This window comes from Pseudomonas sp. OA65 (genome assembly GCF_017498305.1).
GTDB lineage: Bacteria > Pseudomonadota > Gammaproteobacteria > Pseudomonadales > Pseudomonadaceae > Aquipseudomonas > Aquipseudomonas zanjanensis.
The window spans coordinates 1-84,926 of sequence record NZ_JAGDEZ010000009.1 but is presented as its reverse complement, the minus strand read 5'-3'; the positions used below and the strand labels follow the sequence as shown (position 1 = coordinate 84,926).

Sequence of the window (84,926 nt, the reverse complement as noted above, 5' to 3'; positions counted from 1 at the left end):
TGTGGGAGCGGGCTTGCTCGCGAAGAGGCCATCACATCCAACATTTTTGCCGACTGAAGCACCGCCATCGCGAGCAGGCTCGCTCCCACATTCAATCTTCAGTGGGCACAAAGTTTATGCCCAACACGCAGCTCCTGTGGGAGCGAGCCTGCTCGCGATGAGGCCGGCACCTCAAACATCACCGCAAACTGACACACCGCTTTCGCGAGCAAGCTCGCTCCCACAGGAGGAACACGGTCCCCTCAAGAACCAGCCCCCCCCAAAAACGGCTTTACATCGCACAAACCACACGATTGCGCCCACTGGCCTTCGCCTGGTACAGCGCCTTATCTGCAGCGAACAAAAGTTGCGAAAGCTCACCATATGGCCCGTTCAGCCAAGTGGCGATGCCGATACTCACCGTCATGGGCGCTCCATCCTCGACAACCGGTGGCAACTGCTCAACCGCATCGCGAATGTTCTGGGCCATGGTAAAGGCGCCCGCAGTGGTGGTCTCCGGCAGTACCACCGAGAACTCTTCACCGCCATAACGCGCCGCCAGGTCGGCGGGGCGTCGCACATGCTGGCCGATCAACTGCGCCAAGGCCCGCAGGGCCTCGTCACCCTGTTGATGACCATGGCGATCGTTGAACGCCTTGAAGTGATCCGCATCGATCATCAACACAGACAACGGTTGCCCCGAACGTTGGGCACGCAGCCATTCCTGTTGCAACGTCTCGTCCAGTGTTCGTCGGTTGGCCAGGCCGGTGAGGGCGTCGGTAGAGGCCAGCTGTGCCAGTTCCCGTTCGGCATTGTGGCGTCGGCGCAGTTCGCGGCGCAGCAGCCAGGTGAGCCAGAGTAAACCGATGCACAGCGCGCCGGTGGCGCCACTGACCAGTAATGCCGTGCGTTGCCAGGACGCAAAAACATCCTGGGTCGAGAGGGCCACCACGACGATCAGCGGCAAGTCGCCTACCTGGGAAAAAGTGTACAGACGCGTATTTTGATCCTGGCCGGATACAGCGGTGAAACTGCCGTTGCCTTCGCGCAGGATCCGCATGAAATTCGGTCGATGACTGAAGTCCTTGCCTGTCAGGTCTTCGGCCAAGGGCGGCTCTTGTGCCAGGAGAATCCCGTCTCGGCTGACCAGGTTGACCGTACCGCCATGACCGATGTTCAGACTCTTGAACAATTGGTTGAAGTAGTTGAGACGCATCGCAGCCTCAGCCACGCCCATGAACTCCCCCCGGTCGTCGTTCAGTCGATAGCTGAAACTGATACGCCAATCATGGGGGGCACTCCTGGAACGGAACGGGCGACTGATCATCATGCCCTGAGTCGGGTTCTGGACATGGGACTGGAAATATTCCCGGTCGGCATAGTTGCCTTTGCGCGGTTCGATCGACGCAGAGTCGGCAATCACATCGCCACGCTTGTCGAGCAGCAGGATGTCGCCTTTATAGGGCGCAGCGGTGGCACGATCGAACAGCGCCAGGTGGCGGATCATGGGCGCAACGTCCTTGAGGTCGTCGCGCTTTGCCGTGGTGATCAATCCCAGCAGCGACACGTCGTAGAGTTCGACGTTACGCAGCACGTCAGCATCGATCAGTTGCACGATATTGGTCGCGGCACGTGTCGCGGCCTGTTGCGCGGCGGCATGTTCGCGGATTAACAGGAACGTCACGATGCTCAGGATGGCAACGACAACCAGCGAGCTGGCCAGTACGAGTACCCGTTCCGAACGTATCGAAGACGGGGTGTTGCCGGGTGTCGCACTGCGCGCGCTCATGGTTCCGATGTCTGCATTGTCATAGGGTTGGGATCCGTCCCAAAGGGTTGCAAACCGGCAAATGAACCAGATGCTGGCCTTTTGCTGATTGTGCTTGGATCGATGAGAGCGGGCAATCAGTGTTTGCGCAATATCCCGGTAGGAGCTGGCGAAGCCTGCGATCTTTTGATCTTTCGCTCAGGATGCGAATGCGAGGAGAAAGATCGCAGCCTCGCTTCGCTCGACAGCTCCAGGGGCGACGCCACTGTAATTCAGCGAACATTCAGGCGGGCAAGCGGATCCCGAACGTGTTGGCGCCCTGGTCGCTGTGCACAAACACATCGCCACCATGCATCAGTGCGATGGCCTTGACGATGGCCAGCCCGAGTCCATGGTTGGCGCCGCTGTTGCTGCGCGAGGCATCGACGCGATAGAACCGTTCGAACAGGCGCGGCAGGTGTTCGCCGGCAATCGGGGCGCCGGGGTTGGTGACGGCGAGGGTGACCTGCTCGCCAAGGGCTTCGATGCGCACGTCGATTATTCGCCCGGGGGCGGTGTGCTGCACAGCGTTGCTCAGCAGGTTGATCAGCGCCCGGCGCAGGTGGGCGATCTCGATGTTGGCCTGGGCATCGCCGCTGACTCGGACTTGGACCTGGGCATCTTCCAGAATGAAGTCCAGGTAGTCGAGGGTGGTCGCCACTTCGCCGGCCAGGGAGGTGCTGGTCAACTTGGTGGCCTTGCTGCCCTGGTCGGCGCTGGCCAGGAACAGCATGTCATTGATGATCGAGCGCAGCCGCTCCAACTCTTCGAGATTCGATTGCAGCACTTCGAAATAATGTTCGGCGGAGCGCCCACGGGTCAGTGCCACCTGGGTCTGGCCGATCAGGTTGGTCAGGGGCGAGCGCAGTTCATGGGCGACGTCGGCGTTGAACGACTCCAACCGCGAGTAAGCCTGTTCGACCCGGTCGAGGGTGGCGTTGAAGGAACTGACGAACTGGTTCAGTTCCGGCGGCAAGGGCGACAGTTGCAAACGCCCGGACAGGCGAGGTGGGGCCAGGCGTCGGGCTTCATCGGACAACTTGATCAGCGGCTTGAGGCCGATGCGCGCGACCCAGTAGCCCAGCAACGAAGCCAGGAGCACGCCGACAATCGCCAGGCTCACCAGCGCCACCAACAGGCGATGCTGGGTCTGGTAGAACGTCTCGGTGTCGATGCCAATCATGAAGCGCAGCGGCGGGCGTTGGTCCTTGGCCGGGAACTGGCTCACCAGGACTTTCATCGGATAGTGTCGATGGGGCAACGTCAGGTCGCGTTTACCCAAGGGACCTTGGGCAAAGGTGCGGATCTGACCATCGGGATCGCCGTACTCAAAGCGCGGATCGTCACTGACGATCCAGAAGTGGATGCGCTTGTCTTCTTCGCCGAGCAACCGCAGCTTGTTATTGATCTTCACCCAGTGTTCAGGCGTGCCATAGCGGCCAACGGTGGACTCCAGGACACTATAGCGCGCATCGAGCTCGGCTTCGGGCAACAGGCCCAGGCCCTTGGCGACCTGCTGGTACAAAGCGCCACCGATCAACAGGAACACCAACGCTGCCACCAGCGTGAACAGCCCGCTCAGGCGCAGGGCGATGCTGTCAGGCAACTTCATTGCTGCGACTCTCCAGCACATAACCCATGCCGCGGATGGTGTGCAGCAGCTTTTGTTCGAACGGCCCGTCGAGCTTGGCCCGCAAGCGTTTGATCGCCACTTCCACCACGTTGGCATCACTGTCGAAATTGATGTCCCAGACCATTTCGGCAATGGCGGTCTTCGAAAGGATTTCGCCCTGGCGACGGGCCAGGACGCTGAGCAAGGAGAATTCCTTGGCAGTCAGGTCCAGGCGCTGGCCGGCGCGTGTCGCTTTGCGGCTGATCAGGTCGATCCACAGGTCGGCGATGCTCACCTGCACCGGTTCATGGCCGCCACTGCGGCGGGTCAGGGCTTGCAGGCGGGCCACCAGCTCGAGGAAGGAGAAGGGCTTGCCCAAGTAGTCATCGGCGCCGTCGCGCAGCCCCTTGATGCGGTCCTCGACCCGTTCCCGGGCGGTGAGCATGATCACCGGGGTCTGCTTGCGAGCGCGCAGGGCCCGCAATACGCCGAAGCCGTCCAGGCCCGGCAGCATCACGTCGAGCACGATCACCGCATAATCGGTTTCCAGGGCCAGGTGCAGCCCCTCGATGCCGTCCGGCGCCACGTCCACGGTGTAGCCCTGTTCGGTCAGGCCGCGGTGTAGGTAGTCCGCGGTTTTTTCTTCGTCTTCGATAATCAGAACGCGCATGGCCCCGCCTCAGTGATCTGTGCTTGCCAGCGCCGCCGTCGACGTCGACCCTGGTTGTTGGGCGGGCCGATGGAACAGGCGCTCGAGCCACAAGTATATGACCGGTGTGGTGAACAGCGTCAGCGCCTGGCTGACCAGCAGGCCGCCCACCACCGCGATGCCCAGGGGCTGGCGCAGTTCCGCGCCGGCGCCATAGCCGAGCATCAGCGGCAGCGCACCGAGCAGGGCGGCCAGGGTGGTCATCATGATCGGCCGGAAGCGTGTCAGGCACGCTTGGAAAATCGCCTCCTGGGGCGCCATGCCTTGGTTGCGCTGGGCGTCGAGGGCGAAATCGATCATCAGGATGCCGTTCTTCTTGACGATCCCGATCAGCAGCACCAGGCCGATCAACGCCATGATCGAAAAGTCCTGGCCCAGCAGCCAGAGCATGATCAGCGCACCGAGGCCCGCCGAGGGTAGGGTGGAGATGATCGTCAACGGGTGCACGAAACTCTCGTAGAGCACGCCGAGGATGATGTACACGGCCACCAGTGCGGCGAGGATCAGCCACGGCTGGCTCGCCAGCGAACTTTGGAAGGCCTGGGCCGCGCCCTGGAAATTACCGGTGATGGCAGCGGGCATGCCGATTTCGTTTTTTGCCTGGTCGAGCAGGCGCACCGCGTCCCCCAGGGCCACGCCGGGCGCCAGGTTGAACGACAGGTTGGCGGCCGGGAACATGCCGTCGTGAGCAATGGATAATGGGCCGTTGCTCGGCGCGTCGAAGCGGGCCAGGGCCGAGAGCGGCACCATTTCCCCACTCAGGGGCGAGCGCAGGTAGAAATACGCCAGGCTTTCGGCCTTGCCCCGTTGCGCGGTGTCGAGCTCCAGGATCACGTTGTACTGGTTGGTCTCGGTCTGGAATTCATTGATCTGCCGCTGGCCGAAGGCGTCGTACAGGGCTTGGTCGACATCGGTGGCGGTGAGGCCGAAGCGTGCCGCCGCGCTGCGGTCGATGTTGATGTGGGTGATGCTGCCGCCCAGTTGCAGGTCGTTGGAAATGTCGCGGAACGCCGGGTTGCCGCGCAGCTTGTCGGTGAGTTTTTGCGTCCAGGCGTTGAGGCTCGGCCCGTCGTTGCTCTTGAGCACGTATTGATACTGGGCGCGGCTGGGGCCGGAGCTGAGGTTGATGTCCTGCCCGGCCCTGAGGTACAGCACTACGCCAGGGATTTTCAGCAATTGCGGGCGGATCCGGTCGATGAAGCCGCTGGCCGACACGTCACGCTCGCCCCGGGGCTTGAGGGCGATCCAGAAGCGGCCGTTGGCGATGGTCTGGTTGTTGCCCGAGACACCGACGGAGTGGGAGAAGGTCTGCACCGCCGGGTCGGCGGCGACGATCTCGGCCAGGGCCTTGTGCTTGGCCACCATGTCCGGGAACGACACATCGGCGGCGGCTTCGCTGGTGCCCAGCACCAGGCCGGTGTCCTGTACCGGGAAGAAGCCCTTGGGAATGAACACATAGCCCACCACCGCCAAGGCCAGGGTCAGGCCGAACACGCCAATCATCAGTTTTTGATGGGCCAGGGCCCGCCGCAAGCCGCGTTCATACCAGCCCAGCAGGCGTTCGCCGAATCCCATTTTGCTGTTGGCATGATGTACCGGGGCGCGCATGAACAGCGCGGCCAGGGTCGGCGCCAATGTGAGGGACACCACCACCGAAATCAGGATGGTCGAGGTGGCGGTCAGGGCAAACTCCTTGAACAGGCGCCCGACCACACCGCCCATGAACAGCAGAGGAATGAACGCGGCGATCAACGAGAAGCTGATGGAAACCACGGTGAAGCCAATTTCGCCGGCCCCCTTGATCGCCGCCTCGCGCATGCTTTCGCCGGCCTCCAGGTGCCGGTGAATGTTCTCCACCACCACGATCGCATCGTCCACCACGAATCCCACGGAGATGACGATCGCCACCAGGGTCAGGTTGTTCAAACTGAAGCCCATCACGTACATCAGGGCGAAACTGGCAATCAGCGACACCCCCAGCACCGCCGAGACGATGAGGGTCGCCGAGAGCTGGCGCAGGAACAACGCCATCACCGCCACCACCAGTAGCACGGCGATCAGCAGGGTGATTTCCACTTCATGCAACGAGGCGCGGATGGTCTGGGTGCGGTCGATCAGCACTTTGACCTGCACCGCGGCGGGCAACATCGCTTGCAAGGTGGGCAGGGCCGCCTGGATGCGGTCGACGGTCTCGACGATGTTCGCTCCCGGCTGCCGGAAGATCACCAGGTTGACCCCCGGCTCGTTGTCGGACCAGGCCTGGACGTAGGCGTTTTCCGAGCCATTGACGACCTTGGCGATGTCCTTGAGGTGTACCGGTGCCCCGTCCCGGTAGGACACGATCAGATCGCCGTACTCGGCAGGCTGGAACAATTGGTCGTTGGTGGACAGGGTGGAAATGCTCGACTCGCCGTACAGCGCGCCCTTGGCCAGGTTGAGGCTGGCCTGTTGCAGCGCCAGGCGAATGTCCGCCAGGGTCAGGCCGATGGCCGCGAGCCGGTCGGCCGAGGCCTGGACGCGGATCGCCGGGCGTTGCTGGCCGGTGATGTAGATTTGTCCGACGCCGTCGATCTGGCTGATCTGGCGGGCGAGCAGGGTTTCGACGTAGTCGCTCAGTTCGGTGCCGGGCATCAGGCTGGAGCTGATGCTGAGGATCAGCACCGGGCTGTCGGCGGGGTTGACCTTGCGCCAGGTCGGCAGGTTCGGCATGTCGTTGGGCAGTTTGCCGGCGGCGGTGTTGATGGCGGCCTGCACTTCCTGGGCGGCGGTGTCGATGCTTTTATCAAGGCTGAATTGGAGGATCAGGTTGGTCGAGCCCAGGGCGCTGCTGGAGGTCATTTGGGTAATGCCGGGAATAGCGCTGAATTGCACTTCCAGCGGCGTCGCCACCGACGACGCCATGGTTTCCGGGCTGGCCCCGGGCAACTGGGCGTTGACCTGGATGGTCGGGAACTCCGCCTCCGGCAGCGGCGCGACGGGCAGGCGAGGAAACGCGATCACCCCGAGCAGTACCAGGGCAAATGTCAGTAATACCGTGGCGATGGGGTGGTCGATGCACCAGGCCGAAATCGAGCCGCGACCCTTCATGGTTGCGGCTCCGCAGCCTTGGCCAGGGCGGGCGGATCACTGAGCACCTGGATGTGGCTGCCCGGCTTGAGCCGTGACTGACCGTCGCTCACCAGTTGGTCGCCAGCGTTGACTCCCTTGATGATGTGCAGGTCGCTGTCCTGGTAAACCATCGTCACCGGCACACTCTCGACCTTGTCGCCCTTGATCCTGTACACGAAGTGTTGCTCCAGGCCGCGCTGGACCACGGTAGGCGGCACCACCAGGGCGTGCTTGTCGATGGCCGTCTGGATTTTCAGCGTCACCAGTTGCCCCGGCCACAGTCGTTGCGCGGCGTTGTTGAATTCGGCCTTGGCCCGCAGGGTTCCGGTGTTGGCGTTGATCTGGTTGTCGATGAGGCTCAGGCGGCCCTCGCCGAGCAGTTCCCCGGTGGCGCCATCGGCACCGATGTAAGCCTTGACCAAGGCTTGCTCAGGGGCGGCGATCAACCGTTGCAAGGTCGGCAGCATTTGTTGGGGCAGGGAGAACTCCACCGCGATCGGGTCGATCTGGGTCACCGTGAACAGGCCTTCGGTGTCGCTGGTGCGCAGGAAATTGCCTTCGTCCACGTTGCGAATGCCGACGCGACCGCTCACCGGGGAGCGGATCTGGGTGTAGGACAGTTGCACCTGCGCCGAATCGATGGCTGCCTGGTTGCCTTGGGCGGTCGCCTTGAGCTGGTTGACCAGGGCCTGTTGCTGATCGTAGGTCTGCTTCGAGACACCGTCATCGACGCTCAGCAATTTGTAGCGCTTGAGGTTGACCTGGGCCACGGCCAGTTGCGCCTGGCTCTCGCCGAGCTGGGCCCGGGCCTGGTCGAGGCTGGCGCGGATCGAGCGGTCGTCGATGGTCGCCAGCAGGTCACCCTTCTTGACCAGTTGCCCTTCCTTGACCAGCAGCCGAGTGAGGATGCCGTCGATTTGCGGGCGGATCACCACGCTGTGCAGTGACAGGACCGTGCCGATGCCGCTGGCAAAGCGCGGCACATCTTTTTGCACCACATTGACGACCCGTACCGGAACGGCGGCGGGGGCGCCGGGCTTGGCGGTCACGGGCTTGAGCACATACCAGAGGACGAGGGCCGCCAGGACGACCAACAGCACGACAAGCAGGACAGTTTTCTTCTGGATGCGCATGGATATGAAGGGCCGTTTCGGGACGCAGGAGTTTGAGCTTTCTTATATAGCGTTGCGAGCCGGTCAGGAAGGTGACGGCTAACTGACAGGCGTGTCAGTTTTGTCCTGGCTTGCTGTCGGATGAATGGATGTTGGGCTTGCTGGCCCCATCGCGAGCAAGCTCGGCTCCCACAGTGGTTCTGTGTTGGGTATCAGTTTTGTGCCCACTGAAGATTGAATGTGAGCGAGCCTGCTCGCGATGGTGGTGGTTCGTGTTGGATGAAACTGGCCTGCGCGCCGGGATACCGGGCAGGTATACTGCCGCCTTTCGCGGCTCGCCTACCGAGCCCGGCATACTGAATTGTGGCGAGGGAGCTTGCTCCCGCTTGAGTGCGAAGCGCTCACAAGAATGGGGCCGCTTCGCAGCCCAGCGGGAGCAAGCTCCCTCGCCACGGGTTTGTTGTCCTACTCAAGTGAATAATTCAAATGACTTCCTCAATACCATCGCCCGCGGACGAACGCTCGCAAGGCGAACCGTCTGGCCAGATGGACAGCGATGTTTCCAGCAGCGAGGACGTCAAGGCGGCGATCCCCGCCTTCAAGTTCCCGTTCAAACCCGGTGAGCTGGCGGCGGCCAAGGGCGCCGGGCAACAGCCGTGGTACAAGAACGGCGCGAAGAATGGCCATACCAAGACCCCGGGCGCCGCGCCTCCCGGTACGCGCCGCTCGATGGGCAAGCGCTGAATTCATCCTTCACGCACGGGTACGACTTCAGTTCGTGACCCGGGTGCCTGCCAGGCTGCCACTCAATTCGTATACCGTCAGTTCAGCCTGGTGCGCCGCGAGGATTTCCGGCAACGAGCCGCGCAGGTACTCGACCCAGGTCTTGATCTTCGCGTCCAGGTACTGGCGCGACGGATAGATGGCGTAGAGGTTCAGTTCCTGGGAGCGGTAGTTGGGCATGACCCGCACCAGCGTGCCGTTGCGCAAGCCTTCGATGGCGGCGTATACCGGCAACACCCCCACGCCCATGCCGCTGGTGATCGCGGTTTTCATCGCGTCGGCGGAATTCACCAGGAACGGTGAACTGTTGATGGTGACCATCTCCTGGCCTTCCGGGCCGTCGAACACCCATTTTTCCAGCGGAATGACCGGGCTGACCAGGCGCAGGCAGGCGTGGTTAAGCAGGTCGCTGGGTTTCTGCGGGCAGCCGCTGGCTTTCACGTAGGCGGGCGACGCGCAGACGATGCTGTAGGTGATCCCCAGGCGCTGGGAGACAAAGCCCGAATCCGGCAGTTCGCTGGCGAGCACGATGGAGACGTCGTAGCCCTCGTCGAGGATGTCCGGCACCCGGTTGGCCAGGGTCAGGTCGAAGGTCACGTCCGGATGGGTCTTGCGGTAGCGGGCGATGGCGTCGATCACGAAATGCTGGCCGATGCCGGTCATGGTGTGGACCTTCAACTGCCCGGCCGGTCGCGCATGGGCGTCGCTGGCCTCGGCTTCAGCTTCTTCGACATACGCCAGGATCTGCTCGCAACGCAGCAGGTAGCGCTTACCCGCCTCGGTCAGCGCAATGCGCCGAGTAGTGCGGTTGAGCAGGCGGGTTTGCAGGTGGGCTTCCAGGTTGGAAACCGCACGCGAAACGTTGGCTGTGGTGGTATCCAGTTGCACGGCGGCGGCGGTGAAACTGCCGGCTTCGGCCACACAGCTGAACGCGCGCATGTTTTGCAAGGTGTCCATGGAGGGCTCTCTTGGGAGGTGCCAAATTGTGACATGAAGTTACAGGGCTGCGGGACCCGACTAATGGATTATCGCGATAACGGTAACAAAGATTCGCAGAAAGGTCGGCTTATCGCCGGGGAGGGCGGTGCCTAGAATTGCCGCCAATCCTGGACCTATTGATCCCCTGTGGGAGCGAGCCTGCTCGCGATGGGGGCACCACATCCACCCTCGATGTGTCTGTCCGGACGCCATCGCGAGCAGGCTCGCTCCCACAGGTGTGTTACCAGGCATGCACTTCATGATCGCTTCATGCCCCCTCTTTCAGGAATTTTGCGCCAGTGCCGCGTTGCATCAGCAGAGAGCTGAAGACTCTCAGTGTTTGGGTTCTGACATTAACCATCAGCGGTTGCATCGGCACAGGCGGCATTGCGCCACAAGGCCAGGTATTGCCGGCCAACCAACTGGCAACCGATGCCGCCATCCGCGAGGCCGCCCGCGATGCCCACTGGCCCGCCGGCCAATGGTGGCAAGCCTACGGTGATCGGCAATTGGATCGCTGGATTGACCTGGCGGTGCAGGGCAGCCCGAGCCTGGCCATGGCCGCCGCCCGGGTGCGTCAGGCCAAGGCCATGGCCGGTGTTGCCGAGGCCGCGGAGTCGTTGCAGATCAATGGCGAGGCGACCCTCAAGCGCCATGGCTGGCCCACCGATCAGTTCTATGGCCCGGGCGAGTTGGCCGACACCACGACCTGGGACAACAATGCCTCCCTGGGCTTGAGCTACGCCCTGGACCTGTGGGGCCGCGAGCGCAATGCCAGCGAACGGGCGGTTGATCTGGCCCACGTCAGCGTCGCTGAAGCGCGACAGGCGCAACTGGAGTTGCAGAACAACATCGTGCGCGCCTACATCCAGTTTTCACTGCACTACGCCCAGCGCGATATCGTCGCCGCGACGCTCCATCAACAACAACAGATTCTCGATCTTGCGCAGAAGCGCCTGGACGGCGGCATCGGCACCCATTTTGAAGTCAGCCAGGCCCAGGCCCCACTGCCCGAGACCCATCGCCAACTCGACGCCCTGGACGAAGCCATCGCCTTGAGCCGCAATCAATTGGCAGCGCTGGCGGGCAAGGGGCCGGGTGCGGGCGCGCAACTGCAGCGTCCGGTCCTGGCCCTCGGTGCGCCCTTGATGCTGCCGTCGGCCTTGCCCGCCGAACTGCTTGGCCAGCGTCCGGATGTGGTGGCCGGGCGTTGGCGAGTGGCGGCCCAGGCCCGGGGCATCGATGTGGCCCGGGCCGGTTTTTATCCCAACGTCGATCTGGTGGGGAGCCTCGGCTACATGGCCACCGGGGGTGGGGCGCTGGAGTTCTTGACCGGTAAGAAACTCACCTACAACGTCGGGCCGGCGATCACCTTGCCGATTTTCGACGGCGGGCGTCTGCGTTCGCAGTTGGGCGAGGCAGCCGCCGGTTATGACATCGCCGTGGCGCACTACAACCAGACACTGGTCAATGCCCTCAAGGACATTTCCGATCAGTTGATCCGCCGCCAGTCCCTGGATACGCAACAGGTTTTCGCGGCTGAATCGGTGGCTGCGGCCCAGCGCACCTACGACATCGCAATGGTGGCGTTCCAGCGCGGGCTCACCGACTACCTCAACGTGCTCAACGCCCAAAGCCTGTTGTTCAAACAGCAACAGGTGCAACAGCAGGTGCAGGCGGCCCGGTTGAGCGCCCATGCCGATTTGGTGACGGCGTTGGGTGGTGGGCTGGAGGCCGGCCGTGATGTGCCTGTTGCGGGCGATGCTCCGTGGTGAGGAAGCTTGCTGTGGGAGCAAGGCTCGCCCGCGACGAAGGCAATGTGGTCCTCCATGAATCGAGTCGCCTGGGTCGCGAGCAAGCTTTGCTCCCACAGCAAACTCCCTCGCCACGATGCGAGGTAGCTCCGCTGTGAACGCGTTGTTTGCCCCCGTGCGCCGACTTCATCGCCTCGAATGGCGCCGTGGTTTCTTCGACTGGGCCCGCAGCGACGGGGTGACCTGGGTCTATATCTTCAAGGTCCTGTTGGCCGCGTTCCTGACCTTGTGGCTGGCGATGCGCCTGGAATTGCCACAACCACGCACGGCCATGATCACCGTGTTCATCGTCATGCAACCCCAGAGCGGGCAGGTGTTCGCCAAGAGTTTCTATCGTTTCCTCGGCACCCTGGCCGGCTCGGCGGTGATGGTGGCGTTGATCGCCTTGTTTGCCCAGAACACTGAGCCATTCCTCGTTTGCCTGGCGATCTGGGTCGGCCTTTGTTCGGCGGGGGCGGCGCGTTATCGCAATTTCCGCGCCTACGGTTTCGTGCTGGCCGGTTATACCGCGGCGATGATCGGCCTGCCGGCCTTGGCCCATCCAGAAGGCGCATTCATGGCGGCGGTCTGGCGGGTGCTGGAGATTTCCCTGGGGATTCTTTGCGCCACCCTGGTCAGTGCCGCGATCCTGCCGCAAACCGCCAGTGCCGCCATGCGCAATGCCTTGTACCAGCGCTTCGGGGTGTTTGCCCTGTTTGTCACCGACGGCCTGCGTGGACGCAGCCAGCGAGAGGCGTTCGAGGCGCGCAACGTGAGCTTCATTGCCGAGGCCGTGGGCCTGGAAAGCCTGCGCAGTGTGACCGTGTTCGAAGACCCGCACATGCGCCGGCGCAACGGTCGGCTCAGTCGCTTGAACAGCGAGTTCATGGGCATCACCACTCGCTTCAACGCCTTGCACCAGTTGCTTGAGCGCTTGCGCAGCAGCGCGGCGGGTCATGTCGTCAATGCCATCAAACCTGGTTTGCAAACCCTGGCCGAACGGTTGGACGGCTTCAGTGGCCGGGCCCTGACCGACGTCGATGCGGCCCGTCTGTCGGCGGCGCTGGCCGAGTACAAGGCCGATTTGCCGGCCCAGGTGCGGCGGCTGCGGGCGGTTTTCCAGGACACCGCGCCGAGCGACGGGCAACGGCTGGATTTCCATACCGCCTATGAACTGCTGTATCGCTTCGTCGACGACCTGCATGGCTACGCTCAGACCCACGCGTCCCTGGCCGAGCATCGCCACGACCGTGAGCGCTGGGACGAGCCGTTCGTGCCGCAGACCAACTGGCTGGCCGCCACGGCGTCGGGGGTTCGCGCTGCCTTCATCCTGTTGTTGCTGGGCAGCTACTGGGTCGCCACCGCCTGGCCGAGCGGCGCAACCATGACGATGATCGCCGCCGCCACCGTGGGCTTGTCGGCCGCGACGCCGAACCCCAAGCGCATGGCCTTCCAGATGGCCTGCGGCACGTTGGCCGGGGCGTTGATCGGCTTCGTCGAGATGTTCTTCGTCTTCCCGTTGATCGATGGCTTCCCGTTGCTCTGCATGCTGCTGGCACCGGTGATCATGCTGGGCTCGTTCCTCAGTTCGCGCCCCCAATACGCCGGGGTCGGGCTGGGGCTACTGATCTTTTTCTGCACCGGCTCGGTGCCGGACAACCTGACGGTCTACAACCCCTACGCCTTCATCAACGATTACATCGCGATGATCCTCGGCATGCTGGTGTGCGCCGCGGCCGGTGCGATTATTCTGCCGCCCAACAGCCGCTGGCTGTGGCGTCGGCTGGAACAGGACCTGCGCGAGCAAGTGGTGTTTGCCATCAGTGGCAAGCTCAAGGGCCTGGCCTCGGGTTTCGAGAGTCGTACCCGCGACTTGCTGCATCAGGCCTACGGGCTGGCGGCGGGGCAGCCTCGGGTGCAACGGGACTTGCTGCGCTGGATGTTCGTGGTGCTGGAAGTCGGCCACGCGATCATCGAGCTGCGCAAGGAACAGGCGATCCTGCCAGTGCACCCGGCCTATGCACAAAGCCAGCCGTGGCGCCAGGCAATCCGGGGGATGGGGCGGGCGCTGGTGCGGCTGTTCCGCCAACCGAACCCGAGCAATCTGGAGCGTGCCCTGGTGGCGGTGGACCACGCCATTGGCCGTGTGCAGGCCACCGACGAACCCTTCGCCCCGCATTTCGACACCTCGGCCCTGCGGCGGGTGAAAAGCTACCTGCATTTCATCCGCACCTCCCTGCTGGATCCGCAATCGCCATTGGCCGGCTATGTCATACCGCATGCCACACCGCTTCTCCAGGAACCTCAACATGCCCCGTGAAATCGCCTTCCATGGCGTGTACATGCCCACCATGACCTTGATGTTTTTCATCGCCGCCGGCCTGGCCTGGGCCTTGGACCGTTTCCTGTCGGGGCTGGACCTGTACCGCTTCTTCTGGCACCCGGCGCTGTTGCGCCTGAGTCTGTTCACCTGTCTGTTCGGCGCCCTGGCGCTGACGGTCTACCGTTGAGATCGATGCGATGAAAAAGTTTTTCAGCCTGCTGGCGACGCTGTTGGTGCTGGCCCTGGCGTTGTGGATCGGCCGTATGCTGTGGGTCCATTACATGAACACGCCCTGGACCCGCGATGGCCGGGTGCGGGCCGACATCATCAACGTGGCCGCCGATGTCAGCGGCGAGGTGGTTGAGGTGCCGGTGCGCGACAACCAATCGGTTAAAAAGGGCGACCTGTTGATGCGCATCGATCCTGAACATTACCGCATCGCCGTGAAGCAGGCTCGCTCCCTGGTTGCGTCGCGCAAAGCCACTTGGGAAATGCGCAAGGTCAACGCCCATCGGCGCGCCGACCTGGACAGCCTGGTGATTTCCCGGGAAAACCGCGACGACGCCAGCAACATCGCCGACTCGGCCCTGGCCGATTACCAGCAGGCCCAAGCGCAATTGGAAGCGGCGGAGCTGAACCTGTCGCGCACCGAAGTTCGCGCAGCGGTCGACGGCTACGTCACCAACCTCAACGTGCACCGCGGCGACTATGCCCGCATCGGCGAGGCAAAAATGGCCGTGGTGGACATGAATTCGTTCTGGGTCTATGGCTTCTTCGAAGAAACCAAATTGCCCAAGGTGCGGGTCGGCGATGCGGCGCAATTGCAGTTGATGAGCGGTGAAACGCTCAAGGGCCACGTGGAAAGCATCTCCCGTGGCATCTACGACCGCGACAACCCCGAAAGCCGCGAACTGATTGCCGACGTGAACCCGACTTTCAACTGGGTCCGCCTGGCCCAGCGAGTGCCGGTGCGCATCCATCTCGACGAAGTGCCCGACGGTGTGCTGCTGGCGGCGGGGATGACCTGCACCGTGGTGGTCGAGCCGCGCGTCGAACGCTGAGGCCCCTCGAATGTAGTACATATCTACCACCAAGCCTGTTCCAAGCCTGTTCATGCTGGAGTCTTCGACTGAAGGAACTTCTCATGACCCAGCTGACTCACCACCACTTCATTCGCCGCCAGTTGCCCAACTGGCTGTTGGACGCGAACCAGGCCGAACAGGCGAAACTGCAACAGGCCGCCCTGGACCTGGCCGAGGCAGGCTATCGCTTCAATCAAGCGATGACTGTCATCCCGTCGTTGCGCGACTTTGCGCTGTCGCGCATACAACTCTCCATGGATCGTTTTTTCGGCACGCACATCGACTTGGAGCGTTCCGAACTGATCAGGCATTTTCGGGACGACTGCGCCACTTACCCGATTCCTGGAGGCGGCGCCTCGACGCCGGTCTGCACACCGCACCCTCCCGAAAAACGCTCGCTGCTGGAATGTGCATTGATCAATTTCGTCGACGCCGATACGCAGGCGCAGGCCTTCGTCCGGGGCAGTCGATTTGATTTTTATCCTGAGCGTGCCCGCGCTTCTTCTGCACCGATTCATGATTTCGCCAAGCTGTGTCGCGACCTGGATACAGGAACCGCCTACGGCCATGAGTTGCGACGCCAAATCCCTCAGCTTTCCCAGGATGCGACTTCGTTGCCAACCTTCGCGGCAACTTACATCGACTACAAGAAAAAACAGCTGCGACACGACGCCCAGCAAGCCCGCTTGCAGGGATTGCTGGATGTCACAGGCGAACGCATTCTGGCCGCCTTTAGCGTGTCTCTCGATGCGTCCATCCCTTTACAGCCGTTGTCGACGGCGTTCGCCAGTGGTCTTGAGCTAAGCGACCGTTGGCGGGCGGAGCATCGCATCATCCTGCCTGGGGTGCGTGTATTTTGGGGGGACCGCCAGACCGCCGGGCGAGTGGTGCCAATCGTGGTCCATATCCCTGGCGACCCTGTTTCACCCATCAAGCAATACGCCAGCTCGGCGGCTTTCCAGGCGGATCTGGCCGAGCGTTTGAAAGACCTTCGCTATGCGGCATTCTTTTCCCGACTCTTGCCGTTGCCTCATAGAAGCTGGAGCGACCCGACCCTGGTAAAACTATTGCGCCAGGGTGAAACAAACCTGGTCAAGGCCCACGAGCTGCGCGGGGATTTCTGGCAAGGCCTGTACCGTGAGTGGCGTAGCGTTGTGCTCAGTAGTGCATTGAGCCAGGCCCGCTCGGTGGCCGATATTGACCGGGACGTTCTGATTGGCGAAATCTCGATGTGGCTGGGCGCCGGGCTGCAATTTTTCAGCGGCGTCAGCATGTTCCTGCCAGGTGTCGAGCCGCTGGCCTGGGCAGGGGTTGCCTTGGGAATGGGGCAATTCATCCTGGATGTCTATGAAGGCGCCCATGCGCTCAACCTGGGAGAGCGCCTGGAAGCGATCCAGCATTTATTCAGCGCCGCAATGAGCGCCGCGACCTTCGCGGTAGGGGCCTTCGGGGCCAACCATCTGCTCGATGAAATGAACCCTGTGGTCGCGACCGATGGCAACGAGCGGCTTTGGCACGGTCGCACCGAGGCGTTCGCCAGCCTGCGTTCGCCGCCGGACTACGCGACGGTAGACGCCTATGGCGTCTGGCGCGCTGCGGATGATGCCTGGGTTAAGATTGATGGTCGTTTCTACGAGGTCACCGGCCAAGGACGTGACTTGCATCTCAGGCTTCCCCCTGATCACCGTGGCGTAGCACCGGCCCTGGAGTGGAGCCGACCGACAGGGTGGCGCTGGATGCATCGCGATCCCTTGGGTATGCAAGGCCCACGCTTGCTGCAGGAAATCGACCCCCAACTGCAAGCGTTGTCAAAGGTCAGCCTGGACGATGCTCAGCAATTGGTGGGCATCAGCGACGATCGACTGCGCTATCTGGCCGTGAATGGCGAACCATTGCCGGAGCTTTTACCCTACACGGCTCGACGTCTTTCAGCCCGGGCGCAAATATCGGACGCGATGACCCGGCTGCGTGCCAATCAACCCTTACAGAAAGTGCCCCTGGGCGTTGCCCAGTTGCTGACGGAGTTGCCCGGTTGGCCGACCCGGCGTGCGTTTCGCTACATGGATGAACGTTCCTCTTTTTTCATTGCCGGAGAAGGCCCCGAGCTGCATCTTGACGGTGCCGCGTTCAGTGCCGGCCAATGGCAGGAACGGTTGTTGTTGCAATTCGACGCCCGCGAGAAGAGCGCTTTGCTGGGCTCTGAAACCCCCTGGGAAGCCCCAGCCATCACTCATCGTCGCCTCGCCAATTTGTTAGCCGACGGACTGGAGCGCTCCGGTTACCGTTTGATCGATAAATTCGCCAATCTTGCCGCCCGACATCCGAACGCACTGCTCTTGCGTCGCGACTTTCCAGGCCTGCCGGAGTCGGTGGCGGATGCCCTGCTGTCGGGTATGACCGTCGAAGAACAACTGGGCTTGAGCACCGGTCGTGTACCGCAGAGCCTTGCCCTGCGAACGGTCGAAGTGCTGCGTGAGTTACGTGTCGTTCGCGCGTTGGAAGCTTTGAAGGAAGGTGTATCCGGCAATGATCGGGACCGTTTGGCCATGCGGCTGTTGACAGCCGAACTGGCGGTACTGGTAGAGCCGGTGCGTGTACAACTGCAGCTCGACGGCGGTTTTGCCGAGCCTTTGGAAGCGGGTGAAGCCGGGCCGCTGAAGATTATTCGCCGCCGCGACGGTCGCTACGAGCCTTTCGACGAGACGGGTAACGAGCTCGGCGCACCCACGAGCCTGGAAGATGCCCTGCTGCGCGCCCTGCCTGACTCGGCACGCCGCAGGTTGGGCCTGGATATTTGGCAGCAGGACAGGCTGCGCAGGCGTCTGCTGGTGCGCGCCCTTGGCAGTCGCGAATCATTGCGCCCCGCACTGGGCATTCGGCCATTGCAACTTGCCGATGTACGTCCCCTAGAACGAGTGGGGGAGCACCTGGGCTACCCGATGAGTGGACGGGGACTGGGAGGCTGGCAGCGCAGGCCCACCGTGCAATCTCGTCTACAGACGCTCTACCCGGACGCAACGATCAGCGCTCGGATGATGACCGAGCTCCAAGTGCGCAGTGAGCGCACCGGTAGGTCCCTGGACCTGCTGATCAGTGAGAAAGAAGCCGAATGGAAAACGCTCGATGAGAGCCTGGAAGTCTGGGAGCAAGCCCAGGGCAAGCACCACGTGGTGGAACACGATGACCTGCGCGTGAGGACGGCTGTCCGCCAGAAGGTAGGCAGGGCGTTGCGCCGCAGCTGGCGTCGTGAAATCCGTTTTCCCATGGGGCAACGCGAAGTGCTGGGTTTGGTGGTGGAGTCTTGCTTGATAGGGGAAATGCCGAGGCTTACGGCTGATTTCAGCCACGTCGAGGCGATCTCACTCAAGGGGTTGGCTTTAAATGAAGATCCTTCGGATTTCTTGAATCGCTTTCCCGCACTCGTCGAGCTCACGCTGACTAATAATCGCCTCGTACGATGCCCCAGCGCCGTTGCTGGCATGACGCAGTTGCGGTTTCTGTTATTGAACGAGAACCCGCTTGTTTTCAACGATCAGGTTTTTGCGCCGCTGCTCAATCCAACGCCCAGCGCCACACTGGAGTGGCTCGAGCTCTCCGGCGTATCCAGCGGGCCGGAGCCCGCGCCAGGTCAAAACGCCGCCTCGGCGATCGAGGCGCTCGCGAGGTTGCCGCGGCTTAAACACTTGGTGTGGAAAAACAACTTCTCGTTCGGACCCGAGCTGCTGCAAGCCATCGGACGCCTGAGGCAATTGGAGGCCCTCAGCCTGAGTGATAGCAGGCTGGTCTTGGATGAGCAGAACACTTCGTTCCTGGGTCATCTGGATCGCCTTGTCGCACTGGATCTGAGCGGCAATCGCGTGATTGATTTACCGAATATGGAGGGGCACCCCCAGTTGCAATTGGTGAACTTGGCCCAGTCGAAACTCAGAGAGATTCCGACGGCACTCATTGAATTGTTACGGCGCATCCCCTCCCGCGAACTCTTGTTGATCTTGCGCGATAACGCCATTACCCAGCTGGACTCTCTGCTATCGGTGCTGCCCAATAACGCGCAAGGCAGCCAGTGGTTGGGGGTGAACCTGGATAACAATCCACTGCCGGTGAGCCAGATCGCCAGGCTGCGAGCAGCGGGTTACCCTTTTGCGTATACCCGTGACTTGTGGGTCTCGGATCCCAGGCTGCGCGGCAGTTTCGAACAGCTTCGCGAAAACCCCTCCAGTGCGAAATTTCTCGACTGGCTCAGCGATGAGATGACCCGCCTCGGCGGGGCTCAGGATATTGGAATCAACGCCTCCGAGCCGAACAGCCGTGGCGTTAGAGCCGCCGAACGTCTGTTCAACCTGGACGGCTCCATGGAGTTCACACGTCAGCGCATCACCGACCTTGACGAGCGCTTCAAGGCATTGCAATCGCGTATTTATTCGCGCCTGGAGCCCAGCATGCGCCACAGGACCTTTACGCTGGATGAGCTGGAGACGCACCTGCAATTATTCCGTTACTTCTGCCTGGACCTGGCGCACCCCATGCTGAATAAATTCTCCCGGTTCACTTTCCAGCACTATCGAATTTGGGCTGATCTACAGGCCATCAATGAGGGGTGGAGCCCCCAAGTTTTCAACGCTCGTGCAACCGAGGCGCTTTTCGTACGCCACCTGTTGAAAGATTTCACCGAAGGAGAGCCGCAATTCGAGACGCTTTCCTGGGCACCCTATCTCAAGGAAATGTCGCCTATCTGGCAAGCATTCGAGAGCAGGTGGGAGCCCATCATTGAAAGCCTGAGCGATGCCTACGGAGCGAGGCTGGATACGTCCGAATGGCCTCGGGAACTGATAGACAGCATGACCCAACCTCCCCAAGCGCAACCTCCTCTGGAGCCGGTAGGAGAGGTGCCTTGGGGAAATCGGGACATTGAACTCAATTCCGATCAATTACGCCGGTCATGGCTGATCATCAAATCTGTCCAGGCCACTGAAGCGGTGCAGGCCTCAACGCAGGCTACCGAGGCGTTGGTGAAAAGCTGGTGGCCGTACAGGTCCCCCATCTGAATGTTCTCGTCAGCAGGCTCCACCCCAAGGCGGAGCCTGCATGAGTAGTCGAGACTGCCGCGGGATTTAAAGAGAACCCTTCAACCCGAACCGCTTCATCAATCCCTTCTGTAGCAAGCCGGTGGGTAACCATGTGGCGATCAACGGCAAGGCCCGGCTGCCGTTGCCCAGGCGCAGCAGGCGGGGCGGCTTGGGTTGTCGGATGGCCTTGAGCAGGTCGGCGGCGAATTCGTGGGCGGGGGTCGGGTTGTCCTGGGAGGCTTTGGCCCGGGCGCGGATGCCATCGCGCAAGGGCCACCAGGGCGATTGTTCGGTGATCAACTGCTCGGCTTCATGGCCGGCATTCTTGGCGAAGCTGGAGGCAATCGCACCGGGCTGGACCTCCATCACGCGGATGCCGAACGGCGCCAGTTCCATGCGCAGGGCATCGCTCAGGGCATGCACCGCCGCCTTCGAGGCACAGTAGGCGCCGGCAAATGGGGTGACCAGCACGCCGGAAACGCTGCCGATGTTCACCACCAGCCCCTTGGCCCGGCGCAACACCGGGAACAGTGCCTGGGTGACCCCGACGACAGCGAACACGTTGGTTTCGAACTGACGTTGCATGGCCGGTACGCCGCCATCCAGCAGCGGGCCCATGGCGCCGTAGCCGGCATTGTTGACCAACACATCGAGGCCACCGTGCTGCTGGTTGATCCGCTCGTTCAGTTGTTCCAGGGCCTGCCCGTCGTTGACGTCCAGTTGCACGGCGGTGAATCCGGCAGCGCTGAGTATCGCTACGTCTTCAACCTTGCGCGCCGTGGCCCAGACCTGATAACCCGCGGCCTTGAAGGCGTCGGCGAGGGCGCGGCCAATGCCGCTGGAACATCCGGTAATCAACGCAACAGGCATGGCGCATTCCTTGGGCAAAAGATGGGGGAGGGCAATCAGTTGGAAAAGCTACCGTGCAATCGCTCGGCGCGAAACTCCAGGCTCTGCGGGCGATAACCCGGGCGCAAGGGCGGCAGCGGCAGGCAATCTTGCCAGTTGGCGCCGGCCTGCAATTCGCCGGGGCCACGGTAGCGCGGTGCGTCGTAGGGGCTGTCGGCCAGGTTGATGGTGTCGCCAGGCGCATAGGCCGCGACTCGCCAGCGCAGTTCGAGCAGCGGCACGTCATTGTTATTCTTCAGGTTGAGCGACAGCGGTCGATCGGCGGGGCACTCTTGGGGGGCATAGCTGATGCGCAGTTCCAGGCGCTCCAATTGCCGAGTCTCGCGGCTTTCCTGCCAGAGCACCCACGCGGCGACCAGCCCCAGCCCGACGAATGCCGCCAGGGAGACCGGCAAGGCCTTGGCCGGGTAGCGCAACAGCAAAATGAGCCAGGTGATGACCAGCAAGACGCCGATAAGCATGGTGGAAGCCTCCGTGACCGTAGGCACATCCTACCGAAGGGCGCGGGCAATGTTGAAGCAATGATGCCTGCCATGACTCATTTGCAAAAAAAAGCCCCCACCCAACCCACTGCGGATAGGGGACGCAGTGGGCTGGATGGGGGCTTCTTGTACAGCTGATCGTTGCGGGTGTTATTGGGCGATGGTTTTTACCGACACACCACGTTCGATCGGGGTGGAGCGACCGTAGATGTCTTCGAAACGCTCGATGTCGTCTTCGCCCAGGTAGCTGCCGGACTGCACTTCGATGATTTCCAGCGGGATCTTGCCCGGGTTGCGCAGGCGGTGGACCGACGCGATCGGAATGTAAGTCGACTGGTTTTCGCAGAGCAGGAACACGTTCTCGTCGCAGGTCACCTCAGCGGTGCCGCTGACCACGATCCAGTGTTCGGCGCGGTGGTGGTGCATCTGCAGCGACAGGCACGCGCCCGGCTTGACCGAGATGTGCTTGACCTGGAAACGCCCGCCCATGTCCACCGAGTCATAGGAACCCCACGGACGATAGACTTCGCAGTGGTTCTGGGTCTCGGTACGGCCCTGGGCGTTGAGGGTATTGACCATCTGTTTGACGCCTTGGACCTTGTCCTTGTGGGCGATCATCATGGCGTCCTTGGTTTCGACCACCACGATGTTTTCCAGGCCGATCACCGACACCAGCTTGCCGTTGCCGTGGATCATGCAGTTGCGGCTATCCTGGACGACGACATCGCCCTTGGTGACGTTGCCATTGGCATCTTTCTCGTTGACTTCCCACAGCGACGCCCAGCAGCCGACATCGCTCCAGCCGGCCGACAGCGGTACGACGCAGGCACGCTGGGTCTTTTCCATCACGGCGTAGTCGATGGAATTGTCCGGGCAGCAGGCGAAAGTGGCTTCGTCGAAGGTGATGGTGTCGGCCGTCTGCTCACTGCGCTCCAGGGTCAGCAGGCAGGTGTCGTAGATGTCCGGATCGTGCTTTTTCAGCTCTTCGAGGAAGCGGCTGGCGCGGAACAGGAACATGCCGCTGTTCCAGAAATAACCGCCGGCTTCGACGAACTCGGTGGCACGCTTGACGTCGGGTTTTTCGACGAAGTGCGAAACGCGGCTCACGCCCTCGGGCAGCAGCGCATCGTTGGTCGACTTGATGTAGCCGTAGCCGGTTTCCGGTTTGGTGGCCGGTACGCCGAACAGCACCATTTCGCCACGCTCGGCGGCCACGGTGGCCAGGGCCAGGGCGCGTTGCAGGGCTTTCTGGTCATCGATCACATGGTCGGCCGGCAGCACCAGCATCAGCTCATCGCGGCCTTCGTTGACCAGCATCATGGCGGTCAGCGCCACGGCCGGTGCGGTGTTGCGCCCGAACGGCTCCATCAGGATGCGCTGGGCTTCGAGCTTACGGTTGGTCAATTGTTCGTTGACGATGAAACGGTGGTCTTTGTTGCAGACCACGATCGGCGTGTCCATGCCTTCGAACACCAGGCGCTCGAGGGTCTGCTGGAACAGGGTGTGTTCACCGGTCAGGGCCAGGAACTGTTTAGGGAATTGCTTGCGCGAAAGCGGCCAAAGACGTGAGCCACTACCACCTGACAAGATCACCGGAATCATGTTTGTTACTCCTTGAAGCGAAATGGTTGTTAGAGCTACTGCGTTCTGTCGTTTCACTCTCTTGTTGTTGTTCCAGGGGCAGCTGCAAGCTTCTAGCTTCAAGCGGCAAGCTTTTACTTGCAGCTTGAAGCTTGAGACTTGCCGCTGCTCTTATCGGGTCGACACAGGGCGTTTCACCCACACTGGCGACAGGCTGCTGCCCGAACCGGTGACGTACAGCACGGCCGCTTCGCCGCGCTCCAGGGCCACGGGCTTGAGGTCGCCGACTTTCTTGTCGCCTTCGAACAGCGCCAGGGATACTTTCACCGGGTTGATTTCACGTTCGCCACGGCCCTTGGCGGCCACGTTCGGCACCACTTCGGTCTTGCCGTCGGCGGTCTTGAGGGTCAGTGCCTTGTCGCTGAGGTTCTGCACGCGGACCAGGGACTTCTGCTTGTTCTTGAATGGCGGCTCTTCGATCAGTTGCGGCTGGCCGGTGGCGTTGTTGACCAAGGTGTAATAGTGATCGGAGGCCAGTTTCACCGGCACGGTCTGGCTGCCGACCTTGGCGCTGTAGTCGCCACCGGGCATGAAGCTGAAGTCGCTGCTGGCCAGGGGGGCGACGTCGCTGATGTTGGTGCTGCCGACGGTGGCGCTGACTTCGGCGTTGCTGGCGTTGTACACCCGCACGAAGCTTGAGCCTTTTGGCGCGACCGGACCGTAGAGGGCCGAGTCACCGGCGAAGGCCGAGAAGGAAAGGGCGCTCATGCTGGCGACCAGGGCAACGGCCTTGAAGGAGCGAGCAGCGAGACGGCGAGGAGTAGTGTTGAAAGTCATGGTGGACCTCTCTTTCAGTTTTGCGCCCGGTCGGGCGTCTCGGATTGTGTGTTAGCAGCTACGTTCTGTTGGCGGGCGCCGGCTTGCTTGAGTTCGGCGACCCACTGCGGATCGGCGTCGCCGATCTCGTTGTTCACGGGCAGATAACGTTCAGGGAACTCCCAGATCAGCACCTGTGGCGGGCTGTTCTTGAAGGCGTCGCTCTTGAGGTAGCTGAGCATCGGCAGAATCGGGCCATGGCCGTCTTCGGCGTAGTTGACGACGTCGCTGTGCAAGGCTTGCTTGAGTGCCCCGACGAAGTTCCAGTTAGGGTTGGCGCTGTAGCTGGTGCCGATCAGGGCCACGGGCACCTGGGCATCGGCGAACAGCGCGTCATCGCTGGCCGGCTGGTCGTCAGCTTCGCGGGTGTTGCGCTTGACCAGCGGCTCCTGGGCCGGCATCAGGTTTTCGAACAGCGGATCCAGCGGCAGGAACTGACGCAGGTCGCCCTTGTGAATGATTTTCTCCGCAGGCTCGGTGACGAAACGCTGGGGCTCACCGTTCAGTGGTGTGCGTTCGGCAATGGCCTTGGCCAGATGTTCCGCAGCAATTTGTGCGCCTTCCGGTGTCCAGTGGGTGTCGGTGCGCAGGAACACTTGCTGGCCGCTTTGCTTGGCCTGTTGCAGCGGGCCGAGCAGATCAGGGGCGAGGATCTTGTCCGTCGCCACGCGGGCATGGAAGTCCTGGTACAGGTTGGCGTGAATGCTCGACGGCTTCACTTCACCCAGGTGCTCGGGATACAGGCGCGCCTTGGCCGGCACGATCGCCATGACCAGGGTGATGCCTTGTTCCTTGAGCTTCTGGCGCACGCCTTCGATCAGCGCGTAGTTGCCTTGCAGGTTCTGATCTTCGTTGACGATCGGGTTGAACTCTTCGTCGCTGTACAGCCACTGGTCGCGGCCCAGGACCACGCCTTTGCGGCCTTCGTTGAACAGCTTGTAGTCCAGCGCCGCCCAGATGTTGGTGCCCAGGCGCTTGATCGGAAACTCTTCGTCATAGTGCGTTTCCACGGCCTTGGCCCAGCGTCCGTTGAGCACGGTCGCGTCGGGGTTGGTGGCGAAGCCGAAAAAGCTGCGCATCGACCACAGGCCCAGTGCTGTCAAAATCAGCATGAACAGTGCGACGTAAAAGATGCGTAATGAGCGGGTCATGTTCAGATCCCTCAGAACTGGAAGTAAAGGAACGGCGAGAAGCTTTGCGCCGAGAGTTTGAGAATCGAGGCAATGAACAGCAGCAGCACCAGGGCGCGCATCACGTAGCGTGACCAGTCCACGGTCCAGTAGGCCGGTTGCACTTGGGCCTCGACGCCGACGGTGTAGCCCGGCTCGTGGATCGCCGCTGGGTTGTCACCCGGCACGGCCTTGATCATTCCCGGTTGCGCGGTGGCCGGGCCGTTGGCTTCGGTATTGACCTCAGGCTTGGCCTTGACCGGCGGACGGTTGGTGTAGAAGTCCCGCAGGCCGAAGAAGGCGAGAGTGGCGTAGGCCACCACCAGCGTGGCGATCTGCAGGCCGGTGAGGTTGGCGCGGGTCAGTTCCGACAGCGACCAGTCACCGAAGCTGAACATCGCGCTGTACATGCGACCGGCCACGTGCAGGTTCTCGGCACGGAAGATCACCCAGCCCATCACCACCAGCAGGAAAGTCAGTGCCCAACGGATCGGGTTGATGCTGCGTGGCGTGGTGTTGATGCCCACCGCTTTTTCGATGGCCAGCCACATGCCGTGCCATGCACCCCAGATCACGTAGGTGATGTTCGCGCCGTGCCACAGACCACCAAGCAACATGGTCAGGAACAGGTTGCGATAGGTCATCAACGTGCCTTTGCGGTTACCGCCCAGGGTGATGTAGAGGTAGTCGCGCAGCCAAGTCGACAGGCTGATGTGCCAGCGGCGCCAGAACTCGGTGATCGATTGGCTGATGTAGGGCTGCTTGAAGTTTTCCATGAAACGGAAACCCATCATCAGGCCCAGGCCGATGGCCATGTCGCTGTAGCCGGAGAAGTCGAAGTACAGCTGCGCGGTGTAGGCCAGGGCGCCGAGCCAGGCATCGCCCGTGGTCGGGTTCTGCAAGGCGAAGCAATGGTCGGCCACCACCGCCAGGGTGTCGGCAATGAACACTTTCTTGATGAAGCCCTGCATGAAGCGGGTGCAGCCTTCGGAGAACTTGTCCAGCGTGTGGGTGCGGTTGTTGAACTGGTCGGCCAAGTCGCGGAAACGCAACACGGGGCCGGCGATCAGGTGCGGGAAGATCGCCACGAATGCCGCGAAGTCGATCAGGTTGCGAGTCGCCGGGGTGTCACCGCGATAGACGTCGATGATGTAGCTGATGGACTCGAAGATGTAGAACGAGATCCCGATCGGCAACAGCACGTGGGTCAGGATGAACGGGTTCAGACCAAAGCCGGTGATGATCGCATTCAGGCTGTCCACGCCGAAGTTGGCGTATTTGAAATAGCCCAGGATGGCCAAGTCCACGCCCACGCCGAGCAACAGCCAGCGCTGGGCCGGTTTGGTGCGCACGCCGGCGGCGCCGACTTTCAGGCCGATCCAGTAGTTCCACAGGGTCACGCCGGCGAACAGCGCGAGGAAGTCCACCCGCCACCAGGCATAGAACACGTAGCTGGCGATCAGCAGCAGCAGGTTGCGATAGCGTTGCCCGCTCAAGTAGTACAAGCCGAGAAAGATCGGCAGGAACAGGAACAGGAACACGTTGGATGAAAATACCATCCCGATCTCTCCATGTTGAATCAACAGTCAAGGGCCAGAGCCCCCCCAAACCCCCCCATCAAAACCGGGGGGTTTATTACATTTCAGTCGCCACGATTACTGTGGGAGCAAGGCTTGCCCGCGATGAACGATGACTCGATCCATTCAGTGCCCCCGCGTCATGGCTATCGCGGGCAAGCCTTGCTCCCACAGGTCCCCTGCCAGGCAAGGGATCTGACGTCAGCTACCTTTTTCGCCTTTGTCCCGCGAAGGGTCATACACCCGGGTCAAGTCCCCGCCGAGGCGGAAGGTCTTGAACGGTTGCATTTCGTGCTTGCGTTCCAGCACGTCCTCCGAGCAGGTGTAGAGGCTGCAGAACGGTTCGAGCCAGGCGAATTTCGAATCGACCTTCAGGTCTTTCATGTCCTGCTCTTCGCCGTTCTTTTCTTCGAAGATGTCCGGGTCTTTCACCCCGGCCAGCACCCGGTCACCCAGGCGCTTGAGTGCACCGTTGTTTTCCTGGCGCAGGTCGACACCGTTGACCTGGGCGAAACTGGCGATCATCGCCAATGGCGGCAGGGCATAGTTGTGGTAGGACAGGGCCCGTTGCTTGCGCTTGAGTTCGTTGGGCAGGAAACCGTCGGCATCGACCTGGTTGACGCCGACCTTGTATTCCTTCACGGCCCAGTCGAACAGGTCGCGGCGGTTGGTGGCCACGGAGGTGGCCATCACCGACCAGGCAGCCCAGTAGGAATGGTTGTTGGTCTTGTCCAGCGGTAGATTGTCCCAATCGCTGACCACCTGGTCGGCCATCCGGCTGAACCAGCCTTCGATCAGTTGCGCCTGCTCCGGGTGATTGGCCAACGGGCGCGACTCGGAGAACTTCAGGCGCACATAGGCCGAAGCCATGCTGCCCAACGCCCATTTGCGCATGGACTTGCCGGTGTGGTTGAAGTCCTTGGACATCAACGCATCAGCCTGGGCCCAGGCGGTCAGCCAGTTCAGCGTGCATTCCAGTTGCTCGGGGCGGCCGTCACGCATGAACTGCATCACTTGCTTACTGACGCCACGCTCGATCTTGGTGATGTCGGCGGTGCTGTCGCGGAAGGCTTTTTCCGATTGCACGTTCAGCGTCGCGCGGGCCTTGTCGGAGCCCTCGTACTTGCTGCGAAATTGCAGGGACCCGGTGTAGGGCGTCGGCGTGGCATCGCAGCCTTTGGCCGCTTCGCCGGCCTTGACCTTCTCGATCGGTGCGAAGTACCCCTGTGGCGGGCGCAGCGGGGCCGCCGCCTGCGTGGCCCCGGCGAACATCGCCAGGGTCAGCAGGGAAGGCGCCAGCAGCGTTTTCAACGTTCGGGTACGCGTGGTACTGGTCATGAGACGAGACCTCATTGTCCGATTTGGGCCGTTTGTTGCTCGGCTTGCGGAGATGCGTTGCGTTTGCAGACTTTCGCTTCCACTTGCAGTGGTTCCTTGCCGGCTTCAGGCCCTTGGACTTCTAAAGCCAAGAGGTTCTGGGAGGCCCAGTCCTCGTCGGTGCGCAATTGGAAGGCGAAACGTCCGTCGGTTTCGGAGGTGTTCGGTTTTTCGATCTTGATGTCCTCGTGGCGCCCATTCATGTACCAGAGGGTGGCTTGCAAGGTTTTCACCGAGGTGTCGGCGAAGCGGATGTCGACCTGGTGGCTGCCGTTACGCAGATCCATGTTCTGGCTGTTGACCATCAATTCGTTCTTGCCCGGCTTGAGCGTGGCCTTGCTGCTCATCAGTGCCGGCTTGCCTTCGCAACCGTTGTTGTCCAGCAGCGCCATCATCTGGCGGTAGATGGTTTCCTGGTCCAGGCGATACAGCGGCGAGAATTCCCAGATGAGGATCTTCGGCGGGTTCTTCTGGAACTCTTCGCTGCCCAGGTACTGGATCATCGCGCCTTCTAAACCGCCGCCCGGGAACGCCACGTTAAGGATGTCGGCGCCGATGGCTTCCTGCAGGAAGCCGGCGAAGTTGTAGTTCTTGCCGCTGTGACTGGTGCCCACGAGGGTGATTTGCGGGTTGCCCGAATCGCCGAACAGGTCGCCATCGCCAGCCTCGCCCTTGGGCTCGGTGGTGAACTGGTCCATGTACTGGATCGCGTAGCTGGTGCCGCACAGCTGCCCGGCCATGTTGTGCAGGGTGCCGGTCTTGCCCATGCGGCCGGACTTCTTGGTCTCGAACTCACGCTTGGGGATGTCAGCGAAGGCCGGGATCTGCTTGACCTTCTCGGCCACGACCTTGGCGGTGCGCTGGGCGCCGTATGGGGTCCAGTGCTGGTCGCCACGGAAATAGAAATCGTGGGCCGGCAGGGTTTCGGGCAGGTTCTCGTTGGTCAGCGGCGAGAGGTCCGGCACGACGTAACCCATCTGGGCGAAACGGCCGAGCATGGATTTGTAGTTGGCCAGGGCTTTCTCATAGTCGAAAGCGGCTTTTTCCTGCGGATTGAGTTTGTTGCGGTTCACCAGGCCACGGGTCGGCTGGTAGACGAGCACCAGCTCGACGCCTTTTTTCTTGAACGCATCGTGCAACTGCTGCAGGCGCTTGTAGCCGGCCGGGGTGGTGTTGAATTCGGTGCGCAGGTCTTCCTGGGTCCGGAACAGCCAATCGCCCTGGGCTTGTACCAGCGTGGTGAAGTTCTGCTGGTAGCGCGTGGTGTAGTTCTTCGCGTCATGGGCAGCCGGGCACAGGTTGCAGCACGGTTCGGCGGTGAAGCTCGGTGCCTTGATTTCATCGGCGCGCGCGCCGCTTGCAGCGGCGAGAATGCCGGCAGTCAGGGCGGACAGGCCCAAAAGTTTGATCATCTGTGGGTTCATAAAGGTCATCCTCAGTCCCGCATTTCGGTCTGGCGTTCGACAGGGTCGATCAGCACGGCTTTCTGCTGGCGCACCAACAGGTCGAGAATTTCATCCTGGCGCTCGCCAAGGATCCCCGTGAAACTGATGCCGCTGGATTTGGTCGGCGCGAGCATGGACACGCGGTACAGCTCAACGCTCAGGGGCGAGTCGATGGACAACGGGCCGCTGCCATTGGCGGCGAGTTCACCACCCACCACGATCAACGACACTTCGGTATCGAACGGGTCGAGCTTGATGTCCCGGTCGGTGTCCGACAGGTCTTTGATGTGGCCGTAGAGACCGGTCAGGCCGTTGGCCATGGACACGTTTTCGTAAAGGCGGATATTCACGCTGTTACGAATCCGGATGCCGTGGCGGCGGTTGCTGATCACTTTGTTGCCCCACAGCAGGTTGTCACCACTCTCGTAAAGCGTGATGCCGTCGGTGTGGTTCTTGTAGATCTCGTTGTAGGCGATCAGGTTGTTCACGCTGTTACGGTCGATCACCAGGCCCGAGAGTTTGTTGTCGTAGCTGCGGTTGTTGAAAATGAAGCTGTCGTTGACCTCACGGGAAATAATGATCCCGTGCTTCTTCTTGGTCCCGTAGACGGTGTTGTCGGCAATGATCAGCCGATGGGAACGGTCGTGGGGGTCGATGCCGTAGACGATGTTGTCCTTGTAGGTATTGCCCTTGACCACGAAGTCGTTGGTTTCGTAGCAGTAGAAGCCGTACCACATGTCCGAGAACTCGGAACCGATGATCCAACCGGTCGGTTCCGGGCGCTTGAGGACCTTGGCCATGTTCGGCGTGTACTGGGAAATACTCACCCCGTACGACTTACTGTTGGCATAGCCGAAACTCGCCATCTTGCTGTTGACGATGTAGGTCTCGGTGCCGCCCCAGGACAGCAGGAACGGACGGAATTCATTGGGCGAGCGGAACGTGGCAGGGCCGTTTTCCTTTTCGCGCCATCCGGTGACCTTGGTGTCGCGGATGAACATCCGGCCATCGTTGATCAGGAACGCGCCGCCCTCCTGGGACAGGCGCAATTCCTGGGTTTGCTTGTCGATTTCGAGGATGCCTTTCTGGCCGACCACGATCGGAATCTTCGCCAGGTACACACCTGGCGAGGTTTCGATGACGTATTTGGGGACTTTCTTGGCCAAGTCCTTGAGGTTCATGTAGCCGTCGTCAAGGAAGACGGCCTGTGGGATGCCGCGCTGGCGCACCACCCACTCGGCCATCTTGTTGTCGCCGCCGATGAAATCCTTCAAGGCGTTTTCCTGCATCATCCGGCGCACGCTGATCTTGCCGGGCTTGCTGCGCACGATCTTGGCCGCGACCGCTTCGGCCGTATAGCCTTTGAGGTCGGGCAGGGTCGGCGCGGCCAGCTCCAGCGGCGCGGTCGGCGCGCTGCTGACGGTGTAGGTCTTGGCTTGTTGCAGTTCCTTGGCCACGTTGCCCGGCTTGACCACCGGTTCAACGTTGGCGAACGCCGGCGAGCCGGCCAGCAGCATCGCTGCGACCAACAGGCTGATCGAACCTTTCATCGCCTGGCTGTTCCTGAGGTAGCGGTTCATATCGGGCACTCCCATGGCCATTCGCATCAGAAGCGCCAGATCACGTCGACAAAGGCGCGATGCATGTACGAATCGACCTCTTTGCCGTAGGCGTCGCCTGGCTTGAACACGCCGCCACGAAAGCGCACCAGCGCCGACGGCTCATCAATGGACTGACTCAGCGCGGCCGGCAGCAGGCCTTGCTTGAAGTACTTGGTGACGACCAGGTCGACTTCCTGGCCCAGGTCCTTGTCGCCATCACGCAGCGGCAGGGTCGAGGTGGACAGGATCGCGCCGGTCACGTCGTCGGTGTTGTTTTCCACGGCGTTGATGCCGTTGCTGCCCACCGGCTTGTTGCCGTCCACGCGCCAGAACTTGTGGTACACCAGGCTTGCGTCGTATTCGTCACGCAGTTGCCAGGAACCGAACAGGCTGGCGCTCTGGGTGTTGGCCATTTCGCCGCGGAACGCTTCGCCGAAACGGTGCACGCGCGAGCGGGTGCCGGTGAAGTTCGAGCGGTTGCTTTGCAGGCCGTTCTGCTCGTAGTCCTCGCTGGCACGGGCATAGGCCGCACCGACTTGCCATTGCGGGTCCAGACGCAGGCGGATACCCAGGTCGGTGGCCCAGCCGTCGACGTCATCGCTGTGCTTGGCTTCTGTTGGGCGGGTGCCGTCGGCGTTGAGCGGGTTGACGGTGTCACGATCGCCGGTCATGCCGGTGATGCTCGCCCAGTAGTTGACGGTGTTGGTATTGCGCCAGTTGTAGGCGTCGCTGTTGGCTTCCAGGCCCAGCCAGGTCAAGTCACCGTTTTCGGTCTTGTCCAGGGTGTCGGTGGCTTCGCCCGGGGTCGGGTAATCGAGGCTGCCATTGTCATGGCTGTGATGGGCACGGATACCGGCCCACTGGCCTGGCATCCACTGGTAACCCACGTCGCCATAGACGTGCAGGCGATCCTTGTCCTTGGGGGACAATTCCTTGAGGTCGGTGCGGTATTCGCTGAAGCGTTCGGCCACGCCGAGGTTGGCCCGCAGCAAGGTGGTGTCGAAGGTCCAGTTCAGGGCTTCGATGTTGGTGTCGCGCCATTGGCCGTCGTCGTTGCGCAGGCGCTGGCGACCGAACTTCAACTGCTCGCCCGGGTAAGGGGTCAGGCCACGGTAGCCAATCCAGAACTCGCGCATGGCCAGGTAGCTTTTCTTGGCTTCGCGATCGCCGCTGTCGGTTTGTTGGGTGCTGCCATCGGACTGCTGCAGGGTGTCGGTCTCGATGATGTCGCTGGACGTCACGGCCTGGGCCATGGCGTAGGCGCTCCAGGCGCCGCTTTCGCTTTCACCGTAGACCCACGGACGCAGGTCCAGGCCGACACCATTGACGTCGCCACCGCTCTGGGTGCCAAGGTCGCGGTCGTCTTCGGACTGGCCGGTGATCTTCACTTCCAGGCCGAAGTTCTTGGTGTCGGTCAGGGCCGCCAGGGTCGGGCTGGACCACAACAGGGCAAACGACAGGCCAATACCAGCCTGTACAAAAGGATTGAGCTTCAAAAGCTTCATAGAGGTTCCTCGCCGTCATCTTCTTTTAGGGCTTGCAGTTCAAGCGTATCGGGGCTCATTGCGCCGCGAATGGCCTGCTCTTGTTGTAGCAGGCGTTGCGCTTGTGCAAGTTGTTCCGGCGGTAATTGTGCTTCGAGGGTTTGGGCAAGCTCGGTGGCTTGCGGGGTGTTCTGCGCCTTGGCCAACTGGCTGAACACATACGCGTTGACCGGGTTGGGCTTGGTGCCCTTGCCCTGGGAGAACAGCTGGGCAATGGCATAGTCGGCGCTGTTCTGGCCGTTGCGGGCGGCCTTGAGCAGGTGGTCCAGGGCTTTTTGCGAGTACACCTTGCCCAGGTAACCGCGGCGATAGATCTGGCCGAGGTAATAGTCGGCGGCCACTTCGCGGCCCACGGCTTTCTGGAAATGCGCCTCGGCGACCTTGGCATCGGCCGGGACCCACTTGCCTTCGTAATACAGCTTGCCCAGCAACAGCTCGGCACGAGGCTGGTCGGCGGCGCGGCCGTTTTCCAGGTATTGCATCATCTTGTCGACGTCACCCAGTTCCGGGAAGTCGTAGAGCAGTTGCGCCAGGCTGACCCACGCTGCGGGGTAGCCAGGGGCGATGCCTTCGAGCAGCGATTGGGCGGTCTTTTCATCGGTCTTGCCCAGGCTGGCATCGGCCAGGACGCGGGCGACGCTGTCCACGCGCTGGGCGGAAACGACGCCACGGGCGTGGCCGTCCTGCATTTGCTTGAGCAATTCGGCCTGCTGTTCCGGCTGGCCGCGTTTCTGATAGACCGTGGCCAGTTCGACGTAGCAGATGTCCGTGGTCGCCAGCGCGGCCTTGCAGACCTTCTCGACTTCGTCCAGGTGCTGGTCGTAGGTGCCCTGGGTGCGGTAGAGCAGGATCTGCGCCAGGCCCGCTTCCGGATAACCGGCGCCGCGCCATTGGCTGATCTGCTGCTGGGCGTTGACGTTCGGGAAGCTGTGGGGATATTGCAGGTACAGCATCGCCAGCGGGATCAGGGTGTTGCCTTCACCGTTGGCGAAGGCTTTCTTCAACAGGCCTTCGGCTTCGTGTTTTTCCGCTTCGGTGGAACCGGGCTTGGCCACCAGCAGGCGACCCAGGCGCGCCTGGGCCCGTGGCGAGATGTCGGCCGCGGCGCGGTAAGTCGCCTCGGCTTTTTTCATCTGCTCGGGGTCGCGGCTGTCCACCTGGATATCGGCCAGGCCGACCTGGGCTTCGCTGTAGCCCAGGTCTGCCAGTTGCTGGTAGTTCTGCTGCGCCAACGCCGTGTCGCCGCGCTTGAGGGCTTCGTTGGCCAGGCGTTGATCGGGCAGGCCGGCGCAACCGCTAAGACTGACTGCCAGCGCCAGTGCACACAACGCATATCCTGTGTGGGAGCGAGCCTGCTCGCGATGCGGGCCGCTCGGTGTACCAGACAGACCGCGTCGATCCCATCGCGAGCAGGCTCGCTCCCACAGGGAATGCGGTGCATTGTTGTTTTGTGGAGTGATCACGGGCATATCCTCGACTTAAATACCGACGGCCATGGCTTTGTCGATCAGCCAGTTCAGGTTCGGGCCACGGTCGCTGGTGACTTCTACCGGACGGCCGGCCAGCGCGCTGTCCAGGGGTTCGTCAGGTTGGATCAACACACGGATATCGGAGGACAGGTCGGCGCTTTTCAGGCTGGTGCTGCTGACGATCTTGCCGGTACGGGTGGTGTCTTCGCCGGCGACCTGGAAGCTGACCGCAGTGCCTGGGCGCACGTCGCCGAACTGGCGATAGGAGAATCGCGCTTCGACGTTAGCTTCGGTGCCCCGTGGGACCAGTTGGAAAATCACGTCGCCCTTGCTGGCGTATTGCCCGTTGGCGACCAATTGCTGGGCCACGATGCAGTCGCACGGGGAGGTCAGGGTGCCGGTCATTTGCTTGCCGAACAGCTCCTCGACCTTGGACGGCTGCAACTGGTTGTCATCCAGGTGACCCTTGAGCACATCGAGCATGCTGGTGCTGAAGGTCGCCAGTGGGGCGCCCTTGGCGGCCGCGCCGTCGGCCTTGACCAGGCTCTGCACGGTGCCGTCGCGCGGCATGGTGATCGCCATGCCCGGTACATTCACCAGGCCTGCCTGGGCGTGGCTGACGAAGTACATGCCATACACCGACTTGAAGATGAAACCGAACGCCGCCAGGCCAACGATGAAGATCCCGAGGCTGAAGGTCACGGCGCGCAGGCGACCGAAGGCGCTCATGCCGCCGTTGTCGTCTTTCTGCTTGCGAGCCTTGGTGAAGTTATCGCGCTGCAGGGTCGCCAGCACGTCGCCGACACCGACGATGTCGCCGGCCAGGTGCGAGGTGATGATGTGACGCAGTGTCGAGATGTCCCGCGGCTCCAGGTTCTGGAATTGGCAACCGGTACGGCCGGTCTCGCGGTCGTAGGAGCGGATCTGCAATTCCACGTCCATGGCCAGGCCAAGGTTGTCGATGACGAATTGCAGGCGAGCCTTGTAGGTCTCGCCAACCTTCAGCGGCAGTTGGCCGGCGTTGAAGCACAGCCCACCGGCGGACAGGTCCAGGACCTTGACTTCCATGGGCGTGCGGTCGGGCCCGAAGAAGCGCAGCTTGGCCGGGATTTTGACCCGGGCGTGTTGGCGCTGGGCTTCGGATTCATGGACTACGTTGACATTCACGGCGGTGTTCATAGGGGCGATTTCCTAGTTAATTCATTCAAGTCCGGTCAGACCATCGTCAGCAGCACGGCGACAAAAATGCTGCCGGCGGAGAAGGTCATGGTCCGAGACGACCAAGTGTTGAACCAACGTTGAAAGCTGGCGAGATCACGGGTCAGGTGGGTGGGCTGGCGAGTCCAGGACTGCTGGTCGAGGCGGAAGAACACGTAGATCTTCACCAGGGCACCGACGATCTGGTTGTAATAGAGAATCGCCGGGTAGGCAGGGCCGATCTTGTGTCCGGAGCACGACAGCAGCAGGGTCAGCAGCAACCGGGTGATGCCGATCCACAGCAGGTACACCAGGATGAACGCGGTGCCGTACTTGAAGCTGGCGATCAGTGCCACGGTCAGGCCCAGCAGCGAGGTCCACATCGACACCCGTTGGTCGAACAGCACCACCGAGGTGAACAGGCCCAGACGCCGCATGCCCAGGCCCAAAGCCCGGGAGTTCTGCCGCAGGTTGTTGCCGTACCAGCGGAACATCAGCTTGCGGCTGGCCTTGATGAAGCTCTTCTCCGGCGGATGCTCGACGGTGTTGATCGCAGCATCGGGCACGTAGAACGTGTCGTAGCCCAGGCGCATCAGGCTGAACCAGCTCGACTTGTCATCGCCAGTCAGGAACTTGAAGCGGCCCAGGCGCCAGTGTTGCAGCGAGTCGCTTTCCACATCGGCGATGAAGTCCGGGTTGGTGACCACGGTCGCGCGGAACACCGACATGCGCCCGGTCATGGTCAGCACGCGCTTGGACAAGGCCATGGAGCACATGTTGATGTGGCGCTGGGCGAAGCGCAGCTTGTGCCACTCGCTCATGATGTAGCCGCCGCGCACTTCGCAGAACTCGTTGGTGGTCAGGCCGCCGACATTGCCGAACAGCTGGAACCACGGCACGGTCTTGCGCACGACGCCTTCGGCGAGCACGGTATCGCCGTCGATCACCGCCACCACGGCGCGGTCGTCCGGCAGGTGGCGGGAGATGGCGCGGAACCCGAAGGCCAGGCCGTCACGCTTACCGGTGCCGGGAATGCGCACGAAGTCCAGTTTGACCCGCGCAGGCGGGTTCATGCGGGCCCAGAGGCTCTTGACCAGCAGTTCGTCGGACATTTCCACGATGGAGCAGACCACGGTGGTGGGCAGCCCGCAGTCGATGGCCTCGCGAATGACCGAGCTATAGACTTGGGCAGTGGTCAGCGCGTCGATCCGGAAGCTGGTGACCATCAGGTACACGTGGGACGGATCCGCCGCCTTGCCCAGCTTGCGGACCTTGCGGCGCAGGTGTGGGTAGACGATGTACAGGAAGATCATGCCGCGCACGAAATGCGTCGCTCCCATGGAGTAACGCCAGATGCCCACGGCGCCGATCAGGAAGATGAAATCCTTGGATTCGGAGTCGAACGTGGACGTGGGCAGCGCCATGGCGATGCCCATCAATAAACTCATGTAAAACAGCCAACCGGCGGCCTGAAGCAGGCCGTGCTTTAGCCTGTGCATAATCGGTATCCTAAAGTCAGTTGCAAGCTTCAAGCTTCAAGCTTCAAGCACAAACCAAAGCTCAAGCGAATGAGCTTTAGCTTGAGGCTTGACGCTTGAAGCTTGCGGCTGCCTTACCAGCAGATGCCTTCGGTCCGGCCACTCGGGTTGGTGGCCTTGGACATGAAGCCGACCAGGTCGATGACCTGCTTGCCTTCCGGTACGTTCTCGGTCAGCGCGCGGAACTTCTCGTCGCGGTTACCCAGGATGATGATGTCGGAGCTGTCGATCACCGAGTCGAAGTCGGCGTTGAGCAAGGACGAGACGTGAGGAATCTTCGACTCGATGTAATCCTTGTTCGCACCGTGGACGCGGGCGTATTCGACGTTGCTGTCGTAGATCTTCAGGTCGAAGCCCTTGCCGATCAGCATTTCCGCCAGTTCTACCAACGGGCTTTCACGCAGGTCGTCGGTGCCGGCCTTGAAGCTCAGGCCCAGCAGGGCGACTTTGCGCTTGTCGTGGCTGGAAACGATGTCGAAGGCGTTCTGCACCTGGGACTCGTTGCTGCGCATCAGCGAGTTGAGCAGCGGCGCTTCCACGTCCAGGGAACCGGCGCGGTAGGTCAGGGCGCGAACATCTTTCGGCAGGCACGAGCCGCCGAAAGCGAAGCCTGGACGCATGTAGTACTGGGACAGGTTCAGGGTCTTGTCCTGGCAGACCACGTCCATCACTTCACGACCGTCGACGCCGACGGCCTTGGCGATGTTGCCGATCTCGTTGGCGAAGGTCACCTTGGTGGCGTGCCATACGTTGCAGGTGTACTTGATCATCTCGGCGACAGCGATGTCCTTGCGGATGATCGGCGCGTCGAGCTCTTCGTACAGCGACTGCAGAACGTCACCGGAAGCGGTGTCGAACTCACCGATCACGGTCATTGGCGGCTGGTCGTAGTCCTTGATCGCGGTGCTTTCGCGCAGGAACTCAGGGTTGACCGCGACACCGAAATCGACGCCGGCTTTCTTGCCGGAGCAGTCTTCCAGGATCGGGATGACAACGTTTGCCACGGTGCCCGGCAATACGGTGCTGCGAACCACGATGGTGTGGCGGGTGGTCTTGTCACGCAGGACAAAACCGATCTCGCGGCACACGGCCTCGATGTAGTTCAGTTCCAGGTCGCCGTTCTTCTTGCTCGGTGTACCGACGCAAATCATCGACAGGTCAGTATCACGAATGGCTTCGGCGAAGTTGGTTGTACCGCGCAGTCGGCCTGTTTGAATGCCTTGCGCCAATAGCTCGCCAAGACCAGGTTCAACGATCGGCGATTTGCCCGCGTTGATCATGTCGATTTTGTCTTTGGCGACATCTACGCCAACTACATCATGGCCCCGTGCAGACAGGCAACCGGCACATACTGCACCGACGTAACCCAAACCAAATATGCTAATGCGCATCGCATTTACCTCTGTTTTTCACGCCATTGAATGGCCGGAGTTAATAGTGTTCAGCGGTCATCGTGCACTCGGAAGTGTGGAATGCAGGCGCCACAGTGCCGTGTGCAGGCATACTAAGTTCCGAGTGTCTAAATAATTGCACTCAAGTTGTGCGCAAAGCGGCCTAGTTGTTATGACCTGCCCTGTTATGCAGCCAGTCCTCGTTGTCGGGAACGCTCGTGCAAAGGTTCTTTACTTCCGATCCCTGGCAAAAAGCCCACAAAATCAGAAGCTTGTGTGCTCGGGTGAGCACGTTATAGGGGCGCAGCCTTGGCCTTGTAGGGGATAGTAATGGTGCGTTATCTCCCATCCTTTAAGGGTGGATCCAATTAGACGACCGTTTCGCTAAGTTGTCGTGACAACTTGGTTAATCCGTTCGACGTCCTGTGTAAGTTATCTCCTACAGATCTGCGAAGAATCGTTACGGGTGGTATGAGCCGTGCAATTTCACATAGTTCCGATCCGCTCATCGCGATTTTCGAAATTTTTCGAAATATTATCGAAGATGGCACTGCTCTCAAGATGATGGCACTTGCCATTTTGGCCTTTATAAATGGGGAGTTAACAAGCCGAGATATTTTTGTGCCACTACCGATGAAAAAAATCGGTGCCACTACGCAAAAAACTGACGAGTGTCGAGTGAAAGAAAAGTTAGCGGGGGAGTGGGGCGATTTATTGGCGCCATGAAACTGGCGAAACAGGTGAGGAACTAAGATGACAGATCGGGGCTTGATCGAAGCCCCCGATCAGAGAGCGATATAAAGTGATGCTTTATTCGGGGGCGTGATCGCGCAGGAACACTAATTTGTTCTGGCTCGACTGTTGTGCGTTGAAACGGTAGCCCTGTACATCGAATTGGCTGAGTGCCGCAGGGTCGTTGATCCGTTCCTCGATCACGAAACGACTCATCAGGCCCCGGGCTTTCTTGGCGTAGAAGCTGATGATTTTGTACTGGCCATTTTTCAGGTCGCGGAATTCGGTATCGATGACGCGCGCTTTCAGTGCGCTGCGCTTGACCGCCGAGAAGTATTCGTTGGACGCCAGGTTCAGCAGTACGTCGTCGCCCTGGTCGGCCAGGGCTTCGTTCAGCCATTCGCTGATGCGCGTGCCCCAGAAGGCATACAGGTCCTTGCCCCGGGCATTGGCCAGCTTCGTGCCCATTTCCAGGCGATAGGGTTGCATCAGGTCCAGTGGCCGCAGCAGACCATAGAGGCCGGAGAGCATGCGCAAGTGTTGCTGGGCATAGTCGAAATCGGCTTCGCCAAGGCTTTGCGCATCGAGGCCGGTGTACACGTCGCCCTTGAACGCCAGCAGCGCCTGCTTGGCATTGGCCGGGGTGAACGCCGGTGTCCAGCTGCCGAATCGCGCGGCATTGAGGCCGCCGATCTTGTCGGAGACGTGCATCAGCTCGCTGATCTGTGCCGGCGAGAATTCGCGCAGCTGTTCGATCAGTTCCTGGGAGTGATCCAGGTACTGCGGCTGAGTGAAACGCGCGGTGGCCGGCGGCGTTTCGTAATCGAGGGTCTTGGCGGGGGAAATCACCATCAGCATGCAATCGTCTCCTTGAAGGTGCGGCGATTCTAGGGGGTTGTCCGGGTGGACTCCAGCTATTGGGGTGATAGGTGATCGGTGGTGGTGGTGGTGGTGGTGGTGGTGCTTTTGTGGCGAGGGAGCTGTGGGAGCAAAGCTTGCTCGCGATGAACGATGACGCAATCTTGCAGATGGACCTTGTCGCCTGCATCGCGAGCAAGCTTTGCTCCCACAGGTCTGCTCCCAAGTCCACTGACCGCAAGGGGATTACATCAGGATCAGCTATCATGCCGCGCGGGTTTCGTTATGGAGACATCCCTTTTGCGCATTGCCCTTCTGTTATCAGCCTGGTTGTTGTGCCTGGGCGCCAGTGCCGCGCCCAACGACGTCGCGACCCTGGACCGCAGCACGTGGCCGGAACAACTCACCAGCCCGACACTGTTCGATGTGGCCTCGCGGGCCGAGATCCTGATGTTCGCCCGGGGCCTGCTGGACGTCGATGCCATGGACGAAGTCGCGCTCAAGCAATACTTGGGGTTGCGCACGGTCAACATGGCCGCGGTCGACGCGCTTCGCGCACGGCTGTGGCAGCGGCTCCTGACCAATTACAACTTTGCCCAGCGCAGTTGCGATCAGGATGCTTCTTTTTGTTACCTGGTCGAGGACATGGCCACTCTGCGGGAAGAGGCCCGCAGGTTCCATCTGGATGACAACTCTTACTACATCAAATGGGCGGCGCCGAGCCAGATTTTCCATACTCAATACCGCGATGAACTGCTGCGTAAAGCCGCGCTTTTTCCGCAAACAAGCAGTGAAGTTGCGCGTTTCGGCGATTACGAGCGTAACGGCGAAAACATGAACGATCGGCTGTTCCTGCTGACCTTCGACAGCGCCGCCAACGTGGTGCCGGACAACACCCCGTGGCTAACCGAATACCTGCGCAAAGCGAACATGAACGGCACTTTCTTCGTGCTGGGCAAGGACATCCAGGCGCGGCTGGAGGAGCGCTCGGTCAACAGCCTCCAAATGTTGTATGCGGGGCAGTGCGTGGGTGTGCAGGGCTGGGAGTTTCGTTCCCACAGCCACTGGCAGGACTGGCAAGACTCGGTCCGGCGCAGTGTCGAGCTGGTCAAAGGAAAGCTGCCCGAGAATTACGTGCCGCTGTTCCGTCCGCCTCAAGGCCAGCGTCGAAGCGATGCCGAAGGATTTTTCCGCCAGCAGGGCCTGCAAGTGGCGCTGTGGGACATCGATCCCCAGGACAGCGGCAATCGGCTCAAGCCCGAACAAAGCGCCCAGCGTGTGCTGACCCTGATGCTGTTGTGGCGTCACGGGGTGATCAATTTCAATGCCAAGCAGGATGGGGTGAAAACGGCAATGCCCTGGCTCATGACGCAGACGGCGCAGAGCGGGATCGGTTGGGCAGACTGCCAGGAGGCGTTTCGCTGAAACCGGGAAAGGCCCGGAAACATTGGGGAAGGAGGAAAATTCGGGACGCATTCATGACAACCGGACTTCCGACTTTAACGGCGCAATGGCGGTACGCCAAGGGTTATTCGTCACTCTGAAAAATAAACTTCAAAAAAGCGTCAAAGTGCTTTTTCCTGTCATGGTTTTTGGAGTATCAAGAAGTCAGACCGCCGAAACCTGCAACACAGGTGGCGTCTTCCAAGACCCAGATTGTGTGCAGTTCACCTGAACCCTCGCGGGTGAATTCGGTGGCTACCTCGAGGCGCAGCACTGTCACGGTATTGCGTCGAATGGCCCCCACATAGGTGACCGAGTATGGATGACCACGGACGTAGCCCTTCCTCCAACCAGCCAATCCTCTATGTACTCGATACCAACGTATTGATCCACGATCCAAACGCGCTCCTGAACTTCGAAGAACACCACGTTGCCCTCCCGATGACCGTGCTTGAAGAGCTGGACAAGCTCAAGAGCGGGCACCACAGCGTTGCGGCCGAATGCCGGCAGGCGATCCGCCTGATCGACAAGACCCTGGGCGATGCCTCCCCGGAAGATGTCGAACTCGGCGTGCCGATCCAGCGCGGCAAAAGTGGCCCTAAGGGCCTGCTCTCGATCCTGATGAGCAAACGCACCGAACCCAACCTGGTGCTGCCGGAACACCTGAACGACAACATCATCATCAATCAGTTGATCGACCTGCACGCGCGCAACAAGGACCAGGCCGTGGTGTTGGTGACCAAAGACATCAACATGCGCCTCAAGGCCCGCGCCTGCGGGATCGCGGCGGAGGACTACAGCACCGACCAACTGGTCGACGACGTTTCGCTGTTGCCCAACGGCTACCACACCATGACCGGCTCCTTCTGGGACCGGGTAAGCAAGGTCGAGACCCGCCAGGACCATGGTCGCACCTGGCACCAGGTGCAACTGATCGACAACCTGCCGGCGGTGCACATCAACGAATTCATCATCGACGAACAAGGCTTCGTCGGCTGGATCAAAGAAATCCAGGTCGACAAATTGCTGATCCTCGATTTGCACCAGGAACCGCTGTTGCATCAAGAGGCGTGGGGCCTCAAGCCTCGTGACATCTACCAGAGCCTGGCGCTGTTCGCCTTGCTCGATCCGGATATCCACCTGGTCAACCTGTCCGGCGCCGCCGGTTCCGGCAAGACCATCCTGGCCCTGGCCGCTGCTATCGAACAGACCATGGTCAGCAAACGCTACCGACGCATCATCGCCACCCGCAGCGTGCAGGGCCTGGACCAGGAGATCGGTTTCCTGCCCGGTACCGAAGCGGAGAAAATGGAGCCGTGGCTGGGGGCCATCACCGATAACCTCGAAGCCTTGCACATGGATGACGAAAGCACCCATGGCAGCGTCGACTACATCCTCAGCAAAGTGCCGTTGCAATTCAAATCCCTCAACTACATTCGCGGGCGCAGCTTCCAGCAGAGCCTGATCCTGATCGACGAGTGCCAGAACCTGACCCCGCACCAGATGAAAACCATCATCACCCGTGCCGGTGCCGGTTCCAAAGTGGTGTGCCTGGGTAACCTGGCGCAGATCGACACCCCGTACCTGTCCGCGACCAGCTCCGGGCTGACCTACCTGACCGAACGCTTCAAGGACTTCCCCAACGGGGTCCACATCACCCTGCAGGGCGTACCGCGCTCGATCCTGGCCGAATACGCCGAATCTCACCTGTAACCCCAGACAAGCCGGGCGACCACCAGGTCGCCCGGTTTTTTTATGGCGATACAAAACCTCCTGTGGGAGCGAGCCTGCTCGCGAATGCGGTGTGTCAGCCAAATATTTTTATCTGAAGCACCGCTTTCGCGAGCAGGCTCGCTCCCACAAAGGATCTGCAGTGTTTGCAAATTCTTAGGTGCGACAATCAGCCCTGCCGGAATCTGACCCACGGGTTTACAATCGACGCTCCTGATCAGGAGTAACCCTGTGCTGACTCATCTCGATTCCCAAGGTCGCGCCAATATGGTGGACGTGACCGACAAGGCCGTGACCTTCCGTGAGGCCACCGCCGAAGCCTTTGTGCGCATGCTGCCCGACACGCTGCAAATGATCGTCAGTGGCGGTCATCCCAAGGGTGACGTGTTCGCCGTTGCGCGCATTGCCGGCATCCAGGCGGCCAAGAAAACCAGTGACCTGATTCCGCTCTGCCACCCATTGATGCTCACCAGCGTCAAGGTCGAGCTCACTGCCGAAGGCGAGGACCGGGTGCGCATCGTCGCCCGCTGCAAACTGTCGGGGCAGACCGGCGTGGAAATGGAAGCGCTCACCGCCGCCAGCGTCGCCGCGCTGACCATCTATGACATGTGCAAGGCCGTCGACCGTGGCATGACCATCGAGGGCGTACGAGTGCTGGAGAAACTCGGCGGCAAGAGCGGCCATTTCCAGGCGGACGCGCCATGAACATCACCGTGAAGTTCTTTGCTCGCTACCGTGAAGCGCTTGGCGTGGATTCGCTCAAGGTGCAAGGCGATTTCGCCACAGTCGACGATGTGCGCGCGCTGCTCGCCCAGCGGGACGATGCCGAGGTGCTGAAGGAGCAAAACCTGATGTGTGCGCGCAACGAGGATCTGTGCCAGCTTGACGAACCATTGGCAGACGGTGACGAAGTCGCATTCTTCCCCACCGTGACCGGAGGCTGAGCCATGGCCATTCGTGTGCAAGTCGAACCGTTCGATCCGGGTGTTGAAGTCAACGCGATGCACGCGGCCAATGTCGGCGTGGGGGCGGTGGTGAGTTTTGTCGGCTACGTGCGCGACTTCAATGACGGTCTCGATGTGTCGGGGATGTTCCTGGAGCATTACCCGGGCATGACCGAAAAAGCCCTGGGCAAGATCGCCACCGAGGCCGAGCAGCGCTGGCCGCTGCTCAAGCTGGAGGTGCTGCACCGTATCGGCGCCCTGGAACCGGGCGAGCCGATTGTCTTCGTCGCGGCCGCCAGTGCCCACCGCCAGGCGGCGTTCGATGCCTGCGCCTTTGTCATGGATTACCTCAAGACCCGTGCTCCGTTCTGGAAAAAGGAAAACACCATCGACGGCCCGCGCTGGGTTGAAGGGCGGGACAGTGATCATGCGGCGGCGGATCGCTGGAAGCAGTAGGCAACCTGATATTCCGCTATCGTCGGATCGCCGCCCGGAGCAGGCTCGCTCCCACATTTGATCTGCGTGGAACACAAATGTCGTGTACGACACGGATTCCCTGTGGGAGCGAGCCTGCTCGCGAAGGGGCCGACAGCCTCCCATCACTTTCCCCTGTTTCCCCAATTGACGGTATGTACATTAAAGTCCAGTATGGATTTATAAGTACAAAACAGCCGTGCCTACCTTTCTCTGCCAAACCAACAACAACCCGCGAGAGATCGAACATGAAGAAACTCCCCCTCATCACCGGCTTGGCCTTGAGCCTGCTAGCCTCCAGCAGCCTGTTCGCCGCTGAGAAAACCCTGCGCATCGGCATCGAGGCGGCTTATCCACCGTTCGCTTCAAAGACCTCGGAAGGGAAAATCGAGGGGTTTGACTACGACATCGGCAATGCCCTCTGCGCGCAGATGCAAGTCAAATGCGAGTGGATCGAGGGTGAGTTCGACGGGCTGATTCCGTCGCTCAAGGTGAAGAAGATCGACCTGGCGCTGTCGTCCATGACCATCACCGAAGAACGCAAGAAGTCGGTGGATTTCACCCACAAGTACTACTTCACCTCATCGCGCCTGGTCATGAAGGAAGGGGCGGTGGTCGATGACCAGTACGCCAGCCTCAAGGGCAAGACTGTTGGCGTACAGCGGGCCACCACCACGGATCGTTTCGCCACGGAAGTCTTCGAGCCGAAAGGCGTGATGGTCAAGCGCTACAGCAACAACGAAGAAATCTACATGGACCTGGCGTCCGGTCGCCTGGACGCGATTTTCGCCGACACCATCCCGCTGGAAGACTTCCTGTCGATGCCCCGTGGCAAGGGCTACGCGTTCGTCGGGCCGGAGCTCAAGGACCCGAAATACGTGGGTGAGGGCGCTGGTATCGCAGTGCGTAAAGGCAATACCCAGTTGGTGGCGGACTTGAACAAGGCCATCGATGGGATTCGGGCCAATGGGGAGTATCAGAAGATCCAGGCCAAGTATTTCAAGTCGGATATCTACGGCGACTGATTGATGGCTATCGCGAGCAGGCTCGCTCCCACAGGGGATTTGTGTCGTGCACGAGATTTATGTGCAATGAGATCAAATGTGGGAGCGAGCCTGCTCGCGAAGGCGTCAAGCCAGGCGACCCAAAACCTCAGCCCTTCAACTCCTTCAAATGTTTGTACACCGTCGCCCGCCCCATGTTCAGCACATTGGCCACATAGTTGGACGCGCTCTTGCCCTTGAACGCGCCTTCGGCATGCAGCGCCAACACCAGCTCGCGTTTGTGGTCGCGGGTCAACAGGTTCAGGCTCAACTGGCGTTCGCGCATCCAGGCGTGCAGGAAAGTGTTGATCCGCTCCTGCCAGTCATCGCGAAACAGTGAATCCGGCTGGGGAATCAACTTGCCTGGCGACAGGAACAGATCCAGTGCGGCCTTGGCATTCTCGAACAGCGAAATATTCAGGTTGATGCACAGCACCGCCAACGGACGACCCTGGGCATCGCGCAGGACGCTGCTGAGGCTGCGAATCTTCTGTCCGTCCCAGTTCAGCTTTTCGTAGGGCCCGATGTTACGGTCGCTGACGTCTTCGCTGAGCATGTCTTCCAGGGACGAATCATCGCCGATTTCGCGCTTGGACAGGTTATTGGCGATGTAGTCGACCTTCTGGCTGCGCAGGTCGTGCAGCACCACTTCGGCGTGGGGGTAGAACAGTGTGGCGATGGCGTCGGCGATGGTGCGGAAGTTTTCCAGCGCCGGATCGGGTGGCGAGGCAGTCATGACAGGGCTCCAGGCAGCGTCAGCGCCCCGTGGAACAGGGGCGCGGGGGGAGTGTGCCGCAATCGTGGCGATGCGTCACCTGAGTGGGTTCATCCCAAGCGCTCGGGAGAGAGCATGGCGCTGCTCAGGCCGAAACGCGCCAGGGCTTCGGGCAACGGTTCGCCACGCACCAGCGCCGCGCTGGCCTGGCCCATGGCCGGGGAGGTCTGGATGCCGTAGCCGCCCTGGGCTGCTACCCAGAACAGCCCGGGCACCTGCGCATCGAAACCGGACAGCAGATCGCCGTCGTGGACGAAGCTGCGCAACCCGGCCCAGGTGCGGGTCGGGCGGCGAATGGTCAGGGTGGTGGCCTCTTCGATCTGGTAGATGCCCATGGCGATGTCCAGCTCTTCAGGCTGCACGTCGTGAGGTTCCACCGGGTCGGCGTTGGCCGGCGAGCCGAGGAACATGCCGGCGTCGGGCTTCATATAGAAGGATTCGTCGAGGCTCACCAGCATCGGCCAGTCGTGAATATCCACACCCTCGGGGCCGGCGAAGATGAACGCCGCACGCCGCTTGGGTTGCAGGCCCAACTTCCGGGCGCCGGCCATGTCGGCGACCTGATCAGCCCAGGCGCCGGCGGCATTGATCACGATGGGGGCGGTGAAGGTCTGGCTGGCGGTTTTCACGTGCCAATGTCCGTGGCCGTCGCGGCTCAGGCCCAACACTTCGCTGTCGGTGTGCACACTGCCGCCGCTGCGACGAATGCCGCGCAGGTAGCCTTGGTGCAGGGCATCCGTATCGATGTCGCAGGCCGTGGGGTCATAGATCGCCCCGTGGACTTTTTCCCGCCGCAGGATCGGCAGCCGCACGCAGGCTTCGTCGGCGCTGAGCAGTTGCATCTGCGGCACCGTGGCCTTGGCGCTCAGGTATTGGTTGTTCAGCTCGGCGGGGTCGCCGGTGAAGTCCACGGTCATTTCGCCCCGTGGGCTCAGCAACGGGTGCTCGCAGAAACCGGCCGGTGGCACGTCGAAAAAATCCCGGCTGGCCTGGGTCAGCGCCCGCACCTGAGGGGTGCCGTAGGCCGCGGTGTACAGCGCCGCCGAGCGTCCGGTGGAATGGTAGGCCGGGTGCGATTCCCGTTCGAGCACAATGACCCGGCCGTGGGGCGCCAGCCAGTAACCGGTGGAAGCACCGGCAATGCCGCCGCCGATGATGATGAAATCTGCTTGTGTCATGAAACGCTCCTGTCGAGCACATTGCCGGGAGTTCGCGGAACCTGTGGGAGCGGGCTTGCTCGCGAAAGCAGCGTGTCTGCCACATCAATGTTGAATGTGCTGCCGCCTTCGCGAGCAAGCCCGCTCCCACAGGGAATCGAGTTGTGTCAGTGGTGGTGCAACCGGTAAAGGGCGTTCGCCAGCGCAACATCCTCCAGCCCCAGGCCAATGGAACGGAAGAACACATGGCGTTGGTAGTCGGGGCGCGCCACGTGTTCGCTGAGCAATTCAGGCAAGTCACCGATGATGCTCGACGCTTGCCAGCCGTACTGTTCGCCGGCGATCAACATTTCACCGGCCGAACCCGGAGTGGTCTGGCGATAGTCGCAGAATACGTCCATGTCGCTGAGGCGCTGGGGCAGTATTTCGTGGGCGCGTGGGGCGTTGGTGCTAATGGAGGTGATCAGCGCCGGTTTGCCCAGGGTCTGCGGGTCGAGTACCGCTTTGGCGGACGAGGTGCAGAGCATCACCACATCGGCATCGTGCAGCGCCGCTTCGAGGGTGTCGGCGATTTGCAGGCGCGGGTCCAGGCCGGTGAGTGAGGCAAGTGCTTGCGCCGACTTGGTTTTCAGGCCAGGCGAATAGAGGCTGATGCCTTGCCAGTCGCGCAGATCCTTGACGTAGTGCACATGCGCCCGCGCCACCGCGCCGCTGCCGATGACGACCAAGCGCCTGGCGGTATGTGGGGCGAGGGCATCGACGGCGACGGCAGTGGTCGCTGCGGTGCGGGCGGTGGTCAGTTCGGCGGCATCGCACAGCAGCAGCGGTTGGCCGGTCTGCATCGACATCAGCAAGGTCCAGGCGGTCACCAATGGGCTTTGCTCGCGCACGATGTAGGGCGAGGTCTTGATCCCGTAGACCTGTTCTTCAGCCAGCACGCCCAGGTAATTGATGAAGTCCCCGGCGCCTTGGGGAAACACCACCAGTTGCTGGGGCGGCTGCACCGCTTGTCCCGCGGCGAGGTCGCGGAACAGCTTGCGCAGGATTTGCGGTAGGTCGATTTGCCCGAGCAGTTCTCTGGCCTGGGCTTGGGTCATCACATAGGGCGTGCTGGACATGGGGGCTCCGGGAAGCTGCTTATAAACTAATTTGTCCATTATGGACTTTTAGTTTAATCGAGCAATATCCAAGGCAAAAAAAAGCGCAGCCTGTCTTGGCTGCGCTTTTTTGGTGCTGTGGAGACGGTTATGGACGCTTGCGCTCAACCGGCCGCAACAGATGCGTCGGCGGAGTTTCGCAATTGATCTTTTTCCCCAGCAAGGCCTCGATGGACGGCAACTGGTAGGAGTCATCCTCCCCGGCGAAGCTGATGGAAACCCCCGCGGCGCCGGCACGACCGGTGCGGCCGATACGGTGCACGTAATCGTCCGGCACTTCCGGCAACGTGAAGTTGATCACGTGGCTGATGCCGTCGATGTGGATGCCGCGACCGGCCACATCGGTGGCAACCAGTACGCGGATCTTGCCTTCGCGGAAGCCTTCGAGGGTCTTGATGCGCTTGTGCTGGGGCACGTCGCCGGAGAGTTGGGCGGCGTTGACGCCATCACGCACCAGGCGTTCTTCGATACGCCGCACTTCGTCCTTGCGGTTGGCAAACACCATCACCCGTTCCCAACCGTTGTCGTTGACCAGGTTGTAGAGCAGCTTGTATTTGTCGGCACCGGCGACGGCGTAGATGTGTTGCTCGACGTTTTCGCTGGCGACGTTCTCGGCTTCGATCTCGACGATGGCCGGGTCGGTGGTCCACTGCTTGGCCAGGTTCATCACGTCTTCGGTGAAGGTGGCGGAAAACAACAGGGTCTGGCGTTCGCTTTTCGGTGGGGTCTGGCGAATGATCTGGCGCACTTGTGGGATGAAACCCATGTCGAGCATGCGGTCGGCTTCGTCCAGCACCATCACTTCGACCATGTCCAGGTGCACATCGCCGCGCTGGTTGAAGTCCAGCAGGCGGCCCGGGGTGGCCACCAGGATGTCGCAGTGGCGGGCTTCGAGGTGCTTGAGTTGCTTGTCGAAATCCATGCCGCCCACGAACGTCATGACGTTCAGGCCGGTGTACTTGGTCAGGTCGGCGGCGTCCTTGGCGATCTGCACCACCAGCTCACGGGTCGGCGCGATGATCAGTGCCCGCGGTTCGCCCATGTAGCGCTCCTTGGGCGGCGGGGTCTGGAGCAATTGGGTGATGATGGAGATCAGGAACGCGGCGGTCTTGCCGGTGCCGGTCTGGGCGCGACCGATGGCGTCTTTGCCGGCGAGGGTGTAACCGAGCACTTGCGCCTGGATCGGCGTGCAATAGGGGAAACCCAGGTCCTGGATGGCATGCATCAATTCAGGGGCGAGCTTGAAATCGTGGAAGCGCGTCTTGCCTTCCTGGGGTTCTACGGCGAAGTCCTCGAGTTTCCAGGCGACGACCGGTGGTTTCGGTGCGCGTTCGCGGCGCGGCCTGGGGGCTTCGTTGCGAGGTTTCTCGGGCTCGGGGGCCGTGACAGGCTGGACGACGGGTTCTTTTGTTGCCTGTGCAACAGGTGCCGCCCGGCGCGGTTGTTGCGCATCGGTATGGCTCGGGCCGTGGGTCGGCGCTGTGGGGCCAGGCGCGAGTTGCTCGGCCTCGCTTTTACCGAACATCTTCTTGAGTGCTTTGAGCACGGTCATCTCATCGATTGGTTAAGGAATGTACGCCGGCCAGTGTAATGCAAGAAACGGGCGCGGCGTAGTGGGATCGTCAAAGGACCGGCGTGGCGATTGGCCGCTTAGCGCAACCGCTCGGCCAGCCAGGTGCCGATGTCGCGAATCTCCTCGGGTAACACTTCGTGGCCCATTGGGTATTCCTGCCATGTCACGGTGACACCATGCTGCTTCAAATACTCTTTTGCGGTCCGCCCCATGGGGTTGAGTACCACTTCGTCGTATTGACCATGCAGGGCCAGGACCGGAATGCGCTGCTGGCTGGCCGACAACTGCAGTTCATCGCTGAAGGTCGGTGCATAAGTAGACAGCGCGACCACGCCGCCCAAAGGGCCCTGCCATTTCACGAAGGCGGCGTGATAAACCACCGCGCCACCTTGGGAAAATCCGGCGAGGAAAATCCGCGAGGCGTCTATTCCGCTGGCTCGCTGGGTTTCGATCAGGTCAATCACCCGTTGCGCCGAGGCTTCGAGTTGTTGTTCGTCGATGGCCCGCGCCGGGCTCAAGGCACGAATGTCGTACCAACTGGGCATGGCATAGCCGCCGTTGATCGTTACGGGTTGGGTCGGGGCTTGGGGTAGAACGAAACGTGTGGTGAGCAGGCTTTGCTGCAACATTTCGGCGACCGGCAGGAAATCAAAACGATCGGCGCCCAGGCCGTGGAGCCAGATAACGCACGCGTCAACGGTGCCGCTGGGCTCGAGAATCAAGGGGTCGGTCATGGTTGTGCTCCAAATCTGTGCGGGTGCGCCCAATCAGTGCGTGATTACGGTGCGCTTCCGGTGTCTCAGTTAATTAGATGTCGCAAAGTTGAAAGTTTTTGTCTTGACGTGTTTTACATGGCCTAAGCGCAGCGGTCTGGTACGGGCTTTGCTATGGGGTACCTGAGTGATGATTTCTTAGGTTGCGCGGTAACACTATCAGTTAGACGCGCCGCATGGGATATCAGAAATCCGGTGATGAATGTTCGCCAATAGCCGCTACGGGCTTCGCGAACGTGAAGGGCTACAGCCCGTTCGGCCGATTGGTGAGAGATGGGCATGACCACTGTTTACGGACATCCTCATTAGTAGACCCATAGCGAAGGTCCAGACGTCGGTTGACCCTAAAAAAAGCCAACAAGGGTCGGCAATGCCTCAAAAGGGTGCGACAGGGCTCGAGCTCCGACACAACAAGAGCAAAACTGGAGGTTTGAATGAAGTTACTGAAATCCACCCTGGCAGTCGTGACTGCAGCAGCAGTTCTCGGTGTCAGCGGGTTCGCTCAGGCGGGTGCAACCCTGGATGCCGTGCAGAAGAAAGGTTTTGTGCAGTGCGGCGTGAGCGATGGCCTGCCGGGTTTCTCGGTGCCTGATGCCTCGGGCAAGATCCTGGGTATCGACGCTGACTTCTGTCGTGCCGTGGCCGCTGCCGTATTCGGCGACGCGAACAAGGTTAAATTCAGCCAGTTGAACGCCAAGGAGCGTTTCACCGCTCTGCAGTCCGGCGAAATCGACATCCTGTCGCGCAACACCACCATGACCAGTTCCCGTGACGCGGGCATGGGCCTGGTTTTCCCAGGCTTCATTACCTACTACGACGGCATCGGTTTCCTGGTAAACAACAAGCTGGGCGTCAAGAGCGCCAAGGAACTGGACGGTGCAACCATCTGCATCCAGGCCGGTACCACCACCGAGCTGAACGTTTCCGACTACTTCCGCGGCAACGGCCTGAAGTACACCCCGATCACCTTCGACACCTCCGACGAAAGCGCCAAGTCGCTGGAATCCGGTCGTTGCGACGTGCTGACCTCCGACAAGTCCCAACTGTTCGCCCAGCGCAGCAAGCTGGCTTCGCCGAAGGACTACGTGGTCCTGCCGGAAACCATTTCCAAGGAGCCATTGGGCCCGGTCGTGCGTAATGGCGATGAAGAATGGGCGAAAGTCGTGCGCTGGACTGGCTACGCCTTGCTCAACGCTGAAGAAGCCGGCATCACTTCGAAGAACGTCGAAGCTGAAGCCAAGGCCACCAAGAACCCTGACGTTGCCCGTATGCTCGGCGCTGACGGTGAATACGGTAAAGACCTGAAGTTGCCGAAGGACTGGGTCGTGCAGATCGTCAAGCAAGTCGGCAACTACGGCGAAATGTTCGAGCGCAACCTCGGCAAGGACACCCCGCTGCAGATCGATCGCGGTCTGAACGCTCTGTGGAACGCAGGCGGCATTCAATACGCACCACCAGTGCGCTGATGGTTCTATCACCCGGTGGGCCAACCACCGGGTGATGTTCTGTTCCATTCTTTGCGGGGCACTTCATGCAAAATTCAATCGGCGCACCTAAGCAGAGGCTCAGCCTCAGCGATCCACGAGTGCGTGCGTGGGTATTTCAGATCGTCACCATCGTGGCGGTTATTTCGCTGGGCTGGTTTCTGTTCGATAACACGCAGACCAACCTCGAGCACCGGGGCATCACGTCCGGTTTCAGCTTCCTGGAGCGTAGTGCCGGTTTTGGCATCGCTCAAACCCTGATCGACTACACCGAGGCGGACAGTTATGCCCGCGTCTTTGTCATCGGGTTGCTCAACACACTGCTGGTGACATTCATCGGCGTGATCCTGGCAACGATCCTCGGTTTCATTGTCGGTGTGGCCCGACTGTCGAAGAACTGGATCATCGCCAAAGTGGCGACCGTGTATGTGGAGGTTTTCCGCAACATCCCACCGCTGCTACAGATCCTGTTCTGGTATTTCGCGGTGTTCCTGACCATGCCGGGGCCGCGCAACAGTCATAACTTCGGCGATACCTTCTTCGTCAGCAGTCGCGGCCTCAACATGCCGGCGGCACTGGTCGCGGAAGGGTTCTGGCCGTTCGTGGCCAGTGTCGTGCTGGCAATCGTCGCCATCGTGCTGATGACCCGCTGGGCCAACAAGCGTTTCGAAGCGACCGGCGAGCCGTTCCATAAATTCTGGGTGGGCCTGGCGCTGTTCCTGGTGATCCCGGCACTGTGCGCCGCGATCTTCGGTACGCCTGTGCATTGGGAAATGCCGGAACTCAAGGGCTTCAACTTCGTCGGTGGCTGGGTATTGATCCCCGAGCTACTCGCCTTGACCCTGGCCTTGACCGTGTACACCGCGGCGTTCATCGCCGAGATCGTGCGCTCGGGCATCAAGTCCGTGAGCCATGGCCAGACCGAGGCGGCCCACTCGCTGGGCCTGCGCAACGGTCCGACGCTGCGCAAGGTGATCATCCCGCAAGCCTTGCGCGTGATCATCCCGCCGTTGACCAGCCAATACCTGAACCTGGCGAAAAACTCGTCCCTGGCCGCCGGTATCGGTTACCCGGAAATGGTTTCGCTGTTTGCTGGTACGGTGTTGAACCAGACCGGTCAGGCCATCGAGGTGATCGCGATCACCATGAGCGTGTACCTGGCGATCAGTATCAGCATTTCCTTGCTGATGAACTGGTACAACAAGCGCATTGCGCTGATCGAGCGGTGAGGAAAAGCGCATGACATCCCATACTTTCAAACCTGATATGCCGCCACCGAGCAAAGTGTTCGGGCCAGTGGCATGGATGCGCGCGAACATGTTCTCCAGCTGGCTCAACACCTTGCTGACGTTGTTCGCGTTCTACCTGATCTACCTGGTGGTGCCACCGATTCTCAGCTGGGCGATTCTCGATGCCAACTGGGTCGGCACCACTCAAGCCGACTGCACCAAGGAGGGCGCCTGCTGGGTGTTCATCCAACAGCGTTTCGGCCAGTTCATGTACGGCTATTACCCGACGGACCTGCGCTGGCGCGTAGACCTGACCGTGTGGCTGGCTGTGCTCGGTGTAGCGCCGCTGTTCATTTCGCGCTTCCCGCGCAAGGCGATCTACGGCCTGAGCTTCCTGGTGCTGTACCCGATCATTGCCTGGTGCTTGCTGCACGGCGGCGTGTTCGGCTTGGCCACGGTGGCAACCAGCCAATGGGGCGGCCTGATGCTGACCCTGGTGATCGCCACCGTCGGTATCGCCGGCGCGCTGCCACTGGGCATTGTCCTGGCCCTGGGCCGGCGCTCGAACATGCCGGCGATCCGTGTGGTCTGCGTGACGTTCATCGAGTTCTGGCGCGGTGTGCCGTTGATTACGGTGCTGTTCATGTCGTCGGTGATGCTGCCGCTGTTCCTGCCCGAAGGCATGAACTTCGACAAGCTGCTGCGGGCATTGATCGGGGTGATCCTGTTCCAGTCGGCCTATGTGGCTGAAGTGGTGCGCGGCGGTCTGCAAGCCATTCCCAAGGGGCAGTACGAAGCGGCCGCGGCGATGGGCCTGGGCTACTGGCGCAGCATGGGCCTGGTGATTTTGCCGCAAGCCTTGAAGATGGTCATCCCGGGTATCGTCAACACCTTCATTGCGTTGTTCAAGGACACGAGCCTGGTGATCATCATCGGCCTGTTCGACCTGCTCAACAGCGTGAAACAAGCTGCCGCCGACCCGAAATGGCTGGGCATGGCCACTGAAGGCTATGTGTTCGCCGCCCTGGTGTTCTGGATTTTCTGTTTTGGTATGTCCCGCTATTCCATGCATTTGGAACGCAAGCTGGACACTGGCCACAAGCGTTAGGAGCGTAGTTTATGAGTGAAGCGATCAAACAGCCTGTGAGCCCTGAAGGCATTATTCAGATGCAGGGCGTCAACAAGTGGTACGGCCAGTTCCATGTGTTGAAAGACATCAACCTGAACGTCAAGCAGGGCGAGCGTATCGTCCTGTGCGGCCCGTCGGGTTCCGGCAAATCCACGACCATTCGTTGCCTCAACCGCCTGGAAGAGCACCAGCAGGGTCGCATCGTGGTCGATGGCGTGGAGCTGACCAACGACCTCAAGCAGATCGAAGCGATCCGCCGTGAAGTCGGCATGGTGTTCCAGCATTTCAACCTGTTCCCGCACCTGACCATCCTGCAGAACTGCACCCTGGCGCCGATGTGGGTGCGCAAGATGCCCAAGCGCAAGGCCGAGGAAATCGCCATGCATTACCTGGAACGCGTACGCATTCCAGAGCAGGCGCACAAATACCCGGGCCAGCTCTCCGGCGGTCAGCAACAGCGTGTGGCCATCGCCCGTGCCCTGTGCATGAAGCCGAAAATCATGCTGTTCGACGAACCGACCTCGGCACTCGACCCCGAGATGGTGAAAGAGGTGCTGGACACCATGATCGGCCTGGCCGAAGACGGTATGACCATGCTCTGCGTGACCCACGAAATGGGCTTCGCCCGTACCGTGGCCAACCGCGTGATCTTCATGGACAAGGGTGAGATCGTCGAACAGGCTGCGCCGAACGACTTCTTCGACAACCCGCAGAACGACCGCACCAAGCTGTTCCTGAGCCAGATCCTGCATTGATCCGGCCTTAGGCAGTAAAATAACCCGGACTTGTCCGGGTAATGCCTGTCAGTTAAGCAGCAACCCTGTGGGAGCTAAGCTTGCTCGCGATTGCGGTAAGCCAGCCGACAACGATGTTGGCGACTCTGCCGCTATCGCGAGCAAGCTTAGCTCCCACAGGATTTATGTCGTTTGCTCTTAACTGACAGGCATTAGACTTGTCCGAGTTTGTTTTTTGCAGCAGACTCAGTGAGTCGTGAGGGTTTCGTGCTCTTTGTGTACCGTCGTCTTGAATCCTCTCAAGTCCGCGCCTTCAGCCAGGGTTCCTGCATCTGCAAGCAAATGCGGGTAGCGATCAAGCAGGCGCATCAGCAGCATCAACGCTTTTGGTGGCAATACCTCACCGCGCTCATAGCGGGAAAACGCGTTGTGCCCGCCACCTGACAACAGCGCTACCGCTTCTTTTTGAGAGAGATGCAGTTTGCGCCGGATGCGTTTCATTTCTTCGCCAATCATCTTCCTGGCGGCGATGACCAGTTCATCCCCCGCGTTCGTGTGACGATCCGAACAACCGGGGTCGAGTTCGACCTCGCCGCACATTTGGCATTCCCAGCCAGACAAGTCATCGACCCGGCGTTCCAGTCCCTTGACGCGCAGGGTTTCTGCGCGGCCTTCGAAATGCGACATGCCCTGCGGAGCGCCACAGCTGAAGCACTGTTGAGCTTTCATGGGGTTTTCTCCTTGAATGAGATCACCGGTGGGCCTCCGCTTGGGCGGTAGGTCACCTTGATGTAAATTTCCAGACCCTGTGAGTGGGTGTGGTAGACGTCGTGCCAGACCCGATGGTCGTCGTAGGTCGTTACGGACTTGTAGAACTGCTGGCGCTGAAGTCCACACGCAACCTCCAACATGTCCGAAACTGTCAAGCCCAGCGTCCCGGCGGTTTTTGTCGCGGTGGCGGTGAATGCCTTTCCTCCCAGCCGCTTGATATCCGCCTTGATCACGCCCAGGTCGTAATGGGGTGTGCTCTTGTTCATAAGGTCCTGTTTCAAAATTACCCTCACAGGGTAATTTTGACCAATCAATAATTTAGTTTCTTTTCCCTCCCATTGACCCTAGGCGGTTGCTGTCCTACGCGAAGCTGACTAACATGTCAGAAAATTCATCCTATGATTGGATGAAAGGGCGGGCTTCATGTCAGATATTTCTCCATTAATAAAACGCTCCCTGGTTGATCAGGCCCTGGAGCAATTGCGTAGACGAATCGGCGAGGGCGTGTGGGCTGTCGGCCAACGCTTGCCCACCGAGCCGGAATTGGTGGCGGAGCTGGGGATCAGCCGCAACACCGTGCGCGAAGCCATGCGCGTGCTGGCGTTTTCGGGGCTGATCGAGATCCGTCAGGGCGATGGCAGCTACGTACGGGCGGTGGTCGATCCGCTGGATACCCTCAAGGTGCTGTCGCGCTGTTCGCTGGAACAGGCCCGGGAGACCCGGCACATCCTGGAAGTCGAGGCCATTGGCCTGGCGGCGCTGCGGCGCACCGACGAGGATTTGCTTGCGTTGCGCCAGGCGTTGCGAACCAGCGGCGAGCATTACCACGGCGACCTGGAGCACTACATTGCCTGCGACCTGGTGTTCCACCGTCTATTGGTGGATGCCGCGCACAACCCTGCGCTGAGCGAACTCTATCGCTACTTTTCCAGCGTCATTGGCGCGCAGCTGCGCCAGAGCCTCAACATCATCCGCCATCAACATGTGTTCGACCTGCACGTCGAAATCCTCGAAGCCGTCGAATGCCAGGACCCGGAGCGGGCCAAGGCCCTTTGCCGGCAGTTGATCAATGAACCCTGAAACAGAGCTATCCATGTCCCGCGATCCGCTTGACCGCACCCCTTTGACGGCGCCCAAACGCGCCGCCGAACTCGAAGAACTGTTGATCGACGCCGAAGCCGACGACGAGCAGGCCCAACAGAGCCACCCGTTGGTGCGCCGGCCCTGGCTGTTGCTGCTTGGTCTGATCCTGGTGGCGCTGAACTTGCGCCCGGCGCTGTCGAGCATGGCGCCGCTGCTCAGCGAGGTTTCCAAAAGCCTTGGCTTATCGGCTGCGCAAGCGGGTTTGCTGACGACCCTGCCCGTGCTTTGCCTGGGGTTGTTCGCACCGCTGGCGCCTGTGCTGGCGCGACGCTTTGGCGCTGAGCGCGTCGTGCTGGGCATTTTGCTGACCCTGGCCTGCGGCATCGTCTTGCGCAGTTCGTTCGGTCAGTTCGGCTTGTTCGCCGGCAGCATCCTGGCGGGCGCCAGCATCGGCGTCATCGGGGTGCTGCTGCCCGGCATCGTCAAGCGCGACTTCGCCAAGCAGGCCGGCGCCATGACCGGTGTCTACACCATGGCGCTCTGCCTGGGCGCGGCGATGGCGGCAGGGGCGACGGTGCCGTTGAGCGAGCACCTTGGTCATGACTGGGCCTTGGGGCTGGGTTTTTGGGTGGTCCCGGCGCTACTGGCAGCGGTGTTCTGGTTGCCGCAAGTGGGCGAGAAACACGGTGCCCACCAAGTGGCGTACCGGGTTCGCGGCTTGCTGCGTGATCCGTTGGCCTGGCAAGTGACCTTGTACATGGGGCTGCAATCGTCCCTGGCCTACATCGTGTTCGGCTGGCTGCCCTCGATCCTGATTGGGCGTGGCTTGACCCCGACCCAGGCCGGGCTCGTGCTGTCCGGTTCGGTCATCGTGCAGTTGATCAGTTCGCTGGCGGCGCCCTGGCTGGCCACGCGGGGCAAGGATCAGCGCCTGGCCATCGTGATTGTCATGGTCATGTCCCTGGGCGGGTTGTTCGGTTGCCTCTACGCACCCATCGATGGCTTGTGGGGCTGGGCGATCCTGCTGGGCTTGGGGCAGGGCGCGACCTTCAGCCTGGCACTCACGCTGATCGTGTTGCGTTCGCGCGACGCCCATGTCGCCGCCAACCTGTCCAGCATGGCCCAGGGCTTTGGCTATACGCTGGCGTCGCTGGGGCCCTTCGCGGTGGGCGTGGTCCACGACTTGACCGGCGGATGGAATGCACTGGGCTGGATCTTCGGCCTGATTGGCCTGGGGGCGATCATTGCGGGCATCGGCGCAGGACGGGCGTTGTATGTGGGCGTCAGCAGCGAGAGGGTCACTGACCTTCGTTGATATCATTTTCATGGCGAATGACGATAGTCTTCCCCGCGGCGGCAGATTATCGTGCAGGCCTACTGAAACGTTTTTCGGAGCCTGTCCATGAGTGATGCCCACAACGCCTTGATCACCCGTTTTTACCAGGCCTTCCAGCGCCTGGACGCCGAAGCCATGAGCGCTTGCTACACCGACGACGTGGTGTTCAGCGATCCAGCGTTCGGCGAACTGCGCGGGCGTGATGCCGGTGACATGTGGCGCATGTTGACGACCCGGGCCAAGGACTTCTCCCTGACCTTCGATAACGTGCGCGGCGACGAACGTACCGGCGGTGCGCACTGGGTGGCGACGTACTTGTTCAGCCAGACCGGCAACATCGTGATCAACGACATCCAGGCGCGCTTCGTTTTTCGCGATGGCAAGATCTGCGAACACCACGACAGCTTCGATCTGTGGCGCTGGTCCCGCCAGGCGCTGGGCACCAAGGGCCTGCTGCTGGGCTGGACGCCGCTGGTACGCAACGCCGTCAGGGCCCAGGCGCTCAAGGGGCTGCGGGCGTTCCAGGCCAGTCGCTGATAAGATCGCGGTTTGTCTTGGCTCACCTGTTGAACATTTTGTGACGACCGTCGACTTATCCTCCGATCTGCCTGCACAAGGCACCGCCGAACCGGACAAACCCTGGTTCGTCTACCTGGTGCGGGCCGCCAATGGCTCGCTGTACTGCGGCATCAGTGATGACCCGGTGCGGCGCTTCGCCAAGCATCAAAGCGGCAAGGGCGCGCGCTTCTTCCTGTCCAGCCCGGCAGTGGCCCTGGTGTACACCGAGGCCTGTAGGGACAAGGGCGAGGCCCTGCGCCAGGAACGGCTGATCAAAAAGCTCAGGAAAAGCGCCAAGGAATGCCTGGTGGCCAGTGCGCTGTCGCTTCATCAGCCTGGCTGATAGGCCTTTATCAGGCCGGTAGGCTGGCCGGGTCAGGCGCGCTAAGCTGCAAGACTTCATTCCAGTAGTGGCGAATCCCATGTCAGAGTTGATTCTTCATCATTACCCGACGTCTCCTTTCGCGGAAAAAGCCCGGCTGTTGCTGGGTTTCAAGGGTTTGTCCTGGCGTTCGGTGAGCATCCCGCCCATGATGCCCAAGCCTGACCTGACGGCACTGACGGGCGGCTATCGCAAGACACCGGTGTTGCAGATTGGCGCGGATATCTATTGCGATACGTCGCTGATCGCTCGTCGACTGGAGCAGGAAAAAGCCTCGCCGGCGCTGTTCCCCGAAGGCCGGGAAATGCTGGCCGCGTCCTTTGCGGCCTGGGCCGATTCGGTGGTGTTCCAGCATGCCGTGAGCCTGGTGTTCCAGCCTGAATCGGTGGCGGTGCGTTTCGCCAAACTATCGCCTGAAGCCATCAAGGCATTCATCAGCGACCGCGCCGGGCTGTTCAGTGGCGGCACGACCACGCGCTTGTCCGCCGACCAGGCCAAGCATCAGTGGCCGACGATCATGGCGCGCCTTGAACAACAATTGCAGCGCGAGGAAGGCGATTTCCTGTTGGGTGATCCGTCGATTGCCGACTTCGCCATGGCCCATCCGCTGTGGTTTCTCAAGGGCACCCCCGTGACCTCGCCATTGGTGGACGCGTATCCGGCTGTCTCGGCCTGGTTGGTCCGGGTGCTGGGTTTCGGCCATGGTGCCTCGAGCCAGATGAGTTCCGAAGAGGCCTTGGATGCTGCCCGTAACACTGCGCCGGCTGCACTGCCGGATGAGTCGTTTGAAGAGCCGAACGGGTTCGCGGCTGGGCAGCAAGTGACCATCGCCGCGACGGACTATGGTGTCGATCCGGTGGCCGGGGAGTTGGTGTTTGCGGGCAGCGAGGAATTGATCCTGCGCCGGGAAGATGAGCGTGGCGGGGTGGTGCATGTGCACTTTCCGCGGTTTGGCTTCCGGATCGAGGCCCGATGAACAACGAATGACCTTGTTGTGGGAGCGAGCTTGGTGGGAGCAAGGCTTGCCCGCGATGAACGCGCCGCGGTCTCTTGAGTACCGCAGCGCCTGGATCGCGAGCAAGCTTTGCTCCCACAAAGCTCGCGATGAGGCCTTCAAATCTATATCGCGGACAGCGCCCTACGAACTCGCACCCTGCCGAGCATCAGTTGCGGCGCTTGAGCTGATCGGTCAACGACGTCGGCAACCCCTTGATGATCAACGTCCCAGCCTCTTCGTCATATTCGATCTTAGAGCCCAGCAGGTGCGCTTCGAAGCTGATGGACAAGCCTTCGGCGCGGCCGGTGAAGCGGCGGAACTGGTTGAGGGTGCGTTTATCCGCCGGGATCTCCGGTGACAGGCCGTAGTCCTTGTTGCGGATGTGATCGTAGAAGGCTTTCGGCCGTTCTTCGTCGATCAGCTCGGACAGTTCTTCCAGGCCCATGGGCTCGCCGAGCTTGGCCTGGCTGCTGGCGTAATCCACCAGGGTCTTGGTTTTTTCCCGGGCATCGTCTTCCGGCAAGTCTTCGCTTTCGACGAAGTCGCTGAAGGCCTTGAGCAGGGTGCGGGTCTCGCCGGGGCCGTCGACGCCTTCCTGGCAGCCGATGAAGTCACGGAAGTATTCCGAGACCTTCTTGCCGTTCTTGCCCTTGATGAACGAGATGTACTGTTTGGATTGCTTGTTGTTCTGCCATTCCGATACGTTGATCCGCGCCGCCAGGTGCAACTGGCCCAGGTCCAGGTGACGGGACGGGGTCACGTCCAGCTCATCGGTCACCGCCACGCCTTCACTGTGGTGAAGCAGGGCGATGGCCAAGTAATCCGTCATGCCCTGCTGGTAATGCGCGAACAACACGTGGCCGCCCACCGACAGGTTGGACTCTTCCATCAGTTTTTGCAGGTGCTCCACCGCCACGCGACTGAACGCGGTGAAATCCTTGCCGCCGTCCAGGTATTCCTTCAACCAGCCGCTGAACGGATGCGCCCCGGACTCGGCGTGGAAAAAGCCCCAGGCCTTGCCTTGCTTGGCGTTATAGCTTTCGTTGAGGTCGGCGAGCATGTTCTCGATGGCCGTGGACTCTGCCAGTTCGGAGTCGCGGGCGTGGAGCACAGCAGGGGTGCCGTCGGGTTTTTTGTCGATCAGGTGGACGATGCAATGACGGATCGGCATGGATTTCTCGGCTGATGAAAGAGAGGAGGGCGCGCTCCCCGAAAAAGGGCCCAGTGTACCGCAATCGCTGGTTTGGGGACCCTGCAAAGGCCCTTTCAGGCCCGTCCGACCGCCTATATGCAATTTTTTAACGTTTTAGCGCAAGAAAGCTGACCAAATGGGTAGCTAGAGGCGGATATTTCAGAGGCGTTGTGCTAGTTTTGCCCGGTCTTACGCGATGTCACTGCGTTAAGCGTGCATTCAGCATCTGTCAGGTCGAACCAAACCCGGTTTTCGGCATCTATTACCCCGATCCGTCGTGGTGATTGCCGAGGGTGCCTGATCCAGATAGATCGGGCTCGATGGCTGACACTGCACTCTGCAATCCATATGAATTTGATAGGGAAGGAACACTACATGGCTCTTACTAAAGACCAACTGATCGCTGATTTGGCTGAATCTGTAGACGCACCAAAAGCTACTGTGCGTGCTCTGCTGGACCAACTGGGCCAAGTCGTTGCCGATCAGCTGGAAAATGGCGGCGAAATCACTCTGCCAGGTGTTGGCAAGCTGAAAGTCACCGAGCGTCCTGCCCGTACCGGCCGTAACCCTTCGACTGGTGCTGCCATCGAAATCGCTGCCAAGAAAGTGATCAAGCTGGTTGTGGCCAAAGGCCTGACCGACGCGGTCAACAAGTAAGACCGCTGTAAAAAAAACCGTGCCTCGGAGCGATCCGGGCACGGTTTTTTATTGCCTTGGGAAAAATGGCCTGTGGTGAGGGCATTTGTGGGAGCAAGGCTTGCCCGCGAGACAGCCGATGCGATCTTTCAGAAACCGAGTCGCTTTCATCGCGGGCAAGCCTTGCTCCCACTGGCCTTGCATCCACTCAGCCCTTGCGGACCCAGCGCTCACGCCGCCAGATCTGCTGCTCGGACTTGGTCTGGAAAGTCCACGCCACAAAGCGACTCTGCTTCTGCCCCTGCGACATCTCCACCACCTGGCTCTCCAGCGCGCCAGCCTTCTTCAACGCAGTTTCGATCACCGGCAGGTTCGAGGCTTTCGACACTAACGTACTGAACCACAGAACCTTGTGTTGGAAGTTCGCACTTTCGGCAATCAACTGCGTCACAAAGCGTGCTTCACCGCCTTCACACCATAACTCCGCCGATTGCCCGCCGAAGTTCAGCACCGGCAGCTTGCGCTTCGGATCAGCCTTGCCCAGGGCCCGCCACTTGCGCTGGCTGCCCTTGGTCGCTTCTTCCATCGAGGCGTGGAACGGCGGGTTGCACATGGTCAGGTCGAAACGCTCGCCCGGTTCCAGCAAGCCGATGAGGATGTGCTTGCGGTTTTCCTGCTGGCGCAGCTGGATGACCTTGTTCAGATCGTTGGACTGAACGATGGCCCTGGCGGCCGCCACGGCTGTCGGGTCGATCTCCGAGCCGAGGAAGTGCCAGCGGTATTCGCTGTTGCCGATCAGCGGATAAACGCAATTGGCGCCCATACCGATGTCCAGCACATTGACGATTGCGCCACGCGGCACCTTGCCGTCGTTCATGCTCGCCAGCAGGTCAGCGAGAAAGTGCACGTAATCGGCGCGGCCTGGAACCGGAGGGCAGAGGTAATCCGCGGGGATGTCCCAGTGCTGGATGCCATAGAACGCCTTGAGCAGCGCCCGGTTGAACACCCGCACCGCGTCGGGGCTGGCGAAGTCGATGCTTTCCTTGCCGTACGGGTTGGTGATCACAAACTTGGCCAGTTCGGGTGTGCTCTTGATCAGCGCCGGGAAGTCGTAACGACCCTGATGGCGGTTGCGCGGGTGCAGGCTGGCCTTCTCACGCGGCGCCACGGCTTTGCTTGGGGACGCGGCGTCAGGCTTCTTGCGTGCGGGTTTGGGAGTGCGGGGGGCGTTCATGGGCGTGGCCGATTCGGGTATGGCTGAAAATGGCGGGTATTGTCCCACATCCGGCCCCTGGGAACCCAACTGCAACGATCAGCGCGATCTACTGTGGGAGCGAGCCTGCTCGCGATAGCGGTGGATCAGCTTGCATCAATGTTGAATGTACCGCCGTCATCGCGAGCAGGCTCGCTCCCACAGAGGAGGGCAGCGTTCGCAAGAATAGGGGTGCAAAAAAAAGGAGGCCACCGGGGCCTCCTTCTTTCCACTGCGAACCACCGTTACAGGCTGGAGATCCGCCCATGCTGCTCGGCCAGCTTGCCCAGGGCCTGTTCGGCCTCGGCCAGCTTGGCCCGTTCCTTCTCGATGACTTCGGCCGGCGCCTTGTCGACGAAGCCAGCGTTGGACAGCTTGCCGCCGACCCGCTGCACTTCGCCTTTCAGACGCAGGATTTCCTTGTCCAGGCGCGCCAGTTCGGCCGCCTTGTCGATCAGGCCCGCCATCGGCACCAGCACTTCCATCTCGCCAACCAGGGCGGTGGCCGACAATGGCGCTTCTTCGCCAGTGGCCAGAACCGTCACCGATTCGAGCTTCGCCAGTTTCTTGAGCAACGCTTCGTTTTCGTTGAGGCGGCGCAGGTCTTCGGCGCTGGCGTTCTTGAGGAACAGGGTCAGCGGCTTGCCCGGGCCGATGTTCATTTCGGCGCGGATGTTACGCAGGCCCAGCATGAAGGTCTTCAGCCACTCGATGTCGTCCTCGGCCGCCGGATCGATGCGGCTCTCGTTGGCCACCGGCCACGGTTGCAGCATGATCGTCTTGCCTTGGATGCCCGCCAGCGGCGCGATGCGCTGCCAGATTTCCTCGGTGATGAACGGCATGAACGGATGCGCCAGGCGCAGGGCCACTTCCAGTACGCGCACCAGGGTGCGGCGGGTGCCGCGCTGGCGTTCGACCGGTGCGTTTTCGTCCCACAGCACCGGCTTGGACAGTTCCAGGTGCCAGTCGCAGTACTGGTTCCAGATGAACTCGTACAAGGCTTGTGCGGCCAGGTCGAAACGGAATTGGTCCAGTTGGCGGGTCACTTCGGCTTCGGTGCGTTGCAACTGGGAAATGATCCAGCGATCGGCCAGGCTCAGCTCGTAGGCTTCGCCGTTCTGGCCGCAGTCTTCGCCCTTGTCCAGCACGTAGCGCGCAGCGTTCCAGATTTTGTTGCAGAAGTTGCGATAGCCTTCGACGCGGCCCATGTCGAACTTGATGTCGCGACCGGTGGACGCCAGCGAACAGAAGGTGAAGCGCAGGGCGTCGGTGCCGTAGCTGGCGATGCCCTCGGCGAACTCTTCGCGGGTGGCTTTTTCGATCTTCTTCGCCAGTTTCGGCTGCATCAGGCCGGAGGTGCGTTTTTGCACCAGGGTTTCCAGGTCGATACCGTCGATAATGTCCAGCGGGTCCAGGACGTTACCCTTGGACTTGGACATCTTCTGGCCCTGGCCGTCGCGCACCAGGCCGTGGACGTAGACGGTCTTGAACGGCACTTGCGGGGTGCCGTCTTCGTTCTTCACCAGGTGCATGGTCAGCATGATCATCCGGGCAACCCAGAAGAAAATGATGTCGAAGCCGGTGACCAGCACGTCGGTGGAGTGGAATTTCTTCAGGAATTCGGTCTGCTGCGGCCAGCCCAGTGTGGAGAAGGTCCACAAGCCCGAGCTGAACCAAGTGTCGAGGACGTCGTTGTCCTGCGCCAGGGCAACGTCCGGACCGAGGTTGTGCTTGGCGCGGACTTCGGCTTCATCGCGGCCGACATAGACCTTGCCCGACTCGTCGTACCAGGCCGGGATGCGGTGGCCCCACCAGAGCTGGCGGCTGATGCACCAATCCTGGATGTCGCGCATCCACGAGAAGTACATGTTCTCGTATTGCTTGGGCACGAACTGGATGCGACCGTCTTCCACGGCGGCAATCGCAGGCTCGGCCAGCGGCTTGGTGGACACGTACCACTGGTCGGTCAGCCACGGCTCGATGATGGTGCCGGAGCGGTCGCCTTTCGGGACTTTCAGGGCGTGATCGTCGACGCTGACCAGCAGGCCGGCGGCCTCGAACGCCGCGACGATCTGCTTGCGCGCCTCGAAGCGGTCCAGGCCGGCGTATTCGGCCGGGATCTGGCCGTCGACGTTTTCGTTCAGGGTGCCGTCGAGGTTGAAGGCCTGGGCGGCCGGCAACACATGGGCGTTCTTATCGAAGATGTTCAGCAGCGGCAGGTTGTGGCGCTTGCCGACTTCGTAGTCGTTGAAATCGTGGGCCGGGGTGATTTTCACGCAGCCGGTGCCGAATTCGGGGTCGCAGTAATCGTCGCCGATGATCGGGATACGACGGCCAACCAACGGCAACTCGACAAATTTGCCGATCAGCGCCTGATAGCGCTCATCGTTCGGGTTCACTGCCACGGCGGAATCGCCCAGCATGGTTTCCGGACGCGTGGTGGCGACGATCAGGTAATCCTTGCCGTCGGCGGTCTTGGCGCCGTCGGCCAGCGGGTACTTCAGGTTCCACAGGAAGCCTTTCTCGTCGTGGTTCTCCACTTCGAGGTCGGAAATGGCTGTGTGCAACTTGGTGTCCCAGTTGACCAGGCGCTTGCCGCGATAGATCAGCCCGTCTTCATGCAGGCGCACGAAGGCTTCTTTAACCGCTTCCGAAAGACCGTCGTCCATGGTGAAGCGTTCGCGGCTCCAGTCCACGGATGAACCGAGGCGGCGGATCTGGCGGCTGATGTTGCCACCGGATTCGTCTTTCCATTCCCAGACTTTCTCGAGGAACTTCTCGCGACCCAGGTCATGGCGGTTCTGGCCCTGGGCTTCGAGGCGGCGTTCCACCAGCATCTGCGTGGCGATACCGGCGTGGTCGGTGCCCGGCTGCCATAAGGTGTTGCGACCTTGCATGCGGCGGAAACGGATCAGGGCGTCCATGATCGCATTGTTGAAGCCGTGGCCCATGTGCAGGCTGCCGGTGACGTTCGGCGGCGGGATCATGATTGTGTAGGAATCGCCCGCGCCTTGCGGAGCGAAATAATTCTCTGACTCCCAGGTGTTGTACCAGGAAGTTTCAATGGCGTGCGGCTGGTAGGTCTTATCCATGCGCGGCGGGACCCTATTGGCATTTATTCAGGAAAAGCCGGGAAGTATAGCGGGGGGGGCAGCTACAAGCCATAAGACACAGCCGCAAGCTACAAGCTACAAGCTACAAGCTACAAGCTACAAGCTACAAGCCAAAAGCCAAAAGCCAAAAGCCAAAAGCGGGATCCGGCTTTTGCTTTTGATTTTACTTGCAGCTTAAAGCTTGTCGCTCACAGCTGCGGCGACTAGCCGCTCCATCCTTGCATCCAGCCGACGCTTGATCTCGGTCTCGATATGCGGGGCGAAGTCGTCGATGACGTCTTGCATGATCAACTGCGCGGCAGCGCGCAACTCGCGGTCCAGGTGCAGCAGGGCGTCGGGGCCCTTGGCTTCGGCCTTGGCGGCAGGCTCGGGTTCGGGCTGGCCGTTGATCGGATCGAACAACAGGGGAATCTGTTCATCATGCACCGGTTCATGAGCAGGCTCATGCACGACCGTGTCGGTCAGCAGCGGTGGTTGCAGGTTGTCGTCGCCGAGCAGTTGGCGGATCGACTCGAGGTCATCCAGCAGGTGCGCGGGCTTTTGTGGCGATTTTGGAGTGTCCATCGTAGGGCTCAGAGTCGCTGTAAACGGTGGTCTTGCAGAGGATAGCCCTGTTCGCGGTAGAAACGGAAACTCTCCCGCGCGGCTTGTCGGATGGCCGGGTCTTCCACCACCACTTCCGCCACACGGGCGAAGCGCTGGGCAAAGGCCGGTACTTTCAGGTCGAGGTTGACCAGCAGATCCTGGTGATGACCGCAGTCATCTCCCAGCCCCAGCACGATCAGCCCCTCGGGTTCGCTTTCGGCCGGGCCGTGGGGCACGAAGCTCTCGCCCTTGAACGCCCATAGCCGTGCGTCCAGATCCTCGCGTTGGCTGGCATCGCTGCAATGCAGGTAGATGCGGTGTCCCATGCGCCAGGCCTTTTCGGTGAGCTTGCAGGCGAAATCCAGCCGCGCCGACGGATCGGCGCTGGGCAGGATATAAAAATCGACTTTGGTCATTGCGGTTCCTGAGCCGTCGATGGCGCCACCCGAGGATGACGCCAACGACGGTCATTGGTGTCAGGCCTTGGCGCGGTCCAGCAGGTACTGGGTCAGCAGGGGAACCGGACGACCGGTGGCGCCCTTGTCCTTGCCGCCGCTGGTCCAGGCCGTGCCAGCGATGTCCAGGTGTGCCCAGTTCAGGTTCTTGGTGAAGCGCGACAGGAAGCAGGCCGCGGTGATGGTCCCGGCTTTCGGGCCGCCGATGTTGGCGATGTCGGCGAACGGGCTGTCCAGTTGTTCCTGGTACTCGTCGAACAGTGGCAACTGCCAGGCGCGGTCGTCGGCTTGCTGGCCGGCGCTGAGCAATTGGCCAATCAGTTCGTCATTGTTGCCCAGCAGGCCCGAGGTGTGGGCGCCGAGGGCGACGACGCAGGCGCCGGTCAGGGTCGCGATGTCGATCACCGCTTGCGGCTTGAAGCGTTCGGAGTAGGTGAGGGCGTCACACAACACCAGGCGGCCTTCGGCGTCAGTGTTGAGGATTTCCACGGTCTGGCCGCTCATGGTGGTGACAATGTCACCCGGACGCGAGGCCGTGCCGCTGGGCATGTTCTCGGCGCAGGCCAGGATGCACACCAGGTTGATCGGCAGTTGCAACTCGAGCACGGCGCGCAGGGTGCCGAACACGCTCGCGGCACCGCCCATGTCGTACTTCATTTCATCCATGCCGGCGCCCGGCTTGAGGCTGATGCCGCCGGTGTCGAAGGTGATGCCCTTGCCGACCAGTGCATACGGCTTCTCGGACTTCTTGCCGCCGTTGTATTGCATGACGATCAGGCGTGGCGGCTGGGCGCTGCCCTGGCCGACGGAGTAGAACGACCCCATGCCCAGGTCCTTGATCTTTTTCTCGTCGAAGACTTCGACCTTCAGACCTTTGAATTCTTTGCCCAAGGCTTTGGCCTGTTCACCCATGAAGGTCGGGTGGCAGATGTTCGGCGGCAGGTTGCCCAGGTCGCGGGTGAAGGCCATGCCATTGGCAATCGCGGTGGCGTGGGTCACGGCGCGCTGGACTTCAGCCTGGGCGGCCTTGATGGTCAGCAGGGTGATTTTCTTCAGGGCGCGAGGTTCGGCTTTCTGGCTCTTGAACTGGTCGAATTGATATTCGCCATCCACCAGGGTTTCGGCCAGCAGGCGGTTCTTGCCGTAGCTGTCGCGGCCCTTGACCACCAACTCGTCCAGCGCCAGGACGGCATCACCGCCGCCGAGGCCTTTAAGGGTGGCCAACACGCCGGCGATGATTTTACGGAACGGACGGTCGCCCAGTTCGGCGTCCTTGCCCACGCCCACCAGCAGCACGCGCTCGGCCTTGAGGTTGGGCAGGCTGTGCAGCAGCAGGCTCTGGCCGACCTTGCCGGCCAGGTCGCCGCGCTTGAGCACGGCGCTGATGGCCCCGCCGCTCAGGCTGTCGAGCTGGGTGGCGACGACGCCGAGCTGGCGGTTTTCACCGACGGCAACCACCAGCGTGGCGGTTTTCAACGTTTCTGGGCTGACGCTTTTTACAACCAGTTCCATGTCCGGATCCCTGAATGAATGGTCAAGAGGCCAGGCGCCGAAACAGTGGCGCGCTGAGCAGCTGTCTTCTATCTATGAGCCAGCTTCGAGCGGCAAGCTTCAAGCGGCAAGCTGAAGCAGTACGCGTACTGCTCTGAACTTGCCGCTTGGAGCTTGCCGCTTGCAGCTGACCTTATAAAAGAAGCGCCGGCACTTGCCGGCGACAAAGGCCGCAGTTTGAACCCCGGCGCCCGAGCCTGACAACCCTCGGCGCCCCTAACTTTTCGGCTTTGAGCAGCGGGTTAAAGCGTGCGAAGTGACAGGCGCCTTCAATCACAGGATAATGCGGCTCTTTTTTCGGCGGCTCGCAATATGAGTCGGCTCGATACGTTTCTTGTTCGGCCGCCTAGCCTGACAATCGTGGAGTGTCTGGTTTGATCGTCTTTCGTTATCTGTCCCGCGAAGTCCTGCTGACCCTGAGCGCCGTCAGCGCCGTGCTGCTGGTCATCATCATGAGCGGGCGCTTCATCAAATACCTCGCCCAGGCAGCCTCCGGTGCCCTGGATCCGGGCTCACTGTTCCTGATCATGGGGTTCCGCCTGCCCGGCTTCCTGCAATTGATCCTGCCGCTGGGGTTGTTCCTCGGCATTTTGCTGGCCTATGGGCGCTTGTACCTGGACAGCGAAATGACCGTGCTGTCGGCCACCGGCATGAGCCAGCAACGCCTGTTTCGCATGACGCTGTTCCCGGCCACCTTGGTGGCGCTGGTGGTGGCGTGGTTGAGCCTGAGCCTGTCGCCCCAGGGCGCCAACCAGTTCCAGCTGCTGATCAACCAGCAGGACGCCATGACCGAGTTCGACACGTTGGTGCCAGGGCGTTTCCAGGCCCTGCGCGACGGCACGCGGGTGACCTACACCGAACAGCTCTCGGATGACCGGATCAACCTGGGCGGCGTCTTCATTACGCAAAAAAACGTGTCTGCGGACACCAAGAAGGACCGTGGCATTTCCGTGCTGGTGGCCGAGAAGGGCCGGCAGGAAATCAACCCCGACGGCAACCGCTACCTGATCCTGGAGAACGGCTACCGCTATGACGGCAAGCCGGGGCAGGCCGACTACCGGGCCATCAAGTACGACACCTATGGCGTGCTGCTGCCCAAGCCCGAGGTCAGCGACGAAGTCACCGACCGCGACGCGATGCCGACCGCCAGCCTGCTGGGCAACAAGGACATTCGCGCCCGCACCGAGTTGCAATGGCGCCTGTCGCTGCCGCTGCTGGTGTTCATCGTGACCCTCATGGCGGTCCCGTTGTCGCGGGTCAACCCGCGCCAGGGCCGTTTCCTCAAGTTGCTGCCGGCGATTCTCCTGTATATGGCTTACCTGACCATCCTGATTTCCGCCCGCGGCGCCCTGGAGAAGGGCAAGATCCCGCCGGCGCTGGGCTTGTGGTGGGTGCATGGCATCTTCCTCGTCATCGGCCTGGGGCTGCTCTATTGGGAGCCGTTGCGCCTGAAACTCGCCAGTCGTCGCAGCGCGCTGGAGGTGGCCCGTGGTTAAGCTCGACCGCTACATCGGCAGCAGCGTGTTCATGGCGATCCTCGCGGTGCTGGGGATCATCCTTGGCCTGGCGACCTTGTTTGCCTTCATCGATGAAATGAGTGACGTCAGCGATACCTACACCCTGATGGATGTGGCGAGCTACGTCCTGCTGACCGCGCCTCGGCGCCTGTACGACATGCTGCCGATGGCCGCGCTGATCGGCTGCCTGATCGGCCTGGGCAGCCTGGCCAGCAACAGCGAACTGACCATCATGCGCGCCGCCGGCGTGTCCATTGGTCGGATCGTCTGGGCGGTGATGAAGCCCATGCTGGTGTTGATGCTGGTGGGCCTGCTGATCGGCGAGTACATCGCCCCGGCCACCGAGGATACTGCCCAGGCCAACCGTTCCCTGGCCCAGGGCGGCGGCGATGCGCAAAGCGCCAAGCACGGCCTGTGGCACCGCCAGGGCGACGAGTTCATCCACATCAACTCGGTCCAGCCCAATGGCATTCTGTATGGCGTGACCCGTTATCGCTTCGACGAGCAACGGCACATGCTGTCGTCGAGTTTCGCCAAGCGCGCCAAATTCGCCGATGATCACTGGCAACTGAATGATGTCACCACCACCTTGTTCCATGACAAGCGCACCGAGGTGGTCGCCGCCCCGCAAGAGCGTTGGGACGTGTCGATCAGCCCGCAATTGCTCAGTACCGTAGTGATGGCACCTGAATCCCTATCGATTACCGGTTTGTGGGGGTACATCCACTACCTGGCGGACCAGGGCCTGAATAACGGCCGTTACTGGCTGGCTTTTTGGGTCAAAGTGTTGCAACCGCTGGTCACCGCCGCCCTTGTGTTGATGGCGATTTCCTTCATTTTCGGTCCGTTGCGTTCGGTGACCCTGGGGCAGCGGGTGTTTACCGGCGTGCTGGTGGGGTTCACCTTCCGTATCGCCCAGGATCTGCTGGGGCCGTCGAGCCTGGTGTTCGGTTTTTCGCCGCTGTTCGCGGTGCTGGTCCCGGCCGGTATCTGCGCGTTGGCCGGGCTCTGGCTGCTGCGTCGGGCGGGTTGATCGAACGTGTAGCGAGGGGGCCGTGACAGCAAGGCTGTATGGCAAGCTGTGGGAGCAAGGCTTGCCCGCGATGAAGGCCCTGCGGTCTTTCATGGATCGGGGCGGCCGTTTCGCGAGCAAGCTTTGCTCCCACTTGCGCGGTGTATCAGGTACAATTCCCGGCTATTTTTCGGCGGGCCATGCCTGCAGCCTTTTTGAGTGTTGATCCGTGAGTGATTTGAGTCATATCCGCAATTTCTCCATCATCGCCCATATTGACCATGGCAAGTCGACGCTGGCTGATCGCTTCATCCAGATGTGCGGCGGCCTGGCCGAGCGTGAAATGGAAGCCCAGGTCCTGGACTCCATGGACCTCGAGCGTGAGCGCGGGATCACTATCAAGGCCCACAGCGTTACCCTCTATTACAAGGCCCGCGACGGCGTCACCTACCAGCTGAACTTCATCGATACCCCCGGCCACGTCGACTTCACCTATGAAGTCAGCCGGTCGCTGGCGGCCTGTGAAGGTGCGTTGCTGGTGGTCGATGCCGGCCAGGGCGTCGAGGCCCAGTCGGTTGCCAACTGCTACACGGCCATCGAGCAAGGCCTGGAAGTCATGCCGGTGCTGAACAAGATCGACCTGCCCCAGGCCGATCCGGACCGCGTGAAGGAAGAAATCGAAAAAATCATCGGCATCGACGCCACTGACGCGGTCACCTGCAGCGCCAAGACCGGCCTGGGCGTGGACGAAGTGCTCGAGCGCCTGGTGACCACCATTCCCGCGCCTACCGGCAACATCGAAGATCCGCTGCAAGCGTTGATCATCGACTCCTGGTTCGACAACTACCTGGGCGTGGTCTCCCTGGTTCGCGTGCGCCATGGCCGCGTGAAGAAGGGCGACAAGATCCTGGTCAAGTCCACCGGCAAGATCCACCTGGTGGACAGCGTCGGTGTCTTCAACCCGAAACACACCGCCACCGTCGACCTGAAGGCCGGTGAAGTGGGCTTCATCATCGCCGGTATCAAGGACATTCACGGGGCGCCGGTTGGCGACACCCTGACCTTGAGCTCCACCCCCGACGTCGATGTGCTGCCTGGTTTCAAGCGCATTCAGCCGCAGGTCTATGCCGGCCTGTTCCCGGTCAGCTCCGACGACTTCGAGGATTTCCGCGAAGCCCTGCAAAAGCTGACCCTGAACGACTCGTCCCTGCAATACACCCCGGAAAGCTCCGACGCCCTGGGCTTCGGCTTCCGCTGCGGGTTCCTGGGCATGTTGCACATGGAAATCATCCAGGAGCGCCTGGAGCGCGAGTACGACCTGGACCTGATCACCACGGCGCCGACGGTAATTTTCGAGCTGCTGCTCAAGAACGGCGAAACCATCTACGTCGATAACCCGTCCAAGCTGCCGGACCTGTCGGCCATCGAGGACATGCGCGAACCGATCGTGCGGGCCAACATCCTTGTGCCTCAGGAGCACCTGGGTAACGTCATTACCCTGTGCATCGAGAAGCGCGGCGTGCAGCACGACATGCTGTTCCTCGGCTCCCAGGTCCAGGTGACCTACGACCTGCCGATGAACGAAGTGGTGCTGGACTTCTTCGACCGTCTCAAATCCACCAGTCGCGGCTATGCTTCGCTGGACTATCATTTCGATCGTTACCAATCGGCTAATCTGGTGAAGCTGGATGTGCTGATCAACGGTGAGAAAGTCGATGCCCTGGCATTGATCGTGCACCGCGACAACGCGCACTACAAAGGTCGTGCATTGACCGAGAAGATGAAGGAACTGATTCCGCGGCAGATGTTCGATGTGGCAATCCAGGCCGCCATTGGCGGGCAGATTGTGGCGCGTACAACCGTCAAGGCACTCAGAAAGAACGTATTGGCCAAATGCTACGGCGGCGACGTCAGCCGTAAGCGCAAGCTGTTGGAAAAGCAGAAGGCCGGTAAAAAACGCATGAAGCAGGTTGGCAACGTGGAAATTCCACAGGAAGCCTTCCTTGCGGTGCTCAGGTTGGATAGTTAGGTCCTATGTCGCTAAATTTCCCGCTGTTGCTGGTTATCGCCGTGTTTGTCTGCGGTCTGTTGGCGTTGCTTGATCTGTTGTTCCTGGCGCCTCGGCGCCGGGCGGCCATCGCCTCTTATCAGGGCAGCGTCAGCCAGCCTGATGGTGTGGTCATCGAAAAGCTCAACAAGGAACCGCTGCTGGTCGAATACGGCAAGTCGTTCTTCCCGGTGCTGTTCATCGTGCTGGTGCTGCGTTCGTTCCTGGTGGAACCGTTCCAGATCCCGTCCGGCTCGATGAAACCGACCCTGGACGTGGGCGATTTCATCCTGGTGAACAAGTTTTCCTACGGGATCCGCCTGCCGGTGATCGACAAGAAAATCATCGAGGTGGGTGACCCGCAACGCGGCGATGTCATGGTGTTCCGCTTCCCGAGCGACCCGAACGTCAACTACATCAAGCGGGTGGTCGGCCTGCCGGGCGACACGATCCGTTACACCGCCGACAAGCGCCTGTTCGTCAATGGCGAATCGGTAGCCGAACAATTGCTCGGTTCCGAGCCGGGGACACTGGGCAGTGCCGAGCTGTACCAGGAAAAACTCGGTGAGGCCGAACACCTGATCCGCAAGGAAATGAGCCGCTACCGCGCAACGCCGGACCGTTCCTGGACCGTGCCGGCAGGGCACTATTTCATGATGGGCGACAACCGCGACAACTCCAACGACAGCCGTTACTGGGATGATCCGAACATTCCCAAGAACCTGCTGGGCATGGTCCCCGACCGGAACATCGTCGGTAAGGCCTTTGCGGTCTGGATGAGCTGGCCGGAACCCAAACTCAGTCACCTGCCGAATTTCTCGCGGGTTGGCCTGATCAAGTAATCACACACGGCGCTGTTGAACACAGCGCCGAATGCTTTTCTGGAGCCCGTACAAGGGTTGCCCGGAGGCATGAAGCCAACGATAGTCAGGACGTCATTTTTGAACACAGCGTTAATTGTCCCAAGCCAACGGTGCCTTGCCGCCGTGGCGGTGGAATCCAGCCACGAACTCAGCGTGGGTAAACCGTGAGCGTTTCTCTAAGCCGTCTCGAGCGTCAGCTCGGCTACACCTTCAAGGACCCGGACCTGATGCTCCTGGCCCTCACTCACCGCAGTTTTGCCGGGCGCAACAACGAACGCCTGGAGTTCCTCGGTGATGCCATTCTCAACTTCGTGGCCGGTGAGGCGCTGTTCGAGCGCTTTCCCCTGGCCCGCGAAGGCCAGTTGTCGCGTTTGCGCGCACGATTGGTAAAAGGTGAGACCCTGGCCGTACTGGCCCGGGGTTTCGACTTGGGCGATTACCTGCGACTGGGCTCCGGCGAATTGAAAAGCGGCGGTTTCCGGCGCGAGTCGATCCTGGCCGATGCCCTGGAAGCCTTGATTGGCGCGATCTACCTGGATGCAGGCATGGAAATGGCGCGCGAACGCGTGCTGGCCTGGTTGACGTCCGAAATCGACAGCCTGACGCTGGTGGACACCAACAAGGATCCGAAGACCCGCCTGCAGGAATTCCTGCAATCGCGCAGTTGCGAACTGCCGCGTTACGAAGTGGTGGATATCCAGGGTGAGCCGCATTGCCGAACCTTCTTCGTCGAATGCGAAGTTGTCCTATTGAATGAAAAGAGCCGGGGTCAGGGTGTGAGTCGACGTATTGCCGAACAGGTAGCGGCCGCCGCAGCACTGATTGCCTTGGGCGTGGAGAATGGCAATGACTGATACAACCGTCACCCGTTGCGGCTATGTCGCCATTGTCGGTCGGCCGAACGTGGGCAAGTCCACGCTGCTGAACCACATCCTGGGCCAGAAACTGGCGATCACCTCGCGCAAGCCCCAGACCACCCGCCACAACATGCTGGGCATCAAGACCGAAGGCGCCGTACAGGCGATCTACGTCGACACCCCGGGCATGCACAAGGGCGGTGAAAAGGCCCTGAACCGCTACATGAACAAGACTGCCTCGGCGGCGTTGAAGGACGTCGACGTGGTGATCTTCGTGGTCGACCGCACCAAGTGGACCGAAGAAGACCAAATGGTCCTCGAACGCGTCCAGTACGTGACCGGCCCCTTGATCGTGGCGCTGAACAAGACCGACCGTATCGAAGACAAGGCTGAACTGATGCCGCACCTGACCTGGTTGCAGGAACAGTTGCCGAACGCCCAGATCATCCCGATCTCTGCCCAGCACGGCCATAACCTCGACGCGCTGGAGCGGGTGATTGCCGAGCACCTGCCGGAAAACGATCATTTCTTCCCTGAAGACCAGATCACCGACCGCAGCAGCCGTTTCCTCGCCGCCGAGCTGGTGCGCGAGAAAATCATGCGCCAGATGGGCGCCGAGCTGCCGTACCAGATCACCGTAGAGATTGAAGAGTTCAAGCAACAGGGGAAGACCCTGCATATTCATGCGTTGATCCTCGTCGAACGTGACGGCCAGAAGAAAATCATCATTGGCGACAAGGGCGAGCGCATCAAGCGCATCGGCACCGAGGCGCGCAAGGACATGGAGCTGCTGTTCGACTCCAAGATCATGCTCAACCTGTGGGTCAAGGTGAAAGGTGGCTGGTCCGACGACGAGCGGGCGTTGCGTTCGTTGGGTTACGGCGACCTGTAAAGCGTCCAGCGGTACACCACCGACCTTGTGGGAGCGGGCTTGCTCGCGAAGGCGGTGTGTCAGTCAACGATGATGTCGACTGACACACCGCCTTCGCGAGCAAGCCCGCTCCCACATTGGTTTCGGGTTGTTTATAAATTGTGCTCCGTCAGTGAGACTTCGTTTCCATGCCCCCAACTCAACCCACCGCCCAAGCCGCCTACGTCCTCCACAGCCGTGCCTACCGCGAAAGCAGCGCTCTGGTGGACTTCCTCACGCCCCAAGGGCGGTTGCGGGCGGTATTGCGCGGAGCGCGGGGCAAGGCCGGGACGTTGGCACGGCCTTTCGTGCCGCTGGAGGTCGAGTTCCGCGGCCGGGGCGAGTTGAAGAATGTCGGACGCATGGAAAGCAACGGCGTCGCCGCCTGGCTCAATGGCGAGGCGTTGTTCAGCGGCTTGTACCTCAATGAACTGCTGATCCGCCTGCTGCCGGCCGAAGACCCCCACCCGGCGGTCTTCGATCATTACGCCGCCACGCTGCTGGCCCTGGCCGAAGGCCGCCCGCTGGAGCCGCTGCTGCGTTCGTTCGAATGGCGGCTGCTGGATGACCTGGGTTATGGCTTTGCCCTGAACACCGATCTGCACGGCGAGCCCATCGCGGCTGATGGCCTGTACCGCTTGCAAGTGGATGCCGGCCTGGAACGGGTCTACCTGCTGCAACCAGGGCTGTTCAACGGCGCCGAACTGTTGGCCATGGCCGAGGCCGACTGGAGTGCGTCGGGCGCCTTGTCTGCGGCCAAGCGGCTGATGCGCCAGGCATTGGCCGTGCATCTGGGCGGGCGGCCACTGGTCAGCCGCGAGCTGTTTCGCAAGCCCTGATCTACCCGTATGCTGTGGGCCGACTATTTGTCCATTCAGGAGCCTTTTCGTGAGCATCAGCAATCGCATTCTTCTCGGCGTGAACATCGACCATGTCGCCACCCTGCGCCAGGCCCGCGGTACGCGTTACCCGGATCCGGTCAAGGCCGCACTGGACGCGGAAGAAGCGGGGGCCGACGGCATCACCGTGCATCTGCGTGAAGACCGTCGCCATATCCAGGAGCGCGACGTGCTGCTGCTCAAGGACGTGCTGCAAACCCGCATGAACTTTGAAATGGGCGTCACCGAAGAAATGATGGCGTTCGCCGAGCGCATCCGCCCGGCGCACATCTGCCTGGTGCCGGAGACGCGCCAGGAACTGACCACCGAAGGCGGCCTCGACGTCGCGGGCCAGGAGTCGCGGATCAGCCTGGCGGTGGAGCGCCTGTCGAAGATCGGTGCCGAGGTCTCGCTGTTCATCGATGCCGACGAACGGCAGATCGAGGCCTCCAAGCGGGTTGGCGCCCCAGCCATCGAACTGCACACCGGCCGTTATGCCGATGCGGAAACCCCCACGGATGTGGCCGATGAGTTGCAACGGATCGCCGATGGCGTCGCCTTTGGCCTGGCCCAAGGCCTGATCGTCAATGCCGGCCATGGCCTGCACTACCACAACGTCGAAGCCGTCGCGGCCATCAAGGGCATCAACGAGCTGAACATCGGCCATGCACTGGTGGCCCATGCGTTGTTCGTCGGGTTCAAGTCGGCTGTGTCGGAAATGAAAGCGCTGATCCTGGCTGCCGCCAAGTCCTGACCCTGTAACCACATCCTGCGAGAGCTAGCCTGTGGGGCCTAGCCTGCAGGGGGGGGCTAGCCTGTGGGAGCAAAGCTTGCTCGCGATAGCGGACTGACAGTCAAACCGCTATCGCGAGCAAGCTTTGCTCCCACAGGCACCACATTAAGGAGTGTTTGTTCCCACAGGGCCGTTGCTACATTGAGGGGGGCTGTCAGAGCTGCGGGGATTCCTGGTTCGGCTTGCTCTTGTCCACACCCGGCACATGCAGGTTGCCCTCGGCCACTTGGTCGCCCTCAAGCTGCGGCTGGGTCACCCACGTCAGGATGTCGTAGTAGCGACGGATGTTCGCCACGAAATGCACCGGCTCGCCGCCCCGGGCGTAGCCGTAGCGGGTCTTGCTGTACCACTGTTTCTGGGACAGGCGCGGCAGGATTTTCTTCACGTCCAGCCATTTGTTCGGGTTCAGCCCTTCCTTGGCCGCCAGTTTGCGGGCGTCGTCCAGGTGGCCGCTGCCCACGTTATAGGCGGCAAGGGCGAACCAGGTACGGTCCGGCTCCTCGATGCTCTCGTCCAGCTGTTCCTTCATGTAGGCCAGGTACTTGGCGCCGCCCATGATGCTTTGTTTCGGATCCAGGCGGTTGGACACGCCCATGGCCTGGGCAGTGTTCTGGGTCAGCATCATCAGGCCGCGCACGCCGGTCTTGGACGTGACCGTCGGTTGCCAGAGCGATTCCTGGTAGCCAATCGCGGCCAACAGGCGCCAATCGACTTTTTCTTTCTTGGCGTAGGCCTTGAAGTGTTGCTCGTATTTGGGCAGCCGTTGCTGCAAATGCTGGGCGAAGGTGGTTGCGCCCATGTAGCCGAGGACGTCGACGTGCCCGTAGTAGCGGTCCTTGAGCCGTTGCAGCGTGCCGTTTTTCTGCACCTTGTCCAGATAGGCGTTGATTTCGTTGAGCAGGCTGTTGTCTTCGCCGGGACCCACCGCCCAACTTTGGCTGCGGACGTCGCCGAGGTCGAAGGCCACACGCACGTTGGGAAAGTAGACCTGGTTCATCGCCACTTCGTTGGAGTCCACCAGGGTCAGGTCGATCTGGCCCTCGTCCACCATGCGCAGCAGATCGACCACTTCAACCGCGTCGGACTCTTCGTAGTCGATACCCGGATATTGCTGTTTCAACTGCGCCAGCTGTTCGGCGTGGGAGCTGCCCTTGAGCACCATGATCTTCTTGCCGGCCAGGGCTGCCGCGTCGGTGGGGCGTGACTGGCCGTTGCGGTAGATGATCTGGGGGGTGACTTCCAGGTAAGGATGGGAAAACCGTACCTGTTTCTTGCGTTGCTCGCTGCTGACCAGGCCCGCGGCGGCCAAGACCGGCCCGTTGGGCTTGCCCACCTGGCCGAACAGGTCGTCGAGGTTGTCGGCGGTCTCGATTTTAAGCTCGACCCCCAAATCCTCGGCGAAACGCTTCACCAGCTCGTATTCGAAGCCGGTCTCGCCACTGCGATCCTGGAAGTAGGTGGCGGGGCTGTTCCGGGTGACCACCCGCAGCACGCCATCCTCCTTTACGCGCTCCAGTGTGTTGGGTTTCTCAACACAACCACTGAGCACCAGGAAGAGTCCGGTTGCGATCAGCCACTTGGCATATCGCGGACGCAAAGCCGTTGGGGAAAACATCTGCGCAGTATACGCAAACGGCCCCTACCGCCATATCTCGACAGCAAATGGCCAGTCTGCTAGCCGTTGCAAAACATGTCCGCAACACCGGCCGGCCGGGGTGTGGCGGGGTTTGCGTCGCTGAAAAATATCTCTGCGCAAACCTCGGCACGGGTGTCCAATACCGCCGTGTGCGTAAAGACCGACATTCGGCCAGCACCGCGCGTGCCGTTTCGGGTGCCGTTGCCGGCGGTTTAGGCTAGAATGCACGGCCTCAAAGCACACCCCCTTCCCGAGGCTGTCCCGAAGATGTTGATCCTGCGCGGCGCTCCTGCCCTTTCTGCCTTTCGCCACAGCAAACTCCTTGAGCAACTGAGCCAGAAGGTTCCGGCTGTCAGTGGCTTGTATGCTGAATTCGCTCACTTCGCCGAAGTCACCGGCGGTTTGACCGGCGACGAACAGCAGGTGCTAGCGCGCCTTCTGAAGTACGGCCCCAGTGTTCCTGTCCAGGAGCCGGCCGGTCGCCTGTTCCTGGTGTTGCCGCGTTTCGGCACCATTTCGCCATGGTCGAGCAAGGCCAGCGACATTGCCCGCAACTGCGGCCTGGCGAAAATCCAGCGCCTGGAGCGCGGCATTGCCTTTTATGTTGCCGGTGAGTTCAGCGAGGCCGAGGCCCAACTGATCGCCGAAGGCCTGCATGACCGCATGACCCAGGTCGTGCTGGGCAACCTGGAGCAGGCCGCCGGCCTGTTCAGCCACGCCGAGCCCAAGCCCCTGACCGCCATCGACGTACTGGGCGGCGGCCGTGCCGCGCTGGAAAAAGCCAACGCCGAACTGGGCCTGGCCCTGGCCGAAGACGAAATCGATTACCTGGTCAACGCCTTCCAGGGCTTGAAGCGCAACCCCCACGACATCGAACTGATGATGTTCGCCCAGGCCAACTCCGAGCACTGCCGCCACAAGATTTTCAACGCCAGTTGGGATATTGACGGCCAGGACCAGGAAAAAAGCCTGTTCGGCATGATCAAGAACACCTACCAGATGCACAACGAAGGTGTGCTGTCGGCCTACAAGGACAACGCGGCGGTGATCGTCGGCAACGTTGCCGGTCGCTTCTACCCGAACCCTGAGACCCGCCAGTACGGTGCGGTCCAGGAGCCGGTGCACATCCTGATGAAGGTCGAGACCCACAACCACCCGACCGCCATTGCCCCGTTCCCGGGCGCGTCCACCGGCTCCGGTGGCGAGATCCGCGACGAAGGCGCCACCGGGCGCGGCGCCAAGCCCAAGGCAGGCCTGACCGGTTTCACCGTGTCGAACCTGCAGATCCCGGGCTTCGAGCAGCCGTGGGAAAAGCCCTACGGCAAGCCTGAGCGCATCGTCAACGCCCTCGACATCATGATCGAAGGCCCACTGGGCGGCGCGGCGTTCAACAACGAATTCGGCCGTCCGGCCCTGACCGGTTACTTCCGTACCTTCGAACAGTCCATCACCACCCCCCGTGGTGAAGAAGTCCGTGGTTACCACAAACCGATCATGCTCGCCGGCGGCATGGGCAATATCCGCGCCGAACATGTGCAGAAAGGCGAGATCGTGGTCGGCTCCAAGCTGATCGTCCTCGGCGGCCCGGCCATGTTGATCGGCCTGGGTGGCGGCGCCGCTTCCTCCATGGCCACCGGCACCAGCTCGGCCGACCTGGACTTCGCTTCGGTCCAGCGGGAAAACCCGGAAATGGAACGCCGTTGCCAGGAAGTCATCGACCGTTGCTGGCAGTTGGGTGAGCACAATCCCATCAGCTTCATCCACGACGTTGGTGCGGGCGGCCTGTCTAACGCCTTCCCGGAACTGGTCAACGACGGTGGCCGCGGTGGCCGCTTCGAACTGCGCAACATTCCAAACGACGAGCCGGGCATGGCCCCGCACGAAATCTGGAGCAACGAATCCCAGGAACGCTACGTCCTGGCGGTCGGTCCGGCCGACTTCGAACGCTTCCAGGCCATTTGCGAGCGCGAGCGTTGCCCGTTCGCCGTGGTGGGTGAAGCCACCGCCGAGCCGCAACTGACCGTGACCGACAGCCATTTCGGCAACAGCCCGGTGGACATGCCGTTGGAAGTGCTGCTGGGCAAGGCCCCGCGCATGCACCGTTCGGCGGTTCGCGAAGCCGAGCTGGGCGACGATTTCGATCCGTCCACCCTCGACATCACCGATTCCATCGAGCGTGTGCTGCATCACCCGGCCGTGGCGAGCAAGAGCTTCCTGATCACCATCGGCGACCGCACCATCACCGGCCTCGTGGCCCGTGACCAGATGGTCGGCCCATGGCAGGTGCCGGTGGCTGACGTGGCTGTGACCGCCACCAGCTTCGACGTCTACACCGGCGAAGCCATGGCGATGGGCGAACGCACGCCGCTGGCGCTGCTGGACGCCCCGGCCTCGGGCCGCATGGCGATTGGCGAAACCCTGACCAACATCGCGGCGTCGCGTATCGGCAAGATGTCCGACATCAAGCTGTCGGCCAACTGGATGTCCGCCGCCGGTCACCCGGGTGAAGACGCCCGCTTGTATGACACCGTCAAGGCGGTCGGCATGGAGCTGTGCCCTGAGCTGGGCATCACCATTCCAGTGGGCAAGGACTCCATGTCCATGGCCACGCGCTGGAACGACGAAGGCGTGGACAAGAGCGTAACCTCGCCGCTGTCGCTGATCGTGACCGGTTTCGCGCCTGTCACCGATATCCGCCAGACCCTGACCCCGCAACTGCGCATGGACAAGGGCACCACCGACCTGATCCTGATCGACCTGGGCCGTGGCCAGAACCGCATGGGCGCCTCGATCCTGGCCCAGGTGCATGGCAAGCTCGGCTCGCAAGCGCCGGACGTCGATGATGCCGAAGACCTGAAGGCCTTCTTCGCCGTGATCCAGGGCCTCAACGCCGACGGTCACCTGCTGGCCTACCACGACCGTTCCGACGGCGGTTTGCTGACCACCGTGGTGGAAATGGCCTTCGCCGGTCACTGCGGCCTGAGCCTGACCCTCGACAGTGTTGCCGAGTCCAAGGCCGAGATCCCAGCCATCCTGTTCAACGAAGAACTGGGTGCCGTGATCCAGGTTCGCCAGGACGCCACGCCAGACATCCTCGCCCAGTTCAGCGCCGCCGGCCTGGCCGATTGCGTCTCGGTGATCGGCCAGCCGATCAACAACGCGCACATCAACATCACCTTCAACGGCGACACCGTCTTCGAAGGCCAGCGTCGTCTGTTGCAGCGCCAGTGGGCGCAAACCAGCTACCAGATCCAGCGCCTGCGGGACAACGCCGAGTGCGCCGAGCAGGAATTCGACGCGCTGCTGGAAGAAGACAACCCGGGCCTGAGCGCCAAGCTCAGCTACGACGTCAACGACAACGTCGCCGCGCCTTACATCAAGAAAGGCATTCGCCCACAAGTGGCGGTCCTGCGCGAGCAGGGCGTCAACGGCCAGGTGGAGATGGCGGCAGCGTTCGACCGCGCCGGTTTCAACGCGATCGACGTGCACATGAGCGATATCCTGGCCGGTCGTGTCGACCTGAACGACTTCAAGGGCATGGTCGCTTGTGGCGGTTTCTCCTACGGTGACGTGTTGGGCGCCGGTGAAGGCTGGGCCAAGTCGGCGCTGTTCAACAGCCGTGCCCGCGATGCGTTCCAAGGCTTCTTCGAACGCACCGACAGCTTCACCCTCGGCGTGTGCAACGGTTGCCAGATGATGTCCAACCTGCACGAGCTGATCCCGGGCAGCGAGTTCTGGCCGCACTTCGTGCGCAACCGTTCCGAGCAGTTTGAAGCCCGCGTGGCGATGGTCCAGGTCCAGGAGTCGAACTCGATCTTCCTGCAGGGCATGGCCGGTTCGCGCATGCCGATCGCCATCGCCCACGGCGAAGGTCACGCGGAATTCGAAAGCGAAGAAGCCTTGCTCGAAGCCGACCTGTCCGGTTGTGTGTCGCTGCGTTTCGTCGACAACCACGGCAAGGTCACCGAAACCTACCCGGCCAACCCGAACGGCTCGCCGCGTGGGATCACCGGCCTGACCAGCCGCGACGGCCGCGTCACGATCATGATGCCGCACCCGGAGCGGGTGTTCCGCGCGGTGCAGAACTCGTGGCGTTCGGACGACTGGAACGAAGACGCGCCATGGATGCGCATGTTCCGCAACGCGCGCGTCTGGGTGAACTAAGACGGTGTACAAGCTCTGCTTCTTCGTCCCGGCCAGCCATGTGGACGAGGTCAAAAGCGCCGTATTCGCTGCCGGTGGCGGGCGAATCGGCGACTATGACCACTGCGCCTGGCAAGTGCTGGGCCTGGGCCAGTTTCGCCCTTTGGACGGCAGCCAGCCGTTCATTGGCGAGGCGGGGCAGGTTGAGCAGGTCGAGGAATGGAAGGTGGAGCTTGTTGTCGCCGATGAGTTGATCCGTCCAGTGGTGGAAGCGCTGAAACTCAGCCATCCCTACGAGACACCGGCGTATGAAGTGTGGCGGTTGGAGGATTTCTGATCCTCCTCCTGCTGCAATAAAAAACCCGCTGATCGATTCAGCGGGTTTTTTATTGGCTGTGTTTCTGTGTACAAGAACCCTTGTGGCGAGGGAGCTTGCTCCCGCTGGGCTGCGAAGCGGCCCCAAGCTTTTTCCCCCTTCCGGTGGGAACCGACGCGGGGCCACTCACCCCCCCACCGGATGTTTCATCTTCCTTTTTTTCAATTCCGGCCCCCCAGAGCTGCACACCCATCTCTTACACCCTTCTCCGTTTCAACCAAACCTACGCCGAAATATCA

At 61.3% G+C, this 84,926-nt stretch carries 69 protein-coding genes; 33 read left to right on the top strand and 36 right to left on the bottom strand.

The genetic code is table 11. From position 1 onward, the window contains the following. Positions 1-271 precede the first annotated feature (271 nt). The 5 genes from J3361_RS10155 to J3361_RS10135 form a co-directional block, all read right to left on the bottom strand. Positions 272-1,768, bottom strand: coding sequence for a sensor domain-containing diguanylate cyclase (locus J3361_RS10155; RefSeq protein ID WP_207964296.1), 1,497 nt, complete (start codon positions 1,766-1,768; stop codon positions 272-274). A 262-nt stretch (positions 1,769-2,030) separates the two neighbouring features. Then, entirely contained in the window at positions 2,031-3,398 is a 1,368-nt protein-coding gene (locus tag J3361_RS10150; RefSeq protein ID WP_207964294.1) for a heavy metal sensor histidine kinase, read from the bottom strand. Beyond that, positions 3,385-4,068, bottom strand: a complete 684-nt coding sequence (locus J3361_RS10145) for a heavy metal response regulator transcription factor (protein ID WP_207964292.1) — start codon at positions 4,066-4,068, stop codon at positions 3,385-3,387. The genes J3361_RS10150 and J3361_RS10145 overlap by 14 nt, the downstream gene beginning before the upstream one ends. A gap of 9 nt (positions 4,069-4,077) precedes the next feature. Beyond that, the gene (locus J3361_RS10140; protein ID WP_207964290.1) at positions 4,078-7,194 is read right to left on the bottom strand and encodes a multidrug efflux RND transporter permease subunit; all 3,117 of its coding nucleotides are present in this window, start codon (positions 7,192-7,194) and stop codon (positions 4,078-4,080) included. Further along, entirely contained in the window at positions 7,191-8,348 is a 1,158-nt protein-coding gene (locus J3361_RS10135; protein WP_207964288.1) for an efflux RND transporter periplasmic adaptor subunit, read from the bottom strand. Before J3361_RS10135 ends, J3361_RS10140 begins: the two co-directional genes overlap by 4 nt. Positions 8,349-8,873: 525 nt before the next feature. On the opposite strand from J3361_RS10135, the gene J3361_RS10130 reads away from it, so the two are divergent. After that, positions 8,874-9,071, top strand: a complete 198-nt coding sequence (locus tag J3361_RS10130) for a hypothetical protein (protein WP_243458828.1) — start codon at positions 8,874-8,876, stop codon at positions 9,069-9,071. A 27-nt stretch (positions 9,072-9,098) separates the two neighbouring features. On the opposite strand, the gene J3361_RS10125 is transcribed toward J3361_RS10130, so the two are convergent. Next, positions 9,099-10,067: a LysR family transcriptional regulator gene (locus tag J3361_RS10125; RefSeq protein WP_207964284.1), complete on the bottom strand. Its 969-nt coding sequence runs from the start codon at positions 10,065-10,067 to the stop codon at positions 9,099-9,101. Positions 10,068-10,387: 320 nt separating this feature from the next. On the opposite strand from J3361_RS10125, the gene J3361_RS10120 reads away from it, so the two are divergent. The 4 genes from J3361_RS10120 (at position 10,388) to J3361_RS10105 (ending at position 15,265) form a co-directional block, all read left to right on the top strand. Further along, complete coding sequence (locus J3361_RS10120) at positions 10,388-11,863, top strand: efflux transporter outer membrane subunit (protein WP_207964282.1); 1,476 nt, start codon at positions 10,388-10,390, stop codon at positions 11,861-11,863. Positions 11,864-11,996: 133 nt separating this feature from the next. Further along, positions 11,997-14,201 carry an FUSC family protein gene (locus tag J3361_RS10115; protein WP_207964280.1) on the top strand — a complete coding sequence of 735 codons (2,205 nt, stop codon included), beginning with the start codon at positions 11,997-11,999 and terminating at the stop codon, positions 14,199-14,201. Beyond that, on the top strand, positions 14,191-14,391 hold the full coding sequence (locus J3361_RS10110; protein WP_003205331.1) for a DUF1656 domain-containing protein: 201 nt from the start codon (positions 14,191-14,193) through the stop codon (positions 14,389-14,391). Before J3361_RS10115 ends, J3361_RS10110 begins: the two co-directional genes overlap by 11 nt. A 10-nt stretch (positions 14,392-14,401) precedes the next feature. Further along, a complete protein-coding gene (locus J3361_RS10105) occupies positions 14,402-15,265 on the top strand; it encodes an HlyD family secretion protein (protein WP_207964278.1) in 864 nt (287 codons plus the stop codon). 50 nt (positions 15,266-15,315) lie between these two features. Here J3361_RS10105 and J3361_RS10100 read toward each other — a convergent pair whose 3' ends face one another. After that, positions 15,316-15,483: a hypothetical protein gene (locus tag J3361_RS10100; RefSeq protein WP_207964277.1), complete on the bottom strand. Its 168-nt coding sequence runs from the start codon at positions 15,481-15,483 to the stop codon at positions 15,316-15,318. 21 nt (positions 15,484-15,504) lie between these two features. Here J3361_RS10100 and J3361_RS10095 point away from each other — a divergent pair, with 21 nt between their 5' ends. Continuing rightward, positions 15,505-20,331, top strand: coding sequence for a leucine-rich repeat domain-containing protein (locus J3361_RS10095; protein WP_207964275.1), 4,827 nt, complete (start codon positions 15,505-15,507; stop codon positions 20,329-20,331). 66 nt (positions 20,332-20,397) lie between these two features. Here J3361_RS10095 and J3361_RS10090 read toward each other — a convergent pair whose 3' ends face one another. From J3361_RS10090 to J3361_RS10025, 14 genes are all read right to left on the bottom strand, one after another. Next, positions 20,398-21,222, bottom strand: coding sequence for an SDR family oxidoreductase (locus J3361_RS10090; RefSeq protein ID WP_207964273.1), 825 nt, complete (start codon positions 21,220-21,222; stop codon positions 20,398-20,400). Positions 21,223-21,257: 35 nt separating this feature from the next. Beyond that, entirely contained in the window at positions 21,258-21,722 is a 465-nt protein-coding gene (locus tag J3361_RS10085) for a multidrug transporter (protein WP_207964271.1), read from the bottom strand. Positions 21,723-21,893: 171 nt separating this feature from the next. Beyond that, entirely contained in the window at positions 21,894-23,345 is a 1,452-nt protein-coding gene (locus tag J3361_RS10080; protein ID WP_207964269.1) for a mannose-1-phosphate guanylyltransferase/mannose-6-phosphate isomerase, read from the bottom strand. 150 nt (positions 23,346-23,495) lie between these two features. Beyond that, a complete protein-coding gene (locus J3361_RS10075) occupies positions 23,496-24,161 on the bottom strand; it encodes an alginate O-acetyltransferase AlgF (RefSeq protein ID WP_207964267.1) in 666 nt (221 codons plus the stop codon). A gap of 14 nt (positions 24,162-24,175) precedes the next feature. Further along, entirely contained in the window at positions 24,176-25,351 is a 1,176-nt protein-coding gene (locus J3361_RS10070; RefSeq protein WP_207964257.1) for an alginate O-acetyltransferase, read from the bottom strand. Between the two features lie 11 nt (positions 25,352-25,362). After that, complete coding sequence (locus J3361_RS10065) at positions 25,363-26,928, bottom strand: MBOAT family protein (RefSeq protein ID WP_207964256.1); 1,566 nt, start codon at positions 26,926-26,928, stop codon at positions 25,363-25,365. 219 nt (positions 26,929-27,147) lie between these two features. Further along, positions 27,148-28,284: a mannuronate-specific alginate lyase gene (locus J3361_RS10060; RefSeq protein WP_207964255.1), complete on the bottom strand. Its 1,137-nt coding sequence runs from the start codon at positions 28,282-28,284 to the stop codon at positions 27,148-27,150. Between the two features lie 11 nt (positions 28,285-28,295). Beyond that, positions 28,296-29,747: an alginate O-acetyltransferase gene (locus J3361_RS10055; protein ID WP_207964254.1), complete on the bottom strand. Its 1,452-nt coding sequence runs from the start codon at positions 29,745-29,747 to the stop codon at positions 28,296-28,298. Positions 29,748-29,758: 11 nt separating this feature from the next. Further along, complete coding sequence (gene algG, locus J3361_RS10050) at positions 29,759-31,348, bottom strand: mannuronan 5-epimerase AlgG (RefSeq protein ID WP_207964253.1); 1,590 nt, start codon at positions 31,346-31,348, stop codon at positions 29,759-29,761. A 26-nt stretch (positions 31,349-31,374) separates the two neighbouring features. Continuing rightward, the gene (locus J3361_RS10045; protein ID WP_279382071.1) at positions 31,375-32,865 is read right to left on the bottom strand and encodes an alginate export family protein; all 1,491 of its coding nucleotides are present in this window, start codon (positions 32,863-32,865) and stop codon (positions 31,375-31,377) included. A gap of 5 nt (positions 32,866-32,870) precedes the next feature. Further along, a complete protein-coding gene (gene algK / locus J3361_RS10040; protein WP_207964251.1) occupies positions 32,871-34,382 on the bottom strand; it encodes an alginate biosynthesis TPR repeat lipoprotein AlgK in 1,512 nt (503 codons plus the stop codon). Between the two features lie 9 nt (positions 34,383-34,391). Then, positions 34,392-35,561, bottom strand: coding sequence for an alginate biosynthesis protein Alg44 (locus tag J3361_RS10035; RefSeq protein ID WP_207964250.1), 1,170 nt, complete (start codon positions 35,559-35,561; stop codon positions 34,392-34,394). Positions 35,562-35,596: 35 nt separating this feature from the next. After that, positions 35,597-37,081, bottom strand: coding sequence for a mannuronan synthase (gene alg8, locus J3361_RS10030; protein ID WP_207964453.1), 1,485 nt, complete (start codon positions 37,079-37,081; stop codon positions 35,597-35,599). Positions 37,082-37,191: 110 nt separating this feature from the next. After that, the gene (locus J3361_RS10025; RefSeq protein WP_024617609.1) at positions 37,192-38,508 is read right to left on the bottom strand and encodes a nucleotide sugar dehydrogenase; all 1,317 of its coding nucleotides are present in this window, start codon (positions 38,506-38,508) and stop codon (positions 37,192-37,194) included. Positions 38,509-38,979: 471 nt separating this feature from the next. Between J3361_RS10025 and J3361_RS10020 the strand changes: the two genes are divergently transcribed. Beyond that, positions 38,980-39,234 carry a hypothetical protein gene (locus tag J3361_RS10020; protein WP_207964249.1) on the top strand — a complete coding sequence of 85 codons (255 nt, stop codon included), beginning with the start codon at positions 38,980-38,982 and terminating at the stop codon, positions 39,232-39,234. A gap of 84 nt (positions 39,235-39,318) precedes the next feature. On the opposite strand, the gene yaaA is transcribed toward J3361_RS10020, so the two are convergent. Continuing rightward, positions 39,319-40,098: a peroxide stress protein YaaA gene (gene yaaA, locus J3361_RS10015; protein ID WP_207964248.1), complete on the bottom strand. Its 780-nt coding sequence runs from the start codon at positions 40,096-40,098 to the stop codon at positions 39,319-39,321. Between the two features lie 300 nt (positions 40,099-40,398). Between yaaA and J3361_RS10010 the strand changes: the two genes are divergently transcribed. The 6 genes from J3361_RS10010 (at position 40,399) to J3361_RS09985 (ending at position 45,715) form a co-directional block, all read left to right on the top strand. After that, on the top strand, positions 40,399-41,523 hold the full coding sequence (locus J3361_RS10010) for a polysaccharide deacetylase family protein (RefSeq protein WP_207964247.1): 1,125 nt from the start codon (positions 40,399-40,401) through the stop codon (positions 41,521-41,523). Between the two features lie 336 nt (positions 41,524-41,859). Continuing rightward, positions 41,860-43,254: a PhoH family protein gene (locus tag J3361_RS10005; RefSeq protein ID WP_030139644.1), complete on the top strand. Its 1,395-nt coding sequence runs from the start codon at positions 41,860-41,862 to the stop codon at positions 43,252-43,254. A 249-nt stretch (positions 43,255-43,503) separates the two neighbouring features. Then, positions 43,504-43,977 (top strand): cyclic pyranopterin monophosphate synthase MoaC, encoded by a 474-nt coding sequence (gene moaC, locus J3361_RS10000; RefSeq protein ID WP_207964245.1) that lies wholly within the window; start codon positions 43,504-43,506, stop codon positions 43,975-43,977. Continuing rightward, positions 43,974-44,216: a molybdopterin converting factor subunit 1 gene (gene moaD / locus J3361_RS09995; protein WP_207964244.1), complete on the top strand. Its 243-nt coding sequence runs from the start codon at positions 43,974-43,976 to the stop codon at positions 44,214-44,216. Before moaC ends, moaD begins: the two co-directional genes overlap by 4 nt. Before the next feature lie 3 nt (positions 44,217-44,219). Next, positions 44,220-44,672, top strand: coding sequence for a molybdopterin synthase catalytic subunit MoaE (gene moaE, locus J3361_RS09990; RefSeq protein WP_207964243.1), 453 nt, complete (start codon positions 44,220-44,222; stop codon positions 44,670-44,672). Between the two features lie 266 nt (positions 44,673-44,938). Next, complete coding sequence (locus tag J3361_RS09985) at positions 44,939-45,715, top strand: ABC transporter substrate-binding protein (RefSeq protein ID WP_207964242.1); 777 nt, start codon at positions 44,939-44,941, stop codon at positions 45,713-45,715. Between the two features lie 127 nt (positions 45,716-45,842). Here the strand turns inward: J3361_RS09985 and J3361_RS09980 are convergent, their stop codons facing one another. The 5 genes from J3361_RS09980 to J3361_RS09960 all read right to left on the bottom strand — a co-directional run bounded on the left by J3361_RS09980 (position 45,843) and on the right by J3361_RS09960 (position 51,129). Beyond that, positions 45,843-46,469, bottom strand: a complete 627-nt coding sequence (locus J3361_RS09980; RefSeq protein WP_207964241.1) for a transcriptional regulator — start codon at positions 46,467-46,469, stop codon at positions 45,843-45,845. 89 nt (positions 46,470-46,558) lie between these two features. After that, positions 46,559-47,686 (bottom strand): FAD-binding oxidoreductase, encoded by a 1,128-nt coding sequence (locus tag J3361_RS09975; protein ID WP_207964240.1) that lies wholly within the window; start codon positions 47,684-47,686, stop codon positions 46,559-46,561. 146 nt (positions 47,687-47,832) lie between these two features. Next, positions 47,833-48,783, bottom strand: coding sequence for an ornithine cyclodeaminase family protein (locus J3361_RS09970; protein ID WP_207964239.1), 951 nt, complete (start codon positions 48,781-48,783; stop codon positions 47,833-47,835). A gap of 127 nt (positions 48,784-48,910) precedes the next feature. Then, complete coding sequence (gene rhlB / locus J3361_RS09965; RefSeq protein ID WP_207964237.1) at positions 48,911-50,374, bottom strand: ATP-dependent RNA helicase RhlB; 1,464 nt, start codon at positions 50,372-50,374, stop codon at positions 48,911-48,913. Positions 50,375-50,472: 98 nt separating this feature from the next. Then, positions 50,473-51,129 carry an alpha/beta hydrolase gene (locus J3361_RS09960; RefSeq protein WP_207964235.1) on the bottom strand — a complete coding sequence of 219 codons (657 nt, stop codon included), beginning with the start codon at positions 51,127-51,129 and terminating at the stop codon, positions 50,473-50,475. 473 nt (positions 51,130-51,602) lie between these two features. Between J3361_RS09960 and J3361_RS09955 the strand changes: the two genes are divergently transcribed. From J3361_RS09955 to J3361_RS09940, 4 genes are all read left to right on the top strand, one after another. Beyond that, complete coding sequence (locus J3361_RS09955) at positions 51,603-52,634, top strand: amino acid ABC transporter substrate-binding protein (RefSeq protein WP_207964234.1); 1,032 nt, start codon at positions 51,603-51,605, stop codon at positions 52,632-52,634. 65 nt (positions 52,635-52,699) lie between these two features. Further along, positions 52,700-53,881, top strand: coding sequence for an amino acid ABC transporter permease (locus tag J3361_RS09950; protein ID WP_207964233.1), 1,182 nt, complete (start codon positions 52,700-52,702; stop codon positions 53,879-53,881). Positions 53,882-53,891: 10 nt separating this feature from the next. After that, entirely contained in the window at positions 53,892-54,989 is a 1,098-nt protein-coding gene (locus tag J3361_RS09945; RefSeq protein ID WP_207964232.1) for an amino acid ABC transporter permease, read from the top strand. 11 nt (positions 54,990-55,000) lie between these two features. Beyond that, on the top strand, positions 55,001-55,765 hold the full coding sequence (locus J3361_RS09940; RefSeq protein ID WP_003178331.1) for an amino acid ABC transporter ATP-binding protein: 765 nt from the start codon (positions 55,001-55,003) through the stop codon (positions 55,763-55,765). 225 nt (positions 55,766-55,990) lie between these two features. Here J3361_RS09940 and J3361_RS09935 read toward each other — a convergent pair whose 3' ends face one another. Both J3361_RS09935 and J3361_RS09930 read right to left on the bottom strand, forming a co-directional pair. Further along, a complete protein-coding gene (locus J3361_RS09935) occupies positions 55,991-56,473 on the bottom strand; it encodes a type II TA system antitoxin MqsA family protein (protein ID WP_207964231.1) in 483 nt (160 codons plus the stop codon). Beyond that, entirely contained in the window at positions 56,470-56,781 is a 312-nt protein-coding gene (locus tag J3361_RS09930) for a type II toxin-antitoxin system MqsR family toxin (protein ID WP_207964230.1), read from the bottom strand. Before J3361_RS09930 ends, J3361_RS09935 begins: the two co-directional genes overlap by 4 nt. 157 nt (positions 56,782-56,938) lie before the next feature. Between J3361_RS09930 and J3361_RS09925 the strand changes: the two genes are divergently transcribed. From J3361_RS09925 to J3361_RS09905, 5 genes are all read left to right on the top strand, one after another. Further along, positions 56,939-57,595, top strand: coding sequence for a FadR/GntR family transcriptional regulator (locus J3361_RS09925; protein ID WP_207964228.1), 657 nt, complete (start codon positions 56,939-56,941; stop codon positions 57,593-57,595). 13 nt (positions 57,596-57,608) lie between these two features. Next, entirely contained in the window at positions 57,609-58,913 is a 1,305-nt protein-coding gene (locus J3361_RS09920; RefSeq protein ID WP_243458817.1) for a CynX/NimT family MFS transporter, read from the top strand. A gap of 87 nt (positions 58,914-59,000) precedes the next feature. Next, on the top strand, positions 59,001-59,471 hold the full coding sequence (locus tag J3361_RS09915; RefSeq protein ID WP_207964224.1) for a nuclear transport factor 2 family protein: 471 nt from the start codon (positions 59,001-59,003) through the stop codon (positions 59,469-59,471). A gap of 40 nt (positions 59,472-59,511) precedes the next feature. Continuing rightward, a complete protein-coding gene (locus J3361_RS09910) occupies positions 59,512-59,835 on the top strand; it encodes a GIY-YIG nuclease family protein (RefSeq protein ID WP_207964223.1) in 324 nt (107 codons plus the stop codon). A 79-nt stretch (positions 59,836-59,914) separates the two neighbouring features. Continuing rightward, positions 59,915-60,850: a glutathione S-transferase family protein gene (locus J3361_RS09905; protein WP_207964222.1), complete on the top strand. Its 936-nt coding sequence runs from the start codon at positions 59,915-59,917 to the stop codon at positions 60,848-60,850. 187 nt (positions 60,851-61,037) lie between these two features. Here J3361_RS09905 and yejK read toward each other — a convergent pair whose 3' ends face one another. Then, on the bottom strand, positions 61,038-62,042 hold the full coding sequence (gene yejK / locus J3361_RS09900) for a nucleoid-associated protein YejK (RefSeq protein WP_030139623.1): 1,005 nt from the start codon (positions 62,040-62,042) through the stop codon (positions 61,038-61,040). A gap of 396 nt (positions 62,043-62,438) precedes the next feature. Between yejK and J3361_RS09895 the strand changes: the two genes are divergently transcribed. Then, on the top strand, positions 62,439-62,720 hold the full coding sequence (locus tag J3361_RS09895) for an HU family DNA-binding protein (protein WP_058544106.1): 282 nt from the start codon (positions 62,439-62,441) through the stop codon (positions 62,718-62,720). A gap of 187 nt (positions 62,721-62,907) precedes the next feature. Here J3361_RS09895 and rlmF read toward each other — a convergent pair whose 3' ends face one another. From rlmF to J3361_RS09870, 5 genes are all read right to left on the bottom strand, one after another. Continuing rightward, positions 62,908-63,933, bottom strand: a complete 1,026-nt coding sequence (gene rlmF / locus J3361_RS09890; RefSeq protein WP_207964221.1) for a 23S rRNA (adenine(1618)-N(6))-methyltransferase RlmF — start codon at positions 63,931-63,933, stop codon at positions 62,908-62,910. Positions 63,934-64,196: 263 nt separating this feature from the next. Then, entirely contained in the window at positions 64,197-67,043 is a 2,847-nt protein-coding gene (locus tag J3361_RS09885; RefSeq protein ID WP_207964220.1) for a valine--tRNA ligase, read from the bottom strand. A gap of 195 nt (positions 67,044-67,238) precedes the next feature. Then, positions 67,239-67,628, bottom strand: coding sequence for a DNA polymerase III subunit chi (locus tag J3361_RS09880; RefSeq protein WP_207964215.1), 390 nt, complete (start codon positions 67,626-67,628; stop codon positions 67,239-67,241). Positions 67,629-67,636: 8 nt separating this feature from the next. Then, entirely contained in the window at positions 67,637-68,065 is a 429-nt protein-coding gene (locus J3361_RS09875) for a DNA polymerase III subunit chi (protein ID WP_207964214.1), read from the bottom strand. A gap of 60 nt (positions 68,066-68,125) precedes the next feature. Further along, positions 68,126-69,616: a leucyl aminopeptidase gene (locus J3361_RS09870; protein WP_207964213.1), complete on the bottom strand. Its 1,491-nt coding sequence runs from the start codon at positions 69,614-69,616 to the stop codon at positions 68,126-68,128. Positions 69,617-70,029: 413 nt separating this feature from the next. On the opposite strand from J3361_RS09870, the gene lptF reads away from it, so the two are divergent. From lptF to pdxJ, 8 genes are all read left to right on the top strand, one after another. Further along, the gene (gene lptF / locus J3361_RS09865) at positions 70,030-71,151 is read left to right on the top strand and encodes an LPS export ABC transporter permease LptF (RefSeq protein ID WP_207964212.1); all 1,122 of its coding nucleotides are present in this window, start codon (positions 70,030-70,032) and stop codon (positions 71,149-71,151) included. Next, positions 71,144-72,205, top strand: coding sequence for an LPS export ABC transporter permease LptG (gene lptG, locus J3361_RS09860; RefSeq protein ID WP_207964211.1), 1,062 nt, complete (start codon positions 71,144-71,146; stop codon positions 72,203-72,205). Before lptF ends, lptG begins: the two co-directional genes overlap by 8 nt. A gap of 208 nt (positions 72,206-72,413) precedes the next feature. Then, a complete protein-coding gene (gene lepA / locus J3361_RS09855; protein WP_207964210.1) occupies positions 72,414-74,213 on the top strand; it encodes a translation elongation factor 4 in 1,800 nt (599 codons plus the stop codon). A gap of 5 nt (positions 74,214-74,218) precedes the next feature. After that, on the top strand, positions 74,219-75,073 hold the full coding sequence (gene lepB / locus J3361_RS09850) for a signal peptidase I (protein ID WP_207964208.1): 855 nt from the start codon (positions 74,219-74,221) through the stop codon (positions 75,071-75,073). A 185-nt stretch (positions 75,074-75,258) separates the two neighbouring features. After that, positions 75,259-75,948 carry a ribonuclease III gene (gene rnc / locus J3361_RS09845; protein ID WP_207964206.1) on the top strand — a complete coding sequence of 230 codons (690 nt, stop codon included), beginning with the start codon at positions 75,259-75,261 and terminating at the stop codon, positions 75,946-75,948. Beyond that, a complete protein-coding gene (gene era / locus J3361_RS09840; RefSeq protein ID WP_003205264.1) occupies positions 75,941-76,843 on the top strand; it encodes a GTPase Era in 903 nt (300 codons plus the stop codon). The genes rnc and era overlap by 8 nt, the downstream gene beginning before the upstream one ends. Before the next feature lie 167 nt (positions 76,844-77,010). Beyond that, on the top strand, positions 77,011-77,700 hold the full coding sequence (recO, locus tag J3361_RS09835; RefSeq protein ID WP_207964204.1) for a DNA repair protein RecO: 690 nt from the start codon (positions 77,011-77,013) through the stop codon (positions 77,698-77,700). A 49-nt stretch (positions 77,701-77,749) separates the two neighbouring features. After that, positions 77,750-78,493, top strand: coding sequence for a pyridoxine 5'-phosphate synthase (gene pdxJ / locus J3361_RS09830; protein WP_207964201.1), 744 nt, complete (start codon positions 77,750-77,752; stop codon positions 78,491-78,493). A 193-nt stretch (positions 78,494-78,686) separates the two neighbouring features. On the opposite strand, the gene mltF is transcribed toward pdxJ, so the two are convergent. Further along, positions 78,687-80,147 carry a membrane-bound lytic murein transglycosylase MltF gene (gene mltF / locus J3361_RS09825; protein ID WP_207964199.1) on the bottom strand — a complete coding sequence of 487 codons (1,461 nt, stop codon included), beginning with the start codon at positions 80,145-80,147 and terminating at the stop codon, positions 78,687-78,689. A 288-nt stretch (positions 80,148-80,435) separates the two neighbouring features. Between mltF and purL the strand changes: the two genes are divergently transcribed. Together purL and J3361_RS09815 are read left to right on the top strand one after the other, a co-directional pair. Further along, a complete protein-coding gene (gene purL, locus J3361_RS09820) occupies positions 80,436-84,332 on the top strand; it encodes a phosphoribosylformylglycinamidine synthase (protein WP_207964198.1) in 3,897 nt (1,298 codons plus the stop codon). A gap of 4 nt (positions 84,333-84,336) precedes the next feature. Then, on the top strand, positions 84,337-84,648 hold the full coding sequence (locus tag J3361_RS09815) for a YqfO family protein (protein WP_207964196.1): 312 nt from the start codon (positions 84,337-84,339) through the stop codon (positions 84,646-84,648). The last annotated feature ends 278 nt before the right edge of the window (positions 84,649-84,926 follow it).

Coding starts and splice junctions, on each gene's coding strand:
- J3361_RS09905 (WP_207964222.1), top strand. CDS start 59,915: ATGTCAGAGTTGATTCTTCATCATTACCCGACGTCTCCTTTCGCGGAA.
- era (WP_003205264.1), top strand. CDS start 75,941: ATGACTGATACAACCGTCACCCGTTGCGGCTATGTCGCCATTGTCGGT.
- rhlB (WP_207964237.1), bottom strand. CDS start 50,374: ATGACCGTGCTCAAAGCACTCAAGAAGATGTTCGGTAAAAGCGAGGCC.
- moaD (WP_207964244.1), top strand. CDS start 43,974: ATGAACATCACCGTGAAGTTCTTTGCTCGCTACCGTGAAGCGCTTGGC.
- J3361_RS10110 (WP_003205331.1), top strand. CDS start 14,191: ATGCCCCGTGAAATCGCCTTCCATGGCGTGTACATGCCCACCATGACC.
- J3361_RS09885 (WP_207964220.1), bottom strand. CDS start 67,043: ATGGATAAGACCTACCAGCCGCACGCCATTGAAACTTCCTGGTACAAC.
- J3361_RS10055 (WP_207964254.1), bottom strand. CDS start 29,747: ATGAACCCACAGATGATCAAACTTTTGGGCCTGTCCGCCCTGACTGCC.
- J3361_RS10020 (WP_207964249.1), top strand. CDS start 38,980: ATGAGCCGTGCAATTTCACATAGTTCCGATCCGCTCATCGCGATTTTC.
- J3361_RS09870 (WP_207964213.1), bottom strand. CDS start 69,616: ATGGAACTGGTTGTAAAAAGCGTCAGCCCAGAAACGTTGAAAACCGCC.
- J3361_RS09945 (WP_207964232.1), top strand. CDS start 53,892: ATGACATCCCATACTTTCAAACCTGATATGCCGCCACCGAGCAAAGTG.
- recO (WP_207964204.1), top strand. CDS start 77,011: ATGCCCCCAACTCAACCCACCGCCCAAGCCGCCTACGTCCTCCACAGC.
- moaE (WP_207964243.1), top strand. CDS start 44,220: ATGGCCATTCGTGTGCAAGTCGAACCGTTCGATCCGGGTGTTGAAGTC.
- J3361_RS09980 (WP_207964241.1), bottom strand. CDS start 46,469: ATGACTGCCTCGCCACCCGATCCGGCGCTGGAAAACTTCCGCACCATC.
- J3361_RS10025 (WP_024617609.1), bottom strand. CDS start 38,508: ATGCGCATTAGCATATTTGGTTTGGGTTACGTCGGTGCAGTATGTGCC.
- J3361_RS10140 (WP_207964290.1), bottom strand. CDS start 7,194: ATGAAGGGTCGCGGCTCGATTTCGGCCTGGTGCATCGACCACCCCATC.
- yaaA (WP_207964248.1), bottom strand. CDS start 40,098: ATGCTGATGGTGATTTCCCCCGCCAAGACCCTCGATTACGAAACGCCG.
- lepB (WP_207964208.1), top strand. CDS start 74,219: ATGTCGCTAAATTTCCCGCTGTTGCTGGTTATCGCCGTGTTTGTCTGC.
- J3361_RS10070 (WP_207964257.1), bottom strand. CDS start 25,351: ATGACCCGCTCATTACGCATCTTTTACGTCGCACTGTTCATGCTGATT.
- algG (WP_207964253.1), bottom strand. CDS start 31,348: ATGAACCGCTACCTCAGGAACAGCCAGGCGATGAAAGGTTCGATCAGC.
- algK (WP_207964251.1), bottom strand. CDS start 34,382: ATGCCCGTGATCACTCCACAAAACAACAATGCACCGCATTCCCTGTGG.
- J3361_RS09985 (WP_207964242.1), top strand. CDS start 44,939: ATGAAGAAACTCCCCCTCATCACCGGCTTGGCCTTGAGCCTGCTAGCC.
- J3361_RS10035 (WP_207964250.1), bottom strand. CDS start 35,561: ATGAACACCGCCGTGAATGTCAACGTAGTCCATGAATCCGAAGCCCAG.
- J3361_RS10125 (WP_207964284.1), bottom strand. CDS start 10,067: ATGGACACCTTGCAAAACATGCGCGCGTTCAGCTGTGTGGCCGAAGCC.
- J3361_RS10155 (WP_207964296.1), bottom strand. CDS start 1,768: ATGAGCGCGCGCAGTGCGACACCCGGCAACACCCCGTCTTCGATACGT.
- J3361_RS09935 (WP_207964231.1), bottom strand. CDS start 56,473: ATGAAAGCTCAACAGTGCTTCAGCTGTGGCGCTCCGCAGGGCATGTCG.
- J3361_RS09955 (WP_207964234.1), top strand. CDS start 51,603: ATGAAGTTACTGAAATCCACCCTGGCAGTCGTGACTGCAGCAGCAGTT.
- J3361_RS10135 (WP_207964288.1), bottom strand. CDS start 8,348: ATGCGCATCCAGAAGAAAACTGTCCTGCTTGTCGTGCTGTTGGTCGTC.
- J3361_RS09895 (WP_058544106.1), top strand. CDS start 62,439: ATGGCTCTTACTAAAGACCAACTGATCGCTGATTTGGCTGAATCTGTA.
- J3361_RS10060 (WP_207964255.1), bottom strand. CDS start 28,284: ATGACCAGTACCACGCGTACCCGAACGTTGAAAACGCTGCTGGCGCCT.
- J3361_RS09875 (WP_207964214.1), bottom strand. CDS start 68,065: ATGACCAAAGTCGATTTTTATATCCTGCCCAGCGCCGATCCGTCGGCG.
- J3361_RS09960 (WP_207964235.1), bottom strand. CDS start 51,129: ATGACCGACCCCTTGATTCTCGAGCCCAGCGGCACCGTTGACGCGTGC.
- rlmF (WP_207964221.1), bottom strand. CDS start 63,933: ATGAACGCCCCCCGCACTCCCAAACCCGCACGCAAGAAGCCTGACGCC.
- J3361_RS09930 (WP_207964230.1), bottom strand. CDS start 56,781: ATGAACAAGAGCACACCCCATTACGACCTGGGCGTGATCAAGGCGGAT.
- J3361_RS10145 (WP_207964292.1), bottom strand. CDS start 4,068: ATGCGCGTTCTGATTATCGAAGACGAAGAAAAAACCGCGGACTACCTA.
- J3361_RS10150 (WP_207964294.1), bottom strand. CDS start 3,398: ATGAAGTTGCCTGACAGCATCGCCCTGCGCCTGAGCGGGCTGTTCACG.
- J3361_RS09915 (WP_207964224.1), top strand. CDS start 59,001: ATGAGTGATGCCCACAACGCCTTGATCACCCGTTTTTACCAGGCCTTC.
- J3361_RS10005 (WP_030139644.1), top strand. CDS start 41,860: ATGGATGACCACGGACGTAGCCCTTCCTCCAACCAGCCAATCCTCTAT.
- mltF (WP_207964199.1), bottom strand. CDS start 80,147: ATGTTTTCCCCAACGGCTTTGCGTCCGCGATATGCCAAGTGGCTGATC.
- J3361_RS10130 (WP_243458828.1), top strand. CDS start 8,874: ATGGACAGCGATGTTTCCAGCAGCGAGGACGTCAAGGCGGCGATCCCC.
- J3361_RS09940 (WP_003178331.1), top strand. CDS start 55,001: ATGAGTGAAGCGATCAAACAGCCTGTGAGCCCTGAAGGCATTATTCAG.
- J3361_RS10105 (WP_207964278.1), top strand. CDS start 14,402: ATGAAAAAGTTTTTCAGCCTGCTGGCGACGCTGTTGGTGCTGGCCCTG.
- purL (WP_207964198.1), top strand. CDS start 80,436: ATGTTGATCCTGCGCGGCGCTCCTGCCCTTTCTGCCTTTCGCCACAGC.
- J3361_RS09975 (WP_207964240.1), bottom strand. CDS start 47,686: ATGACACAAGCAGATTTCATCATCATCGGCGGCGGCATTGCCGGTGCT.
- J3361_RS09970 (WP_207964239.1), bottom strand. CDS start 48,783: ATGTCCAGCACGCCCTATGTGATGACCCAAGCCCAGGCCAGAGAACTG.
- J3361_RS10075 (WP_207964267.1), bottom strand. CDS start 24,161: ATGACTTTCAACACTACTCCTCGCCGTCTCGCTGCTCGCTCCTTCAAG.
- yejK (WP_030139623.1), bottom strand. CDS start 62,042: ATGCCGATCCGTCATTGCATCGTCCACCTGATCGACAAAAAACCCGAC.
- J3361_RS09950 (WP_207964233.1), top strand. CDS start 52,700: ATGCAAAATTCAATCGGCGCACCTAAGCAGAGGCTCAGCCTCAGCGAT.
- J3361_RS10080 (WP_207964269.1), bottom strand. CDS start 23,345: ATGATTCCGGTGATCTTGTCAGGTGGTAGTGGCTCACGTCTTTGGCCG.
- J3361_RS09880 (WP_207964215.1), bottom strand. CDS start 67,628: ATGGACACTCCAAAATCGCCACAAAAGCCCGCGCACCTGCTGGATGAC.
- J3361_RS10065 (WP_207964256.1), bottom strand. CDS start 26,928: ATGGTATTTTCATCCAACGTGTTCCTGTTCCTGTTCCTGCCGATCTTT.
- J3361_RS10085 (WP_207964271.1), bottom strand. CDS start 21,722: ATGCTTATCGGCGTCTTGCTGGTCATCACCTGGCTCATTTTGCTGTTG.
- J3361_RS09925 (WP_207964228.1), top strand. CDS start 56,939: ATGTCAGATATTTCTCCATTAATAAAACGCTCCCTGGTTGATCAGGCC.
- J3361_RS10090 (WP_207964273.1), bottom strand. CDS start 21,222: ATGCCTGTTGCGTTGATTACCGGATGTTCCAGCGGCATTGGCCGCGCC.
- J3361_RS09920 (WP_243458817.1), top strand. CDS start 57,609: ATGTCCCGCGATCCGCTTGACCGCACCCCTTTGACGGCGCCCAAACGC.